This is a genomic window from Paraburkholderia sp. SIMBA_053, from assembly GCF_046534895.1.
In the GTDB taxonomy this organism is placed as follows: domain Bacteria; phylum Pseudomonadota; class Gammaproteobacteria; order Burkholderiales; family Burkholderiaceae; genus Paraburkholderia; species Paraburkholderia caledonica.
On sequence record NZ_JAWRXU010000020.1, the window covers coordinates 1 to 99,112 of the forward strand.

Below are 99,112 nucleotides of genomic sequence, written 5' to 3' on the forward strand. Positions count from 1 at the left end.
TCTGCGTCGCTGCATCTGCAGCAGAGAAACGAGATTATGAAGAACTCCGGCTGCGCCGTCAACAGGTTTCTGTTACTGCCTGAACCTGCTGCCACCGCTCGAAGCCTTGCCACTACTGGCTTTCCCGCTTCCCGTGCCCCGGTGTCCGGAGCACGAAAGAGCGAGATTCTAGCGAGCCGGCCAGCGCCTTGCAAGCGTTATTTGCTCTTATTCAAGGCGTCTTTTCTGTCCGGCCAACTTCTTCCCCAACGGCCGGTTTGGCACCCGACGCCAACGCACCGCCAGCGGTCGCTCCGATAGTCCAGTCGTGCAGCACCGTGTAAGCGACTGCGAGCAAAGTCGGTCCAATGAAAACCCCGAGGAAGCCAAAAGCGAACGCGCCGCCCAGGATACCCAGCATGACGAGAATCAACGGCATGTCGCTGCTCTTGCCGATCAGGATCGGCTTAATAACGTTGTCGGACATGCCCACGACGAGCACACCCCACACCACCAGGAAGAGCGCCCATCCTGTCGCACCGCCGTGGTAGAGCCAGATTGCCGCCGGCAACCATACGATCACAGGGCCTCCCGGGATTACGGACAGGAAAAACGTCGCCAGACCAAGCAATGCAGGAGCCGGCACGCCAGCTATCCAGCAGCCGAACCCAGCGAGAATGCCCTGGACAAGCGCAGTGCCCAGAATTCCATAGACGACGCCCTTGACCGTACTGCCCGCAAGCGCCAGCAGGTAATCGGCACGATCACCGGCGATACGCCGCATGCCCGCGTTCAACCACGCGCCCGCACCCTCTCCCCCGGTATAAAAAAAGAAAGCCAGCACAATGCTTAGCGCCAATAGCCCAAGACCGTGCGTGACGGCAATGGCTGCCGCAAGGATCCACTTGCCGGCCGGCGCAGCAAGCGTACGCAACTGAGCGATTAGTTCGGAATTGCTGCTTGTCAGACGCTCCCAGAAACTTTGGATGCTCGACCCGATCACCGGAACCCTCGCCACCCAGGGTGGCAAATCCGGCAAACCTGCTTCGAACAATCTTTGAACCAGAGCGACGATGTCGTGAACGTGCGCACCAAACGCAAACCCCGCGTAGACGAACGGCCCCAGCACCACGATTAGAATAATGAACACAATCAACGTGGCAGCCGACTTGCGCCTGCCGCCAAGTGCCGCGGTCAGCTTCCGGTATAGCCCCCAGGAGCTGTAGCTGAGAATTGCGCCCCACAGTAAAGCAGTCGTGAATGGCGCGAGGACCAGTAACGAGCCGCCCACCAGGACGATCAGCGCGAACACCGCGGCGAGGCGTTCAATCAGTTGGTCCGATTTCACAATGAATCTCCCGTTACGCCAGACCGAGGCGACAAGTACGAACGCCGCGTTCGGCGCCCGTCAAATCGGCCAGTATACAAAAGCCACTTTCGCTAGCTGACCCGCTTACATTATTTGACGAATTAACGACCGAAGCACGATCGAACGTACGCCGACGGTCCGATTTTTCGCGCAGAAACGTCCGAATCGTTGCGGCACCGCGCGCCAAATAATATGGCGCCGTGGAAACGACTACAATAAAAGGTTCTGTGCACCCAACTTCCGGATTTATGCGCTCGCGAATCGCCAAACGTCTCCCCCCCGATGCCGACAAGCTTGTCGGTCTCTCGCTCGCGCTTTTCGCGTCGGGCAGCCGCACCGAGGACCGCTTCTGGGAAGCGAAGCTCGACGCGCTGCTGGCCAAGATCGTGCGCAACGCCAATCAGACTACGCTCGACGCAGCCCTCGACCATCTGCAGCAGAATCATCCCGATGCTTATGGGGCGCTGGCCGACATGGCGGAAACGCACAGCGAGTCGTTCGTCGTCGAGCATGAAGGCGTGGCGTATGAGGCATTGCTGATTGCGGCGCCCATCCTCGCGTGGACTCGCTACATGATTCCATCCGGGCCGCTCAAAGCCGACGCCGCCGACGCTTTGCGCGCGCACCTGCAGGCTCACGTGCTCGCCGCGAACACGCGTGTCGCCATGGCGCCGTTCCTCTACAGCATCGACCAGCTGCCGCGCCATCACGTCGAAACATGGCGCATTGCCCAGCAGCTTGCACAAGCAGCCATGGCTGGCGGCAGCCTCAAGCTAAACTTCGGCGAACTGCCGGAAACCTCGCCGATTCTTGCCGACCCGCGCTTCCTGCTCGCCGTGGTCGCGGCGCCGGCCGGCGAACCCACGTTCCGCTGGCAAGAAGAGGAGCACGGAACCCGGATCGAACGAGGACAGTGCCTCGAGCAATGGGCGACGCAAGGCGGTGCGAACCTGTCGCTAGTGTTGCCTGGTTGCGAGTTCGAGTGTCTGTTGCCGGATGCCTACTACTCGGCATGCCGCGACGCCGACGAACGCGTGCGTCCTCACACGGTGCGCACTGCCGTGCGTTATCTGTTCGACACAATTGGTGCCGCTCCGCAGGACCTGCGTGCGGTGGTTGCGGGCTTCGGCGAGCGCCGCATCGACGAGTACCGCGTCGGTTTTACACGCCGCGGCAGCAATGAAGTGATCTACGGCGTCGTATGGCCGCTGTATGGCCGTGAAAATGGCGAGGCCGGCATTGACGAAGAGCCGCAGGAAAGCGCACCGCCCGACGCTCCCCTCGAAGAAATCGTCGCGCTCCTCAAGGAAACCGGCGTGACGGACGTGCGCCGCCACGCCGGCCGCTTCGAGCCTGAATATTGCGATGACTGCGGTGTCCCGTTGTACGCCGATCCGCTCGGCGAAATCGTCCACGCGGAAATGCCCGAAGACGCGGAACCCGCGCAACCGCACTTCCACTAGGACGCCGCGCGCCTTCGGCGTATCGCCGTTCATTGACGAACCCCGCCGCGTGCGGGGTTTTTTTTACGTCATTTCTCCTATGCCTTTTGGACAGGCCGTCAAATCCCAGGGAATTTGTCATCATAGGAACGGCGACGCATCGCACACCCGCCTGGCCCAACGCCTGGCGAATGCATCGCGCCATTTCGCCCGATTCATCTGGAGACATGCATGCGATTCTCGATTCTCAACTCTGACGCGGAACGACGCGACGGCCTCAAGGCGCTGTTACGGCAAATCAACCGGCTAGCGCGTTTCAACGAAGCACAAGACTGGCGCCAGGTCGAGCGCACGCTCAAACGTCAGTGGCCCGACCTGCTCGTGGTCGACTGGCAGGACTGGATGTCGGTCACCGACATCCGCAGCCTGCTTAGCCACTACCCGGATCTGCGCATTGCAGTGCTGACGGACAAAATTTCGCCGAAGGTGGTGAGCGAACTCATGGACGAGGGTGTGCTCGGCGTCGTGCCGCGCGAAACCGATCCGTGCCTGATCGTGCGCGCCTTCGAAATGGTGATGCTAGGCGGTCACTACGTGCCTTCCGGCGCGCTGGCGCTCAATCCTCCGCTCCCAGCGGACACTGCTATCCGCCCGTTTGACGAGAAGAGCCCGCCACCGCGCCGGCCGAGACTGTCGAATGGACTCTCGCCTCGCCAGGAGCAGATCATGCGCTGCGTCCATATGGGAAGTACCAACAAGATGATTGCGCGCACACTGGGCATAAGCGAGGGCACGGTCAAAATCCATTTGACGAGCATATTCCAGCAGCTGGGCGCGCCCAATCGCGCCGCCGCTGTGGCGCTCTACAACGGTTGGCTGACAAATCATTTGCAAGTACTGCGCAGTAACGCAGAAGGCTTGCTCCGGCCAGTCATGGGCGAGCCCGGCGCCGTACCGCTGCGGCGCGCCACAGGGCGGCGCTTCCAATATCCCCTGTCCGCTAACGATTCAACTGCTCCGTTGCCGATGGTGGCCGAGCCGGGCACGTCCTATGACGACGCGTCCGTGGCGGAGCCCTCTTCCGGGCCGGTCACAGAAGGCTCCACGTGAGCTGACGCCTGCGCGTCACGGGCGTGATGCGCGATTTGTGCCAGTGCTCGCATCGGCTGGCATGGAATCCGCTCACACCTTTTCTCGTCCAACGAGTAATATGAGACTCATGGGTTTCCTCTACACACCGCTTCCGTTCTGGGTTGCTGTCGGTGGCTGGATCGTCACTGCGATAGCGGTCGCGCTCGCGCTGTGGAAAAATCCTTTCAAACGACTTCAAGACGGCACATTGCAGCATGTCTGGCTGGCGATCATCGTCGCCCTGTCGGTACTGTGGGCCAGCAACGCCTGGCTCGACGACGGCACGGTCATGCACCTGCTCGGCGCGACCCTCGTCGTGACGCTATTCGACTGGGCGCTGGCATTGATTGCAATGGCGGTGGTCACCGGCCTTGCCGGCCTGATCTTCGACGCTCCGTGGCAAGGCATCGCACTCACCTTCCTCGTGTTCGGCGCGCTGCCCGTCGGCATCTCGACATTGCTTCAGCGAGCGAGCATTGCGTGGCTGCCGCGTAATCTTTTCATGTTCATCTTCGGCCAAGGCTTCGTGTCGCCGGCTATCACAGTGTCGCTCACCGCGGCTGCGGCGCTCGGCGTTCACGTGGCGCTTGCCGACGGCTCAGTGACCGTCGTGCCCGCAGGCTACGCGCTCAGCGTACTTCTCCTCGCTACCGGCGAGGCATGGTTCACGGGAATGTCCACGGCGTTGATCGCCGTCTACCGCCCTGCCTGGGTCACCACTTATGATGTGCGGCGATACCGGCTCGGCGGACCGCGCACGTGAGACGCGCGCAAAGCTCAACGCATGATCAATGTGCTGGTGAGCTTGTCGCGTCAATGCGTTCAGTCGCGCGCCCAGCATCGCAAAGCGCGGTGAATACCGCGGCCGAAAAATAGTTGCGGCACGATTGAACTCAACCCTGCCGCCAGGCATCTTACGTGCCTCACGTCTCGATAGCGCTTAACGAACTAGATGGATTGCACCAACGTACCGCGCCGATTACTGCGGCTGGTCGGCCGGTTGGCAACACTCGCAGCGAGCTTCTCGCTCGCATGCACTGCGCCCGCATTCGCCGATCAACTCGAACAGCACAACGACCTCGTCAACAGATTTGTCAATGAATTGCACGCCGATCCGCTCGTCGCGGATTGCGCCGCGCATGGCAACTTTGTCGCGAGCACCTCGACCGCGTTCGATCATGTCGAGTTTCCACCTAGTTCGTTCGACAGCGCGCACGCCGCAATCACGCCGTGGAACGATTCGTTCGACGAAGGCAAGCAACGCGTCAAGGTCGACAACATCGTCACAGTCGAAGGGCTCGGTATTCGTCAAAGCGGCGGGGGCGACGCTGCCGACCTGAAGTTCCGCTGTGGCTATGTCGGCGCGCAGATGCTGGCGTTCAGCTGGAACGATCCGGTGCCCCCGGCGCGGGCGCGCAGCTCGGAGCCCTCATCGTCGCGCGCAGTATCTGGTAAGCATCGCGGGGCGAAGGGCAAGCAGGCGGCAAGCGGCAAAAGCGCGAAGAAGAGTTCCGCGAAGTCGTCGAAAAGCACTTCGGGCAAGTCGTCCAGCAAAACTACGCCTGCAAAGAAAAAGCACTAAGACGAAGCTAACGCTGCGAATCGTGCAGGCACCAGTGCACGATTCGCAGCGTTACTGAATTCGACGATCAGGCGAATTCGTGCCCCTTGTCAGCAAACCAGGAAGGCGCATAAACGCGCCGGCCGTTCCGACCAGCCAACAAAAAAGGCACACACGCAATGCATGTGTGCCTTCGTCAATGCGGCGAACTCAGGCGAACGTCTCTACATGCCGCAAGATGGCTTGCAGCATCGCCGCACCGAGCGACGCGCTGCGCTCGCCGTTCCAGCCCACTCGTTCGTCCGGCAAGTTGGCGTTGTCCTTGAAGGGCATCTCGAGCGTCAATGAAAGGCAGCCAAACTCGTTGCCGATATATTTCGAAGCGAGCTTGAGCGCGTCTTCGCGATACTTGCTCGCGGCGTAGCCGTACTCGTTCTGGAAATCAGGGCTTGCCTGTTTGAACGCTTCGATGAACGCCCTTTGTTCCTCGCCTTGCCGCTCGGTGAATCCCGGCAGCATCTCCGAGCCGGCCACGAAAACGTAAGGCAGCGCCTCATCGCCGTGAATATCGAAAAAGAGGTCGCAGCCGGTTGCGTGAATCGCGTCACGCACTACGAGCACCTCGGGACTGCGCGCGGCGTCCGGTTCCATCCACTCACGGTTCAGGTTGGCGCCGGCTGCATTGGTGCGCAGGTTGCCGCGCACGCTGCCGTCCGGATTCATGTTCGGCACAATGTAGAACACCGCGTGGTCGTACAGTTTGCGCGCCACCGGATCGCCGGCCCAATCGCCCCAGCCGACCAGCCGCTTCACCAGTCCTTCGATGAACCATTCAGCCATGGTCTCGCCCGGATGCTGACGTGCGATCAGCCAGATCTTTTTCTTTGCGACGTCGCTGGTTTGCGGTGTGCCGAGCGTGAGCAGCGACACCGGCCGGCCTTCGACGGTCGTGCCCAACTCGGTAAGCGTGGCTTGCGGCATCTGTTGAACTGCGCCGAGAAACTCAGAGTGGCGTTCCTCGCTATACGGTTCGAAGTACGCGTAATAAATGCGATCGAATTCCGGCGTGTGATCGATGGTCAGCACACGGCCGTCGTACGACGTAGGCACGCGAAACCAGTTCACGCGGTCGTAGCTGGCGACAGCCTGGTAGTCGCGCCAGCCTTCCGCGAACGCGCACGCCGCCGCATTCTCGAAGGTCATCACGCAGCGCTCGCCCGCCGCGCCGGAGAGGCGGAAGTAGAACCACTGCGCGAACTCCGCGTGGCTGTCGGGCCGCACGCGCAAACGGATATTGCCGGCCTCGGCGCAAGACAGCACCTCGATTGCGCCGCCGTCGAAGTTGCTCGTAATCGATAAACTCATGATGTCATTTCCTGCATATGTGGGCGGCAATCCGCTGGGCGGCAGTCCGCTGGGCGGCAACCCGCTGGGCGGCACCGCGCTCATTCAGCGACGCGGCGGCGAAATACGTACGTGGAATCGTTCGAGGCTTCGGCGTCGAACGCATAGCCTTCGGAATCGAACCCCTTCAGCTGCTCGGGCTCGTCTAGGCGGTTTTCTACCGCGTAGCGCGCCATCAAACCGCGAGCCCGCTTCGCATGAAAGCTGATGATCTTGTAGCGGCCGCCCTTCCAGTCCTCGAACACGGGCGTGACGACCGGTGCTTCAAGCAGCTTCGGCTTGACCGACTTGAAATACTCGCCCGACGCGCAATTCACCAGCACACGGGATTTTGCAGGGCGCTTTTTCAACTGGGCGTTCAACGCCTGCGTGATCCGCTCGCCCCAGAAGGCATATAGATCTTTGCCGCGCGGATTGGGCAGGCGTGTACCCATTTCGAGCCGGTACGGCTGCAGCAGGTCGAGCGGACGCAGCAAGCCATACAGACCTGACAACACGCGCACATGGTTCTGCGCAAAATCCAGATCTGCCGAGGACAGCGTCTTCGCGTTGAAGCCCTCGTACACGTCGCCATTGAACGCGAGCACGGCCTGCTTCGCGTTGTCCGTGCCGAAGCGCGGCGACCACTGCGCGTAGCGCTCGAAATTGAGGTGCGCCAACTGGTCGGAAATGCTCATTAGCGAAGCGATCTGCTGCGGCGACAAACGGCGCAAACCGCCGATCAATTCGGCGGCATCGTCGACGAAATCGGGGATTGTGTGTTTTTTGACGTGCGGTGGAGTTTCGTAGTCGAGCGATTTCGCCGGCGACAGAACGATTATCATAGAGGCTTGCAGGCACGCCGTGCCTGGCGGTCAAAGACGAAAGCCAGATTGTAACGAATGCCCGGTTCCCATGCCTCACACGACGCTTTGCGCGTCGTTCTCGATTCCAATGTGTGGATCGATATTCTCGTGTTCGACGATCCGCACACGCGCCCAATTCGCGCCGCGCTGGAAAACGGCTCGCTCGCCGCAGTGATCGACGCCCGCTGCCTCGCCGAACTGACCTACGTGCTGGACTATCCGCAATTCGCCGGTCGCAATGTGGATAAGTCCGCCGCGCTCGCCGTCGTCGCTCGGCTCGCACAAATGGTCGAACTTGCCGCCGAGCCGGAAGACTCGCGTCCGCTGCCGAAATGCAAAGACCGCGACGATCAGAAATTTCTCGAACTCGCGCACGCCGCCCGCGCAGACTGGCTCGTGTCGAAAGATCGCGCGGTGCTGAAACTTGCGAAGCGGGTCGCACGGGATTTCGGGTTTCAAATTGCACAGCCGGCGCCGTTCGCCGCTCTGCTGACTGACCTGGTCAGCGGTTCAACCAGCGGGGCCGCCGCACCGGCGGAAAGTCCGGTATAACCCTGGCCGAACGGCTAACGGCACACGGCGGGCGCGCACGCCCTGCCGCTATTCCCTACAATCAGGCTTCGCCGGTTTGAAAACGATGCCTTCGTCCACTCACTCGTCACGCCCGAATAGCGCCATGAATGCACCGCACGACACGCCCATGAGTCCCTCGTTTCCATCGCGTCTGCCGAATGTGGGCACGACGATCTTTACCGTTATGAGCGCGCTCGCCGCCGAAAAGGGCGCAGTCAATCTTGGCCAGGGCTTTCCCGACTTCGGCTGCGATCCCCGAATCGTCGATGCGGTTGCGAACGCAATGCGCGACGGCCACAACCAGTATCCGCCGATGGCCGGCGCCGCGCCACTGCGCGAGGCGATCTCGGACAAGATCGCAAACGTGTATGGCCGCCGCTACGACGCCACCACCGAAATAACGGTCACGGCTGGAGCAACGCAGGCACTGCTCACGGCGATTCTCTGCGCGGTCCACCCCGGCGACGAAGTAGTCGTGATCGAGCCGACGTACGACAGCTACCTACCGTCAATCGAACTGGCGGGCGGCAAGCCGGTATTCGTCACACTCGACGCGCCCGACTACGCAATCCCCTTTGACAAGCTCGCCGCCGCGATTACGCCGAAGACCCGGCTCCTGCTGATCAACACGCCGCACAATCCGACCGGCACCGTCTGGCGCGCCGAAGACATGCGCAAGCTCGAAGAAATCGTGCGCGGCACCAACGTGCTCATCCTGTCGGACGAAGTATATGAACACATGGTCTACGACGGAGCGCCGCACGAAAGCGTGGCGCGTTACCCAGAACTGGCGCAGCGCAGTTTCGTCGTATCGAGCTTCGGTAAGACGTATCACGTCACTGGCTGGAAAGTCGGCTATGTCGCGGCGCCGGCCGCGCTCACCGCTGAATTTCGCAAAGTGCATCAGTTCAACGTGTTCACAGTGAACACGCCAATGCAGATCGGACTGGCCGAATACATGAAGGACCCGGCGCCTTATCTCGAACTGCCGGCGTTCTATCAGAGCAAGCGCGACTTCTTCCGCGCCGGCCTCGCGAATTCGCGCTTCAAACTGTTGCCTTGTACCGGCACGTACTTCCAGTGCGTCGATTATTCGGCGATCAGCGATCTGCCCGAAGCAGAGTTCGCACAGTGGCTGACGGGCGAAATCGGCGTCGCGGCCATTCCGGTGTCGGCCTTCTATCACGAAGCGCATGAGTCGGGTGTCGTACGCTTCTGTTTCGCCAAGCAGGAAAGCACGCTCGCCACCGCGCTCGAACGGCTCGCGCGCCTCTAGCATGTCGCGCGCGATGCTGCGAACGAACCCACGTTCCTCGCCATCGCGCGCAATCGTCAACGCGTGCGTTACGCGTCGAAGTTCGCGTCGCGGTTCGCCTCGGATCTCACAGGGCTATGCGTCAGGCCGGACGCGACGCCGCAATGTACGCCTTCCGGTCTTCGGTCACACGCTGCGCAGCCGGCCGGCTGTTGATCGTCTTCACGTAGCTCTTCCAGTCGAGACCCGCGTCGAGCAGGAAATCGCGGCCGTAGACAGCCTGCGTGGCCATGCCGACGAGCGGCAAACTCACGTAACCCGCTGCGTCCGCGACACTGAACCGTTCACCGCGCAAATACGGTGTGAATCGGGCGATCCGTCTGAAGCCCGCAATATGATGCGTGAGCAGTTTCTCGACCCGGCCCTTGGTCGCGTCGGTCAACGTGCCGCCGAAAAATGCTTCCTTGTACAGATTGCGGGCCGTCAACTCCAGGTGCACGTCGACGAAGGTGATCAGCTCGCGCTCCTTGGCCGCCTCCCACGGATCGGCGGAAAAAATCGGCTTGTCGGGAAAGCGCGCGGCCAGGTACTCGACAATACATTGCGATTCCGACAGATCGCCCTCTTCGGTTTGCAGATAAGGCACTTTGCCAAGCGGCGAGTGTGCGAGCATGGCCTCGTCCTGGCTCGGCTGTACGAGCACCTCTTCGAACTCGATACCGTGTTCAAGCAGAACGAACTTCACCTTGTTGTAGTAGTTAGAGAGCGCGAACCCGCAGAGCTTGATCATCGTTGTCTCCTTCCTTGTTGGTGTGTGAGACCGCCGCATCGAAGGAAGGCGGCCTTCGGGCGATCATCAAATGAATTGTACGAGCGTGCTATTCTAAAATAACCATGGAGTCGAGCAACACAATGACCTCTCGCAACTTCAGCATAGAGACAATCGGCATTGTCGGAACCGGAGCAATGGGCCGCGGCATTGCACAGATCGCTGCACTCGCGGGCCTCACCGTGCGTCTGTACGACGCCAACCCCGCTGCGATCGGCGCCGCACGAGACTATCTCGCCGAAACTTTCGCCAAACTGACCGCCAAAGGCAAGCTCGAGCAGGCGCGCTCGCTTGCGGCGCTCGCCAACGTCACAGCTGCGCACGCAATCAACGATCTGGCGGATTGCGATCTGGTCATCGAGGCGATCGTCGAGAAGCTGGACATCAAGCAGGCGCTCTTTCGTGAGTTGGAGACCGTGGTGAGCGGACGTTGCGTGCTCGCGTCGAACACGTCTTCGCTATCCATCACGGCAATCGCGGCCGGCTGCACCGATCCCTCGCGCGTGGCCGGCTATCACTTCTTCAATCCGGTCCCGCTGATGAAAGTCGTCGAAGTGATCGACGGTCTGCGCAGCGACCGTCAGGCAGGCGACGCATTAATGGACCTCGCGCGCCGCATGGGCCACACGCCGGTGCGTGCGAAAGACATGCCTGGCTTCATCGTCAATCACGCGGGCCGCGGCATGAACACCGAGGGCCTGCGCGTGGCGGGCGAAGGCGTGGCGAGCTTCGTGGATATCGACAGGATCATGCGCGAGCAGGCGGGTTTTCGTCTCGGCCCGTTCGAACTGCTCGATCTGACCGCACTCGACGTATCGCATCCGGTCATGGAGTCGATCTACCATCAGTTTTATGAAGAGCCGCGCTTCACGCCCTCGCCTATCACCGGCACACGGCTCGCGGGTGGACTGCTTGGCCGCAAGACGGGCGAAGGTTTTTATCGCTACGAAGACGGCAAGCAGCAGGCGCCTGCCGAAACCCCGGCGCCGGCCGCGCTGCCGACCAGCGTGTGGGTCAGCAAGCGCTATCGCGAGGCTTATCAGGCCGTCGTGGAACTCGTCGGCAAAGCGGGCGTGAAGCTCGACGACGGCGCCTCGCCCGCTGCGGACTCGCTGATCGTCGTCACGCCGTTCGGTCACGACGCGACCACGGCTGCAGTCGACGAAGCGCTGGACGCGAGCCGCGTCGTGGCTATCGACGCACTCTTTCCGCTCGTCGGCACGCAGCGCCGTACGTTGATGACCACGCCCGCGACAACCCGTGCCGCGCGTGACGCCGGACATGCGCTTTTTTCGGCCGACGGCGTGCCCGTCACCGTGATCCGCGATTCGACCGGCTTCGTCGCGCAACGCGTGGTCGCTACGATCGTCAACATCGGCTGCGATATCGCGCAAAAGCAGATTGCGACGCCAGAGGACATCGACCTCGCTGTCATGCTCGGCCTCGGCTATCCACGCGGGCCGCTCGCGCTCGGCGACGCGCTCGGTGCGAAAACCATCCTCACTATCCTGCGCAATATGTTCGACGTGCTCGGCGATCCACGCTACCGCCCCTCGCCGTGGCTCGCGCGCCGCGCACAACTCGGCATGTCGCTGACCCAGAGCGACGCCGCCGACACTCAAACAGAGAATCCGGAGACCCAACAATGAGCGCCGAACTGCTGACCTCGCGCCCTACCGAAAGCGAATCGACGCTGGTACTCACGCTGTCCAACCCGGGCGCACGCAACGCACTGCATCCCGACATGTACGCGGCCGGCATCGAGGCGCTCGATTCAGTGGAACGCGATCCGTCGATCCGCGCCGTTGTGATCACGGGCGCAGACAATTTCTTCTGTGCAGGCGGCAACCTGAACCGACTGCTCGAGAACCGCGCGAAGGATCCGTCGGTCCAGGCGCAGAGTATCGATTTGCTAGCCGAGTGGATCTCGGCGCTGCGGCTATCCTCGAAACCCGTGATTGCCGCCGTCGACGGCGCGGCAGCCGGCGCGGGATTCTCGCTTGCGCTCGCGTGCGACCTGATCGTCGCGGCCGACGACGCCAAGTTCGTGATGTCGTATGCCCGGGTCGGCCTCACGCCCGACGGCGGCGGCTCGTGGTTTCTCGCGCAGGCCTTGCCTCGCCAGCTCGCGACCGAAGTGCTGATCGAAGGCAAGCCGATCGGCGCGGCACGTTTGCACGAACTAGGCGTCGTCAACAAACTGACGAAGCCGGGCACCGCGCGCGACGCCGCCATCGCATGGGCCGACGAACTTGGCAAGATATCGCCGAACTCGGTGGCGCGCATCAAGACCCTCGTCTGTGCGGCCGGCACGCAACCGCTTTCCGAGCATCTGGTCGCAGAGCGCGATAACTTCGTCGCGTCGCTGCATCATCGGGAGGGACTTGAAGGCATCTCCGCGTTCCTCGAAAAACGCGCGCCCGTTTATAAGTGAGCGAGAAACCATGCCCACTTCCATGCCCGCTTCCATGCCCGCTTCCACGCCCACTTATCAGTTACCTAAACGCCGCCGCATTTTCTTAATGCGTCACGGCGACGTGACTTACTTTGACGATTCAGGCCGCACGATCGATCCCGAAACGGTGCCGCTCAACGCCAATGGCCGCGAGCAGGCGAGCGCGGCGGGCCGGGTGTTTGCAGAGCAGCAGGTTCGGTTTGATCGCGTGATCGTGAGCGGCTTGCCGCGCACTGTCGAAACCGCGCAGCGCGTGCTGGCCGAGACGGGTCAGCAGATCACACTGGAGATCGAGCCTGCATGGCAGGAGATTCGCGGCGGCAAGCTGCGCCATATTCCGTTGGAAGATATCGAGGCCGCGTTTCTCGGTGTGTTCGACGGTATCGTGCCGGAGAGCACGCGCTTTCTCGACGGTGAAACGATCGGCGAGTTGTTCGATCGCGTGCTGCCCGCCGTGGCGGCCCTGCGCGAGGACACTTCGTGGGATACGGTTCTGCTAGTGCTGCATGGCGGCGTGAATCGCGCAATCCTTTCGCATGCGCTTACCGCCGGCGGACGCACATTTTTCGGCCATCTCGCGCAGGCGACCGGCTGCATTAACGCGCTCGACGTCGGCGCAGCACCGCGCGACTGGGTGCTGCGCGCGATCAATTATTCGCCGCCGTCGCCGCTGCATCGCGACATCCGCAATACGACGATGGAAATCCTCTACGCACAATTCATCCAATACACGCGTAGCTGAACCTAAACCGGAGGAGACACATGGTGCAAGCCACACAAAGCGGCGAGCCGGAACAGCAAGCGGACTACTCTGCCTTCGAGGGCACGCGCCCGGTCAATGATCGGCAGCGCTTCAACGACGAAGCGCTTGCCGCCTGGCTGACACAGCATGTCGACGGGTTCTCCGGACCGCTTACGGTCGAGCAGTTCGCCGGCGGCCAGTCGAATCCGACATTCAAACTGGTCACGCCGTCGCGAGCCTACGTGATGCGCGCGAAACCTGGACCGGCGGCAAAGTTGCTGCCGTCTGCGCACGCTATCGAACGTGAATACCGCGTAATGCATGCGCTCGCAGACACCGACGTGCCTGTCGCGCAAATGCTGGCCCTGTGCGAAGACGAAAGCGTGATAGGCCGTGCGTTCTATGTCATGGAGTTCGTCGATGGCCGCGTGTTGTGGGACCAGTCGCTGCCAGGCATGACTGCCAGTGAACGAAGCGCAATCTATGACGAGATGAACCGCGTGATTGCAGCGCTGCACAGCGTCGATCCCACGAGCGTGGGACTGTCGGACTACGGCAAACCTGGCAACTATTTTGCGCGTCAGATCGGCCGTTGGAGCAAGCAGTACCTTGCGTCCGAGACCGAGCCTATCGACGCAATGCAGCGCCTGATCGAATGGCTGCCGCAGCACATGCCGACGCAATCCGGCGAGCGCGCGTCGATCGTGCATGGCGACTACCGGCTCGATAACCTCGTTTTCGATCGCAAGGAACCGAAAGTGCTTGCGGTGCTCGATTGGGAACTGTCTACGTTAGGCGATCCGCTCGCCGACTTCGCCTATCACTGCATGTCGTGGCATGTCGATCCCGCACAGTTTCGCGGCATCGCCGGTCTCGATTGGTCGGCGCTCGGCATTCCCGACGAACAGCAGTACGTCGCGCGCTATTGCAAGCGCACGGGCTTTGAAATTCAGGGCGACTGGAATTTCTACCTCGCGTACAACATGTTCCGTATCGCCGCGATTCTGCAGGGCATCATGAAGCGTGTAGTCGACGGCACTGCGGCCAGTGCGCAGGCGCTCGACGCCGGCCGGCGGGCAAAGCCGATGGCCGAACTCGCCTGGCAATATGCGCAGAAAGTGCGTTGACCGCGCTTGAGTGCGCCTGGAGACTGCTGAACACGCCTGCGCGCAGCAATAGCGAATAGCAAACAGCAGAGCAAGCAGCGCCCACATTAAATTTCGTCCGTTATCCGCGAGGTCCATAGATGAATTTCGATTACACGCCGAAAGTTCAGGCATTGCGCGAAAAACTGCTCGCCTTCTTCGACGAGCACATTTATCCGAACGAACAAGCGTTCTATGCGGAGATTGCGCAAAACCGGCTGAACGGCAACGCATGGCAGCCGACCGAACTGATTGAGCGACTCAAGCAGAATGCGCGCGACGCGGGCTTGTGGAATCTGTTCCTGCCCGACTCGGTGCGCGGCGCCGGCTTGACCAACCTCGAATATGCGCCGCTGTGCGAAATCATGGGCCGCGTGCCATGGGCGCCGGAGGTGTTCAATTGCAATGCGCCCGACACCGGCAACATGGAAACGATCGAGCGATACGGCAGCGAAGAGAACAAACGCGAATGGCTCGAACCTCTTCTGCAAGGGCAGATTCGTTCTGCCTTTCTGATGACGGAGCCGGAAGTGGCGTCGTCCGATGCGACCAATATCCAGACCAGCATCGTGCGCGATGGCGACTACTACGTGATCAATGGTCACAAGTGGTGGTCTTCGGGCGCGGGCGATCCGCGCTGCAAAATTTATATCGTGATGGGCAAGACGGATGCCGATGCGCCGCGCCATCAGCAGCAGTCAATGATTCTCGTGCCCGCCGACGCCACAGGCGTCACGGTGCACCGCCCTCTTTCCGTTTTCGGTTACGACGACGCGCCGCATGGCCATATGGAAATCACGCTCGACAATGTACGCGTGCCTGCAACGAACATGCTGCTCGGCGAAGGCCGTGGCTTCGAGATTGCACAAGGGCGTCTTGGACCGGGACGCATCCACCACTGCATGCGTCTGATCGGACTTGCGGAGCGCGCGCTCGAATTGATGTGCAAACGCTCGATGCAACGCGTCGCGTTCGGCAAGCCTGTTGCTACGCAAGGCGTCACGCAGGAACGTATCGCCGAGGCGCGCTGCATGATCGAACAGGCACGGCTGCTCACGCTCAAAACCGCGTACATGATGGACACCGTCGGCAACAAGGGCGCGCGCGGCGAGATCGCGATGATCAAGGTCGTGGCGCCGAACATGGCGTGTCAGGTAATCGACTGGGCCATTCAGGCGCACGGCGGCGGCGGCGTCAGCGACGACTTCCCGCTGGCTTACGCTTACGCCTCCGCGCGGACCTTGCGCTTTGCGGACGGTCCGGACGAAGTGCATCGCAACGCAATCGCGAAACTGGAGCTTGCGCGTTACATCAAGCCTGCGGCGGCTAGTGTGGAGACGCCGGCTGCGCGCGTTTGACGTCCTGCTCGAACTTCGTTTCGAGCGCTGCTGGCCAGGCGCGCATCTGTGGGCGCCCCCAGCATCATCGTGCGATCTATGCTCTAATTTTCGTCAAGCGCGGCGCTCCTCGGAGCGCCGCTTTACAGAGCGAAAGGAGCGAGGATGATCGACGTCTATAGCTCGGCGACCCCGAACGGCCACAAGGTTCATATCATGCTCGAGGAGACGGGACTCGAGTACGCGGTGCATGCAGTGAACATCGGCGCTGGCGATCAGTTCAAGGCCGAATTTCTCGATATCAGTCCAAACAACAAAATTCCCGCCATTGTGGATTCCGAAGGTCCAAAGAGCGCGGACGGCAAACCGTTCGCGTTGTTCGAGTCCGGCGCGATCCTGATTTATCTCGCCGAGAAAGCGGGCCGCTTCCTGCCGACTGATCCGGCAGAGCGTTATTCCGTTCTGCAATGGCTGATGTTCCAGATGGGCGGTCTCGGTCCGATGCTGGGGCAGACACACCACTTCCGTGTCTATGCGCCCGAGCCGATCGAATACGCGATCAACCGATATACGAACGAAACGCGGCGCCTGTATGGCGTCATGGACAAGCAGCTTGGCAAAACCCAGTACCTCGCCGGAAACGACTATACGATCGCGGACATCGCATCGTTCCCGTGGACCCGCTCGTGGCAGAACCAGGGCATCGAACTCGATGCGTTTCCGAATGTGAAGCGATGGCACGAGGAAATCGCGGCGCGCCCGGCGGTTGTACGCGGCGTCGAAGTGCTGGCGTCCGCGCGCAAGCCTCTCATGGACGACAAGGCGAAAGAAGTGCTGTTCGGCGCGACGCAATACGCGAAGCATTAAAAAATCGAGGTGTGGGGCGGCAAGATGGCAAGCAAGCGTGAGCCGAAGAGCTTGCCGTCTACGCCGTCTCCGTATCGGCCGCGGGCGTCAGAAATAATGGCGAGTGATGAACGCGGCGACGCACACGGGCCGTTCGCTGCCCTCCCGCTCCAACGTGACGTTCCACACTACTTGCACGCCGGCATTGCTGGCATCGCTGGCATCCATGTCGGCGACGGACGCGACGGCGAACTGTGCGCGCAATCGCGAGCCGACAAGTACCGGCGAAGTAAACCGCACGCGGTTCAACCCGTAGTTCAAGCCCATCCGCTGCTCGAGCCGTACTGTTTTTTCGAGCAGCGCGGGAATCAGTGAGAGGGTCATGAAGCCGTGCGCGACTGCGCCGCCGAAAGGTGACTCGCGCAGCGCCCGCTCCGGATCGACGTGAATCCATTGATGGTCGCCGGTGGCTTGCGCGAAACGATCGACACTCTGCTGGTCGATCGTCACCCAGTCGCTAGTGAGCGGCGCCGCTCCGACAAGCGCACGCAACGCCGCGGCATTCCGGAACGCGACAGCCGGTGGCGTGCTCTCCATTGTCACGACGCCGCGCCCGGATTGCGCAGTCCGAACATTCCTTTCGAGCGCACCGTAACGACCGTCTCGCCATGCTGGTTGATACCCGCCCATTGCGTGGAGACGATGCCACGATCCGGCTTGCTTTCGGAGATGCGCTTGTCGAGCACGGAATTCGTCATGGTGATCGTATCGCCGACGCGTACCGGTTTGAGCCAGCGTATCTCGTCGATGCCGGGCGATCCCATCGACGTGGAGTCCGCCAGCGCGTTGCGCACCAGCATGCCCATCATGACTGAACACGTATGCCAGCCGCTCGCCACCAATCCCCGGAACGGCGACTTCTCAGCCGCGGCCTCGTTCAGATGGAACGGCTGCGGATCGAACTTCTCAGCGAATTCGACGATCTCGTCGCGCGTGAAAGTATGCTTGCCGATCTCGGTCGTTGATCCGACCGTCATGTCCTCGTAACTCAAAGCCATTGCGCTATCTCCTTGCGGGTCGATTCAATCGGCCACTTAAACTTCGATGCTGGCAAAACCGGGCAGCGCGGCGAACCGCGCAAGATGATGATCGACATCGCCCAGTGTGGTCTCAATAATAGCGAGACGTTTGAACAGATGCGCGGCCGCGACCTCGTTCGTCACGCCCATGCCGCCATGCAATTGAACCGCTTGTTGGCCGACAAAACGCGCCGCTTGCCCCACACGTACTTTCGCGGCAGAGATCGAGCGGCGACGCTGATCGGCGTCTTCGCTCGAATAACGCATGGCGGCAAGGTACGTGACCGAGCGGGCCTGCTCGGCGTGAATCAGCATCTCGACCATGCGGTGCTGCAATGCCTGAAAGCGCGCAATCGGCTGGCCGAACTGCTGGCGAGTTTTTGTGTAGTCGACGGTCGCGGTGTTCAATGCGTCCAGCGCGCCGACCGCTTCAGCACAGAGCAGCAGCGTGCCGTAGTCGGCGATGTGCTCCAACGCCGCCGCACCTGAGTGCTGGCCGCGCAATTGGCGCGCGGGCGTGCCGTTGAATTCGAGCGTCGCTGCGCGTTGGCCGTCGATGGTTCGGTAATCGGTGATCTTGACGCCTGCCGCGTCGCGTGGCACGACAAAGAGCGCGATCTCGCCGTTCGAACGCGCAGGCACGATCCAGTAATTCGCCTGCGCGCCGTGCAGCACGACTGACTTCGTACCGGTCAGCGTGTGTTGTTCGCCTTGCGAGGTCGCGACTGTCGCGATCTCGAACAGATCGTAGCGAGCCTTCGGCTCGTGAAACGCCACGGCGAGCTTGATCTCGCCTTGCGCCGCGCGCTCCAGCAGCGATGCGTCCTCGCCCTGCCCCGTGCCTGCAAGACGCAGCGCTTCGATGCCAACCGCGGTGGCCCAGTAAGGCTCGACCACCAACGCGCGACCGACCTCCTGCATGACGACCAGCATATCGACAGCTCCGCCATTGAAGCCGCCTTGGGCCTCCGGCACAGGCAATGCCGGCAAGCCCAGTTCAGTCAAAGCGGCCCAATGCGTTTCCGAGATCCCGGTATCCGATCTCACGATCGCCTGGCGCGCTTCGAAGCCGTAGTTCCTGTCCAGATAGCGGCGCAGCGCGTCGGCAAGTTGCTGTTGCTCGTCGTTGAAAGTGAAGTCCATGCGCCGCTCCTCAAAGTCCGAGAATCATCTGCGCGATGATGTTCTTTTGAATTTCGTTCGAGCCGCCGTAAATCGACGTCTTGCGGAAGTTGAAGTAATACGCAGCCAACGGCGCAGCGTCGTCGTCTCCGGCGATGCTGTGCTCGCGCTCGCCTTCGAGGAACGGTACGTCAAACGGCGCGGCGGCAGGTCCCACCGCCTCGAACATAAGCTCGGTCAACGCTTGCTGCACTTCCGTGCCCTTGATCTTCAGCATCGACGCCTCCGGTCCCGGTCCGCGTCCGCCCGCTTCGTTAGCGACGACGCGTTGCACGGTGACTTCGAGCGCCATCAGTTCGATTTCGAGATTCGCGACTTTTGCAGCGAATACCGGGTCATGGAGTAGCGGCTTGCCGTTCTTGTTTGTGTCGAGCGCAAGGCGCTTGAGAAAAACCAGTTCGCGCTTGGATTGACCGACGCGCGCGATGCCGGTGCGCTCATGTCCCAACAGATACTTCGCGTAAGTCCAGCCGCGATTTTCTTCGCCGACCAGATTTTCGACGGGCACCTTTACATCTTCAAAGAAGACTTCGTTGACCTCATGGTCTTCGTCGAGTGTGATGATGGGCCGTACCGTAATACCCGGCGTTTTCATGTCGATGAGCAGGAATGAGATGCCCTCCTGCTTTTTCGCGCCGCTGTCCGTGCGCACGAGGCAGAACATCATGTCTGCGTGCTGCCCCAGCGTGGTCCAGGTCTTCTGGCCATTGACGACGTAGTGGTCGCCGACACGTTCGGCGCGTGTTCGCAGCGACGCGAGGTCGGAGCCTGAACCGGGCTCCGAGTAACCTTGGCACCACCAGTCGGTGCCGTCGAGAATACGCGGCAAGTAATAGCGTTTCTGAGCTTCGCTACCGTACTTCATGAGAACGGGCGCGACCATCGACACGCCGAACGGCAATACGGTAGGCGCACCGACACGTGCGCACTCTTCGTCCCAGATATGCCGCTGGGTCGCGTCCCAACCCGGGCCGCCGTACTCTTTGGGCCAAGCCACAGCCGACCAGCCTCGCGTACCTAGCAGCTTGTGCCAGCTTGCGAAGTCTTCGCGATTCAAACGCTTGTGGTTGAGTACTTTCTCGCTTAGCTCGCGAGGCAGATTGGCTTCGAGCCAAACGCGAATCTCTGCGCGAAACGCCGTTTCAGTGGGGGAATAGTCCAGATTCATACGTAGTGTCTCCTGGCCGCCACCGCCCGCCGCCAGAGAGCCACTGCGCTACTGCAGAGGTTCCTTCAAAGCAGCCGGGACCGGCAACGGCATCACTTCGATGCCTTCTTCGACCAAAGCTCGCGCGTCTTCTGGTGTTGTGACACCGCGAATATTGCGCGCGGGCGCTTCGTTGTAGTGAATGCGCCGCGCTTCCTCAGCGAAGCGGTCGCCCACGTTCTCGGTCTTTTCCAGTACCTCGCGCAACGCACGCATGACACGCGCCTGCAATTCGCCGGGTGCCGCCGGCGCCTTTGTTTCCGTCGCACCCGACAGATTGAGGCGCGGGGCTGACGGCAAACGGCTCACCTCTTTCGCGCCGCAAAGTGGACATTCGACCAGCTTGCGAGACTGCTGCGATTCGAAGTCATCAGCCGAAGCGAACCAGCCTTCGAACCGATGGCCGTGCGGACACTGTAAATCGAGGACCTTCATGTGGAATCAGGGCTTGCGTGCCAGTTTAGCGCAAATACAAAATTTGTGAACGGTCGTTCGTAAAAACTTCATGCGGGGCGACTCGCGATAACGCGCCGCCCAGAAGATCAGACGTGGTGGGCGATTTTAACGCGTTGGGCAAACCGCTGCCGAAGGCCGAATACCGCAAAGCGCGAGGTCAACCTTAGAACGTAAGCGCCGGTACGAGCCGCAACGGGTTTGCCGACGAGGCCGCATTGCTGTCTCTGCTCATTGCCGGGTTCAAGCCACGAGGCATTCCAGCCGCCGATTAAGCCGCGGCTCAAGTCCTCGTGCCTCTTTGGCCAGGTTGATCTGTTTGGCCGATCTGGCAACGTCGAATACCTCTGCGTTGATATCGTACCCGCCGCGCGAGTTCAGCCAGTCAAGCACGTCGGACAAATGCCAGACTGACGCACTTCCCTCATGCACCGGCGGCGGGAATTCAACCGCATGACTCAGCATCAGCTTGCGCATGTTCTGGCGCGACACGCCGGCAATCTCCGCTACGTCGGTCAGTCCCACAAAGTCCGGGCCTGCCTCGACCAGTCGCGCCGACGGCACCGCCTCTTTAACGTCACCGAGCGCGCTGACCAACGCCTCCAGCGCGGACGTCCCTTCGCGCGAGAACACCAGCGCGAGCCGCCCCGGTTGCCCCACGCCGATCGTGGCGTCGTCACAACCCGCTTCACCCAACCTCTCGACGATCGCGTCAAGATCGCAGTCTTGCGCGGCAAGCTTGTACTTCAACGTAAATGTGTATTCCATGTGCTACTCCTGCTTGTTCATTCAAGGCTTGCCACTCAGCGTTTGCTAACGGTGCGCCGTGCAATTATCGACAACGCGCCGCAAGTGTCTGGCGTGATTCACGGCGTTTTTCGGCGTGCTCCATACGCTCGAAATGCAGAACTCGCCGCAGCGACATTCCGCCTCTTTATAAGGGCAATACATCTTTCCCCAGGCGTGGCCCGTTCCGCCGCTTTGTATGCGCCAGCCGCGCCGCTCGGCATAGGTCAACGCGGCCTCTATCTCTTTCTTTGCATGGGTTCGACGAACCATCCGGACCTCCAATTTAGTACTCGCGACACAGGTTGTCAAGTGACAACTTTATGCCTGTCTCATCCGACTCAAGCGCTTCAGATGTTTCGTTATCCGAAACACATGAGCGATGAAGACGTCTTGAGAGATCCATACTAGAGTTACCACGGCAACGAAGCGAGACGGCCTGATGGCGTAAGACAAAGGCGCGCTTATTCAGACAAGGCGGCAGATGCTGTGGCCCGGCGGCGCATCGCCATGAAAAAGCCCCCGCCGGTCATCGACCGACAGGGGCTGTATGCACGCGATGCAAGCGCCGCCCGGCGCCCGATGGCGGAACTATTGCGACTGCGGCTGCGCGAGCGGCCAGGCGCCCGACAACACCTTTTCCAGCCAGAACGTGCCGATTATTGTTTTCACGTCGGTGATCTTGCCGGTCCGTACCCACTCCGACACTTCGGGAACCGTCGCAGTGAAGAGCTCCAGGAACTCGCCGTCGTCCAGCTTGCGCTCGCCGGCCGTGAGGCCGCGCGCAAGATAGATGTCGATGAACTCAGTGGAATACGAAATGATCGGGTGAACGCGCGTCAGATACACGTACTCACGCGCCGTATATCCGGTTTCTTCACGCAACTCGCGCACCGCGCAAGTTAGTGCGCCTTCGTCCGGATCGAGCTTGCCGGCCGGATATTCGACCATGACCTTGCCCATCGGATAGCGATACTGGCTCTCGAGCAGCACACGGCCGTCGTCGAACATGGGAATCACCATCACGGCGCCCGGATGCTGCACGTATTCGCGGGTGGCATGCTTGCCGTCCGGCAGGCGGACCGTATCGCACTTGAGCGTCAGAAACGGCCCTTGATGAACCGTTTTGCTCTCGACACACGTCTCGGTGAGCGCGGCGTCGTGATCGGGAAGTTCAGCCATATGCGGACCTCGGAACAGCGTGGTGCGCGACGGCGGGACGCCGTCAGCGGCGTTTGACGAGATACTGGAAGGTGAAGCCGGGGAACGCGAACACAACGAATAGTGCGAATGTGATCGCGTAGAACTGCCAGCCCTGATCGAAGCGATTGCCCGCACGCGCTTCAAGCAGAAAACCCAACGCGCCGACCACAAAGTACAGCACGATCAGTTCGGCAATCCGGATCCATGCGCTTTTCTTCGCCGCCTTGAGCGGCACTGCGGCGAAGAGTCGCTGATTCAGGAACGGCAGGTTGGCACCGACCAGTGCCAACAGCACGATAAACCAGCCCGCTGCGGACATCAGAACGACAGGGTGTGCTGAATAGCCTGCAGGCAAGCCTTCAACAGCGGGTCGGGCACGATACCGAGCACCAGCACGGCAACGCCATTGAGCGCGAGCAACGCGCGCGTACCCGTGTCTGCCACAATCGCCGACTTGTCTTGCGGCTCGTCGAAATACATCAGCTTGACGATACGCAGGTAGTAGAACGCGCCGAACAGCGACGTGATCACGGCCAGCACCGTCAGCCAGGTCAGGCCGGCGTTCATGGTGGCCTGCAGCACTGCCAGCTTCGCGTAGAAACCGACTGCGGGCGGAATGCCGGCGAGCGAGAACATCATGACCATCATGACGAACGCGAACACCGGGCTGCGCTGATTCAGACCCTTGAAGTCTTCCAGCGTGTCGGCTTCGAATTCGCGGCGTGCGAGCAGCATGATGACGCCGAACGTCCCCATTGTCGTGATCAGATAGACGATGCTGTAGTACATCGCCGAGCCGTACGCGCTGGCAGCGCCCGTGGTCTTGTGATCGACCACGCCGGCCAGCAGACCGAGCAGCACGAAGCCCATGTTCGAGATTGCCGAGTACGCGAGCATACGCTTGACGTTGCGCTGCACGATACCGGTGATATTGCCGACGATCAGCGAAAGCGCCGCCAGGATCACCAGCATTTGCTGCCATTCGACGGCGAGCGGCAACAGGCCCATGACGAGGAAGCGCAGACCCCAGGCAAATGCCGCGACTTTCGGACCACCGCCAACCAGCAGCGTCATGGCCGTCGGCGCGCCTTGATACACGTCAGGCACCCACATGTGGAACGGCACGGCACCCATCTTGAACGCAACACCCGCCACGATGAAGATCACGCCGAACAGCAGCACGCTCGGGTCGTAATGGCTCTGGCCGATTGCCTTGAAAACCTCGTTCAGGTCGAGCGAGCCGGTCGCGCCGTACAGCATCGAAATGCCGTAAAGCAGGAAGCCGGAAGCCAGCGCGCCGAGCACGTAGTACTTCATCGCAGCTTCGTTCGACGGCGCGGCCTCGCGACGCAGCGCGATCACGCCATACAGCGACAGCGACATCAGTTCCAGACCGAGGTACAGCGTCAGGAAATTGTTGCCCGAGATCATGACGAGCTGTCCGAGCAACGAGAACATGCCCAGCAGGAAGAACTCGCCGCGGAACAGGCTACGATCTTCGAGGTAGCGGCGCGAGTACACGATCGAGACCGTGTAGCCGAGCGTCACCACCGCTTTCATCAGACTCGCGAACGAGTCGACCACATACATGCGGCTAAAGAAATAGTGCACCGACGGGTCGAACGCATTGACCGCGAACCAGATGCCGGCGACGAGCGTCGACAGGACCGCGATCAGGTACGTGGTACGGCGACCGGCCTGGCCGACGAACGTGTCGTTGAGCCACGCGACGACAACGGCGAGCATCACCAGCGCGTCGGGCAACAGGGCAGTCATAGGGGCGTTTTGCATGGTCTTTAATTCCTCCGCTCTGCGTTACTGAGACAACGGCAGCTTGGACTGCGCAACGTGGGAGAGGAGGTTTTCCACGGATACGTGCATCACATCGGTAAAGGGCTTCGGATACAGGCCCATGAACAGTGTCAGTGCGGCAAGCACTGCCAGCATGAAAAACTCGCGGCGGCTGATGTCGACAAGGCTCTTCACGTGGTCGTTGGCGACCGCGCCGAAGTACACGCGCTTGTACATCCACAACGTGTACGCCGCGCCGAGAATCAGGGTGACAGCCGCGCCGCCCGCAATCCAGAAGTTGTACTGGACGGCAGCCAGAATCACCATGAATTCGCCGACGAAACCTGAGGTGCCCGGCAAGCCGCAATTTGCCATTGAGAACAGCATCACGAAGGCCGCAAACTTCGGCATGACATTGACGACGCCGCCGTAATCCGCGATCTGACGCGAGTGCATGCGGTCGTACAGCACGCCGATGCTCAGGAACATTGCGCCCGACACGAAGCCGTGCGAGATCATCTGGACGATCGCGCCTTCAACGCCGAGCTGATTGAAGATGAAAAAGCCGAGCGTGACGAAGCCCATGTGTGCAATCGACGAGTACGCGACCAGCTTCTTCATGTCGGCCTGCACCATCGCGACCAGACCGATGTAGATCACCGCGATCAGCGACAGCGTAATCACAACCGGCGCGAGGAAGTGGCTGGCGTCCGGCGCGATCGGCATCGAGAAGCGCAGGAAACCGTAGGCGCCGAGCTTCAGCATGATCGCCGCCAGCACCACCGAGCCGCCGGTCGGCGCTTCCACGTGGGCGTCAGGCAACCACGTGTGAACCGGCCACATCGGCACCTTCACGGCGAACGCCATGAAGAACGCTATGAATAACAACACCTGGGGCGTCATCGCGATCTGTGCATGCTGCCAGGTCGCCAGGTCGAACGTGCCGGTCTGAACGTACAGATAGAGCAGCGCGACCAGCATCAGCAGCGAACCCATCAACGTGTACAGGAAGAACTTGAACGCCGCGTACACGCGGTTCGCCCCGCCCCACACGCCGATGATGATGTACATCGGGATCAGCGTCGCTTCGAAGAACACGTAGAACAGCATGCCGTCGGCCGCGCTGAACACGCCGACCATGATGCCCGACAGAATCAGGAACGACGCGAGATACTGACCCACGTTCTTCGTGATCACTTCCCACGCTGCGATCACGACGATCACGGTGATCAATGCGGTCAACACGACAAACCACATCGAGATGCCGTCGACACCCAGGTGATAAGTAATGTTGAATCGTTCGATCCAGTTCGCCTTTTCGACGAACTGCAGATCTGCGCTGCTCGAATCAAAACCGGTGATCAGCGGGATCGTCACGATGAAGCTGGCAACCGAGCCGATCAGCGCGACCCAGCGCGCGGGGCCCGGGTTCCGGTCAGAACCGATGGCCAGAACCAGCAGGCCAAAAAGGATCGGCAACCAGATGGCGATACTAAGAATCGGATAAGCGTGCATTAGTGTCCCTCGCCTTATTTGCCGCCGAGCGTTACAAACAGGGTCAGGAGCCCCAACATGCCGATAATCATGGCGAACGCGTAGTGATAGATGTAGCCGGATTGAAGGAAGCGGATCACGCCGGCGAACCAGCCGATGAAGCGTGCGCTGCCATTGACGATACCGTCGATCACGACGACGTCGCCTTCCTTCCAGAGACCACGGCCAATTGCCACGGCGCCCCGCGCGAACACGACTTCGTTGATCTTGTCCATGTAGTACTTGTTGTCGAGCAGCGTGTAGATCGGTCCGAATGCGCGCTTGATGGTAGCCGGCAATTCGGGACGAACGAGATACAGGAACCACGCGACGACCACACCCGCAAGCGCCAGCCAGACCGGCAGACCCGCCACCGAATGCAGCCCCATTGCCGCCCAGCCGTGGAACTCTTCCGCCATTTCATGCAATGCAGGATGGTTTTCGCCGATGAAGATCACCTTGTCGAACGCCACACCGTGCTGGAAGAAGTCGCCGAAAAGCATTGGACCGATTGCGATTGCACCGATCACGACAGAAGGAATCGCCAGCAGCACGAGCGGCAGCCACACCACCCAAGGCGTTTCATGCGGCTCGTGAGCGTGACCGTGGTCGTCGTGACCATGACCGTGACCGTGGTCGTCGTGCCCATTGCCATGACCGTGTGCCGCGGCTTCCGCGCCCATCGGCGATTCCGGATGCTTCGGATCGCGGAAGCGCTCCTTGCCGTGGAACACCATGAAGTACATACGGAACGAATACAGCGCGGTAACGAAAACGCTGGCCACCACGGCGAAGTATGCAAAGCCCGAACCCGGCAGATGCGACAGCTTCACCGCGTCGATGATCGAGTCTTTCGAGTAGAAGCCTGAGAAGAACGGCGTGCCGATCAGCGCCAGCGAACCGACGAGCGACGTGATCCACGTAATGGGCATGTACTTGCGCAGGCCGCCCATGTTGCGCATGTCCTGATCGTGGTGCATACCGATGATCACCGAACCGGCGCCAAGGAACAGCAATGCCTTGAAGAACGCGTGCGTCATCAGGTGGAACACGGCGACCGGGTAAGCCGACGCGCCGAGCGCGACCGTCATGTAGCCGAGCTGCGACAGCGTGGAATACGCCACCACACGCTTGATGTCGTTCTGGACAATCCCGAGGAAGCCCATGAACAGCGCGGTAATCGCACCGATCACCATCACAAACGACAACGCCGAATCCGACAGTTCGAACAGCGGCGACATGCGCGTGACCATGAAGATACCGGCCGTCACCATGGTTGCCGCGTGAATCAGCGCGGAAATCGGCGTCGGGCCTTCCATCGAATCGGGCAGCCATACGTGCAGCGGAAACTGCGCCGACTTACCCATTGCGCCGATGAACAGACAGATGCAGGCCACCGTCAGCAGGCCCCAATCGGTGCCCGGAAAGCTCAATGCCGCGAGTTCAGTGCGCTTTGCAAACACGTCGCCGTAGTTCATCGATCCGGCAAACGCGAACAGCAGGCCGATACCCAGCAGAAAGCCAAAGTCGCCGATGCGGTTCACGATAAACGCCTTCATGTTCGCGTACACCGCGGACTGACGCGTGAAGTAGAAGCCGATCAGCAGGTACGACACGAGACCCACTGCTTCCCAGCCGAAGAACAGCTGCAGGAAATTGTTGCTCATTACGAGCATCAGCATTGAGAACGTGAAGAGCGAGATGTACGAGAAGAAGCGCTGATAACCGTCGTCGTCGGCCATATAGCCGATCGTGTAGATGTGCACCATCAGCGACACGAAGGTCACGACGCACATCATCATTGCCGTCAGCGAATCGACGAGGAAGCCGACTTCGAACTTCGTCTTGCCGATCGTCATCCATTCGTAGACGGTCGCGTTGAAGCTCGCGCCGTCCAGCACCTGGAAGAACACCATCATCGACAGCACGAACGAAATCGCAACGCCGAGAATGGTGACCGAGTGCGCACCCGCGCGCCCTACCGCCTTGCCGAACAGCCCAGCAATCAGGGAACCGGCCAGCGGTGCCAGCGGAATCGCCAGCAGCAGGTTTTCATTGAGTATCGTGGACATAACCGCTTTTCCTGAAATTAACCTTTGAGCTGATCGAGATCTTCGACATTGATCGTGTCGAGGCTACGGAACAGGGTCACCAGAATTGCGAGGCCGATCGCCGCTTCCGCTGCCGCAACCGTCAGCACAAAGAAGACGAAAATCTGGCCATGCACGTCGCCGAGGTAGTGCGAGAAGGCGACGAAGTTGGTGTTCACCGCGAGCAGCATCAGTTCGATCGCCATCAGGATGATGATGACGTTGCGACGGTTCAGGAAAATGCCAACGACGCTTATCGCAAAGAGAATCGCGCCGAGCACAAGGTAATGAGCAAGGGTCAACATGGTTTCTATCTCCTGTCCGCTCAGCTGTTCTTGGCAGATGCCGATTCGGCAGCTGCCGCCGCTGCTGCGGCTTCTTCCGCCGCGACGGTTGCCGCGCTCTTTTCCGACGGCATCTTGACGACGCGCACACGGTCCTGGGCACGCACCTTCACCTGCTGGCTGACGTTCTGGCGTTTGCTGTCTTTCTTGTGGCTCGTGGTCAGCGCAATTGCCGCAATGATCGCCACCAGCAGCACGAGGCCGGCGACTTCGAACGCAAAGATGTAGTCGGTGTAGATCACCTTGCCGATCAGGCGGGTGTTCGACCAGTCGCCCATGCCGTTCGCGGCAGCGGTCGTGTCACGCACCACGGTGCTGGTCGCGCCGTAGCCGTGCCACAGGATCAACGCGGTTTCGAGCACGATGATCGCGCCCACCACGGTGGCCATTGGCACGAAGCGTTTGAAGTCCTTGCGCAGCACGTCGATGTTGATGTCGAGCATCATCACGACGAACAGGAACAGCACCATCACGGCGCCCACATAGACCAGCACCAGCAGGATTGCGAGGAACTCGGCTTGCAGAAGCATCCAGATCGCGGCTGCGTTGAAGAACGCCAGCACGAGAAACAGTGCGGACGACACCGGGTTGCGCGAGGTGATCACCTTCAGCCCTGAAACCACCAGGAGCAGCGCGAAGATGTAGAACAGTACGGTCGTGAATTCCATGATTACCGGTTCATCGTTAGGCCATCGTCAGGCATTTTCTTTGGCACGTGTGTCTGGCAACAGCGCAAAACCGCCAGAACAGTCGCACAGGTGCGCCGTGCCACGGCACTCGGGCCGCGGCGCTCGGCCCGACAACAGGCCGTGTTACTGCTGCATTTACTGATATCGATGCGCAACTGCCGCATCTACCGCTTCGACAACTCGAACGTTTAACGATACGGTGCGTCGGCAGCCTTGTTCACGGCGATCTCCGCTTCGTAGCGATCGCCCACGGCCAGCAGCATTTCCTTCGTGAAGTACAGATCGCCGCGCTTCTCGCCGTGATATTCGAGGATGTGCGTCTCGACGATCGAGTCGACCGGACAGCTCTCTTCACAAAAACCGCAGAAGATGCACTTGGTCAGGTCGATGTCGTAACGCGTCGTGCGGCGCGTGTTGTCCTCGCGCGTTTCCGACTCGATCGTGATGGCGAGCGCGGGACACACCGCTTCACACAGCTTGCATGCGATGCAGCGCTCTTCGCCATTTTCATAACGGCGCAACGCGTGCAGGCCACGAAAACGCGGCGACATCGGCGTCTTCTCTTCCGGGAACTGCACCGTGACCTTGCGCTGGAACGTATAACGTCCGGTCAGCGCGAGGCCCTTGAGGAGCTCCGTCAGAAAGAAGGTCTTGAAAAAATTTTGGATTGCGGTCATGAGTTCATCCGCCCTTTATTTCCAGATATTCCACGGCGACATAATCCAGAAGCCGACCACCACCAGCCATACCACGCAAACCGGAATGAAAATCTTCCAGCCGAGACGCATGATCTGGTCATAGCGGTAACGCGGGAATGTGGCACGCGCCCAGATGAACACCGACAACAACAGGAAGACCTTGAGGACGAGCCAGAAGATGCCGGGGATAAACGACAGGAACCCGAACGGTGCGCTCCAGCCCCCGAGGAACAGTGTCGACGCCAAGGCCGAGATCACGATCATGTTGATGTACTCGGCGAGGAAGAACAGCGCAAACGCCATCCCCGAGTAATCGATCATGTGGCCCGCGACGATTTCCGACTCCCCTTCCACCACGTCGAACGGGTGACGGTTCGTTTCGGCAATGCCCGAGATGAAGTACACCACGAACATGGGCAGCAGCGGCAGCCAGTTCCACGACAGGAAGTTCAGGCCGTGCGATGCAAAGAAGCCCTGCTCCTGCGAATTGACGATGCCCGACAGGTTCAGCGTGCCCGCCGTCATCAGGACGACGACCAACGCAAAGCCCATTGATATTTCGTAGGAAACCATCTGCGCCGCGGCACGCATCGCGCCGAGGAACGCGTACTTCGAATTCGACGCCCAGCCGGCCAGAATCACGCCGTACACACCGATCGACGAAATCGCGATCGCATACAGCAGACCTGCGTTGATGTCGCCGAGCACCGCGCCTGCCTGGAACGGAATCACCGCCCAAACTGCGAAGGCCGGCACCACCACCATGATCGGCGCGATCAGGTAAATCCAGCGGCTTGCCTGAGCAGGCTGAATCACTTCTTTCAGCAACAGCTTCAGCACGTCGGCGATAGGCTGCAGGAGACCCGCCGGGCCGACGCGGTTCGGGCCGAGACGCACGTGCATCCAGCCGATCAGCTTACGCTCCCACAGAATCAGGTAAGCCACGCACAGCAGGATCACGACGGCCACCACAAGGATGCGCACCAGTGCCCACACCGTGGGCCATGCCACACCGAGAAGCTGGGTGCCGCCCGAGTTGATCGTATCGAACAAGCTCATTTACGCCTTCTCCACCACCAGTTCACCGAACAGGCTGCCCAGGGCCGCACCGGCAGGCGTAGCCGCCGATACGCGGACGACCGTCTCCGCAAGATTCGCGTCGCGCACGGCCGGCAACTGCACCGATTGCTCGCCCTGGCGCACGCGAACCGCGTCGCCTTCTTTCAAACCCAGTTTGTCGAACAGCGCAGCCGGCAGGCCGACGTTGTTCGCGGCACGCGCCGCGGCGGTCAGATGCAGCGACTCCGCGCGACGGACGAGCGCGTCGGCGTGATAGATCGGCACGTCGGCGATCCGCTCGAACTTGCCTTCCGCCGCCTTAGCCGTTTTGCCGCGCGCAACTGCCACGCCGGTTCTGTTCGACAGACGCGACTGCAGTTCGCCGTCGCCGAGAGCGGCCTGGCGGACTTCTTCCGCCGTGTCGTACTCGAAACCGGGCACACCCAGCAGGCTGCCCAACACGCGCAACACCTTCCATGCCGGGCGCGTATCGCCAAGCGGACGCACTACGCCGTTGAACGACTGCACCGTACCTTCGGCGTTGACGAACGTGCCGGCCGTTTCCGTGAACGGCGCGATCGGCAGCAGCACGTCGGCGTATTCCGCGCCGGTCTGGAACGGCGACATCACGACAACCATTTCAGCTTGCTTGAGCGCCGCCAAAGCCTGCGCCGGATTCGTTGTATCGAATTCCGGTTCGACGTTCAGCAGCAGATAGCCCTTGCGCGGCTGTTCGAACACTTCGCGAGCGTTCAGACCGCCCTCGCCCGGCAATGCGTTCACCAGATGCGCACCAACCGTGTTGGCGGCTTCCGTCATGAAACCGAGCGTTGCGCCGGTTGCGTCCGCGATCCATTGGGCGGCAGCATGAATGACCGCGAAATCCGGATGACGCACCGCGCCGTTGCCGAGCAGCACGAGACGGCGTTCGCCGGTTGCGAGCGATTTCGCGACTTCCTTGTCCGAGTCCGTAGCTTGTGCGCTCGAGAAAGCCTCAGGCAGCGCTGTACCGTTCGCTTGCGAGACCGCCGATGCAATGCCGGCCAGCGTATCGAGCCACGCCGACGGCGCTGCGGCCAGGCGTTGACCTTGCGGAATCAGCGCGTCGTCGCCCGTTGCCTGAACCAGCGTGAGCTTCGCGCCGCCCTTTGCGGCCTGACGCAGGCGTGCGGCGAACAGAGGATGATCACGACGCAGATCGGAGCCGATCACCAGAGCCGAGTCAATGTTCGACAGATCGGCAATCGCGGTGCCGAGCCACGGCGTGCCGTTGACCGGAGCCGAGAAATCCGACTGACGCAGGCGGAAGTCGACGTTAGGCGTGCCGACCGCTTGAGCGAGCTGCTTCAGCAGGAACAGTTCTTCGACCGTGCTATGGGCGCTGCTGAGCGCGGCCAACGCGTTCGCGCCGTGGTCGCCCTTGATGCCCTTCAGACCCTTCACCACGTAATCGAGCGCGGTCTGCCAGTCGGTTTCGACCCACTTGCCGCCCTGCTTCAGCATCGGCTGCGTCAGACGCTCCGGGCTATTCAGGCCTTCGTACGAGAAGCGGTCCTTGTCCGAAATCCAGCATTCGTTGATTGCTTCGTTTTCGAACGGCAGAACACGCATCACGCGGTTGTTCTTCACTTGCACCACGAGGTTCGCGCCGACCGAATCATGCGGGCTCACCGACCGGCGGCGCGACAGTTCCCACGTACGTGCGCTGTAGCGGAATGGCTTGCTGGTCAGCGCTCCGACCGGGCACAGGTCGATCATGTTGCCCGACAGTTCGGAGTCGACCGTCTTGCCGACGAACGACGTGATTTCCGAATGTTCGCCGCGGCCCAACATGCCGAGTTCCATCACGCCGGCCACTTCCTGGCCGAAGCGCACGCAGCGCGTGCAGTGAATGCAACGCGACATTTCTTCCATCGAGATCAGCGGGCCGACGTTCTTATGGAACACGACACGCTTTTCTTCGCTATAACGCGACGACGACTTGCCGTAGCCCACCGCGAGATCCTGCAACTGGCACTCGCCGCCCTGATCGCAGATCGGGCAATCCAGCGGGTGGTTGATCAGCAGGAATTCCATCACGGCTTGCTGGCCCTTCACCGCCTTGTCCGACTTGGTGCGCACGATCATGCCGGCCGACACCGGCGTCGCGCATGCGGGCACGGCCTTCGGCATTTTCTCGACATCGACGAGACACATCCGGCAGTTGGCCGCAATCGACAGCTTCTTGTGATAGCAGAAGTGAGGAATGTACGTGTCGACCTTATGCGCAGCCTGGATCACCATGCTGCCTTCAGGCACTTCTACTTTCTTGCCGTCTATTTCAAGTTCAACCATGATGGTCAATCTTCCTTAACCTGTTACCGCTCAATCGTTCGCCCCGTTCATCGCCCGTTCAGGCAATGAAATCCCGTGGTTGACGTGTTCTGGTACGTACCTGTGCAGCGTTCTTATGGACCGCTTGTCCGGTCGCTGACCGGGGTCGCTTAGCGCCGGCTCAGGCAGCCACTGTTTCCGCAGCCGCCGCGGCGCCCGCATGACCGCCGACGAGGCAATGCTTGTGAGCGACGTGATATTCGAATTCGTCCCAGTAATGCTTGAGCATGCCGCGCACCGGCATGGCCGCTGCATCGCCGAGCGCACAAATCGTGCGGCCCATGATGTTTTCCGCAACCGAGTTCAGCAGATCCAGATCTTCCGGACGGCCAAGACCGTGCTCGATACGATGCACGACGCGGTACAGCCAGCCCGTGCCCTCACGGCAAGGCGTGCATTGACCACACGACTCTTCGTAATAGAAGTACGACAAACGCAGCAGCGAACGCACCATGCAGCGCGTCTCGTCCATCACGATGACCGCGCCCGAGCCGAGCATCGAGCCGGCCTTGGCGATGGAATCGTAGTCCAGGTCGGTCTGCATCATGACGTCGCCCGGGATCACCGGCGCAGACGAACCGCCAGGAATCACAGCCTTGATCTTCCTGCCGCCGCGCATGCCACCAGCGAGCTCCATCAGCGTCGCGAACGGCGTGCCGAGCGGAACCTCATAGTTGCCCGGACGCTCGACGTCGCCCGAGATCGAGAAGATCTTTGTGCCGCCGTTGTTCGGCTTGCCGATTTCCAGATAATTCTGCGGCCCGATCGCGAGCAGGAACGGCACAGCCGCGAACGTCTCGGTGTTGTTGATCGTGGTCGGCTTGCCGTACACGCCAAAGCTCGCCGGGAACGGCGGCTTGAAGCGCGGTTGGCCTTTCTTACCTTCCAGCGACTCGAGCAGCGCGGTTTCTTCGCCGCAGATGTAGGCGCCGTAACCGTGGTGCGCATGCAGTTCGAACGAGAAGCCCGAACCCATGATGTTCTCGCCGAGGAAACCGGCGCGGCGAGCTTCGTCCAGCGCTTCTTCGAAGCGTTTGTAGACTTCCCAGATTTCGCCGTGAATGTAGTTGTAGCCGACCGTTATGCCCATCGCGTATGCGCCGATAGCCATGCCTTCGATCAGCGAATGCGGATTGAAGCGCAGGATGTCACGGTCTTTGAACGTACCCGGCTCGCCTTCGTCCGAATTGCAGACCAGGTACTTCTGGCCCGGAAACTGACGCGGCATGAAGCTCCACTTCAGGCCGGTGGGGAAACCCGCACCGCCACGGCCGCGCAGACCCGACGCCTTGACGTCGGCGATCACCTGCTCGGGCGGAATTTTTTCTTCAAGGATGCGACGCAGCTGGGCGTAACCGCCGCGCGCCACATAGTCTTCGAGATGCCAGTTGTCGCCGTTCAGGCCAGCGAGAATCAGCGGTTTGATGTGACGATCGTGTAAAGACGTCATTTCGAAAGTTCCTCGAGCAGCTGGTCGATCTTCTCGCGGCTCATGAAGCTGCACATGCGATGGTTGTTCACCAGCATCACCGGCGCGTCGCCGCACGACCCCATGCATTCACCTTCTTTCAAGGTAAATTTGCCGTCCGCCGTGGTTTCGCCGAAGTCGATGCCGAGCTTCTGCTTCAGATATTCAGCGGCGCTGTCGGAGCCGCCGTCCGGGCCGAGTTGACACGGCAGGTTCGTGCAGAGCGTGATCTTGTGCTTGCCGACCGGCGACGTCTCGTACATCGTGTAGAAGGTTGCCACCTCCTGCACGGCGACTGCCGGCATGCCGAGATAGTCCGCGACGAACTGCATGAGTTCGGGCGACAGCCAGCCATGCTCTTCCTGAGCAGTGGCCAACGCCGACATTACGGCGGACTGTTTCTGATCGGCGGGATACTTCGCGATCGCACGATCGATTTCTTTCAGGCCTTCAGCTGAGATCATTTTCAGACACGACTCTTTCAATTCCTACCGAACGAAAACCTGTCGCTCACTTCGTGCTGCGACAGACCCGGCGTTCCTTGCTTGACGCGCGCCTTCGGAACTTCCTGAAGGCGCGCACCGATGATTACGTCCTAGCGATCTACTTCGCCGAACACGATATCCTGCGTGCCGATGATCGTTACGGCGTCGGCGATCATGTGACCGCGCGCCATTTCGTCGAGCGCGGACAGATGCGCGTAGCCGGGTGCGCGGATCTTCAGGCGATACGGCTTGTTCGCGCCGTCCGACACCAGGTAGATACCGAACTCGCCCTTCGGGTGTTCGACGGCGGCGTAAGCCTCGCCTTCCGGTACGTGGAAGCCTTCCGTAAACAGCTTGAAGTGGTGAATCAGTTCTTCCATGTTCGACTTCATGCCCACGCGCGACGGCGGAGCAACCTTGTGATTGTCGATCATCACAGGGCCCGGATTCTTGCGTAGCCACTCAATGCACTGTTTCACGATTCGCGTGGACTGGCGCATTTCTTCGACGCGAACCAGATAGCGGTCGTAACAGTCGCCGTTCACGCCGACGGGAATGTCGAAATCGAGCTTTTCATAGACTTCGTACGGCTGCTTCTTGCGCAAATCCCATTCGATGCCCGAACCGCGCAGCATTGCACCGGACATACCCATTTGCAGGGCGCGCTCCGGGCTGACCACGCCAATGCCGACCAGACGCTGTTTCCAGATCCGGTTGTCGGTGAGCAGCGTTTCGTATTCGTCGACGCACTTCGGAAAACGCGTGAAGAAATCGTCGATGAAGTCGAGCAACGAACCTTGACGGTTCTCGTTCATCTTAGACAATGCCTTCGCATTGCGAATCTTCGACGCCTTGTACTGCGGCATGGCGTCCGGCAGATCGCGATAGACACCGCCCGGACGATAGTAAGCCGCGTGCATCCGTGCGCCGGACACTGCTTCGTACACGTCCATCAGATCTTCACGCTCGCGGAACGCATACAGAAACACTGCCATTGCGCCGACGTCGAGCGCGTGTGCGCCGATCCACATAAGGTGGTTCAACACGCGCGTGACTTCATCGAACATCACGCGGATGTATTGAGCACGTACCGGCACGTCGATGCCAAGCAGCTTTTCGATTGCCATTACATAGCCGTGCTCGTTGACCATCATCGACACGTAGTCGAGACGGTCCATGTACGGCACCGACTGAATGAACGTTTTCGTTTCGGCGAGCTTTTCAGTCGCGCGATGCAGCAGGCCGATGTGCGGATCGGCGCGCTGGATGACTTCGCCGTCGAGTTCCAGCACGAGACGCAGCACGCCGTGCGCTGCCGGGTGCTGAGGACCGAAATTGAGCGTGTAGTTCTTGATCTCTGCCATGGCGTTCTCTTAGTGTTTCAGACCGCCATAGCGATCTTCGCGGATCACGCGCGGCGTGATTTCCCGCGGCTCGATCGTCACAGGCTGATAGACGACGCGCTTTTCTTCCGGGTCGTAACGCATTTCGACGTACCCGGAGACAGGGAAATCTTTGCGGAACGGGTGACCAATGAAACCGTAGTCGGTCAGAATGCGGCGCAGATCCGGATGGCCTTCGAAGACGATGCCGTACAGGTCGAATGCCTCGCGCTCGTACCAGTTAGCCGAATTCCAGACGTCGACCACCGATGGCAGGATGGGCATTTCGTCGTCGGGCGCGAACACACGAAGCCGCACGCGCCAGTTGTTCTGCACCGACAACAACTGCAGAACGGCCGCGAAACGCGGACCGTCGTAAGCGCCGTCGGCATAGGTTTGATAGTCGACGCCGCACAGGTCCATCATCTGCTCGAAACCGAGCGAGCGGTCGTCGCGCAGACGCGTTGCCACGTTGAGGTAGTCGCTTGCTTTCACGACGATCGTCAACTCACCGATTGCCTCGGTGGTGCTCAGCAGGAGGCCGCCAAATGCCGCCTCGAGGTTCGCTTTCAGGGTCTCGAGTTTGCTTGCCATATTGTGGGGGAGGCGTTGCCTTATTGACGGGCGATTGTGTTAGTGCGGCGAATCTTGGCCTGCAACTGGATCACGCCGTACACCAGCGCTTCCGCTGTTGGCGGGCAGCCCGGTACGTAGACGTCGACCGGCACGATGCGGTCGCAGCCACGCACCACCGAATACGAGTAGTGGTAATAGCCGCCGCCGTTCGCGCACGAGCCCATCGAAATCACCCAACGCGGCTCGGCCATCTGGTCGTACACCTTGCGCAGAGCCGGCGCCATTTTGTTGCAAAGCGTGCCGGCGACGATCATCACGTCCGACTGACGCGGACTCGGACGAAACACCACGCCAAAGCGGTCGAGGTCATAACGGGCAGCGCCCGCATGCATCATCTCGACCGCGCAGCATGCAAGACCGAACGTCATCGGCCACAGGGAGCCGGTACGCGTCCAGTTGATCAGTTTGTCAGCCGTTGTGGTGACAAACCCTTCCTTCAAGACCCCTTCGATACTCATTTGCTTTCCACTCCAGACGGGGCGGCAAGCCTTGGCCACCCACGCAAACCGGCGATTAAACCATCATTCCCAGTCGAGGCCGCCCTTCTTCCAGATATAGGCGAAGCCCAGCAGGAATTCGAGCAGGAAAATCATCATCGCCATGAAACCGGGCCAGCCGATGTCGCGCAGGGCGACGCCCCACGGGAACAGGAACGCGGTTTCAAGGTCGAAAATGATGAAGAGAATGGCGACGAGGTAATAGCGCACGTCGAACTTCATGCGCGCATCTTCGAATGCTTCGAAGCCGCACTCGTACGGTGCGTTCTTCTCGGTGTCGGGCTTGTTGGGACCGAGGATCTTGCCAATACTGACCAGTGCTACGCCTAAACCGGTGCCCACAACGAGGAACAACAAGACGGGGAAATAGGCTGCGAGGTTCAAGACTATCCTCAATCGGTTGGTTCTGAGTGCCGTCAGGAGCATAGCACCCCTGACGCGAAATCACTTCTGAGACGCACATGTCACGGATTGAGCGCAATCCGTGCGCCAGAAGTGAAAATGCCAGCCGAAGCGAAGCAAGCGGCTGGCATTAGATAACATTTGGTGCCGACGGCGAGACTCGAACTCGCACAGCTTTCGCCACTACCCCCTCAAGATAGCGTGTCTACCAATTTCACCACGTCGGCACTGTATGCAATCCGGGAAAACAACTTATAAAACCCGCGAATCGCTTCAAGACTTAGATTGTAACTGCTCTAAACAGTTTGTTCAACGCACAAAACCACTTTCTACGAAAATTTATTTCGGCACGTCAGTAGCAGGCACGGACGCAGCCGATGCCGCCAACGCACCCGAACCACCAGCCGGCGCGGAAGCGGCAGAAGCCACAACAGGTGCCGTAGCCGTGGCACCGAGCACGCCTGCAGAAGGCTTTGCGCGATACGCACCGAGATAGGTCAGCGTCAACGTAGTTACAAAAAACACTGCCGCGAGCACTGCAGTTGTCCGCGACAAAAAGTTTGCCGACCCGGTGGCACCGAACAGGCTGCCCGACGCTCCACTACCAAAAGCCGCGCCCATATCGGCGCCTTTGCCGTGCTGCAGCAACACGAGGCCGATGACCCCGAGCGCCGACAACAGCTGAACGACGATAATCAATGTTTTCAAATACAGCATTACACTCACCTGAGTCTTTATTAGCCGGGTCTCGCAGGCTGCGAGACCCCGGAATGGGTCATCCTCGACTACGGCAATCCACTTAAGTCGCGGCTGTCGTTGCAGCCGCCGCCTTGCAGATCGCCAGAAAATCCTTGTCCTTCAACGACGCGCCGCCGATCAGGCCACCGTCGATATCCTGCTGGCTGAACAACTCTTCCGCGTTGTCCGGCTTCACACTGCCGCCATACAGCAGCGTCACATTCGCAACACTGGCGTCCTTGGCCGCAAGACGCGAGCGCAAGAAAGCGTGCACCGCCTGCGCCTGCTCGGACGTCGCGCTCTTGCCGGTGCCGATCGCCCAAACGGGCTCGTACGCAACCACGATACGCGCCGCTTCCTCGGTCGACAGCTTGGCCAGCACCTCGTCGAGCTGCGCGCCGACTACCTGCTCGGTCGATCCGGCTTCGCGCTCCTCGAGCGTTTCGCCGACGCATACGATAGGCGTCAATCCCGCCTCGAGCGCGCGCTGTGTCTTTACGGCGACCAGCTCGGCGCTTTCGCGATGATAGGCGCGGCGCTCCGAATGCCCGACGATCGCAAACGCGGCGCTGAAATCCGCCACCATTTGCGCAGCCACCTCACCGGTATAAGCACCGTGCGTGAAAGCGGAAATGTCCTGCACGCCCCACACCACCCGGCTGCCTTCCAGCAACGACTGCGCTTGCGCGAGGTACGGGCTCGGCACGCAAACACCCACGCGCACGTCGGCCGGGAGTTCTGCGGCACCCTTCGCCACCGCCTGCAACAGCCCCGCGTTGTCGGCGAGACACCCGTGCATCTTCCAGTTACCAACTACCAGTTTCGCTCGTTGCGTGGACATCGTCTCGTCTTGCCCCTTGTCGTCTGCTTGCGGTGCCTTGGGGGCGGGCTTCGTGTGCACTCTCTGTGCGCACCGTTTGCGTACCTCGCAACCCGCCTTTCGAATTCATGCAGCGTGCGCAAAACGCGCAATTTTACTGCGTGGGCGAGATCGGGTCAAACAAGCCTGTGCGCACCGAATCCCGCCCGTAAGCCAGCATCAAGCGTCCTGACCCCAAGTCAGCACGATTTTGCCGACGTGCGTGCTGCTTTCCATCAGCGCATGCGCTTCAGCAGCCTGCGCGGCAGGAAACACGCGATGCACCACCGGCTTGATCCGACCGTCTTCCAGATGCGGCCACACCTGCGCCTTGAGTTGTGCGGCAATTTTCGCCTTGAATTCGATCGGCCGAGGACGCAGCGTCGAACCGGTCACCGTCAACCGGCGGCGCAGCACCTCGTTCAAATTCAATTCCGCCTTCGCGCCGCCCAGCAGCGCGATCAGCACAATGCGCCCGCCGTCGGCGAGTGCCGTAAGTTCGCGCGACACGTAGCTGCCCGCCACCATGTCGAGGACCACGTCCACGCCGCGGTCGTTAGTCAGCGACTTGATGACTTCGACGAAGTCTTCCGTCTTGTAGTTAATGGCACGCTCCGCGCCCAATGCCTCGCACGCACGGCACTTTTCGTCCGAGCCGGCGGTTGCGAACACGCGAAAACCCAACGCATGGGCAATCTGGATCGCGGTGACGCCGATACCGCTCGAGCCGCCCTGCACCAGCAACGTTTCGTTCGGGCCGCCCTCGCCCTTGCCGAGCTGGGCGCGATCGAACACATTGCTCCAGACCGTAAAAAAAGTCTCCGGAAGCGAAGCTGCTTCGACATCGGACAGGCCGTTGGGCACCGGCAAGCATTGCAATAGCGGCGCGGTCGCATACTCGGCGTAGCCGCCGCCCGCTAGCAACGCACATACGCGATCGCCGATTTTCAGGCCGAACGGATTGTTCTTCGCGTCGATGTCGCCGCCGACGATCTCGCCCGCCACTTCGAGCCCCGGCAGGTCGGAGGCGCCCGGAGGCGGCGCATAGGCGCCCTTGCGTTGAAACACGTCCGGACGGTTGATGCCAAAAGCCGCCACCTTGATCAGCACCTCGCCCGCTTTCGGCTGCGGCGTGGGCCGCTCCGCGAGCTTGAGAACTTCCGGCGCTCCGAATTCCGTGATTTCGATCGCTTTCATCTGCGTCAACTCCAAGATTGGATTGCGTTGCGTACCCGCGTTCGTCCGCGTTCCCTGCATTGTCGCCGGATCACGGCAATCAGGCACGAGCCGCGTGAACCGCCGATCAATCCGCCGCTTCGACCCGGTTATTCACCTGTCGAATGGGATCTGTCTGCAAGGCAATCCACCCTGCGTCCATCATGAAAAACGGCCGGCGCGCATACGCGCTGCCGGCCGTTGTGCTGCTACCGCTTTACTGCGGCGTCGGCTCGCCTTGCGGCGCGCTCGGCGCGCCGTCGTTCAGCAACGCCTTTGCCGACAGACGCACACGACCCTTTTCGTCCGTCTGGATGACCTTGACCTTCACTTGCTGGCCATCCTTCAGGTAGTCGTTGATGTCCTTGATTCGCTCGTTGGCGATTTCGGAGATGTGCAGCAGACCGTCCTTGCCCGGCAGGATGTTCACGATCGCGCCGAAATCGAGCAACTTGAGCACGGTGCCTTCGTACACCTGACCCACTTCGACCTCAAGCGTGATGTTCTCGATACGCTTCTTCGCTTCGGCCATGCCTTCGCTGCTGGTGCTCGCGATGGTCACGACGCCGTCGTCGGAAATATCGATCGTCGTGCCGGTTTCTTCCGTCAGCGCGCGGATCACCGAACCGCCCTTGCCGATCACGTCGCGGATCTTTTCCGGATTGATCTTGATGGTGATCATGCGCGGTGCGAACTCCGACAATTGCGTGTTCGCGCCCGACACCGCCGAAGTCATCTTGCTCAGGATATGCATACGGCCTTCCTTCGCTTGCGCGAGGGCGACCTGCATGATTTCCTTCGTGATGCCCTGGATCTTGATGTCCATCTGCAGTGCGGTCACGCCATGTTCGGTGCCCGCCACCTTGAAGTCCATGTCGCCGAGGTGATCTTCGTCGCCGAGGATGTCGGTCAGCACGGCAAACTTGTTGCCTTCGAGAATCAGGCCCATGGCGATGCCGGCGACGTGCGCCTTCATCGGCACGCCGGCGTCCATCAGCGCGAGGCAGCCGCCGCACACCGAAGCCATCGACGAAGAGCCGTTCGATTCCGTGATTTCCGACACGACGCGGATCGAGTAACCGAACTCGTCGGCGCTCGGCAGACACGCGGCCAGCGCGCGCTTGGCGAGACGACCGTGACCGATTTCACGGCGCTTCGGCGAACCGACGCGGCCCGTTTCGCCGGTCGCGAACGGAGGCATGTTGTAGTGAAGCATGAAACGTTCGCGATACTCGCCTTCGAGCGCGTCGATGTTCTGCTCGTCGCCCTTCGTGCCGAGCGTCGCCACCACCAGCGCCTGCGTTTCGCCGCGCGTGAACAGTGCCGAGCCGTGCGTACGCGGCAGCACGCCGGTACGGATTTCGATCGGGCGCACGGTGCGCGTGTCGCGGCCGTCGATACGCGGCTCGCCGTTCAGGATCTGCGTACGGACGATCTTCGCTTCGATGTCGAACAGCACGTTGCCGACGGTTGCCTTGTCGGCCGCCACGGTGCCGTTTGCCGACGCGTCTTGCTCCAGCTTCGCGGAAACTGCTGCGTAGATTTCTTTCAGCTTGGTCGAACGCGCCTGCTTGTCGCGGATCTGGTAAGCGGCGAGCAGTTCGGCTTGCGCCAGTTCCGTCACGCGCGCGATCAGCGGCTCGTTCTTCGCGGCCGGTTGCCAATCCCATTCCGGCTTGCCGCCTTCGCGGACCAGATCGTGGATCGCGTCGATCGCGATTTGCATCTGCTCATGGCCGAACACCACGCCGCCGAGCATCACTTCTTCGCTCAGTTGCTGCGCTTCCGATTCGACCATCAGCACCGCGCGTTCCGTGCCGGCGACGATCAGGTCGAGCGCCGATTCCTTCATTTGCGGACGCGTCGGGTTCAACACATATTCGTTGTTGATGTAGGCCACGCGTGCAGCGCCGACCGGGCCGTTGAACGGCAAACCGGAGACGGCGAGCGCCGCCGACGCGCCGATCAGCGCGGGAATGTCAGCGGGGATTTCCGGGTTCAGCGACAGGACGTGGATCACGACCTGGACTTCGTTGTAGAAGCCTTCCGGGAAGAGCGGACGCAACGGACGGTCGATCAGGCGCGAGATCAGCGTTTCGCCCTCAGACGGACGGCCTTCGCGGCGGAAGAAACCGCCCGGAATCTTGCCGGCCGCGTAGGTCTTCTCAAGATAGTCGACGGTCAGCGGGAAAAAGTCCTGGCCCGGCTTGGCCGTCTTGGCGCCCACCACGGTCGCCAGAACCACGGTGTCTTCGACGTCGACGATTACCGCACCGCTCGCCTGGCGAGCAATCTCGCCGGTTTCGAGGCGAACGTTATGTTGTCCCCACTTAAATTCTTTGACGATCTTGCTGAACATAGTCATTGCTTTTCCTCATCGTTATGCCGCGCGGACCAGAAGCGGCGCGGCAACGCCAGGACCGGCGCCGCACGGGAAGAGTAGTGTTATGCCATTCCAGAGAGCCACGCTCTGCGCCGTCTGCATTGCTTACGTCGACTAAGCGCGCGAATCGCTGGAATGACACAAAGCTCCGCCCTGAAGCCCGGCCATGTTTCTGTATTTGCTGCTTTTCTACTGCTTTTACTGCTTACTGCCCCGCCGCATCAACCGGCACGCCGCGGCGGACTACAGGCTGTGCGCCCCACATGAAGCGCACCGCGCAAAAACAAAATGCCTGTATCAGTGGAACTGACACAGGCATCTTGCTGAACGACTGGCCGATTACTTACGCAGACCCAGCTTCTCGATCAGTGCGCGGTAACGATCCGCGTCCTTACCCTTCAGGTAGTCGAGCAGCTTGCGGCGGCGGCTCACCATGCGCAGCAGACCGCGGCGGCTGTGGTGATCTTTCGCGTGTGCCTTGAAGTGAACGGTCAGTTCGTTGATGCGGGTCGTGAGCAGCGCGACCTGAACTTCGGGGGAGCCGGTGTCGTTAGCTGCGCGTGCGAATTGCGCAACGACTTCGGACTTCTTGCTTGTATCAACTGCGGACATGTCGATTTCCTTGAGAACTAGACAGGCGGTCACGGAAGAAAGGCCGTGCCGTGGGTTACCCGTGCGAACTAGCGCTGCCAGACAGTTTGCATGACAGCCGGTACCGCAACGGGACGCGTATTGTAGCACAGTGCGATCCCGCCGCGAACCCTGCCCTGCCGCGCCGGACAGCGGCCACGAGGACGCCGCGCGCGGGCAACGACCGGTCAGGGTCGCTTCATCTTGCACACGCTCGCCGGCACGGTGCGCTCAGCCGGCAACGCCAGCACCGTGCGGAAACCGAAGCCGGAGCCCTCGTTGTCGAAGCGCACGCCGAGCGTGCCGACCTTGTCCATTTCCATCACGTAAAGCGGCTGGATTAGTTGATGATCGTCCGCCCGCATCCACGACGGGTGGAAGCCGTTGTCGAACCGGATGCCTTCGAGCGCCCGCGCGACCGCCGCAGGATCGGCGCTTTTCGCGCGATTCATCGCCGCGGCAAGGGTTTCGATCATCAGCGGCATGCGCAGTACCGGGTAGTCGTCCTGCGCGGCCGGGAAGCGGGCGCGAAACGCCTCGTACCAGGCGTCGGAGGCCGCGCCGCCCGCATTGGGGTGCCAGTCGGCGACGGCAATCACCCGCCCGACGCCCGCGTCGCCCAGCGCGGCAGGCGCGCCGAGACTGTTGCCGTAGAACGTGTAGAACTTCGTGTCGAGCCCCTGCTCACGCGCCGCCTTGACGAGCAGCGTCAGGTCGTTGCCCCAATTGCCGGTAATGACGGCGTTCGCGCCGCTCGCACGGATTTTCGCGATGTACGGCGAAAAATCCTTCACACGGCCAATTGGATGGAACTCGTCGCCGACCACGGCAATGTCCGGGCGCTTCGCCGACAGCGCCGAACGCGCGAGACGGCTCACGTCGTGGCCAAAGCTGTAATCCTGGTTCAGCAGATACACCTTCTTCACTGCCCGGTCGCGCTGGATTACGTCGGCAAGCGCGTCCATGCGCATACCCGCATGCGCGTCGAAGCGAAAGTGCCAGAAACTGCAATTGGCGTTGGTCAGTGCCGGGTCGTCGGCGGAATAGTTGAGAAATAGCTCCCGGTTACCCGGCTCGCGGCTGTTCTGCTTTTCAATCGCGCCGATGAGCGCCGCCGCGACCGCCGAACTGTTGCCCTGCAGGATATAGCCGATGTGACGGTCGGCTGCGCTACGCAGTTGCGTCAGCGCCTCTTCGGTGCCGCCCTTGCTGTCCAGCACGACCAGCTCGAGCGGATGAGCGCCGTCCGCAAGCTTCACACCGCCGTGCGCATTCACCTGTTCGACGCCGTAGCGCAGGTTGCGCTCCACTGCCGCGCCGGCGTTCGCGAACGGACCTGACATGCCTTCGATCAGCGCCAACTGGATCGGCGCGCCGGTCGGGCCCGGCGCCGCTTCTGGTGTCCGCGCCGGTTGCGGCGTCTGCGCCGCAGCCGCGCAGGCCGCCGCCACCGTTACCGAGAGTGCCGCCAATGCTACGGCCGTCTTCCATTGCCACTTCGCCATCGTCCGTTCCGTCTGATTCGTCGAAGGGCGGATCATAGGGCGCCGACAACGGAATAAGCAAGCCGCCGCAACCGTTATCGTGCAGACCGGCAAACGCGCGCGCAGCGCAATTCTTTTGCGGCGGCGCGTGTCAAAATAATCCGTCTTGATGATAAAAACGCTAATTGAAAGCCATCGGAGGAATCATGTTGAACCGCCATCGCCGTCAGGCGGCCCTGATCGTGGCGCCGCATGCCGGGCGCGTGCGCCGCGCGGCGCTCGTGTGCCTGAGCGCGCTCGCCCTCGCCGGCTGCGCGCAGCCCTGGCAGCAATACCAGGCGGGCGCGGACGAATCGACCATCGTCGCGCGCCTCGGCCCGCCGCGCGAAAGCTACGATTTACCAAACGGCGGCAAGCGGCTGATGTGGCCAACCCAGCCAATGGGCGAAACGACCACCGCCGCGGACGTCGACGCCTCCGGCAAGATCCTGAACGTCCGCCAGGTACTGCAGCCGAACGAGTTTTATCGCGCGGAAATCGGCAAGTGGACGAGAAGCGACGTGCTGGTGAATTTTGGCCGCCCGGTGGAGACGTCCTACTTCCCGCTGATGAAGCGCGAAGTCTGGACCTATCGTTACCTCGAGGACAACTACTGGTACATGATGTTCAGTTTCTATTTCGACGATCAGGGTGTGCTGCGTCTCACGCAGAAAACGCCGGACCCGCTGCATGATCCCGACCGCCGCAACTTGTTCTAGCCCTGCTGCGCGCCTTACCCACGCATCTCCCAAAACCGCTCCCTGGAGCGGTTTTTTTTATTTATTTCGCATAGCGACGAATTTTATTTCACACACAAGCCATTAATTTTTTGATAGAAAGGCTTTTGTAAGCATTGATCCGATGCAGGTCCGACTGCGGAGCAACGAGCGCGACCACACGGCACAGCCGTGATTGCTGCATCGGACGATGCGCCCTTTATGGAGCCGCTATCGATGAATCGTCCCAAACGCCTTCTCGTCGCCAACGTCGCATGGGCGCACGAAACCGCCGAGCGCAACCCCGAGTTTTTCCGCGATCTGGTACGCGGACAGAATCCGCACGTACTGTGGATCGGCTGCTCCGATAGCCGCGTGCCGGCCGAAACAATCACGCACTGCGAGCCTGGCGACCTGTTCGTACACCGCAATATCGCCAACCTGTTCCGTCCCGACGACGACAACTCCGCGAGCGTCCTCGAATATGCAGTGCGCGTGCTCAAGGTCGGTCATGTGATCGTCTGCGGCCATTATGGTTGCGGTGGCGTGCGTGCCTCGTTGTTGCCGCCCGACCCGAGCCTGCCGCACGTAAATCGTCGTATCGCGCCGCTCTGTTCACTCGCCAGAATTCATCGCGATGAACTCGACGCACACGCAAGCGAGCGCGAGCGCGTCGACCGCCTCGCCGAACTCAACGTGCTCGAACAGGTCAGCCAGCTTCGTGCGAATCCGATCGTGCGCGACGCCGAGACTGCGCCGCTCGTGCACGGCTGGATCTTTGCGCTCGAAGACGGGCGCATCAAGGTGCTCGCGTCCGGCTACGAAGCCGACGACGCAATGACCTGCGAGACCGCCGCCCATAGCGCCGGCTGATACGCGGCATCGTTCAGGGCCTATCCGGTTCAGCCTTCGCCTGCGATCAGGCATCACTCATTCCAGCACCGACACCATGAACCTTCGAGCTTTCTTTTCGACATTTCAGCGCGACGTGCTTGCGGGCACTGTCGTTTTCCTCGTGGCGCTGCCGCTCTGCCTTGGCATCGCCAATGCGTCGGGCGTCGAGCCGTTTGCCGGACTCGTGTCGGGCATCGTCGGCGGCCTCGTGGTCGCGGTTCTCAGCGGCTCGCGCCTGAGCGTCAGCGGACCGGCGGCGGGTCTCGTCGTGATCGTCGTCGACGGAATCGCGCAGCTTGGAAGCTTTTCGGCGTTCCTCGCGGCCGTGCTGCTGTCCGGCGCGATCCAGTTCGGCTTCGGTATGCTCAAGGCGGGCCGTTTCGCCGCCTATGTGCCGTCGCCGGTCATCAAAGGCATGCTGGCTGCGATCGGCGTCCTGCTGATCGTCAAACAGTTTCCGCTTGCGCTCGGGCTGGTCGCCGGACAAGCGGCAAGCGACGCGCCCGCCGCCGCGCAAGCCGGCACGATAGTCGCGCCGTTCGGCTCGGTGTCGCTCGTGGCCTGCGTGATCACGCTGCTGTCTCTGGCGATCCTGATCGGCTGGGAAACTCGCCCGATGCGCCGCTTTGCGCTGGTGCGCATCGTCCCAGCGCCGCTCGCGGTCGTTTTGCTGGGTATCGGCGCTACGTTGCTGCTGCACGTGCTCGCGCCTTCGCTCGCGCCGCCCGCCGAGCATCGCGTTGCGTTACCGTCGCTGGAATCGTTCGCGGCGTTGAGCGTCGCACTCGAGTGGGCCGACTTCGGGCCGCATTTCGCGCAACTCGCGAACCCGGACGTGTGGCGCGTCGCGATCACGCTGGCGATCGTCGCAAGTCTCGAAACCTTGCTGAGCCTCGAAGCGGTCGAGCAGATCGATCCCGAACGACGCCCCGCGCCGCCCGATCGTGAACTGAAGGCCCAAGGCGTCGGCAATCTGATTGCGGGCGCGATAGGCGGCCTGCCGATCACGGCGGTGATCGTGCGCAGTTCTGCGAACGTGCATGCGGGCGCACAAAGCCGTCTGTCGGCGATCATTCACGGCGTGCTGCTGCTAGTCAGCGTGTTTGCGTTGACGAGCGTCATCAACCTGATTCCGCTCGCCTGTCTTGCAGCGATCCTGATTTTCACGGGACTCAAGCTCGCCAAGCCGTCGCTGTTCGTCGCGGTAGCGAAGCAGGGTTTTGCGCCCTTCGCGCCGTTCATCGTCACGCTCGTCGGCGTGCTCGCGACCGATCTGCTGATCGGCATCGTGCTCGGCATTCTGTGCAGCGTGATGCTTGCGCTGTATGCGAATCTGCGCAGTCCGATCGTGCTTGCGCAACACGGCGATCATTACCTGCTGTCGTTCCGCAAAGACGTGTCGTTTCTCGGCAAGGTGCCGCTCAAGCACTACCTGCAGCAGATTCCCGACGGCGCGACACTGATAGTCGATGCGACGCGCGCCGATTTCGTCGACCACGATGTGCGTGAACTGCTCGATACCTTTGTCGAGGATGCGCCGCGCCGCGGCATTGCAGTCGAAGTGCGGCATCAGGCGCGAGGCCAGGCACGCGCGGCGCGCGGCTGGTCGATGCGACGTACAGCGACCGAGTAACGTGGGGAGACTGCGGCGAACGAGCGAGACCAGCATGCCGCAATAAAAAAATGCCCCGCGCCACTTAAGGCGCGGGGCATCGTTTTCTAGCGACGGCAGCGCATGAGCCGCTGCCGCGAACTTATTCGGAACGCTGCGGATTCACTTTGTCGACGTTCGAATAGAGCTTGTTGAGCGCAGAGATATAAGCCTTCGCGGAAGCCGCGACGATATCCGGATCGGTGCCCACGCCGTTGACGATGCGTCCGCTCTTCGAAAGCCGCACGGTCACTTCGCCCTGCGCCTGAGTGCCGGTGGTGATTGCGTTCACCGAGTAAAGCAGCAACTCCGAGCCGCTGCCGACTTCCGTTTCGATTGCGTTGAGCGTGGCATCCACGGGACCGTTGCCGCGCGCCTCGCCGGTGATTTCCTTGCCGTCCATTGCGAATACGATCTTTGCATGCGGTTGCTCGCCGGTCTCGGAATGCTGCGAGAGCGACAGGAACTTGTAGTGCTCTTTTTGCTGCGCCTCAGCCGATTCTTCGGTGACGATCGCAATGATGTCCTCGTCGAAAATCTCCGCCTTGCGATCGGCTAGCTCCTTGAAGCGGGCAAACGCCGTGTTCAGTTCGGCCTCGCTGTCGAGCGCGATGCCCAGTTCCTGCAGACGCTGCTTGAACGCATTGCGCCCCGACAATTTGCCGAGCACGATCTTGTTCGCGCTCCAGCCCACGTCTTCCGCGCGCATGATCTCGTAAGTGTCGCGCGCCTTCAGCACGCCATCCTGGTGAATGCCCGACGCGTGCGCGAATGCGTTCGCGCCCACCACCGCCTTATTCGGCTGCACGACAAAACCGGTGATTTGCGATACGAGCTTCGAAGCCGGGACGATTTGCGTCGTATCGAGACCGAGTTCGAGGCCGAAATAGTCTTTGCGAGTCTTCACAGCCATCACGATTTCTTCGAGCGACGTATTGCCCGCACGCTCGCCGAGACCGTTGATCGTGCACTCGACCTGACGTGCGCCGCCGATCTGCACGCCGGCCAGCGAATTCGCCACCGCCATGCCGAGATCGTTATGGCAATGCACGGAGAACACCGCCTTGTGCGAGTTCGGAATGCGCTCGCGCAGCGTCTTCACGAGGTTGCCGTAGAGTTCGGGCACGCCGTAACCAACGGTGTCCGCGATGTTGATGGTGGTCGCGCCTTCTGCGATCACCGCCTCCAGCACGCGGCACAGGAAGTCCATGTCCGAGCGGCTGCCGTCTTCTGGCGAGAACTCGACGTCGTCGGTGAATTTGCGGGCGAAACGAACCGCGAGCTTCGCCTGCTCGAACACCTGGTCCGGCGTCATGCGCAGCTTCTTTTCCATATGCAGCGGCGACGTGGCGATAAACGTGTGAATGCGGAAGCGCTCAGCGGGCTTGAGCGCGTCGGCGGCACGCTGGATATCTTTGTCGTTCGCCCGTGCGAGCGAGCACACCGTGCTCTCTTTGATCAGACCCGCGATTGTCTGGATCGAGTCGAAGTCTCCGTTCGAACTTGCCGCGAAGCCTGCTTCGATCACGTCGACCTTCATCCGTTCGAGTTGCTTCGCGATACGGATTTTTTCTTCTTTCGTCATCGACGCGCCGGGCGATTGTTCGCCGTCACGCAGCGTGGTGTCGAAAATGATCAGTTTGTCGGACATGTCGAGTCTCCTGCGGAGTCGTTCAATTGTGGGAATCGGATATTGGAATGTGGATGCCGCCGCCGTGAGCGCCGCAAGCAACGCTCGACCATGGATGAAGCGCAACGGGCAGCAGCCGGGTCAATGCGACGGTCAGCGCAATCGATGCGCCGGCTTGCCGAGGTTCGCGGCGCGGCTCGATCGTGGCTCTTGGTGGCTCTTGATGATTCGTGGTGGCTCGATTGTGGCTCGTAGCGCCGCCCCGCCCTCGCCGCATTCACTGCGACTGGAAAGCCAACGCGGACGCAGTCATCCAACGACTATAGCGGCATTCCCTTCGCCGTGCAATTGACGTCAAACCTCCGTGCAGCGCGCGTTGGAGCGAGATTGAGAGCGGCGTCCGGAAATGAAAACGGCGACCCAAAGGTCGCCGTTTCGATACTTCGCAAGCTCTCGGACCGCACGTGCATAGCGTGCACGCACACCGGACTATCTGTCGTGCGCGACCGAACGAGCAGGATTTGCTCTGCCGCGGAGCGCCTGGTAGCCCCAGAACACATAGCCGGACAGACCGTACAACACGAACAGGCCGAACAGCATCAGAGGCGGATCGGACGACACCAGCACGAACGCCACCACCACCAGCAGAATGACGCCGAACGGCACGCGATGCCGCACGTCGAGCGCCTTGCCGCTATAGAACGGGGCGTTGGACACCATCGTCACGCCCGCGTAGATCGTCAGCACAAAAGCGACCCACGGCAGCCAGACGAGCTTGAGCGGCACGCGGTTGTCGGTGGCAAGCCACACGAAGCCCGCGATGAGCGCTGCGGCTGCCGGGCTCGGCATGCCCTGGAAGAAACGCTTGTCGACCACGCCGATGTTGGTGTTGAAGCGTGCAAGCCGCAACGCCGCGCCCGAACAGTAGACGAATGCCGCAAGCCAGCCCCACCGGCCCAGGTCTTTGAGGATCCACTCATACATGACGAGCGCCGGCGCAACGCCGAACGACACCATGTCGGACAGACTGTCGAACTGCTCGCCGAATGCGCTTTGCGTATGCGTCATACGGGCGACGCGGCCGTCCATGCCGTCGAGCACCATGGCCACGAAGATCGCGATTGCCGCGACTTCGAAACGCACGTTCATTGCCTGGACGACTGCAAAGAAGCCGCAGAAGAGCGCCGCCGTGGTGAACGCGTTCGGCAGCAGATAGATGCCGCGCTTTCTCAGAAATTGCTGACGCTGCGCGCGGCGGCTCTCCACCACTGGTGAATCCGTAACGACCGGCTTGTTGCGGCGAAACGGACGCGGTAACGGTCCACTGGTGCGCGGTCGGCGCGGTTTGAATGCGGCCATTCGGACAATCTCCTTTGTGCCGCTTTACAGTTCAGCGAGGATCGTGGACGACGCCGACACCTTCTCGCCGATAGACACACGCGGACGGCTACCCACGGGCAGGTACACATCGACACGCGAACCGAAGCGGATGAAGCCATAGCGCTGGCCGCGCGAAAGCGGCTCGCCAGCACGTACATAGCAAAGAATGCGCCGCGCGATCAGACCGGCGATCTGCACCGACGTAACCGTTTGCCCGCCGGCCATTTCGATCACGATTGCATTGCGTTCGTTTTCGAGCGAAGCCTTCTCCACTGCGGCATTCAGATAAGCGCCAGGGAAATATTCGACCTTCGAGATCGCACCGTCGACAGGCGAGCGCTGCGAATGGACATTGAACACGTTCATGAAGACGCTGATTTTCAGCGCTTCACGATTGGCGTACGGATCATGCGCGGTTTCCACTGCGACGATGCGGCCGTCGGCCGGGCATAGCACGGCATTCGCCTGAGTCGGAATCGGGCGCGCCGGATCGCGGAAGAACTGCACGATAAAGATCAGGATCAGCCAGAACAGCCACGCAAAGCCGAATCCCGCGAAGGCGTGAACCAGTAATGCAACGACGGCCGCGATGGCGATGAACGGCCAGCCTTCTCGCGCGATGATCGGATGTGGGTAATTCATGGGTGGCTTCAGTATTTTTGGAGGGTAGCCCCCCTTCCTCGCGGAAGAAGGGCCCCCTAAGAACCGTACGTGCGAGTTTCCCCGCATACGGCTCAAATCTACAAACAAAGCCCGGTCTTAGGACCGGGCCGGCTTAGTTACCGCAATTTTACCTGCGTGCACCTGCTGATGGCAGTGCGGGTGAAGCAGAACCCTGTTCGAGAGAGCGTCCGTGCCACCATGCATCCGATACTCCAGATGATGGTCATGCCAGCCGGTCTCCTTTGTCAGGGCACAGCCACAATGCGAGCAAAGCCCGTCTTGCGACATATACAGCGAAACCCATTGCTTCCGATAACGCATTGAGTGTTCCATGCGCGCCTGTCGCAACTGTTCGCCGTACTGCTCCCACTCAGGATCAAAGGGATTGAATGCTCCTTTGACCTTTCTGTGTCGCTTAATTTCCGTACCGCTGATCTGGTACAGGCTAAGCAACCCCTTACCACCGTCGTCACGAGCTACAGGAACAGCGAACACCCAGTGTCGATTGCCCTCCGAGTGAAAGTATTTCTTCTTCACCCATTCGGCGCTCTTGTTCAGGTGCCGCCTCTTCGACCACCGCCAAAGCCTTCGGAAAATCAAAGACTCCATGCGGCTGTATGCCTCTTTGGCGACCACAGGACTGTGATACTGCGCCCAGCCCCGTAGCATCGGGTTCAGCAGTCGAATCAGATTCTCCTGCTTTACCGTCTTATGACCGCTGATCGTATCCGCCACCTTGCGATAGAACGTTTTCACGTTCTTCTTGCTCGGCTTGATGAGTAGCGTCCCCGAGTACTTACGGAAATTCCACCCCAGGAAATCGAAGCCTTGGTCAATGTGTGTGATCCGCGTTTTCTCCTCGGACAGTTGCAGACCTCGAACGGCAAGGAATGTTTCCACCCAAGGTCGAACTTCCTGCTCCAGCAACTCTTGCGAGTCACCGGTGATCACGAAGTCGTCCGCGTACCGCACCACATTGACTTTAAGTTTGTTGGCTTTTGCGATCCCAAACTTCGCACTAAGGTGCGCTAGCAGTTCTCGCTCCAGCCCGTTCAGCGTCACATTCGCCAGCGTCGGAGAAATGATCCCTCCTTGCGGCGTACCGGCCTCTGTCGCCTGAAGCTGCCCCTTATAAATCAGGCCAGCTTTCAGCCATTTCCGGAGGATTTCCTTGTCCATCAGGACTGGGTCTCCAACCAGTTATGGCTAATATGGTCGAAGCATCCCTTGATATCCGCCTCCAGCACCCAACGGGCTGAGCCCTTCTGGGACATGGCGACGAATATCTGTGACATGGCGTCAGCCGTCGAGCGATTTAACCTGAACCCATAAGAGTTCGGGTCGCTCGTCGATTCCGACACCGGCTCCAAGGCCAGCAGATACAAGGCTTGCATCGCCCTGTCCCGCATGGTCGGAATGCCCAGAGGGCGCTCCTTTCCATTGGCCTTGGGGATAAAGACTCTCCGTAAAGGCAGAGGCCTATATCCACGCCGCTTCAACCTGCCGACAGCAAGCCATCGGCTCTCAGGCGAGTCCCAAAGTTCGCGATCGACTCCAGCCGTTCGCGCACCCTGATTCTGCGTAACACGTCGTACCGCATACAGCTTTGCGGACAACGTGCGGGTCAACATCCGTTGCAGGGCTCTCCCCCTGCGCCAGTTGCCTTCCCGCGTCGCCTTCGCAATTCGAATCTGCATCCCTCTCACGTTCCGTTCAACCCGCCGCCAATCTACGGCGTACCAGTTGTCCGGCGCGTGGGAAAGCGCAGATCCGTCCTTTCGGACAGATACTCTCATGCTGCTCTCCTACTCGAAGAAGTGAATCCCGAGCGAAGAACAGATCGCCCCTTGCGGGAGCGATCTGCTCCCGCAAGGGGGTTAAAAACATATGCTGACGGTCCAGAAGCCCGACAGCAATCATCTTCCAGCTAAGGGTTAGTCAGCCATCTTGCGACGGTAGACCAGACGGAAGTCTGCCCGCTTTCGCGTGGGGTAATGTTCCAACCCCTATCCGACCCATTACAGACCGGCTTTCGCTTTCTCCGTCATCCCATACCTGCACAATCAACAGCGTCCCTCACGGTTCGCCTGCCAGTCAAACTACGACCGGCAACCATACAGGCTTACCACGTTCCCGGCGTGTCACACGACTGACTTAGGTTCTGCCTATTCCCCGGCGGTCCGATGACGACGTAACCCGAATTTACAGCGGGTTATCCGACCGCACACCTGTTTGGTTGATGCCTGTCAGCAGCTTTGGCACCGTCCTACTTACGAGGTTTATCAGCAGTTCACTTGCATTAACCATATCAGCCAGCCTAGCCCCTCAACCCCGTTGCTGCTGGGAGTCTCCGGATGGTCATCTCGCAACCACCATCCGCCCGAACTTCCGGGGGGTACATTGTTAGAAGAGCTTCACACCCCACCATTGCCAGTGACGCATGTCTTCCTAGGCTACTGCTGGTCGTACAGCAGGTTCACTACCCTCGCCAATGCAGCCAGCGAGGCCGAACAATGACACACCGAGCTTTTCGCTCGTATCGTTTAGCGACTCCGTTGCCCTGAGGCGCAGGAATTGCAAACATCACCCCGCCCTGTCGGCGGAGATGAAGCCGCTGACTGGGCGGGACCTGACGGTAATCAGGTCAATGCAATACGGTTGACGGCGGAATGCACCGTGTCCCGTGTTCACTACTAAGGTGTGCCCCTAAGGACACATCTACTGCTTAAAGTGCGGCTCACAAGGGAGCCGCCTGCGGAGGGCATGGTGAGTCCAGTCGAGACCTTGCTCAATAACCCTCTAGTCGATGCCCCGTAACGTGGGGCTGACGGACACGAGCGTGCGTGTCGCACGTAAAACCGTAGGATAGCAAAAGCCGCCCGGGGTTCAGCACCCTCGGGCGGCTTTTTGCATTACCGGCGCACGCGGCGGTGCGCCGCGCCGGTATGAGGCGATAAAACGGACTTCTTAGTTCTTCGACTGGTCGACCAGCTTGTTCTTCGCGATCCACGGCATCATGGCGCGAAGCTTCGAGCCGACCTGCTCGATCTGGTGCTCGGCCGTCAGACGGCGGCGCGATTGCAGCGTCGGTGCGCCTGCCTTGTTCTCGATGATGAAGCTCTTCGCGTACTCGCCCGTCTGGATGTCGGTCAGCACGGCCTTCATCGCCTTTTTCGTTTCAGCCGTCACGATGCGCGGACCCGTCACGTACTCGCCGTATTCGGCGTTGTTCGAGATCGAGTAGTTCATGTTCGCGATGCCGCCTTCGTAGATCAGGTCGACGATCAGCTTCAGTTCGTGCAGGCATTCGAAGTACGCCATTTCCGGCGCATAGCCGGCTTCAACCAGCGTTTCGAAACCGGCCTTGATGAGGTCGACGGTACCGCCGCACAGCACGGCCTGTTCGCCGAACAGGTCGGTTTCGGTTTCTTCGCGGAAGTTCGTTTCGATGATGCCCGCACGGCCGCCGCCGTTCGCTGCCGCGTACGACAGAGCGATGTCACGTGCCGCGCCCGACTTGTCTTGCGCAACGGCGATCAGGTGGGGCACGCCGCCACCTTGCGTGTAGGTGCCGCGAACCGTGTGGCCGGGCGCCTTGGGCGCGATCATGATCACGTCCAGATCCGCACGCGGGATCACCTGACCGTAGTGAACGTTGAAGCCGTGCGCGAATGCGAGTGCCGCGCCTTGCTTGGCGTTGCCGTGCACTTCCTTGGCATAGACTTCGGCGATCTGCTCGTCCGGCAGCAGCATCATGACGACATCCGCGCCCTTCACGGCTTCCGCCACTTCCTTGACCTGCAGGCCGGCGTTCTCAGCCTTGCTCCACGATGCGCCGCCCTTGCGCAGACCGACCGTGATGTTCACGCCGCTTTCCTTCAGGTTCAGCGCGTGCGCATGGCCTTGCGAGCCATAGCCGATGATGGTGACCTGCTTGCCCTTGATGAGGGAGAGATCGGCGTCCTTGTCGTAGAAAACTTTCATGTCGGTTCCTTGGCTAAATTCGGATGATTCAGAGAGATTCAGATACTGCGAATGTTGTGTTGCAAGGCCGGATGGTGATGAACGCCACCCGGCCGGATCGAAGCGGTGCGGGTTACACCTTCAGAATGCGCTCGCCGCGCCCAATGCCCGAACTGCCCGTGCGGACCGTTTCGAGAATCGCTGTGGCGTCGAGCCCTTCGATGAAGGCGTCGAGCTTGTCGGCTGCGCCCGTCAGTTCGATCGTGTAGGTCTTTTCGGTGACGTCGATGATGCGGCCGCGGAAAATATCCGACATCCGCTTCATCTCCTCACGTTCCTTGCCGACCGCCCTCACCTTGATCAGCATCAGCTCGCGCTCGATGTGGGCGCCCTCGGTAAGGTCGACCACTTTCACCACCTCGATCAGGCGGTTCAGATGCTTCGTGATCTGTTCGATCACGTCGTCCGAGCCAATGGAGACGATGGTCATGCGCGACAGCGAACGGTCTTCGGTCGGAGCCACCGTCAAGGTTTCGATGTTGTAGCCGCGTGCCGAGAAGAGACCCACCACGCGTGACAACGCGCCCGGTTCGTTTTCCAGCAGGACGGAAATAATGTGTCTCATGTTTCGCTTCTTCCAGATGTTTGTCGATGTACGCGAGCGGTTTCGCGCCGCTTCGTCCGCACTCGCCCTTCGTGAAGGCGTGCGTGACGAAGCCGGCGTCAGAAACGGTCGTTATAGATCTTCCGAACCCATGAGCATCTCGGTGATGCCCTTGCCGGCCTGTACCATTGGCCAGACGTTTTCGGTGGGATCGGTCTGGAAGTCGAGAAATACCGTGCGATCTTTCAGGCGCAGCGCTTCCTTGAGCGCCGGCTCGACATCGGCCGTGCGTTCGATGCGCATGCCGACGTGGCCGTACGCTTCAGCGAGCTTCACGAAATCCGGCAAGGCGTCCATATACGAATGCGAATAGCGCTTGCTGTATTCGATCTGCTGCCACTGGCGCACCATGCCCAGATAGCGGTTGTTCAGCGAAATGATCTTCACAGGCGTCTCGTACTGCTTGCAGGTCGAGAGTTCCTGGATGCACATCTGGATCGAACCTTCGCCCGTGATGCACAGCACGTCGTCATCAGGGTGCGCCATCTTTACGCCCATCGCCGCGGGCAGGCCGAAGCCCATCGTGCCGAGGCCGCCCGAATTGATCCAGCGGCGCGGCTTGTTGAAGCGATAGAACTGCGCAGCCCACATCTGATGCTGGCCGACGTCGGAACAGACGAACGCATTGCCGTCGGTCAATTCCCACGCCTTTTCCACCACGTACTGCGGCTTGATGACGTCGCTCTTGCGGTCGAACTTCAGGCAGTCTTTCGCGCGCCAGGCTTCGATGTCCTTCCACCAGTCGGCGAGCGCCGCGGTGTCCGGGCCATGCTCGGCCGTTTGCAGCTGTTCGATCAGTTCCTTCAACACTTCCTTCACGTCGCCGACGATCGGAATGTCGACCTTGACGCGCTTGGAAATGGAAGACGGATCGATGTCGATATGAATGATCTTGCGCGGACGCGACGCGAAGTGCGCCGGGTCGCCGATCACGCGGTCGTCGAAGCGCGCGCCGATTGCGATCAGCACGTCGCAGTGCTGCATCGCCATGTTGGCTTCGTACGTGCCATGCATGCCGAGCATGCCGAGAAATTTCTTGTCGCTCGCGCGGTAGCCGCCCAGACCCATCAGCGTATTCGTGATGGGGTAGCCGAGAAGATCCGCGAACTGGTTCAGCTCGCGCGATGCATCGGCCAGGATGATGCCGCCGCCGGTGTAGATGTACGGGCGCTTCGCCGACAGCAGCAGCGAAACCGCCTTGCGGATCTGACCGGAGTGGCCCTTCGTGACGGGGTTATACGAGCGCAGCGAAACGGTTTTGATCGGCTCGTACTGGCAAGGCGCCTTCGACACGTCTTTCGGAATGTCGATCAGCACCGGGCCGGGCCGGCCGGTACGGGCAATGTAGAACGCTTTCTTGACGGTCGCGGCGAGATCGCGCACGTCTTTCACGAGAAAGTTGTGCTTCACGCAGGGACGCGTGATGCCGACCGTATCGCACTCCTGGAACGCGTCCTGGCCGATCGCGGCAGTCGGCACCTGGCCGCTGATCACGACCATCGGAATCGAATCCATGTAGGCGGTGGCGATACCGGTCACCGCATTGGTGACGCCGGGGCCGGAGGTCACGAGGCACACACCGACCTTGCCGGTGGAACGCGAATAAGCGTCGGCGGCGTGAACCGCGGCCTGCTCATGACGCACGAGGATGTGCTGAAACTTGTCCTGCTTGTACAGCTCGTCGTAAATGTAGAGTACCGAGCCGCCGGGATAGCCCCAAACAAATTCGACGTCTTCGTCGGCCAGCGCCTTCATGAGCACGGTGGCGCCGATAGAGTCAGCTTCGTGTTGTGGAGTGGTATCCGACGTGGAGAATTCCGCGCTGGGCATATTCATTCAATTCACCTTTCGAATTTTCGGCAAAAAATTGATCGGGTGCTCTCTGCCGGGCTTGTGGCTCGGGTTCAAGCGGCGCGTCCAGTTGACAGGTGAGCTTCTTGGGCCACACCTCAATGAGACAAGTCACTTATGTTGCGAACCAGCGACGATAGCGGCAGACGCCCGCGCGGTCAAGCAAATATTGCCCGAACCCCCGTCCCTGGCGCGCTCTTCTGACCGGCGACCAACGTCATGACGATGTCGACCGGTCCAGCTTTCGCCCCTGCTTTCGCAAAAGTTTGTTAGCATCCGCGAGTTTTACGACATTTTTCGACCGATTACGCGCACGCTCGCTGCGCCGACCCCCAAACGGATGGCATCAGACAAGGAACTCGCCGATTTTCTGGCGGGCGTCGAAAGGCGCGCATTCAAGCAGACGGTCTACGCCGTGCGGGACGACGACGCCTCGCTGGATATCGTGCAGGACGCGATGATCAAGCTCGCCGAAAAATATGGCGACCGTCCGGCGGCCGAGCTTCCGCTGCTGTTTCAGCGTATTCTGCAGAATGCGATGCACGACCATTTCCGTCGTGCGAAAGTACGCAATACGTGGGTCAGTCTCTTCTCGTCGCTAGGCAATGCCGACGACGACGAATTCGATCCGCTGGAAACGTTCGAGGCCCAGCAGGGCTCGGCGGGCGCGGAGAGCAACGAACAGAAGCTCGAACGCGAACAGGTCTTGCAGATGATCGACGACGAGATCCGAAAGTTACCGGCACGTCAACGGGAGGCGTTTCTCATGCGTTATTGGGAAGATATGGATGTCGCCGAGACTGCCGCCGCAATGGGCTGCTCCGAAGGCAGTGTGAAGACGCACTGCTCGCGGGCCACCCACACGCTGGCGCAAGCGCTCAAGGCCAAAGGAATCACGCTATGAGCTCCCAAGAAACAAAAGAACTCGAGTTCGCGCGCCAGGTGCGCCGCGCGCTCGACGAAAACGCCGCCAGCATTCCGCCCGCCACCGTCGATCGACTCGCCGCGGCGCGCCGCGCCGCGCTCGCCCGCAAGAAGCCCGAAACCGTGAGCGCGCCGGTGTTCGCGCCCGCTCTCGCCGGAGCGGGTATGCCGGGCGGTATGTCGCATGGCGAACTGCCACAACGCCGCCGTTCGCCGCTGCGCCGCTTCGCTCTCGCGTGGCCGCTCGCTGCGCTCGTCGTGAGCCTCGTCGGCATTGCCTACTGGGAAGACCAGCAGCGCACGGCTGAACTCGCCGATATCGATGCCGCCATGTTAAGCGACGACCTGCCGCTCAATGCCTATCTCGACCACGGTTTCAACGCGTATCTTTCGCGCGCCCACTGAGCGGGAGAGTGTTCGGGTGAGCTACAAGCGCGGTCTTGCCGTTGTTTTCGGATGTGCGATTGCGGCTCTTGTGTCGTTTGCCGCGACGTATCCGCGCTTTTACCCGAGCCCTTCCTCCGCCGGCGCGCCCGCCGCGACCGGTAACGGCGCGGCGCGCCCGCCCGCGCCCGCACTCGGCGTCGAATTGCCTGGCCTGCCCGGCAGCAAAAGTCCGCTGGCGTGGTCGCGGCTGAGCGCCGCGGAGCATGTGGCGCTGGCGCCATTCGAGGCGCAGTGGGATTCGTTCAGCGACGAACGCAAACGAAAATGGCTGAAGATCGCATCGCGTTACTCAAAGTTGTCACCCGATGCACAAAAACGCCTGCATGAACGGATGACCGAATGGGTGCGCATGACGCCCGATCAGCGCCGCGTCGCGCGTGAAAATTACCAGGTTTCGAAGCAATTGCCCCGTGAAGCGCGCCAGAACGCGTGGAAGGCCTATCAGGAATTGCCGGAAGAACTGAAGCAGCGGCTTGCCGCGAGCGAGCACAAGCGGCGTCCGAGCGTGGTCAGCGCGCCGCCGTCGGGCCGCAGCGAGATCAAGGGGCTCGACCGGCTTGTCAATGCACGCGAGCGTGCCGCGAGCGGCACGTCGTCGGCGAGCGCGGCGGCGGCCGTGTCATTACCGAGCCCGGCTTCGCTGCCGGGTATCCCGGCCGCCGGCAGCTTCGTGCCGGCCACGCCGCTGCCGGTCTCCCCGGCGGAAGCGCCGTCGATTTTCAACGGTTCGTGAGCCGCTCCCGCCCGTGTCAGAACCGCGCGTGACTTCCAGATCCAGTTCGAACTCCAACGGGAGTCCGTCCCTGGCCAAGCCGCCCGCTTCAACGGACACCCCGCCGACCGTGCGTCGCCGTCTCGCCGCGCTGCTTTACGAAGCGCTGCTGCTGTTCGGCGTCGTTTTCGTCGCCGGTTATCTGTTCAGCACGCTCACGCAGCAGCGCAACGGACTCACGCACCACAATCTGCTGGCGGCGTGGATCGGCCTTGTCGTCGGTCTGTATTTCGTGTGGTTCTGGACCCACAGCGGCCAGACCCTGCCGATGAAAACCTGGCGTCTGCGCGTAGTCGCGGCCAGCGGCGCGCCGCTTTCTGCATGGCGGGCGATTGCACGCTACGTGCTCGCCTGGCTGTGGTTTCTGCCGCCGCTCGCATTGCATCCGCTTCTCGGCCTGCGCTTGCCCCAAACCCTCGTGATCGCTGCTATCTGGTTCGTGTTGTGGGCGGCCACCGGCCGCTTCGGCGCCAGCCGTCAGTTTCTGCATGACCGTCTTGCTGGAACGCGCGTCATCGACGTCGCGCGCTGAGCGGCTCGACCCAACTCCCCGCGTTTTCCCGCAGTTCCCGCTCGTCCTTCTCGCCTTTCTTTGTCCCTTCTCCGCCCGCCGCAGTAATAAGAACTTCTCATGACTGTCACGGCACAGTCACGCGCCGTAGGCCCAATACAGGCACCGCAACTCGACGCGTGAGCCATGGACTCCAAAACGTCCGCGACTTCCCTGTTCCGCCAGACTGGCCCGAGCGTCGACTCCGTCGCGTTCCGCCCCGAATCCACCCATAGCCACGGCTTGCCGCTTCCCGTCGCACCGCTGCCGCTCGACACACACGCGCCCCAGCACGACGACGAGCACGCAGAGCCACAGCGTTACCGCACGATCTGGCTGTCGGACATCCACCTCGGATCGAGCGGCTGCCAGGCGCCTTATCTGCTCGATTTCCTGCGCTACAACGAGTCGGAGTATCTGTATCTCGTCGGCGACATCATCGACGGCTGGCAGTTGAAAAAAGGCTGGTATTGGCCGCAGGCCCACAACGACGTCGTGCAGAAAGTGCTGCGCAAGGCGCGCAAAGGCACGCAGGTGGTCTATGTGCCCGGCAATCACGACGAAGCGGCGCGCCAGTTCTGCGACCTCGCGTTCGGCGACATCCACGTGCGCGGCGAAGCCTTCCACACCACACTCGCCGGCAAGCGCCTGTGGATCGTGCACGGCGATCTGTTCGACGGCGTGATCCAGCACGCGAAGTGGCTCGCCTACCTCGGCGACACGCTCTACACGATGATCCTGATCCTGAACCGCTGGTTCAACCGGATCCGCAGCCGGCTCGGCTTTCCGTACTGGTCGCTTTCGCAATACCTGAAGCATCAGGTCAAGAACGCGGTGAACTTCATCTCGTCGTTCGAACGCGTGATGACCGACGAAGCCCGCCGCCGCGGCTGCGACGGCGTGGTCTGCGGGCACATCCACAAGGCCGAGATACGCGACATCGACGGCGTGCTGTACTGCAATGACGGCGACTGGGTCGAAAGCCTGTCGGCGCTCGTCGAGACGTACGAAGGCGAACTCAAGGTGATCTACTGGACCGTGATGCGAGCCCCGGAAGCGGGCGTGCAAAAGGCCCGGGCGACGGCGTAATCCCTCTTAACCTCTGCTGGCTCGAATCGAGGAAAACCAATCGATGAAGATCATGATCGTCACCGACGCATGGGAACCGCAGGTCAACGGCGTCGTGCGCACGCTAAAGAACACCACGCGCGAGCTGACTGAGCTCGGCCACAACGTCGACTTGCTGACGCCGCTCGAATTCCGGACGATTCCCTGCCCGACGTATCCCGAGATTCGCCTGTCGCTGCTGCCGCGCCGCAAGCTGCGCCAGCGTATCGACGAATTTGCGCCCGACGCGCTGCACATCGCGACAGAAGGCCCGCTCGGCATGGCCGCGCGCGCTTACGCGATCCAGCACAAGCTACCGTTCACGACCGCGTATCACACGCGCTTTCCCGAATATGTGCAGGCGCGTTTCGGCATTCCGCTCGCCGCGACTTACAAGTTCTTGCACTGGTTTCATAAGCCGTCGCTTGCCGTGATGGCGCCGACGCCGGTCGTCAAAAGCGACCTCGAAAAATACGGCTTTACGAATGTCGTGTTGTGGACGCGCGGCGTCGATCTCGACATTTTTCACCCGATGGATTCGAAGGTACTCAATACCGCGCGGCCGATCTTTCTGTACGTGGGCCGCGTGGCCGTCGAGAAAAACGTCGAGGCATTCCTGAAGCTCGATTTGCCCGGCTCGAAATGGGTTGCCGGCGAAGGGCCCGCGCTGGCCGAGCTGAAATCGCGCTATCCGACCGCCAACTATCTGGGCGTGCTGACACAGGCTGAACTCGCCCGGGTCTACGCTGCAGCAGACGTGTTCGTCTTTCCGAGCCGAACGGACACGTTCGGGCTCGTGCTGCTCGAGGCGCTCGCCTGCGGCACGCCGGTCGCCGCCTATCCGGTTACCGGCCCGATCGACGTGCTCGGCAACGGCGGCGCCGGCGCGATGAACGAAGACCTGCGCGACGCGTGTCTGGAAGCGCTCAAGATCGACCGCGCGCACGCGCGCGCATGGGCCGAGCGCTTTTCGTGGGCGGCGGCCTCCGAGCAGTTCGCTGCGCATCTGAAGCCGTTGCCGCGCGCGTCGTATCGCGAGGAGAGCGCGGCCGCGTGACGCGGCGCGCCTGGCTGCCCATGCGAAGCAGATACTCTCCCGCAAGCCGCGCGTCCGTGAACGGCGCGCTGCGCGCCGTTCACGCCCCCAACGAGCACGACACCGCGGGCGTCGAGCCGTTCGACGACGTCAGCGAATCCACCGTGCCGGATCGAATCGACGGGCATCGCCGGAACGGCCAAAGCGCGGAGCGTGCCCACCACGGCACATCCGCGAACAGCGACACCCAGCACGAACCGCTCGGTCCCGACGACCCGCTCGCGCCTCTGCCCTTCAACCCATACAAGGGCAACCGCGGCCTGACCCGCGCCTGGCACGCGATGAAAAACTCGCTCGCGGGCTTTCGTGTCGCTATCCGCGAGGAGAGCGCGTTTCGCCAGGAGCTGACACTTGCCGCGATTCTGCTTCCGTGCGGCGTGCTGGTCCCGGTCGAACCGGTATCGCGCGTGTTGCTGCTCGGCTCCGTGCTGCTCGTGCTGATCGTCGAGTTGCTGAATTCGAGCGTGGAAGCGGCCATTGACCGTATTTCGCTGGAACGGCACGAACTGTCGCGCCGCGCGAAAGACCTGGGCAGCGCGGCGGTAATGGTCGCGCTCGGCATGTGCCTGATGACGTGGGTGCTGATCGTGGGCCCGCTCGTCGTGCACTGGGTTAAGGCGTGGTTTTGACGCCAACGCAAGGACAACCCAAGGACAACGCAACGACGCCAGGCGGCGCGAGCGAAGCGATAAAAAACGCAGCTTTCAGATGACCCGCGTCCGCCGCAAAAATGAAAACCCTCGGTATCCGTTTGATATTAGAACGCTCGGTTTATAATCGTCCGGCAGTCTCAAAATAGCAACCGCGTCCGGGTGGAACACGCAGCAGCGGCACACCGCCGCGCGTCCGACCCGGCGTAACCAGGGCCGGACGACATGGAAGCCAAACCTCCCCGCCGCACGCGCGAACGGATACTCGAACTGTCGTTGAAACTGTTCAACGAAATCGGCGAGCCGAACGTCACGACGACGACTATCGCCGAGGAAATGGAGATCAGTCCAGGCAACCTGTACTACCACTTCCGCAACAAAGACGACATCATCAACAGCATCTTCAGCCAGTTCGAGCAGGAGATCGAAAAGCGTCTGCGTTTTCCCGACGACCACCGTGCGACCATCGACGAAATGTGGTCGTATCTGCAATACATGGTGGATTTCACATGGCGCTACCGTTTCCTGTATCGCGATCTGAACGATCTGCTCGCGCGCAACCGCACGCTCGAAACGCACTTCAAGCAGATCATCAGTCACAAGGTACGTTTTGCCAGCCAGTTCTGCGATCAACTCGTGGCTGACGGCGAGATGGTCGCCACGCCTGACGAACTGCAAGTGATCGCGACCAACATCGGCGTGATCGCAACGTATTGGCTGTCGTATCAGTTCGTGATGAACCCGCGCAAATACAACGAGCAGGAAGCGATTCGCGCGGAACTCCACCAGGTAAGCGTACAGATCGTGTCGTTGATGGCGCCTTATCTGCGCGGCCGCTCGCGGCAGATTTTCGACGACCTGGTGTCGGGCAAGCTGCCCAAGCGCGAGTTCTACGACTATCTGCCGCCGAAAGAAGGCGCCGCGCCTCGCAACGAATAGGACGTTTCTCCATGAAGTCGGTGTGTGTGTATTGCGGCTCCGCTAACGGAGCCAAACCGTTGTATGCGGAAGCGGCGCGTGCGTTCGGCCGCTCGCTGGTAGAAGCCGGTCTCGCGCTGGTCTACGGCGGCGGCAAGGTTGGCCTGATGGGCGTGATCGCCGACACGGTCATGGCCGAAGGCGGCCGCGCGATCGGCGTGATTCCCGAGTTGCTCGTCAACAAGGAAGTGGGCCATAACGGGCTGACCGAACTGCACGTGGTGCCCGACATGCATCATCGCAAGAAGATGATGGCCGATCTGTCCGATGCGTTCGTTGCAATGCCGGGCGGCGCGGGCACGCTGGAGGAACTCTTCGAGGTCTACACCTGGGCGCAGCTCGGCTATCACCAGAAACCGGTGGCACTGCTCAATATCGACGGCTTTTACGATCCATTGATCAATCTCTTGCAGCACACTGTCGACGAAGGCTTCATGCGCAAAGCGTATCTCGACATCCTGCAGATCGACGCCGATCCCGGCGCATTGATCGGCAAGCTGCAACGCTATCAACCGCCCGCCGCCGACAAGTGGGCGATCAACCGCGACGCCGTCTGACTTCGGCCGCGATTGAAAGCCCGCCGCGTTTGGCTGGCGCCCACTCTCCCTGCACGTTGAGGTTGCGATGACGCAAACCGTTCTGATCACCGGCGGCAGCCGCGGTATAGGCCGCGCGACGGCGCGCTTGCTGGGCGCGCGCGGCTGGTCCGTCGGCGTGAATTACACGCAGAATCTGGCCGCCGCGCAGGAGACCGTCGCCGAAGTCGAGCGGGCCGGCGGACGCGCATTGCCGGTTGCCGGCGACGTCGCAAACGAAGCCGACGTGATTGCGATGTTCGACCAAACGGAGCAGACCTTTGGCCGGCTCGATGCGCTCGTCAACAACGCGGGCATCGTTGCACCGTCGATGCAACTCGCCGACATGGATCTGGCGCGCCTCACGCGTGTCTTCGACGTCAACGTGCTGGGCGCGTATCTGTGCGCGCGCGAAGCCGCGCGGCGCATGTCGACGGATCGCGGCGGTGCGGGCGGCGTGATCGTCAATGTGTCGTCGGCGGCGGCGCGGCTGGGTTCGCCGAACGAATACGTCGACTATGCAGGCGCGAAAGGCGCGGTCGACACCATGACGCTCGGGCTCGCGAAGGAACTCGGCCCGCGAGGCGTGCGTGTGAACGCGGTACGGCCGGGTCTCATCGACACTGAAATCCACGCGAGCGGCGGCAAGCCGGATCGCGCCGCGCAACTGGGTTCGACAACCCCGCTCGGCCGTCCCGGCCGCGCCGACGAAGTTGCAGAAACCATCGTCTGGCTGCTGAGCGACGCCGCGTCGTATGTGACTGGCGCTCTCATCGACGTTGCGGGCGGCCGCTAGGCGCCCTTCTTCTTCACCGTCTATTTACGCGGCGGCCGATGTCACGCCGCGTCTCCTTCCTGTTCCCGTTCGCAGCCCATCAGGCATAGGTATTGCCCCGGCACGTTCAACTGCCGCGTCTGTGCGCCGCCGCCCGTGTAATCGTTCGTAAGAATAGGAGATTACAATCGCGGCCGATCGCGCGCCATGCCCACGACGCCGAATAAAGAACCGGTACGCGCGCCTGAGTTGCCGCTTGCCGCGATAAGAGATCGTCTTATGCAAGAAAAGCCAGTCGCACCATCTCCGGCCGCCGGCTCGCAAGCCGCCGATCGCGCGCCTTACCTCGAGCGTTGGCGTGCGCTCGGCAACGTGCGTTCGCTGCTTTGGCTCGTGGCGATGGCGATCGTATGCGCGTGGCTTTTGCCGGGCACCTTGGGGCACGATCCCTGGAAACAGGACGAGACTTACACATTCGGCATCGTCCAGCACATGCTCGACACCGGCGATCTCGTAGTGCCGACCAACGCGGGCCAGCCGTTCGTCGAAAAACCGCCTGTGTACGACTGGGTGGCCGCCGGCCTCGCATGGATGTTCGGCCGCTACATGCCACTGCATGACGCGGCGCGTCTCGCGAGCGCGCTGTTTGCCGGGCTGACCGTGTACTACACGGCCCGTGTCGCGCGCCGCGCCGTGAATGCCTCGAACTGGCGCGACTTGCGCGTGATCAGCACGCTGGCGTTGTTTGGCGGCACCTTCGTCGTCGTCAAACACGTGCACGACATGATGACCGACGTCGCGCTGATGGCCGGTGCGGCGATCGGATTCTGCGGGCTGTTCGAACTCGTGCTCGCGCATCTTCGTTATGACGGAGAACGAAACAACGACGCCGCGCAGCGTCGCCACGCGATACTAAGCGGCGCCGCGATGTTCGGCGCGGGCGTCGGCCTGTCGTTTCTCGCGAAAGGCCTGTTCGTGCCACTCGTGTTCGGCGCGACGGTCTGCGCGGCGCTCGTGCTTTATCCGGCCTGCCGCAGCCGCAGCTTCGCCGGCGCGCTCGGCGTGGCCGCGCTGGTGTGCGCGCCATTCGCACTGATCTGGCCGCTCTGCTTCTATCTACGGTCTGAAGCGCTCTTCAAGGTCTGGCTTTGGGATAACAACGTCGGCCGCTTTTTTGGTTTTTCGGTGGCCGAACTCGGCTCGGAAAGCGAGAACCGGCTATTCGTGCTGCGCACCGTGCTGACCGTCGGTTTTCCCGTCGTGCCGCTGGCAGTGGCCGCGCTTGCGGGCGGCGCATGGCGGCGCTGGCGCGACCCGCGCGTCGCGTTGCCGGCGATTTTCGCGGGCACTGGTTTCGCCGTGCTGCAAAGCTCCGCGACGATCCGCGAACTGTACATTCTGCCTTTCATTGCGCCGCTGGCGTTGCTCGCGATGCAAGGCGCCGAGCGGTTGCCGCAGCGTTTCCATACGGCGTGGGACATGACGAGCCGCGTGTTGTTCGGCAGCACGGCGGCGCTCGCCTGGATTGTCTGGTCCATCGCGAGCAGCCCGGTGAACACGCATGCATCGCTGCACCGGCTCGGCCGATGGCTGCCGCTCGACTTCGTCTTACCCGTCCGCCCCGGGCTGATCGCCGCCGCGCTATTGATGACTATCGGCTGGCTGTGGCTGCTGCCCGCGTTCAAATACACGGGCAAGTGGCGCGGCCCGCTCAGCGGGTGCGCGGGCGCTGTCGTCGCGTGGGGCTTGGTGAGCACGCTGCTGCTGCCCTGGCTCGATTACGCGAAGAGCTACCGCTCGGTGTTCGAAAACCTCGGCGAGGCGTTGAACGTGGAATGGAATGACGGCGATTGCATGGCGAGCATCGGCTTAGGCGAGTCGGAAGCGCCGATGCTCGAATATTTTGCCGGCATCGAGCATCAGCCGACCGTCGACGCCCGCACGACCGGGTGTACGTGGCTGATTGTCGGAGGCCGGCGGGACAACCCGTCCACACCGGCTGGCGACTGGCGTCTCTTCTGGTCGGGCGCGCGTCCGGGCGATACCGACGAGTTGTTGCGCGTCTTCGTGCGTACCCCGGCTGTCGGTGCAGGGACGCGATAACGCGAGAATCGTGCGTTGATAGAGCGGCGTTCGCCTAAGAGAGAATCCGGGCAATGCGCTTATTCAAGAGGGCCCGCCGTTCGCGCGTTAGCCCACAACGCGGTGCGTCAGGCGGCCAGAACGCACGTCAACTACCGGCGGCCGGCTTTTTCGCGCGCGATTGAAACGACGAGCCCGGCTCGCGCAGAAAGGCGATTTCATCGGCTGTGGACTGGCGACCGAGCACCGCATTCCGATGCGGAAAGCGTCCAAAGCGCTCGATGATCTTTGCGTGCCTCACCGCGAACGAATAATAAGACGCACCGCCCGGCTCGGCGGCAAGGGCCTTGAAAAGACGCAGCGATTCATGCTGGCTTGCAAGCGATTCGTCGTGTTCGAACGGCAGATAAGCGAACGCGCGATGATGCACGCCCGGCAACAGCCGGTCCGCTCCGCTCGCAACCATCTGCTGTGCAATAGCCAGCGCTTTCCGGTCGGCCGCGAATGCCGTAGCCGTGTCGCGGTGGCAATTGCGCGAAAACTGATCCAGCACGATGACGAGCGACAGTGCTCCTAACGGCGTTGCGGCCCAACTGTCGAGTTGGGACTCGCGGGCGGCATCGATCAGCGTTCCGAAACGTTCGCGCAAGCTCGCATCGAATGAATCGTCGGCGGTGAACCAGAGCTTGCGCGGCTCGCCGAAGTCTGGCGAGTCCGGCGCACCGAACCAGCAGTCGAGCACGGCGCGCGCCTGCGGATCGAGCGCGGCGTAGTCAGCCGACCTGCGGTCGGCCACCTCGCCTGCAAGCGCATCGGTCAGCGCATTCGCCACCGGGAACGACGCCGGCGCCGCGCCGTCGGTGTCGGTGCCGAGGTCAGCCATTGCGGTTGCGCATCCAGTCAGCCGTTTCGAAAAACGAGCCGAGCAGCCGTTCTCTCAGCGGCTCGGCAAGCCCTATGTCTTCCATCGCCCAAGCCATGCAGCGAAGCCACTGGTCCCGTTCGCTCGACGCGATCGCGAACGGCAAATGCCGCGCACGCAGGCGCGGATGCCCGAACCGGCTGATGTAATGATCGGGCCCGCCCAGCCATCCGCAGAGGAACCAGAACAGCTTGTCGCGCGAGCCGTCCATCGACTCGGGATGCAACGCGCGAATGCCGGCGAACTCCGCTTCGAGATCCATCAGGTCGTAAAAACGGTCGACGAGTTCACGCACACGCGCTTCTCCGCCAACCAGTTCGAAGGCCGTAGGCTGCGCCGCCGACACTTCGTCATCAAGCTCACTCATAACAACTCATCAACAAAATCGAGGGAAAAATCAGGCGTCCCGCAAAGACTGCAACGCGGGACGCGACAGCACATGCCGCAAGCTCAGCCAGCCGCCGACCGCCGCACACGCGACGCCCGCCGCGATTCCGGCGGGCAGCAGCCATGGATTGAACTCGAGATAGAACTGGAACACGCGAGTCGCGAGCACCCAGCCGATCACCTGCGCCCCGAGCGCCGCCATGAATCCGGCGAGCGCGCCGACCGCGACGAACTCGGCGATCTGCACCGTGCGAACCTGGCCGTGGGACGCGCCCAGCGCGCGCAACAGCGCGGATTCTCGCATACGCTCGTCGCGCGTGCCGGCGAGCGCCGCGTACAGCACGAGCACGCCTGCCGCGAGCGTGAAGGCGAACAGGAATTGGACCGCGCCGATCACCTGCTGCAACACGCGCTGCACCTGCGCGAGAATCGGACCGGTGTCGATGGCCGTCAGGTTCGGGTACGCGGCGATCAGGCCGTCGATTGTCGAACGTTTTTCAGGCGGCAAATGGAAGCTGGTAATGAACGTAGCCGGGAAGTCCTGCAACGCGGCCGGCGGCATCAATACGAAAAAGTTGACCTTGAACGAACCCCAGTCGAGCTTGCGAACGCTCGTGACCGGGGCGTCGATCTGCAGGCCGGTGACGTCGAAGCGCAGCACGTCGCCCGGCTTCACGTTGATCAGCTTCGCGAGGCCTTCTTCGATCGAAATCTGCGGCGTCTTCGTGTCGCCGTACCAGGTGCCGGCGGAAAGGCGATTGTCCTCGGGCAACTGCGTCGTGTACGACAGATTGAATTCGCGGTCCACCAGGCGTTTGGCGTCGTCGCCCTTGAACGAATCGGGATTCACCGCTTTGCCGTTGATGGCGGTGAGCCGGCCGCGCACCATCGGCGAGAGCACCGTGTCCGGGACGCCATGCGTGTCCAGATAATGCGTGACCGCGTCGCGCTGATCGGGCTGAATGTCGATGATGAATTCGTTCGGCGCATCGGGCGGCGTCGATTTGCGCCAGCCGGCCACGAGATCGTTGCGCGTCATCGCGATCAACAGCAGGCACATGAGGCCGATACCGAGCGCGGTGATCTGCAACGCGCTCGCACTGCTGCGCCGCTCCAGCGAGGCGAGCGCATAACGCCAGCCGATGCCCGCATTCACACGCTCGCTGCGCACCACGCGCGCCGCGCCCCACAGCGCAACGCGGGCGACGCACGCGAAAACCAGCAGCCCGCCCGCGAAACCGCCCGCGACGATTCCGCCGAGCTTCAACTCGCCCGCCGCGACGATCAACAGTCCAGCGAAGAGCACGATGCCGAGCGCATACGCGGCCCACGCCGTGCGCCCTTCTTCGCCCCACTCGCGACGCAGCACGCGAACCGGCGGCACACGCGTGAGCGGCAACAGCGGCGGCAGCGCAAAGCCGAGCAGCAGCACCAGACCGGCTGCGATGCCTTCGAGCGCCGGCCATGCCGTGGGGTACGGCAACGCGACGTCGATGAGACTGCCAAGCCACGTCAGCAACGCCAGATGGCCGAGATACCCCAGCGCGACGCCAAGCGCGCCGCCCAGCACGCCCACGCCGACGAATTCGAGCGTGAACAGTGCGCGCAGCGTGCGTTGACTCACGCCGAGACAACGCATTGCGGCGCACCCGTCGAGATGCCTGCGCATATACCGATGCGCGGCCATCGCGATCGCCACGGCCGCGAGCAGCGCGGTCAGCAGCGACACGAGCGTGAGGAAATGACTTGCGCGGTCGAGTGTCTGGCGCACTTGCGGCTGGCCGTCCTGCAAGGATTCGAGCGCGACCCCGCGCATCTTGCCGCCGTCCACCTTGCCGTGCGCGAACTCTGCAAAGCGCGCGACCGACGCATCGGCGCCCGCGACCAGCAGCCGGTACGTCACGCGGCTGCCGAACGTGATGAGCCCGGTGGACTGAACCTCGTCCGCGCGCATCATCAATCGGGGCGAAAAGTTGACGAACGAGAAGCCACGGTCGAGTTCGCGCGTGATCATCGCGCCGATGATGAAGCTGCGGTTGCCGACCTTCACCGTGTCGCCTATGCGCACCTTCAACGCGTCGAGCAGTTGCTGATCGACCCAGACGGTACCAGGCGCGGGAATGGTTTGCGCGGGATGATCCGCCGCCGTGGGCGCTGACGCAATCCGCAACGCGCCGCGCAGCGGATAGCCCGGCGACACCGCCTTGATTGCGGCGAGTCGCGACACCGGCTGAGAGCCGGTCGAGTTGATCATGCTCGGAAAGATTGCCGTGGTCGCCGTGCTCAGCCCGAGCGCCGACGCCTGCTGCGCAAACTGCGGATCGACCGGATGATCCGCGCGCACGATGAAGTCGGCGGCGATCATGCGGCGTGCGTCGCGCTCGAGCCCTTGATGCAAACGGTCGGCGAGAAAGCCGACGCTCGATAGCGCAGCGACGGCCAGCACCAGCGCGAGCAGCAGCATGGTGAGTTCGCCCGCGCGCCAGTCGCGCGCGGTCATGCGAATCGCCTGGCGCAGCAGATCGCCGCCGCTAAAGCGGCGCGTCGCGGACACGCCGACGCGTGCCGTGGAATGTGTGGCCTTGTCGCTGGCTTCGTCGGTACCGCTGGTCTCGCGGGTTTCGCTGTTATCGCGGGTTTCGCTCAATCGTGCCGGCTCCTCGCGAGGCGCGACACCATATGCGTGGCCATGCCGCGAAAGCCGCCCTGCACGCCGCGCCACAACCGCGGCAACACCCAGCCGGCCAGCACCAGGAAGCCGACGATCAGCACGAGAAACAGCAGCGGCAGGAAGAGCGCAAGCAGGATGCCGCCGAATACGAGGCCGTCTTCGGCGGTCGACGTAACGATATTCGACACGGGTTCCGGCGACAGATTAATCAGCGCGCGCGTACCCGCTTTCGTGAGATGTGCGGTGCCTGCGAGCGTGCCGCCCGCGAGCGCGGCAACCGTCAGCAGCGCGGGATCGGCATGGCCGAGTGCCCCGGCTGCGAGCACCGCGCCGGCCGGAATGCGGATAAACGTGTGAATTGCGTCCCACAAGGAATCGAACGCGGGGATCTTGTCGGCGAGAAATTCAGTGACGGTCAGCGCGCCCGCCACGCCGATCACCCAAGGCGAGGACAGCGCGGACAAGGTATCGGGAAGATGAACGAGGCCGAGGCGCTCGAACACGCCGGCCAGCAGGACCGTCAGATAGAGGCGCAGGCCGCTGCCCCATGAGAGCCCCGCAGCAAGCGAAAGTGATTCAAGCATGGCCGCCTCCAGGCGCGCGGTGCGTGCCGGGCGCTTCGGCAGGCCAATCACGAAGGAGCCGCCACACCGAAGTCGTCAGACCCGCGCCAAGCCGGCCGCGCCGGGCAGGCCGCGGGCAACTTCAGGTTGGTTTCAATCTCATTATAGCCACGTTAATTCGCAGAACGCAGAGTGGCTTGCAAAATGGCGGCATGTGCAGGGACTCAATGTCCCGACGACAGCTTGAGCCCGACCAGGCCGACGACAATCAGCGCCGCGCTCGCAACCCGCGCAACCGTCAGCGCCTCGCCCATCATCACGATGCCGAAGATGAACGCGCCGACCGCGCCGATGCCGGTCCACACCGCGTAAGCGGTGCCGAGCGGCAACTGCCTCATAGCCATTGCCAGCAGCACGAAGCTGCCGACCGCCGTCACGATGGTGAACACCGAAGGCCACAGCCGTGTGAAACCGTCCGAGCTTTTGAGACCGGCCGCCCAAGCGACTTCGAGCAAACCGGCGACGAATAGAAGAATCCAGGACATGGAACAGCTCCATTGATCAGATGGGGCCGTCCCCGTTTGTGAAAAGCGTAAGGTCGTCCTTACGGTTCGTAATTATAACGATCCGCTCGCCATCGCGCTGCGAGGCGCACGCCGCCAAGCTCAAGCCACGCCGACCAGCCGGTATCCGACACCTGTTTCCGTGACGATGTGCTCGGGTTGCGCCGGATCGCGCTCCAGTTTGCCCCGCAAGTGCGCCATATAGATTCGCAGATAGTGATAGCTCTCGACATGCGACGGACCCCACACGTCGCGCAGCAATTGCCGGTGCGTCAGCACGCGGCCTGCATGGCGCACGAGCGTTGCGAGCAGCCGATACTCGATCGGCGTCAGATGAACCGCGGCGCCTTCTCGCGTCACCTGGCGCAGCGCCAGATCGACGCTGACCGCGCCAAAGCGCACCTGCGGCGACTCGTTCGCGCCGCCTTGATTGCGACGCCGCAGATGCGCGCGGATTCGCGCGAGCAGTTCGGACACGCCGAAGGGCTTCGTCAGGTAATCGTCCGCACCGGCATCGAGCGCCGCGACTTTCTCGCTCTCCTGCGTGCGCGCGGACAGCACGATCACCGGCAACTCGCTCCAGCCGCGCAATTCGCGGATCACGTCGAGACCGTCGGTGTCGGGCAGGCCGAGATCGACGATCACGAGATCGGGTTTGCGCGTCGCGGCTTCCACCAGGCCCTGCTTGCCGGTCTCGGCGTCATACACGGCGATGCCCTCGCCTTCCAGCGCCGTGCGCACAAAGCGGCGAATCTGCTTTTCGTCTTCGATCAGAACGACGGTGATGCTCGGCTCACTCATGAGTTGGTTTCGCTAACTGGTCCAAGTTCGGGTTTGAATGCGAGTCCAAATCCGCGGGTGTTGAGTCTGCTTGTCCCGGATTGTGTCCCAGATCGTCGTCGGCTTCTTCGTCCATCGGATCCGGCGCGTCCGGCGGCGTGTCGACGGGCAGCGTGAACCAGAAGCGCGCACCGTCGATGCGGCCATCAACCGCTTCTGCCGAACCTGCCGAACCTACAGACCCAGCGGCCACGCGATTGAGCGCGCCGATGCTTCCGCCGTGCGCTTCCACGATCGCTCGGCAAATCGCGAGACCCAGGCCCACGCCGGGCTTGGTCGATTCCTTCTCGCCGCGCGTGAACTTCTCGAACACTCGCGTTTCCATGCCGGCTGGCAGGCCCGGCCCATTATCGTCGACAGTGACGCGCACGAACGGCTTGCCGTCCGGCTCGAAGCATTGCGCGCCGATGGTCAGCGGCGTACCGGGCGACGTGTATTTCGCCGCATTCTCGAACAGGTTCGAGAAAAGCCGCTCCATCAGTACGGCGTCCAGATGCAGCAACGGCAGGTCGGCCGCGAGATTGACCTGCACCGGGTGTCCGCTCAGCGCACGCTTGCAGGCGCGCAGCGCGGCGCCCACGGTTTCTTCGAGCGGCGTCCACTGCCGGTTTAGCTGCAGGCTGCCCTCCTGCAAGCGCGCCATGTCGAGCAGATTCGTCACGATCCCGGTCATGCGCAGCGCTTCTTCATGGATCGCCTCGACGAGTTCACCGTCGCGCTCCACGTCGACATGAGTTCCCCGCGATTGTGCGAGCATCGACGAAAAGCCGACAATCGTTGTAAGCGGAGTGCGCAAGTCGTGCGAAATCGCCGACAACAGCGAGTTACGCAAACGTTCGGATTCCATACTGACCAGCGCGTCGCGCGCGATGTCCACATAATGCACGCGCTCGAGCGCGAGCGCGATCTGCGCGGCGAACGCGTCGAGCATGCGCTCCTGCTCGGGCACGTCCAGTTCGCGTTCGTCGCGCACCACCACCGCAAGCACGCCGCGCGTGCGCATCGGCGCCTTTAGCGGCAGATACAGGGCAGCCGCAGCGGGCAGCGTGTCGGTACCGTGTCCGGCCGGCTTCTGATGATCGTAGACCCATTGGCCGACATCGGTGTCGAGCAGTTCGCCTTCGAGCGTGATTGCGGCGTCCGGGTCCTCGATTTTCTGCTTCACCCGATCGGCGCTGTCCGGCAACAGAACCGCAACGCGCGCGCCGAACACTTCGCTCACGTGACGGCTCCCAATGCCGACGATCTGTTCGGTCGTCAGCGCGGCGGCCAGTTCGCGCGCCATCGAGTACATGGCGCCGGTGCGCTGCTCGCGCCGCCGCGCCACGCGCGCCTCGCGCCGCAAGCTCGACGTTAGATGACTGATCACGAGCGAGGTCAGCAACATGCCGAAGAACGTCAACAGATATTGCGTATCCGACACCGACAGCGACAAGCGCGGCGGCACGAAGAAAAAGTCGAATGCGGCGACGCTCAGGAACGACAGCAGCACGCCGGGCCCGCGCCCGAGTTTCGCTGCTGTGAAGATCACGCCGAGCAGATACAGCATGACCAGGTTCGTCAGATCGATGTGATCGCTCAACTGGCTCGACAACGCGGTGATGCCCGCGCAGATCGCCAGTGCGAAGCCGTACGCGCGCGGCGGCGAGCGGCGTTCGCGCGCGGCGCTCAACGCATCGCGCCACGCGTTCGCAGTCGTGCTAAGCAGGCGGTGCTGCTCGCCGCTGCCGCTTTCCGACGACGACGGACGAATCAGCGTGAGATCGACATGACCCGCCTTTTCCGCGATGCGTTCGCCAAGCGGGCGGCGCAACCAGCGCGTTAAACCCGAGCGGGTCGACGCGCCCGCCACCAGTTTCGACACATTGCGAGCCTGTGCGTAACCGGCCAGCGCCGAAGCCGCGTCGACGCCCGCGAGCGTCGCCGTTTCCGCGCCGAGTTCAGCGGCGAGCTTCAATGCGTTCAGCGTGCGTTCGCGCCGCGCATCGGGCAAGCGCTGCAGCGCGGGTGTCTCCACATACACGGCGATCCAGTCCGCCTTCAGACTCGTGGCGAGACGCGCCGCCGCGCGCACCAGCATCGGCGCTTCGGGGCCGGGACCGACGCATACCAGCAAGCGTTCGCGCGCCTGCCAGATCCGTTCGATCGAACGATCGGCACGATACTCCCGCATTTGCGCGTCGACCCGATCGGCGGTACGGCGCAATGCCAGCTCGCGCAACGCGATCAGGTTGCCTTTGCGAAAGAAATTGCGCACGGCGCGCTCGGCCTGTTGCGGCAGATACACCTTGCCGTCACGCATGCGGTCGAGCAGTTCCTCTGCTGGAAGATCGACCAGCGTGACTTCGTCGGCTCGATCGAACACGCGGTCGGGGACTGTCTCCCACACGCGGATGCCCGTGATCTGTCCAACCACGTCGTTCAGGCTTTCCAGGTGTTGAACGTTGACAGTCGTATAGACGTCGATGCCGGCGTCGAGCAGTTCATACACGTCCTGCCAGCGCTTGAGATGCCGCGCGCCCTGCACATTCGAATGCGCGAGTTCGTCGACGAGAATGAGTTGCGGCTTGCGCGCCAGCGCCGCGTCGAGATCGAATTCGCCGAGCTTGCGCCCACGGTAGTCGAACTGTGCGAGCGGCAGCACGTCGAGCCCTTCGAGCAGCGCAGCGGTTTCGCCGCGTCCATGCGTTTCGGCGATGCCTACCACCACGTCCGCGCCTTCGTCACGGCGGCGGCGCGCCGCCTGCAACATCGCGTATGTCTTGCCGACGCCCGCCGACGCGCCGAAAAAAATCTTCAGCCTGCCGCGTTGACGCTGTTGTTCGTCGCGATGCAGCTTGTCGAGCAGTTGATCGGGATCGGGGCGGTTCATGCTTGCATGTTCGATGGTAGGCACATGGCGGTGCGTGCATGGTGGCACGGCGGCGGCCAGGCCGCAAATCGTTCATAACGATGTGCGGCCGTGGCCTGTGAAGGATAAGAACCGCATTCGCGCGCGCGGCCTGTTCCGCGAGTTGTCCGGCCGCTCCCCGGTTAGCGTTGCGCCGGGCTCCGGTCAGGCGCCCTCACCCGCGCTTCATCTCGTCGAGCGCGAGGTTCAGTTGCAGCACGTTCACGCGCGGCTCACCGAGAATGCCGAACTGACGGCCACTCGTATAACGGTCGACTAGCGCTCGCACATCGTTCTCTCCGAGCCCTCGCGCTTTCGCGACCCGATCGATCTGATAAGCGGCCGCCGCCGGGCTGATCTCCGGGTCCAGTCCGCTTCCGGACGACGTAACCAGATCGACCGGCACGGGCTTGGACATATCCGTTCCCGCAGCCTTCAATGCGTCGATGCGGCCTTTCACTTCGTCCAGAAGCGCCGGATTGGTCGGCCCGAGATTGGAGCCGCCCGAAGCCTGCGCGTTATAGGGCATCGGGCTCGTGGCCGATAGACGTCCCCAGAAGTACTGTGGCGCATCGAACTGCTGGCCGATCAGCTTCGAGCCGACCACCTTGCCGTCCCGATCGATGAGGCTGCCATTGGCCTCATCGTGAAACAGCGTTTGGCCCACGGCGGTGACCAGCGCCGGATAAGCGAGGCCGGTAACGGCGCTGAGCACCGCGAAAAGAACGATCAACGGACGCAAAAGATTTTTCATGACTATTGTTTCCTCGTAGGCTGCCGATTTTCAACAGCCGGACTCAAACCCAGCCAAACGCGGCGAGCACCATATCTATCAACTTGATGCCGATGAACGGCACCACGATTCCACCCAGCCCGTACACGAGCAGATTGCGTCGCAGCAGAACCGCAGCGCCGAGCGCCCGATAACGCACGCCTTTCAACGCGAGCGGAATCAGCAGCACGATGATCAGCGCGTTGAAAATCACCGCCGACATGATCGCGGATGCCGGCGTTGCCAGGTGCATCACGTTCAGCGCATTCAGTGCCGGATAGGTGGTCGCGAACGCGGCCGGGATGATCGCGAAGTACTTGGCCAGGTCGTTGGCAATCGAGAACGTGGTGAGCGAGCCGCGCGTCATCAGCATCTGCTTGCCGATTTCTACGATCTCGATCAGCTTCGTCGGATTCGAATCGAGGTCGACCATGTTGCCGGCTTCTTTCGCAGCCTGCGTGCCGGTGTTCATCGCTACGGCGACGTCGGCCTGTGCGAGCGCAGGGGCATCGTTCGTACCGTCGCCTGTCATGGCCACGAGGCGTCCTTCGGCCTGATGCGCGCGGATCGTCGCGAGCTTCGCTTCCGGCGTCGCTTCTGCAAGAAAATCGTCGACACCCGCTTCTGCCGCAATCGCCGCCGCCGTCAGCCGGTTGTCGCCCGTCACCATGACCGTCTTGATGCCCATTTTGCGCAACTCGGCAAAGCGTTCCTTGATGCCGCCTTTCACCACATCCTTCAACTCGATCACGCCCAGCACGCGCGCACCGTGTTCGCTTTTCTCCGCGACGACGAGCGGCGTGCTGCCGCGCCGCGCGACTTCGGCGACTGCGTCGCTGACTTCGTGCGGAAAACGGCCACCGTTCGCTTCGACGTAATGCTTCACCGCATCCGCGGCGCCCTTGCGAATTTCGCGGTTCGGCAGATCGACGCCGCTCATCCGCGTTTGCGCGGTAAACGCGAGGAACACCGCGTGCAGCGACGCCATATCGCGCTGACGGATGTTGAAACGCTGCTTCGCGAGCACGACGATGCTGCGTCCTTCGGGCGTTTCGTCGGCAAGCGACGAGAGCTGCGCTGCGTCGGCAAGCGCTTCTTCGGTGAGACCCGGCGCCGGAACGAAGAGCGACGCCTGGCGATTGCCGAGCGTGATCGTGCCGGTCTTGTCGAGCAACAGCACGTCGACGTCGCCAGCCGCCTCGACCGCGCGACCCGACGTTGCAATGACGTTCGCCTGCATCATGCGGCTCATGCCGGCCACGCCGATGGCCGACAACAGGCCGCCGATCGTGGTCGGGATCAGGCAAACCAGTAGTGCGACGAGAGCGGTGATCGTCACGACGTGGCCCGCCGCATTGGCCAGATGCGCCGCTTCCACGGAGAACATCGAGAACGGCAGCAGCGTGGCCGTCGCGAGCAGCATCACGATGGTCAGTGCAACCAGCAGAATGGTCAGCGCGATCTCGTTCGGCGTCTTGTGACGCTTCGCACCTTCGACCATCGCGATCATGCGGTCGAGGAATGCTTCGCCGGGATTTGCGGTGACGCGCACGACGATCCAGTCGGACAGCACGCGCGTGCCGCCCGTCACCGAAGAAAAGTCGCCGCCCGACTCGCGAATCACCGGCGCGGATTCGCCGGTAATCGCGGATTCATCGACGGACGCGACGCCCTCCACTACCTCGCCGTCGGCCGGAATCACGTCGCCGGTTTCGATCAGCACCACGTCGCCACGACGCAGATCCGACGCGGTGACGACCCGGATTGGCGACTTCGGATGCGGCTCGTTCAACTTCTTCGCCATCACGTCTTTCTTCGCGCTGCGCAGCGATGCGGCCTGCGCTTTCGAGCGGCCCTCGGCGAGCGCTTCGGCGAAGTTCGCGAACAGCACCGTGAACCACAACCACAGCGTGACCGCGAGGATGAAACCCGCAGGCGCCTCCGCCTGACCGGCGAGCGCGGCGATCCACAGGATCGTCGTGAGAATACTGCCGACGTACACGCAGAACATCACCGGGTTACGGAACTGCGTGCGCGGCGTGAGCTTCCTGAAAGAGTCCGCGATCGCCGGGCGCAGCAGCGCCGGATCGAACATGGACCTCGTTGCATTGTGTTCAGTCATTGCATCCTCGAATTTCGCGTTGCTTTTTTGCCGACGCGTACGGATACGCGTCTTGCCACGTCCGTGCATATCAGTGCTGGCATCAGTTCGCGCCCATCATCATCAGATGTTCGACGCCCGGACCGAGCGCGAGCGCCGGCACGTAAGTGAGCGCACCGACCAGCAGCACCGTGCCGAGTAGCAGAACGACGAAGAGCGGCCCGTGCGTCGGCAGCGTGCCGCTGGTCACGCCGATACGCTTCTTGGCGGCAAGCGAGCCGGCAATCGCGAGCACGGGGACGATGGTGCCGAAACGGCCGAACCACATCGCAATTGCAGTGAGCCAGTTATAGAACGGCGTGCCCACGGTCAGGCCCGCGAACGCGCTGCCGTTGTTGTTCGCGGCCGAGCTGAACGCGTAGAGGATCTCCGAGAAGCCGTGTGCGCCCGGATTGGCGATGCCCGCCTTGCCTGCGTCGCTCAGCACCGCGATCGACGTGCCGACCAGCACGAGCAACGGCGTGAGCAGAACGATGATTGACACCATCTTCATCTCGTACGCTTCAATCTTCTTGCCGACATATTCCGGCGTGCGGCCGATCATCAGACCCGCCACGAACACGGCGAGCAGCGCGAACACCAGCATGCCGTACAGGCCCGAACCGACACCGCCGAAGATCACTTCGCCAAGCTGCATCAGCAGCAGCGGATAAAGGCCGCCGATAGGCGTCAGCGAATCATGCGTGTTGGCGACCGCGCCGCACGAAGCCGCCGTCGTCGCGACAGTGAAGATGCCGGATTGCGCGATGCCGAATCGCGTTTCCTTGCCTTCCGCGTTGCCGCCAGACTGCATCGCGCTCGCGGACTGATCGACATGCAGCGCGGTGAAAGCCGGATTGCCGCCCTGCTCCGCTCCGATCTCGCCGAACACGCACACGCCGAACGCAATCGTCATTGCCGCGAGCACGGCCACACCTTGTTTGCGGTCCGCGATCATGCGGCCGAACACGAGCGCGAGCGCGGCCGGGATGATCAGGATCGAGAAGAGCTGCAGGAAGTTCGAGAACGGCGTCGGGTTCTCGTACGGATGCGCGGAGTTACCGTTGAAGAAACCGCCGCCGTTGGTGCCGATCATCTTGATCGCTTCCTGCGACGCAACCGGACCCATCGCGATGGTCTGCGTTTTGAGCGGCGTATCGACTGTCACCGCATTACCCTTCGCGTCCTTGACCGGATTGCCTTGCGCGTCGAGCTTCGGCGCGGCGTAGGTCGTGGTTTGCAACGTCGGCACGTCTTTATACGCGTTGAAGTTCTGGATCACGCCCTGGCTCATCATCAGCGTCGCGACGATGAGCGACATCGGCAGCAGCACGTACAGCGTTACCCGTGTGAGATCGACCCAGAAATTGCCGATGGTTTGCGCCGTATGGCGGGCGAAGCCGCGAACCAGCGCGATCACGACGACGATGCCGGTCGCCGCGGAGAAGAAGTTCTGCACCGTGAGGCCGAGCATCTGCGTGAGATAACCCACAGTTTGTTCCGGCGTGTAGTCCTGCCAGTTCGTATTGGTCACGAAGCTGATCGCGGTATTGAACGCACCGTCGACTGTCATGGCGCCGAACTGTTGCGGGTTGCCGGGCAACCAGCCCTGCACGCGCAACAGCAGATAAAGGAACACGACGCCCAGCGCATTGAACGCGATCGTTGCGATCGCGTAGTGCTTCCAGCTCATTTCCGTCGACGGATCGACGCCGGCGACGCGGTACAACAGCCGCTCGATGGGTCCGCCGATGCGCAGCACGCGCGAACTGCCCTCCATCACGCCGTGCAGATAGCGCGACACAGGCACCGCGGCGGCCAGCAGAACGACGATAAAGAGCGCCGCCTGCAAGACATTATTCGCGTTCATTCAATGTCCTCCGCGCGCAACAGCGCATAGACGAGGTACGCAAACAGCAGCGCGGTTGCCGCGCCGGAGAGCCACAACATCCAGTTCATGAGCGTGCTCCCTGGCCGCGACGGGACAGCATCAGCTTCTCGCAGCCGGCAATCAGTGCAAACGTCAGCGCGGTGAAAAGCGCGACGGCTACGACATACAGCGCATCCATTTTTATTCTCCATTGACGGAATTCGGATAGCCGCAACGGTATGCGCATGTGCGTAAAGGGCTGATTAAAGCTGGGGTTCGCGATATAAAAATCGCGTAAACGCACAAGGCCGTTGCATCGCGAGATGCAACGGCCCTGGACGCGGTCAACGGCTCGACCTGGTTACATGCTCAGGTCCGGGCTCTCAGGAAGGCGCGCGAACGCGCATGAGGACTACGGCAACAGGATGGTCGACCCCGTGGTCTTGCGTGATTCGAGATCCGTATGCGCCTGAGCTACATCGGCGAGCGCGTAGCGCTGGTTGATGCTCGTCTTGACCTTGCCTGAAACCAGCACATCGAATAGTTCGGCCGACATCGCCTCGTAGTCGCTGCGTTTGCCGATATACGTGAACAGCGTGGGGCGCGTGAAGAACAGCGAGCCGCGGCCGGCGAATTCGGACGAGTCGATAGGCGGCAACGGTCCCGACGCATTGCCGAAGCTCACGAACATGCCGAGCGGCGCGAGGCAATCGAGCGAGCCCGTAAACGTATCTTTACCGATAGAGTCGTACACCACCGGCACGCCCGCGCCGTTGGTGATTTCGCGCACGCGCTTCGTGAAGTTTTCACGCGTATAGACGATCGCGTGATCGCAGCCATGGGCCTTCGCGATCTCCGCTTTCTCGTCCGAGCCGACGGTGCCGATCACCGTCGCGCCCAGTGCCTTCGCCCACTGGCACACGAGCAAGCCGACCCCGCCCGCAGCCGCCTGAATCAGGATGGTGTCGCCGGCCTTGACACGATACGTGCGGCGCAGCAGGTACTGAGCGGTCAGGCCTTGCAGCATCACCGAGGCGGCCTGTTCATCGCTTACCGCGTCCGGCAACCTGATGACCTGTGCGGCCGCCAACACGCGCTCCTGCGCATAAGCGCCAGGCGGCCTTGCCACGTAGGCGACGCGATCGCCCGCTTTCAGATCGTTCACGCCCGCGCCGACCGCGATCACCTCGCCGGCTGCTTCCATGCCGAGGCCGCCCGGCAGCGGCAGCGGATACAGACCGGTACGAAAGTACACGTCGATATAGTTGAGCCCGACCGCCGTCTGACGGATGCGAATTTCGCCGGCTCCGGGGTCGCCCACCTCGACGTCGATCCATTTCATCACCTCGGGGCCGCCGGTTTTATCGAATCGGATTGCTTTGACCATTCGTGTCTCCTTGATCTGGAATGCGGGCTGATTGTCTGGCCGATGAGCCTCGCGTATGCAGCGTCAAACTTGTTGCGTGAGACGCAGCGTGAGGACGTCGAGAACCATGCGTGCCGTCGAGATGTTGGTCGCGCACGGAATGTTGTGTACGTCGCATGCGCGTACCAGCGCGTTGATATCCGGTTCGTGCGGTTGCGGCGTCATCGGATCGCGCAGGAAAATCACCATGTCCACGCGCCCTTCCGCCAGTTGCGCGCCGATCTGCAGGTCGCCGCCGTGCGGGCCGGACAGCATGCGCTCGACGGTCAGCCCGTGCGCTTCGCTAATACGCCCGCCGGTCGTGCCGGTTGCGACGACGTCGCAGCGCTTGAGCGTGTCGACGTATTCGCCGGCCAGTTTGACGATGTCGTCTTTCTTGTGATCGTGCGCGATCAGCGCAATGCGGGTGGTCATGACGTAAGACTCCTGGAACCGTTGTGATTGTCGTTGTTGTGATGTTGCTCGAAGTGCTGCCGTGGACCCACGGCACGCACCTAGGTGAACGTATGCGTCTAGAACGTGCCGGGATAGGCGCCGCCGTCGATTAACCAGTTCTGTCCGGTGATGTAACCCGCGTGCACGCTGCACAGAAAGGCACAGGCACGGCCGAATTCGTCAGGATTGCCGAAGCGTCCGGCGGGAATCGCCTTCATGCGCTGCGCGCGGGCTTCTTCGAGGGAAATGTTGTTCGATTTCGCTGCCGCCTGCATGGTCACGGCGATCCGGTCCGTATCGAACATGCCCGGCAGCAGGTTGTTGATCGTCACGCCTGTGGGCGCCATCTTGCGCGCGAGACCCGCGACAAAACCGGTCAGGCCCGAGCGCGCGCCGTTCGACAGGCCCAGCACGTCGATCGGCGCCTTCACCGACGAACTCGTGATGTTGACGATGCGCCCGTAGCCGCGCGCGCTCATCGAGTCGATGGTCGCCCGGATCAGCTCGATCGGCGTGAGCATGTTGCTTTCCAGCGCGCGGATCCAGTCGTCGTGCGTGAATTCGCGGAAGTCGCCAGGCGGCGGCCCGCCCGCGTTATTCACCAGAATGTCCGGCTGCGGACAAGCCGCGAGCGCCGCTGCCCGGCCTTCGGGCGTGGTGATGTCGCATGCGACCGTCTTCACCTCGACGCCAGTTCGACGGCGAATGTCGTCGGCTGTCGCTTCGAGCGGGCCGGCAGTGCGGGCGACGATCGTCAGGTTGACGCCTTCGGCCGCGAGCGCTTCAGCACAACCACGCCCCAAACCCTTGCTCGCCGCGCAAACCAGCGCTGTGCGTCCTGCAATGCCCATGTCCATGTGTGCGTTCTCCTCGCTGGCTTCTTGCTGAATGGTTGCAAAGTTTCCCCCGATTCTAGAAGAATCGGTGCCGGACTGCGCCGGGCTGTTGCAATCTCCGGTATCTTCCGGGGCCACTCTTTCGGTAAACTTGCGCCGTGGCGCGTGCGCCGGCCGTCGCAAGTTGATTGCGCTCGCCGCGCAATGCGCCGAACCGATCCCCGAATCGGCCCCGAATCGACCTTTTTGCCGCCGCTCGTGCCCCCGCCCATGACTCAGGACAGCCGTTTTCCCAACCTTTTCATCCTCGATCACCCGCTGATCCAGCACAAGCTGTCGCACATGCGTGACCGGGACACCTCGACGCGCACGTTCCGCGAACTGCTGCGCGAGATCACGCTGCTGATGGGCTACGAAATCACCCGCAATCTGCCGATGACCACCCGCCGGCTCAGCACGCCGCTCGTCGAGATCGACGCGCCGGTGATCGCCGGCAAGAAACTCGCGATCGTGCCGGTGCTGCGCGCGGGCATCGGCATGTCGGACGGTCTGCTGGAACTGGTGCCGTCGGCGCGCGTGGGTCACATCGGCGTGTATCGCGCGGAAGATCACCGGCCGGTCGAATATCTGGTGCGCCTGCCCGATCTCGAGGACCGTGTGTTCATTCTGTGCGATCCGATGGTCGCGACCGGCTATTCGGCGGTGCATGCAGTCGACGTGCTCAAGCGCCGCAACGTGGCCGGCGAGAACATCCTGTTCCTCGCGCTGGTCGCCGCGCCCGAAGGCGTGCAGGTGTTCCAGGACGCGCATCCGGACGTGAAGCTTTTCGTTGCATCGCTCGATTCGCATCTGAACGAGCACGCGTACATCGTGCCGGGCCTCGGCGATGCGGGCGACCGCTTGTTCGGCACGAAGAACTGACGAATAGAAAAATGGGGCCGGCGGCATCTCATTGCCGCCGCTGAACGCCGCGCACGCGCACTTTCTGTGCAATTCACGTCGACGTCTGCCTCTGCCGCCCCGTCCCGCCGTGATAAAATTCGAGTCCACTTAAAGGGCAGCCCCGCTTCCAGCACCTCGAGGCTCGCAGCGTGTCCTGGCGGGCAATGCACGCTGACCGGGCGAGCCAGCCGTTATTCGCGGCGTTAGCCGCACGGCGCCTGCCGGCCGCGCCACAGTGCTTCGCACCCGCCAGCCGCGCCCGGCGCGATGAGACGAGACACGGCGCGGCGCGACGCGACTTGGACTTGAGTAACGGCGGCTAAACGGACAAGGGCGCGAATTCAGCATCGAGGCGCAAAGCGGCAAGCACACGCACGAGCGCCCGGAATCGCAACGACAATTGCACAATGCGTGCGCCCCGCTGGCGCGCGCGACGGAGAAAGGTATGGCGGGTCATTCGAAATGGGCCAACATCAAGCATAAGAAAGCAGCGGCCGACGCCAAGCGCGGCAAGGTCTGGACGCGGCTCATCAAGGAAATTCAGGTCGCGGCGCGCATGGGCGGCGGCGACATCGACTCGAATCCGCGTCTGCGGCTCGCCGTCGAAAAGGCGTACGACGCCAACATGCCGAAAGACAACGTCAACCGCGCAATCCAGCGCGGCGTGGGCGGTGTGGACGGCGCGAACTACGAAGAAATCCGCTACGAAGGCTACGGCATCGGCGGTGCGGCGGTGATCGTCGACACCATGACCGACAACCGTACCCGCACGGTGGCGGAAGTGCGTCACGCGTTCTCGAAGAACGGCGGCAACATGGGCACCGACGGCTCGGTCTCGTTCATGTTCGATCACGTCGGCCAGTTCCTGTTTGCGCCGGGCACGCCCGAAGACAAGCTGATGGAAGCCGCGCTCGAAGCCGGCGCCGACGACGTCGTCACGAACGAAGACGGCAGCATTGAAGTTCTGTGCCCGCCGAACGACTTCCCGAAGGTGAAGGCCGCGCTCGAAGCCGCGGGCTTCAAGGCCGAAGTGGCCGAGGTGACGATGAAACCTCAGACGGAAGTCGAGTTCACCGGCGACGACGCGGTGAAAATGCAGAAGCTGCTCGACGCGCTGGAAAATCTGGACGACGTGCAGGAAGTCTATACAAACGCCGCGATCGCCGACGAGTGAGTGGGCTCAGGCACCGTTCGGGTTGGGCTCGCGTTGATCGACGAACCCGAACCCGCGACGGGCTGCCGGCGGGCCTTCTCGTTGCTGCTTGATTGCGGCTTGATTGCTGGTTTGCTGCTGCTTTACCGCCGCTTTATGCAGATCGTTGCGCTGAACGGGCGTTCTGGACAGAGGTGCAGGATTGTGCGCCCGCCACGTCATCGCCACTCGGGCTCGTCCCGGACTTGGTGCGCCGGCTTAAACGCCGGCGCGGGCCGACCCGGCGCGAATCTCGCTATTTATTGCACGGCTGCGCTCGCTGCTTCAGCCGTTTATCGTTTTTAAAGTCTCGGGGATTCACATGAAGTTACTCGTCGTCGGTTCCGGCGGTCGCGAACATGCGCTCGCATGGAAGCTCGCGCAATCGCCGCGGGTCCAGCTCGTCTACGTGGCTCCTGGCAACGGCGGCACCGCGCAGGACGAGCGTCTGCGCAACGTCGACATTACGGAGCCGGCCGCGCTCGCCGATTTCGTCGAGCAGGAACAGATCGCCTTCACGCTGGTCGGGCCGGAAGCGCCGCTCGCGGCAGGCATTGTCAATCTGTTCCGCTCCCGCGGCCTGAAGATTTTCGGACCGACGAAGGAAGCAGCGCAGCTCGAAAGCTCGAAAGACTTCGCGAAGGCGTTCATGAAGCGCCATGCGATCCCCACGGCCGAATACGAAACCTTCGCCGACGTCGCCGCCGCGCACGCGTACCTCGACGCCCGAGGCGCACCGATCGTCATCAAGGCTGACGGCCTCGCCGCCGGCAAGGGCGTGGTCGTCGCGCAGACGCTGGAAGAAGCGCACGCCGCGGTCGACATGATGCTGTCGGACAACAAGCTCGGCGACGCGGGCGCGCGCGTCGTGATCGAGGAGTTCCTCGCGGGCGAAGAGGCAAGCTTCATCGTGATGGTGGACGGCAAGCATGTGCTGCCGCTCGCGTCGAGCCAGGACCACAAGCGTCTGCTCGACGGCGATCAGGGCCCGAACACCGGCGGCATGGGCGCCTACTCGCCCGCGCCGATCGTCACGCCGCAACTGCATGCACGCGTGATGCGCGAAATCATCCTGCCGACCGTGCGCGGCATGGAAAAAGAAGGCATCCGCTACACCGGCTTTCTGTACGCGGGTCTGATGATCGACGCGCAAGGCAATCCCAAAACGCTCGAGTTCAACTGCCGCATGGGCGACCCCGAAACGCAGCCGATCATGGCGCGTTTGAAGGGCGACTATTCGAAGGTCGTCGAGCAGGCAATCGCAGGCACGCTGGATACGGTCGAACTGGAGTGGGACCGCCGCACCGCGCTGGGCGTGGTGCTCGCCGCGCACAACTACCCGGATACGCCGCGCAAGGGCGACCGCATCAACGACATTCCTGCGGAGACGGCGGACTCGGTCACCTTCCATGCAGGCACCACGCTAACCGACGGCAAGCTCCTCACGTCGGGCGGCCGCGTGCTGTGTGTGGTCGGCCTGGCCGACTCGGTGCGCAGCGCGCAGTCGGTCGCGTATGAAACGATCAACCAGATCTCGTTCGACGGCATGCAGTACCGGCGCGACATCGGTTATCGCGCGCTGAACCGCAAGCACGACGCGAAGACGGAAGGCAAGCACTGACGCGCAAGGCGCTCGCCGGTTCGCGGCGCCAGCGGCGCTACACTGCGGGTATGCGGGCGCGCCCGTTCGGCCGCGCCTTCGCGACGGCGTTTTTGAAACACAGCGCGGCGCCTCACGAGCAACCCGCGGCACGGACGTGCCGCCTTCAGCACCTGCATTGATGACCGATTCGAGCTACGACGCACAAGCCGTGCGCATCTGGCTGCAAAGCCTGCAAACGCAAATCGCGGACACGCTGGGCGCGTTCGACGGCAAGCCCTTCGCCACCGACGCATGGCAGCGCACGCCCGGCGAAAAGCTGCGCGGCGGCGGCTTCACGCGCATTCTCGAAGGCGGCAACTTCTTCGAACGTGCCGGCATTGGCTTTTCCGACGTCGCGGGCGACGCGTTGCCGGGCTCCGCGAGCGCGGCGCGTCCGCAACTGGCCGGGCGCGGCTTCGAGGCGATGGGTGTGTCTCTCGTGCTGCACCCGCACAATCCGCATTGCCCGACGGTGCATATGAACGTGCGGCTGCTGGTCGCCACCAAGCCTGGTGAAGAGCCCGTGTTCTGGTTCGGCGGCGGCATGGATCTGACGCCGTACTACGGCTACGAAGAAGACGCGCGGCATTTCCACCGCGTGTGCCGCGATGCGCTGGAGCCTTATGGCGCGGACCTGTACCCGAGCTTCAAGCGCTGGTGCGACGACTATTTCTTCCTGAAGCACAGGAACGAGCCGCGCGGCATCGGCGGGATTTTTTTCGACGATTACTCGGCGCCGGGCTTCGACCAATCGTTCGCGATGCTGAGAAGCGTGGGCGAAGGATTCCTCAAAGCGTACCTGCCGATTATCGAAAAGCGCCGCAACATTCCGTACGGCGAGGCCGAGCGCGATTTCCAGGCTTACCGGCGCGGGCGCTACGTCGAGTTCAATCTGGTCTTCGACCGTGGCACACTGTTTGGGCTGCAGAGCGGCGGACGCACCGAATCGATTCTGATGTCAATGCCGCCTGTGGTGAACTGGCGCTACAACTGGCATCCCGAACCGGGCACGCCGGAAGCGCGCCTTTACACCGATTTTCTCGTGCCGCGCGACTGGGTGTGAGCGCTGCGGAATCCCGCGGACGCGCACTGCCCCGCTCCTGGCTACGACAAAGGACTTTCACCTGAAGCCGAACGCTCATCCTGTTGCACTGCCTCGCCGGATCGGTTTGTTAGGCGGCACTTTCGATCCGATCCACGACGGCCACCTTGCGCTCGCGCGGCGTTTCGCCGACGTGCTGCAACTGACCGAACTGGTGCTGTTGCCGGCCGGCCAGCCGTGGCAGAAAGCGGACGTGTCGCCGGCCGTGCATCGCCTCGCCATGACACGCGCGGCGGCCGGTCAACTCGCGCTGCCGGGCGCGACGGTGCGAGTCGCAACCGACGAAATCGAACACGAAGGCCCGACCTACACTGTCGACACGCTGCAACGCTGGCGCGAACGCGAAGGCGACGAGGTGTCCATTGCATTGCTGATCGGCGCGGATCAACTGGTGCATCTCGATACATGGCGCGACTGGCGGCGCCTGTTCGACTTCGCGCACATCTGCGCGGCCACGCGGCCCGGTTTCGATCTCGCGTCGATTCCGCCCGCGGTCGCGAGTGAAATCGACGCACGCCGCGCCGGCGCCGACGTTCTGCGAGCCACGCCTTGCGGCCACTTGCTGATCGACACCACGCTTGCGTTCAACGTCTCGGCCACCGACATTCGCGCGCATCTGCGTGAACAGGTGAGCCAGCGGCTGGCCCATGTGGGCGGCGAACAACAGGGTGAGGCCGCAAGCCACGTCCCCACTGCGGTGTGGGACTACATTCTTCAACATCATTTGTACCACCGGTAAATCCATGGATATTCGCAAACTGCAACGCGTGATCGTCGACGCTCTCGAAGACGTCAAAGCGCAAGACATCAAGGTGTTCAACACCAGCCACCTGACGGCGCTGTTCGATCGCGTGATCGTCGCGAGCGGCACCTCCAACCGGCAAACCAAGGCGCTGGCTTCGAGCGTGCGCGAGGGCGTGAAGGAAGCCGGCGGCGACATCGTCAGCACCGAAGGCGAGGACATCGGCGAATGGGTGCTGGTCGATTGCGGCGACGCGATCGTCCACATCCTGCAACCGGCGCTGCGCCAGTACTACAACCTCGAGGAAATCTGGGGCGACAAGCCGGTCCGCATCAAGCTGTCTACGCCTGATCCGTTCGGCGGCGCGCGATCGAGCGAGCCCGACGAGGACGAAGAAGACGAAGAGGCGCCGGCTGTGAAGAAGCCCGCGCGCAAGACGGCCGCGCGCCGCAAGTGAGCGGGCTTTGACCGCTCGCTGCAACCGCGTCCCAGCGGAACTGCGCGAGCGGCGCTCCTACGCATCATGAAACTGCACATCCTCGCTGTCGGCCACAAGATGCCCGACTGGATCGCTGTCGGCTTCGACGAATACGCGAAGCGCATGCCGCCGGAGCTGCGTATCGAGCTGCGCGAAATCAAGCCCGAGCAGCGGTCGTCGGGCCGTCCGGCCGAGAGCGTAATGGCCGCCGAGCGACTGAAGATCGAAGCAGCGTTGCCCAAAAACGCGCGCATCGTCGCGCTCGACGAACGCGGCAAAGACTGGACCACCATGCAACTTGCCGGCGCCCTGCCCGGCTGGCAGCAGGACGGCCGCGACGTCGCGTTTCTGATCGGCGGTGCAGACGGGCTCGATCCCGAACTCAAGGCACGTGCCGACATGATGCTGCGCGTGTCGAGCCTCACGCTGCCGCACGCAATGGTACGTGTGCTGCTCGCCGAACAGCTTTACCGCGCGTGGACCATCACGCAGAATCATCCCTATCATCGCGCGTGAGTGAGATCGATCGGGACGCCTGGCGTTTCGAGTCCCGCTGGTTTTGACGCGGGACGTTGCGACCACAGTTGCCAGCAATCGCCGGCAATTGCCTTAGTTCCCCGTTACGCTGCTGACGCGCTCCCGCAGCCTCGTGCTCGGGCGCGCCCGTTATCGCACGCCCACATAAACCGTTTGCTCGAGACAATTTCATGCCAACGTCCACCGCTTCGCTGCATCCATTCGTGTATCTCGCGTCGCAAAGTCCGCGCCGTCAGGAGTTGTTGCAACAGATCGGCGTGCGCTTCGAACTGCTGCTGCCGCGCCCCGATGAAGACGCCGAAGCGCTCGAAGCCGAATTGCCGGGCGAGCGTGCGCACGACTACGTGCAGCGCGTGTGCGTGGCCAAAGCCCGGGCCGCGCATGCCCGGCTCGTAGCCGGCAACCACGCCGCACGACCTGTTCTGGTTGCGGATACAACCGTCACGATCGACGACGCGATTCTCGGCAAGCCGCTCGACGCCGACGATGCCGAAGCGATGCTCGCGCGGCTGTCTGGCCGCGATCACGAAGTGCTGACGGCCGTGGCGGTAGTCGATGCTTACGGCGAGCTACTGCCCGCCGCGCTGTCCACATCCACAGTGCGCTTTGCTGCGTTGCATCGAGACGCGATTCGCCGCTACGTAGCGAGCGGCGAGCCGTTCGGCAAGGCGGGAGCGTACGGCGTGCAAGGGCGCGCCGCGGAGTTTATCGAGCATATCGACGGGTCCTATTCAGGTATCATGGGTTTGCCGCTTTTTGAAACCGCTGCCCTCCTGCGTGCGGCGCGCATCGACTTCTAGAACAACACCATGAATGAAGAAATCCTGATCAATGTCACGCCGCAGGAAACGCGCGTCGCGCTCGTCCAGCAAGGCGCCGTCCAGGAACTTCACGTCGAACGAACGCTGTCGCGGGGCCGCGTCGGCAACGTCTATCTCGGCAAGGTCGTGCGCGTGTTGCCGGGCATGCAATCCGCTTTTATCGACATCGGTCTGGAGCGCGCCGCGTTTCTGCATGTAGCCGATATCTGGCACCCGCGCATTGCCGGCGAGCCGCAACATCAGACGCCGCATCAGCCGATTGAAAAGATCGTGTTCGAAGGTCAGACGCTGATGGTCCAGGTGGTGAAGGATCCGATCGGTACCAAGGGCGCGCGGCTTTCCACGCAAGTGAGCATTGCCGGGCGCACGCTCGTCTACCTGCCGCAGGAGCCGCATATCGGCATCTCGCAGAAGATCGAAAGCGAGGCCGAGCGCGAAGCCGTGCGCGCGCGTCTGACCGCCGTATTGCCTGCCGACGAGAAAGGCGGCTACATCGTGCGCACCATCGCCGAAGATGCGACGAGCGAAGAACTGGCCGCCGACGTCGCCTATCTGCGCAAGACATGGGCAACGATCCTGTCGCAAGGCCAGCGCATGCCGCCCACGAGTCTGCTTTATCAGGATCTGAATCTCGCGCAACGCGTGCTACGCGATTTCGTGAACGATGAAACATCGCGCATCCAGGTCGACTCGCGCGAGACATATCAGATGCTTGCCGATTTCGCGGCGGAGTTTACGCCGGCGGTGTCCGCGAAACTGCATCACTACACAGGCGAGCGGCCGCTTTTCGATCTGTACAACATCGAGGCCGAAATCCAGCGCGCGTTGTCGCGCCGCGTGGATCTGAAGTCGGGCGGCTATCTGGTGATCGACCAGACCGAAGCGATGACCACCATTGACGTGAATACGGGCGGCTACGTCGGCGCGCGTAATTTCGACGACACCATCTTCAAGACGAACCTGGAAGCGGCGCATACCATTGCGCGCCAATTGCGGTTGCGCAACCTGGGCGGCGTGATCATTATCGATTTCATCGATATGGAAAACGTCGAGCATCGCGATCAGGTGCTGGGCGAGTTGAAGAAGGCGTTGTCACGCGACCGCACACGCGTGACCGTGAACGGTTTCTCGCAACTGGGGCTGGTTGAAATGACGCGCAAGCGCACGCGCGAATCGCTCGCGCACGTGCTGTGCGAGCCCTGCCCGGTTTGCCAGGGCAAGGGCCAGGTGAAAACGCCGCGTACCGTTTGCTACGATGTGCTGCGCGAGATATTGCGCGAGTCCCGACAGTTCAATCCGCGTGAGTTTCGCGTGGTTGCGTCCCAACAGGTGATTGACCTGTTTCTGGAAGAAGAGTCCCAACATCTGGCAATGCTGATTGATTTCATCGGCAAGCCGGTGTCGCTGCAGGTGGAGTCGAATCTGAGCCAGGAGCAGTACGACATCGTTCTGATGTAGGTCCACCAGCTGAACGGGGAACTGCGCTCTCCATCGTTCAGAGACTCGACTCACGCCGATCATGGCGCCGCCCTGCGGGCGGCATCAGGCAATTGCGCGTTAGGAGCTAGCGCACTGGAAACTCGCGGCCACATTGATATCTCCGCCAATGTACTTTGGCCATAGCGGATAACGGCAAAGCGGCCGCGTTCTGCCGAGCGTTGCGGCGTTCAGATCGCTCATCGAGAGCGTTTCGGGCGCCTTGCCGGTTTCTACCCATTGATCGAGTGCGGAAAGGGAATCGACAGCCGGATGAAACGGTCCCGTGCCGTGTCCTACGCCCGGCATCAGGTAGAAGCGTACGAAACCATCCACCGTGCTCTGTCCGAAGCGCTGCACAAGGCCGTTGTAGTAATCCGTGCTCGAATCAGTGCTGACAATCTCGTCTGCAAGACCGTGCGTCATGATGAGCTTGCCGCCTTTCGCGACATAGGCGCTCAGGTCGTTGCTCGTCGCGTCCGTGAGCGCCGACACGGTTTGCACTCGCGACTGGTACGTACCGGGATTCAGCGGGTCGAATGTCAATGAATCGAAAGTCGGCACGCGCGTGACGAAGTACTTGACCCACTGGTCGCCCGTTACCCATTGGTTAGCGTCCTTCTTGCCGGCGGGATTCGCAGGGACTCTGGACTCGCCAAGATCGCGCGTGGTGTTCGGCCCGGCGAACACTGAACCGGCGAGAATGTTGTAGCCGGCGTAACGCGTCACGCCATTAGCGAGCGGATAAGGCAATTGCAGCGGTGCGGCAATGGTCTGCACGGTCGCGATCTGCGCGTCCGACAGACAGGTATCGCCCGAGTCCGCGCCGCTCGGGCAGCGCAGCGATGCCAGCACCGTGGCCGACTGTGCCTTGCACGCCGCCACGTTCGCGATGACGCCGTCGGCGACGCCGTCGAGCGCATCGCATGCGGTCATGACCGCGTTCTGCAGCAACACCGTTTTCGCCACGTCGAGCCAACCCGCACCGCTATTCAGATACAGCGCCCGGCCCAGCACGACATTGCTCAGACGAAGCCCCGTATAGTTGAGCGCGGGACGGTTCACCACGATGCCGTCGTAGTCCTGCGGCCAGCGCTGCGCTTCGCTCAGACCATCGCGTCCACCCGTCGAACTGCCGAAGAAATAGACCTTGTCGGGCGCGCTCGCGTAGCGCTTTTTAATCAGCACCATGGCGACGTCGTGTGTCTTCTTGAGGCTCAAGCCGCCGTAATTTGCAAGCGACTCGTCGTTGGCGGCGAACTTGCCGTCCGTAATGCTCGAACTCTGATGCCCCGAGTCGTCGCCGAAGGTCGCGTAGCCGTTTGCGAGCGGCGTGGATGTGCCGGTCGGGGCCATGTCAAGCGGATCGACACCGGTGATCAGCGTGCCGTCGAAACCGCCGCCGCCATAATGCAGCGCCTTGTGATCCCACCTGGTCGGCAGATTGACCTGAAATTTGATGGAAGGCGCAGCCGGGTCGACCGGTGCGATTGCACCGTTCACCTGGCAGTATTCGCCGCTCGTTTCCACTAGCGTCGCGCTGGTAATCGTCGCGCCGCTGGTCGGTACAGCAATCAAGGACGCCGGAATCGACAGCCCGCTCAACCCGCTGCATTGCGTGGCCGCCGTGGGCGCAGGCGTCGAACCGCCCGGATTCTCGCTGGTCGGTCCATTGCCGCCGCATCCGCTGATGCAAAAGGTGAAGGCGAGCGCCCACCCGAGCGATCTTCTGATCATCTTCGTCTCCTGAAACGATTGGCTGGTTATGTTGTTGCTATGCGTCCGCGCCGCTGTCGCTATTCGAGCGCGCGGCCCTCGTGCACGACGCCGGTGTCGATAAGCCGTGCAGTTGTGCCGAAGAGCGCCTGCACACCTGCCTGCGACACGAACATCGCGTCACCGCTGTGCGCCGCGCCCGCCACCTCATACAGTTGATGACGCAACTGCGGATGCCGTCTGCGCAGATACGCGAGATAGGCGCGGCCCCTTGCGAGTCGATGCGGGCCCTGCAGCATGGCTTCGCATGAGCGGTCCAGAGCCGGATGCGCCGGATCGTTGTCGTGCGTGCCGAGCAGATAAGTGACGTCGCGATCGACATAACGGTATTCGAGCTGTTGGACATCCAGTCCCTTCGCATAGCGCGGCAACGCTTCTGTGCCGTACTTCCATGCGTTGAACCCGGTGCAAGCGGCGCGTGCGTCTGCGCTCGATCCGTCGGCATGCGGACGCCACGTGTCGAAGTACACATACGACGACGGATTCGCAATGACATAACGCACGTTCACTCCCGCCGCCCTGCAACGTGCGGCGGCGTCGCTGAGTATCGCGTGACGATGCGCGACCTGCGCCCCGCCGGAATGCCCGGCAACGACGATCTCCCGCACGTTCGGGTAAGCGTCGTCACGCACGTAGTGTTCGATCAGCGCGTCGAGTACGTCGAAAGAGCTTAGCGGCGCCGGCCCGATCGCATCGAGACCGCCCATCCAAGAGGTCCACTCCCAGTGCAGACAGTCGGCCGGCAACGAATGATGCTGGACATCGGCCGTCGCAAGAAACTGGGGTACGGCGAGGATCACGCTGTCGGGCTCGACAGTCGACGACGCCAGTGCGCACTGTGTGGAATGCAGGTACGCATCCGCATCACGAAGTCTTCCGTGCAGCATCACGACCACCCGAGTCGCTTGAGTGGGCCGCGTACTGCCGCCCTTGAAAAGCGGAACGGCTGCCTCACCGCGCGCGTTCGATACGATCAACCGTTCGCTGGCTATCACCTGCACAGGCACTTCGTTGCGTGGCCTTGCATCGCTGTCCATTACAAGATTCATCGCGCCGCTCATTGACCGTCGGCCAGCCAGAGATCGGGCTTGCGAACCAGGCGCCGCCCGGAGGCCGTCAGTCCAACAAGCAGCAGCGAAATGACGCCTGCGCAGATCAGATACCACGCCGGGACCAACCGCGAGCCGGTGACGTCGATTAACGTCGAAACCGTGAGGGGCGCAAGACCGCCGAAGAGCGTGACCGCCACGTTGTACGAGAGCGCAACGCCTGTGGAGCGCGTCGAGGTCGGAAAGAGCTGCGTGAGCATGCCGGGGTGCGCACCGGACATGAGGCTAAGTACGACAGTCGCAATCATTTGCGCGGTGAACACACGTTCAGCGGACGGCGCCGCGAGCACCCATGCAAAGAGCGGATAGGCAACGCACACCCACGCTATCGCGACCGGGAAAAACAGACGATATGCGCCGAAACGGTCGGCAAGACGCCCCGCCAGCGGATAGCCGGCAATCCCAATCAGGCCAGAAATGGCCGTTCCGAACAGCGCATTTTTCAGCGGCAAATGCAGCTGATGCTCGACATATAGCGGCATGTACGAATGCCACAGGTAATTCGTTGCGGCCCCAACGATGATGACGCCCATCGCGCACAGCGCCGCGTCGCCGCGCTCACGAATGAACGTGCGAAGCGACTGACGCGGTGCGTGTCCGAGCCGCTCGCGCAGCTGAAGAAACTCCGGCGACTCGCCCACTTTGTGCCGGATATAGAAGCCCACCGGACCGACGAGCGCGCCGAGCAGGAACGGGACGCGCCAGCCCCACGACACGAGCGATTCGTGCGAGAGCCGCGTGGTGAGGAGCAACGCGCAGAGCGACGAGAGCAGGAGCGCGACGGCCTGCGACGTCATTTGAAAACTGCCGAAGAACATCTTGCGCCGAGGCGGCGCATATTCCGTCAGCATTGCAGCTGCGGTTGCGAACTCTCCGCCCACCGACAGCCCCTGCAGAATGCGCGCGACAATCACAATGAGCGGCGCCGCAATGCCGATAGTCGCGTAGCCGGGTGTCAGGCCCATCATCAGCGTACTCAGCGCCATCAGAAGAATCAGCAGCGACAGCGTCTTGCGGCGCCCGTAACGATCGGCGCACGCGCCGATAACAATGCCGCCGAGCGGCCGCACCAGAAAGCCGATTGCAAACGTGGCGAGCGTCAATGTGATCGACACAAAGCTGTTGTTCGCGGGAAAGAACACCTGTGCAATGACCTTGGCGAAATACCCGTAGATCAGAAAGTCGAACCACTCAAGACCATTGCCGATGACTGAAGCAAGCACCGCGCGGCGCATCTGTGAACGGCTGAGAGGTGGCGCGGCCGCAGCGGGCGTGACCGCTTGCATAACGGTTTGCATGTGTCTCCTTTGTATTCGGCTGCGTGCAAATAGAGAGTACGTGCGGAAGTCACCAATGTAAAATACATATGAGACGCGGTTGCCATATCCAACACATATAGCAGGCCAACCATGGAACTGAGACATTTGCGCTACTTCCTCGCGGTCGCCGAAGAAGGCCAGTTCACCCGCGCCGCCGCCCGGCTGCACATTCAGCAACCGCCGCTGTCGCAGCAGATTCAGGAACTCGAACAGGAACTCGGCTTCGCGCTTTTCGTGCGGCAGCCGCGCGGCGTCGCGTTGACGGCGGCAGGTGAAACGTTCGCAGCACGCGCCCGCTCCGTGCTGCTCGAACTGGACAATGCAGTCGTTCAGGCGCGCCGCGTTGCGCAAGGGCACATCGGCACCGTGCGCGTTGCGCTTACGAGTTCGGCTGCGTTTCATCCTCTGACGCCCACGGCCATCCGCAATTTCCGTGAACTGTACCCTGAGGTCGCCATCGAAATGACGGAGGTCAACGCGGCGGACATCATCGAAATGATGGTAGAGGACCGTGCGGATGCGGCGATTCTGCGCAAGCCGGTTCACACGCCCGCAGGTCTGCGGTTCGAACTGCTGGCCGAAGAACGAATGTTGCTGGTGTCATCGGCACCTGTAAATTGATACACGTCGGCACTGAGGAATTGATACACCTCGACGAAGGGATAATGGCCGCTT

Annotated in this window: 92 protein-coding genes, 1 tRNA gene and 2 pseudogenes; 36 read left to right on the plus strand and 59 right to left on the minus strand. The window is 62.0% G+C overall.

Annotation, left to right across the window (positions count from 1 at the left end):
- Positions 1-211 precede the first annotated feature (211 nt).
- Positions 212-1,327 carry an AI-2E family transporter gene (locus SB753_RS32110; protein WP_410803924.1) on the minus strand — a complete coding sequence of 372 codons (1,116 nt, stop codon included), beginning with the start codon at positions 1,325-1,327 and terminating at the stop codon, positions 212-214.
- Positions 1,328-1,596: 269 nt separating this feature from the next.
- On the opposite strand from SB753_RS32110, the gene SB753_RS32115 reads away from it, so the two are divergent.
- The 4 genes from SB753_RS32115 (at position 1,597) to SB753_RS32130 (ending at position 5,503) form a co-directional block, all read left to right on the plus strand.
- On the plus strand, positions 1,597-2,811 hold the full coding sequence (locus SB753_RS32115; RefSeq protein WP_410803926.1) for a DUF2863 family protein: 1,215 nt from the start codon (positions 1,597-1,599) through the stop codon (positions 2,809-2,811).
- 210 nt (positions 2,812-3,021) lie between these two features.
- On the plus strand, positions 3,022-3,900 hold the full coding sequence (locus tag SB753_RS32120; RefSeq protein ID WP_310068551.1) for a response regulator transcription factor: 879 nt from the start codon (positions 3,022-3,024) through the stop codon (positions 3,898-3,900).
- A 109-nt stretch (positions 3,901-4,009) separates the two neighbouring features.
- The gene (locus SB753_RS32125; RefSeq protein ID WP_020069613.1) at positions 4,010-4,684 is read left to right on the plus strand and encodes an energy-coupling factor ABC transporter permease; all 675 of its coding nucleotides are present in this window, start codon (positions 4,010-4,012) and stop codon (positions 4,682-4,684) included.
- A 189-nt stretch (positions 4,685-4,873) separates the two neighbouring features.
- Positions 4,874-5,503 (plus strand): BspC domain-containing protein, encoded by a 630-nt coding sequence (locus SB753_RS32130; protein WP_410803928.1) that lies wholly within the window; start codon positions 4,874-4,876, stop codon positions 5,501-5,503.
- Positions 5,504-5,692: 189 nt separating this feature from the next.
- Here the strand turns inward: SB753_RS32130 and SB753_RS32135 are convergent, their stop codons facing one another.
- Together SB753_RS32135 and yaaA are read right to left on the minus strand one after the other, a co-directional pair.
- The gene (locus SB753_RS32135; protein WP_410803930.1) at positions 5,693-6,847 is read right to left on the minus strand and encodes a M14-type cytosolic carboxypeptidase; all 1,155 of its coding nucleotides are present in this window, start codon (positions 6,845-6,847) and stop codon (positions 5,693-5,695) included.
- An 80-nt stretch (positions 6,848-6,927) separates the two neighbouring features.
- Positions 6,928-7,710, minus strand: coding sequence for a peroxide stress protein YaaA (gene yaaA / locus SB753_RS32140; protein ID WP_410803932.1), 783 nt, complete (start codon positions 7,708-7,710; stop codon positions 6,928-6,930).
- 57 nt (positions 7,711-7,767) lie between these two features.
- Here yaaA and SB753_RS32145 point away from each other — a divergent pair, with 57 nt between their 5' ends.
- Both SB753_RS32145 and SB753_RS32150 read left to right on the plus strand, forming a co-directional pair.
- The gene (locus tag SB753_RS32145; protein WP_408174581.1) at positions 7,768-8,283 is read left to right on the plus strand and encodes a putative toxin-antitoxin system toxin component, PIN family; all 516 of its coding nucleotides are present in this window, start codon (positions 7,768-7,770) and stop codon (positions 8,281-8,283) included.
- A gap of 124 nt (positions 8,284-8,407) precedes the next feature.
- Positions 8,408-9,580: a pyridoxal phosphate-dependent aminotransferase gene (locus tag SB753_RS32150; RefSeq protein ID WP_020069608.1), complete on the plus strand. Its 1,173-nt coding sequence runs from the start codon at positions 8,408-8,410 to the stop codon at positions 9,578-9,580.
- 121 nt (positions 9,581-9,701) lie between these two features.
- On the opposite strand, the gene SB753_RS32155 is transcribed toward SB753_RS32150, so the two are convergent.
- A complete protein-coding gene (locus tag SB753_RS32155) occupies positions 9,702-10,349 on the minus strand; it encodes a glutathione S-transferase (protein WP_408130889.1) in 648 nt (215 codons plus the stop codon).
- Between the two features lie 122 nt (positions 10,350-10,471).
- On the opposite strand from SB753_RS32155, the gene SB753_RS32160 reads away from it, so the two are divergent.
- The 6 genes from SB753_RS32160 to SB753_RS32185 all read left to right on the plus strand — a co-directional run bounded on the left by SB753_RS32160 (position 10,472) and on the right by SB753_RS32185 (position 16,934).
- The gene (locus tag SB753_RS32160; RefSeq protein ID WP_410803935.1) at positions 10,472-12,037 is read left to right on the plus strand and encodes a 3-hydroxyacyl-CoA dehydrogenase; all 1,566 of its coding nucleotides are present in this window, start codon (positions 10,472-10,474) and stop codon (positions 12,035-12,037) included.
- Positions 12,034-12,822: an oxepin-CoA hydrolase, alternative type gene (locus SB753_RS32165; protein WP_020069605.1), complete on the plus strand. Its 789-nt coding sequence runs from the start codon at positions 12,034-12,036 to the stop codon at positions 12,820-12,822. Before SB753_RS32160 ends, SB753_RS32165 begins: the two co-directional genes overlap by 4 nt.
- A 10-nt stretch (positions 12,823-12,832) precedes the next feature.
- Positions 12,833-13,585 carry a histidine phosphatase family protein gene (locus tag SB753_RS32170; protein ID WP_241077903.1) on the plus strand — a complete coding sequence of 251 codons (753 nt, stop codon included), beginning with the start codon at positions 12,833-12,835 and terminating at the stop codon, positions 13,583-13,585.
- Positions 13,586-13,605: 20 nt separating this feature from the next.
- Positions 13,606-14,712: a phosphotransferase gene (locus SB753_RS32175; protein WP_410803938.1), complete on the plus strand. Its 1,107-nt coding sequence runs from the start codon at positions 13,606-13,608 to the stop codon at positions 14,710-14,712.
- A gap of 119 nt (positions 14,713-14,831) precedes the next feature.
- Positions 14,832-16,088 (plus strand): acyl-CoA dehydrogenase family protein, encoded by a 1,257-nt coding sequence (locus tag SB753_RS32180; protein WP_410803939.1) that lies wholly within the window; start codon positions 14,832-14,834, stop codon positions 16,086-16,088.
- A gap of 144 nt (positions 16,089-16,232) precedes the next feature.
- Positions 16,233-16,934 (plus strand): glutathione binding-like protein, encoded by a 702-nt coding sequence (locus SB753_RS32185; protein WP_410803941.1) that lies wholly within the window; start codon positions 16,233-16,235, stop codon positions 16,932-16,934.
- An 87-nt stretch (positions 16,935-17,021) separates the two neighbouring features.
- On the opposite strand, the gene SB753_RS32190 is transcribed toward SB753_RS32185, so the two are convergent.
- From SB753_RS32190 to SB753_RS32335, 30 genes are all read right to left on the minus strand, one after another.
- Positions 17,022-17,510 carry a MaoC family dehydratase gene (locus SB753_RS32190; RefSeq protein ID WP_410803943.1) on the minus strand — a complete coding sequence of 163 codons (489 nt, stop codon included), beginning with the start codon at positions 17,508-17,510 and terminating at the stop codon, positions 17,022-17,024.
- A 2-nt stretch (positions 17,511-17,512) separates the two neighbouring features.
- Positions 17,513-17,971, minus strand: a complete 459-nt coding sequence (locus SB753_RS32195) for a MaoC family dehydratase (RefSeq protein WP_027776676.1) — start codon at positions 17,969-17,971, stop codon at positions 17,513-17,515.
- Positions 17,972-18,007: 36 nt separating this feature from the next.
- A complete protein-coding gene (locus SB753_RS32200; RefSeq protein ID WP_410803946.1) occupies positions 18,008-19,135 on the minus strand; it encodes an acyl-CoA dehydrogenase family protein in 1,128 nt (375 codons plus the stop codon).
- A gap of 10 nt (positions 19,136-19,145) precedes the next feature.
- Positions 19,146-20,342, minus strand: coding sequence for an acyl-CoA dehydrogenase family protein (locus SB753_RS32205; protein WP_214877686.1), 1,197 nt, complete (start codon positions 20,340-20,342; stop codon positions 19,146-19,148).
- Between the two features lie 48 nt (positions 20,343-20,390).
- Positions 20,391-20,816: a DUF1178 family protein gene (locus SB753_RS32210; RefSeq protein ID WP_288828426.1), complete on the minus strand. Its 426-nt coding sequence runs from the start codon at positions 20,814-20,816 to the stop codon at positions 20,391-20,393.
- 261 nt (positions 20,817-21,077) lie between these two features.
- Positions 21,078-21,602 (minus strand): helix-turn-helix transcriptional regulator, encoded by a 525-nt coding sequence (locus SB753_RS32215; protein WP_087754078.1) that lies wholly within the window; start codon positions 21,600-21,602, stop codon positions 21,078-21,080.
- A 45-nt stretch (positions 21,603-21,647) separates the two neighbouring features.
- Positions 21,648-21,893, minus strand: coding sequence for a hypothetical protein (locus SB753_RS32220; protein ID WP_251031432.1), 246 nt, complete (start codon positions 21,891-21,893; stop codon positions 21,648-21,650).
- A gap of 318 nt (positions 21,894-22,211) precedes the next feature.
- Complete coding sequence (locus SB753_RS32225; RefSeq protein ID WP_310068511.1) at positions 22,212-22,802, minus strand: NUDIX hydrolase; 591 nt, start codon at positions 22,800-22,802, stop codon at positions 22,212-22,214.
- A 43-nt stretch (positions 22,803-22,845) separates the two neighbouring features.
- Entirely contained in the window at positions 22,846-23,142 is a 297-nt protein-coding gene (locus tag SB753_RS32230; RefSeq protein WP_027776670.1) for a DUF2818 family protein, read from the minus strand.
- Positions 23,142-24,614, minus strand: a complete 1,473-nt coding sequence (gene nuoN / locus SB753_RS32235) for an NADH-quinone oxidoreductase subunit NuoN (protein WP_088173592.1) — start codon at positions 24,612-24,614, stop codon at positions 23,142-23,144. Before nuoN ends, SB753_RS32230 begins: the two co-directional genes overlap by 1 nt.
- 24 nt (positions 24,615-24,638) lie before the next feature.
- Positions 24,639-26,129: an NADH-quinone oxidoreductase subunit M gene (locus SB753_RS32240; protein WP_288828419.1), complete on the minus strand. Its 1,491-nt coding sequence runs from the start codon at positions 26,127-26,129 to the stop codon at positions 24,639-24,641.
- Between the two features lie 14 nt (positions 26,130-26,143).
- A complete protein-coding gene (gene nuoL / locus SB753_RS32245; protein ID WP_020069590.1) occupies positions 26,144-28,219 on the minus strand; it encodes an NADH-quinone oxidoreductase subunit L in 2,076 nt (691 codons plus the stop codon).
- Between the two features lie 17 nt (positions 28,220-28,236).
- Positions 28,237-28,542 (minus strand): NADH-quinone oxidoreductase subunit NuoK, encoded by a 306-nt coding sequence (nuoK, locus tag SB753_RS32250; protein WP_013339863.1) that lies wholly within the window; start codon positions 28,540-28,542, stop codon positions 28,237-28,239.
- Between the two features lie 20 nt (positions 28,543-28,562).
- Positions 28,563-29,249: an NADH-quinone oxidoreductase subunit J gene (locus SB753_RS32255; protein WP_020069589.1), complete on the minus strand. Its 687-nt coding sequence runs from the start codon at positions 29,247-29,249 to the stop codon at positions 28,563-28,565.
- Between the two features lie 209 nt (positions 29,250-29,458).
- Positions 29,459-29,947, minus strand: coding sequence for an NADH-quinone oxidoreductase subunit NuoI (gene nuoI, locus SB753_RS32260; RefSeq protein ID WP_020069588.1), 489 nt, complete (start codon positions 29,945-29,947; stop codon positions 29,459-29,461).
- Between the two features lie 15 nt (positions 29,948-29,962).
- Positions 29,963-31,027, minus strand: a complete 1,065-nt coding sequence (gene nuoH, locus SB753_RS32265; protein WP_020069587.1) for an NADH-quinone oxidoreductase subunit NuoH — start codon at positions 31,025-31,027, stop codon at positions 29,963-29,965.
- Positions 31,028-33,361 carry an NADH-quinone oxidoreductase subunit NuoG gene (gene nuoG / locus SB753_RS32270; protein WP_410803952.1) on the minus strand — a complete coding sequence of 778 codons (2,334 nt, stop codon included), beginning with the start codon at positions 33,359-33,361 and terminating at the stop codon, positions 31,028-31,030. It abuts the gene before it with no gap.
- Positions 33,362-33,521: 160 nt separating this feature from the next.
- Positions 33,522-34,850 carry an NADH-quinone oxidoreductase subunit NuoF gene (nuoF, locus tag SB753_RS32275; protein WP_020069585.1) on the minus strand — a complete coding sequence of 443 codons (1,329 nt, stop codon included), beginning with the start codon at positions 34,848-34,850 and terminating at the stop codon, positions 33,522-33,524.
- Positions 34,847-35,332: an NADH-quinone oxidoreductase subunit NuoE gene (gene nuoE / locus SB753_RS32280; protein WP_006052900.1), complete on the minus strand. Its 486-nt coding sequence runs from the start codon at positions 35,330-35,332 to the stop codon at positions 34,847-34,849. Before nuoE ends, nuoF begins: the two co-directional genes overlap by 4 nt.
- A 131-nt stretch (positions 35,333-35,463) precedes the next feature.
- Complete coding sequence (locus SB753_RS32285; RefSeq protein ID WP_020069584.1) at positions 35,464-36,717, minus strand: NADH-quinone oxidoreductase subunit D; 1,254 nt, start codon at positions 36,715-36,717, stop codon at positions 35,464-35,466.
- A gap of 9 nt (positions 36,718-36,726) precedes the next feature.
- Positions 36,727-37,329, minus strand: coding sequence for an NADH-quinone oxidoreductase subunit C (locus SB753_RS32290; protein ID WP_020069583.1), 603 nt, complete (start codon positions 37,327-37,329; stop codon positions 36,727-36,729).
- A gap of 20 nt (positions 37,330-37,349) precedes the next feature.
- Entirely contained in the window at positions 37,350-37,829 is a 480-nt protein-coding gene (locus tag SB753_RS32295) for a NuoB/complex I 20 kDa subunit family protein (RefSeq protein ID WP_006052903.1), read from the minus strand.
- Positions 37,830-37,892: 63 nt separating this feature from the next.
- Entirely contained in the window at positions 37,893-38,252 is a 360-nt protein-coding gene (locus tag SB753_RS32300; RefSeq protein WP_013339872.1) for an NADH-quinone oxidoreductase subunit A, read from the minus strand.
- Positions 38,253-38,412: 160 nt separating this feature from the next.
- Positions 38,413-38,497: transfer RNA gene (locus SB753_RS32305), tRNA-Leu, on the minus strand.
- A 112-nt stretch (positions 38,498-38,609) separates the two neighbouring features.
- A complete protein-coding gene (gene secG, locus SB753_RS32310) occupies positions 38,610-38,987 on the minus strand; it encodes a preprotein translocase subunit SecG (RefSeq protein WP_020069582.1) in 378 nt (125 codons plus the stop codon).
- A gap of 82 nt (positions 38,988-39,069) precedes the next feature.
- The gene (gene tpiA, locus SB753_RS32315) at positions 39,070-39,849 is read right to left on the minus strand and encodes a triose-phosphate isomerase (protein WP_408162529.1); all 780 of its coding nucleotides are present in this window, start codon (positions 39,847-39,849) and stop codon (positions 39,070-39,072) included.
- A 198-nt stretch (positions 39,850-40,047) separates the two neighbouring features.
- On the minus strand, positions 40,048-41,064 hold the full coding sequence (locus tag SB753_RS32320) for an NAD(P)H-quinone oxidoreductase (protein ID WP_410803959.1): 1,017 nt from the start codon (positions 41,062-41,064) through the stop codon (positions 40,048-40,050).
- Positions 41,065-41,299: 235 nt separating this feature from the next.
- A complete protein-coding gene (gene pnp / locus SB753_RS32325) occupies positions 41,300-43,447 on the minus strand; it encodes a polyribonucleotide nucleotidyltransferase (RefSeq protein ID WP_020069579.1) in 2,148 nt (715 codons plus the stop codon).
- 357 nt (positions 43,448-43,804) lie between these two features.
- Positions 43,805-44,077, minus strand: coding sequence for a 30S ribosomal protein S15 (gene rpsO, locus SB753_RS32330; RefSeq protein ID WP_006048211.1), 273 nt, complete (start codon positions 44,075-44,077; stop codon positions 43,805-43,807).
- A gap of 206 nt (positions 44,078-44,283) precedes the next feature.
- On the minus strand, positions 44,284-45,600 hold the full coding sequence (locus tag SB753_RS32335) for a branched-chain amino acid ABC transporter substrate-binding protein (RefSeq protein ID WP_410803961.1): 1,317 nt from the start codon (positions 45,598-45,600) through the stop codon (positions 44,284-44,286).
- A gap of 185 nt (positions 45,601-45,785) precedes the next feature.
- Here SB753_RS32335 and SB753_RS32340 point away from each other — a divergent pair, with 185 nt between their 5' ends.
- From SB753_RS32340 to SB753_RS32350, 3 genes are all read left to right on the plus strand, one after another.
- Positions 45,786-46,337: a hypothetical protein gene (locus SB753_RS32340; protein WP_088173585.1), complete on the plus strand. Its 552-nt coding sequence runs from the start codon at positions 45,786-45,788 to the stop codon at positions 46,335-46,337.
- 234 nt (positions 46,338-46,571) lie between these two features.
- Positions 46,572-47,207, plus strand: a complete 636-nt coding sequence (locus SB753_RS32345; protein WP_410803963.1) for a carbonic anhydrase — start codon at positions 46,572-46,574, stop codon at positions 47,205-47,207.
- Between the two features lie 76 nt (positions 47,208-47,283).
- The gene (locus SB753_RS32350) at positions 47,284-48,861 is read left to right on the plus strand and encodes a SulP family inorganic anion transporter (protein ID WP_087754084.1); all 1,578 of its coding nucleotides are present in this window, start codon (positions 47,284-47,286) and stop codon (positions 48,859-48,861) included.
- Between the two features lie 121 nt (positions 48,862-48,982).
- Here the strand turns inward: SB753_RS32350 and SB753_RS32355 are convergent, their stop codons facing one another.
- From SB753_RS32355 to SB753_RS32385, 7 genes and pseudogenes are all read right to left on the minus strand, one after another.
- Positions 48,983-50,530 carry a 2-isopropylmalate synthase gene (locus SB753_RS32355; RefSeq protein ID WP_087754085.1) on the minus strand — a complete coding sequence of 516 codons (1,548 nt, stop codon included), beginning with the start codon at positions 50,528-50,530 and terminating at the stop codon, positions 48,983-48,985.
- Positions 50,531-50,998: 468 nt separating this feature from the next.
- Positions 50,999-51,868, minus strand: coding sequence for a CDP-diacylglycerol--serine O-phosphatidyltransferase (gene pssA / locus SB753_RS32360; protein ID WP_410803965.1), 870 nt, complete (start codon positions 51,866-51,868; stop codon positions 50,999-51,001).
- 24 nt (positions 51,869-51,892) lie between these two features.
- Entirely contained in the window at positions 51,893-52,531 is a 639-nt protein-coding gene (locus tag SB753_RS32365) for a phosphatidylserine decarboxylase (RefSeq protein WP_020069572.1), read from the minus strand.
- Positions 52,532-52,648: 117 nt separating this feature from the next.
- A pseudogene (gene ltrA / locus SB753_RS32370) lies at positions 52,649-54,348 on the minus strand (group II intron reverse transcriptase/maturase).
- Between the two features lie 1,171 nt (positions 54,349-55,519).
- Positions 55,520-56,536 carry a ketol-acid reductoisomerase gene (gene ilvC, locus SB753_RS32375; protein ID WP_020069571.1) on the minus strand — a complete coding sequence of 339 codons (1,017 nt, stop codon included), beginning with the start codon at positions 56,534-56,536 and terminating at the stop codon, positions 55,520-55,522.
- 112 nt (positions 56,537-56,648) lie between these two features.
- Positions 56,649-57,140: an acetolactate synthase small subunit gene (ilvN, locus tag SB753_RS32380; protein WP_020069570.1), complete on the minus strand. Its 492-nt coding sequence runs from the start codon at positions 57,138-57,140 to the stop codon at positions 56,649-56,651.
- 111 nt (positions 57,141-57,251) lie between these two features.
- Complete coding sequence (locus SB753_RS32385) at positions 57,252-59,015, minus strand: acetolactate synthase 3 catalytic subunit (protein ID WP_020069569.1); 1,764 nt, start codon at positions 59,013-59,015, stop codon at positions 57,252-57,254.
- 355 nt (positions 59,016-59,370) lie between these two features.
- On the opposite strand from SB753_RS32385, the gene SB753_RS32390 reads away from it, so the two are divergent.
- The 11 genes from SB753_RS32390 to SB753_RS32440 all read left to right on the plus strand — a co-directional run bounded on the left by SB753_RS32390 (position 59,371) and on the right by SB753_RS32440 (position 69,007).
- Complete coding sequence (locus SB753_RS32390) at positions 59,371-59,934, plus strand: RNA polymerase sigma factor (RefSeq protein ID WP_020069568.1); 564 nt, start codon at positions 59,371-59,373, stop codon at positions 59,932-59,934.
- Entirely contained in the window at positions 59,931-60,359 is a 429-nt protein-coding gene (locus tag SB753_RS32395; RefSeq protein ID WP_020069567.1) for a DUF3619 family protein, read from the plus strand. Before SB753_RS32390 ends, SB753_RS32395 begins: the two co-directional genes overlap by 4 nt.
- 16 nt (positions 60,360-60,375) lie before the next feature.
- Entirely contained in the window at positions 60,376-61,134 is a 759-nt protein-coding gene (locus SB753_RS32400) for a DUF3106 domain-containing protein (protein ID WP_204522158.1), read from the plus strand.
- 70 nt (positions 61,135-61,204) lie between these two features.
- Entirely contained in the window at positions 61,205-61,705 is a 501-nt protein-coding gene (locus SB753_RS32405) for an RDD family protein (protein ID WP_214877795.1), read from the plus strand.
- Between the two features lie 165 nt (positions 61,706-61,870).
- Positions 61,871-62,812, plus strand: coding sequence for a UDP-2,3-diacylglucosamine diphosphatase (locus tag SB753_RS32410; protein WP_020069564.1), 942 nt, complete (start codon positions 61,871-61,873; stop codon positions 62,810-62,812).
- 43 nt (positions 62,813-62,855) lie between these two features.
- On the plus strand, positions 62,856-63,887 hold the full coding sequence (locus tag SB753_RS32415; RefSeq protein ID WP_020069563.1) for a glycosyltransferase family 4 protein: 1,032 nt from the start codon (positions 62,856-62,858) through the stop codon (positions 63,885-63,887).
- Positions 63,888-63,907: 20 nt separating this feature from the next.
- A complete protein-coding gene (locus tag SB753_RS32420; RefSeq protein ID WP_408202093.1) occupies positions 63,908-64,555 on the plus strand; it encodes a diacylglycerol kinase in 648 nt (215 codons plus the stop codon).
- A gap of 246 nt (positions 64,556-64,801) precedes the next feature.
- Positions 64,802-65,515 carry a TetR/AcrR family transcriptional regulator gene (locus tag SB753_RS32425; protein ID WP_020069561.1) on the plus strand — a complete coding sequence of 238 codons (714 nt, stop codon included), beginning with the start codon at positions 64,802-64,804 and terminating at the stop codon, positions 65,513-65,515.
- Between the two features lie 11 nt (positions 65,516-65,526).
- Positions 65,527-66,111 (plus strand): TIGR00730 family Rossman fold protein, encoded by a 585-nt coding sequence (locus SB753_RS32430; RefSeq protein ID WP_410803970.1) that lies wholly within the window; start codon positions 65,527-65,529, stop codon positions 66,109-66,111.
- A gap of 67 nt (positions 66,112-66,178) precedes the next feature.
- Positions 66,179-66,925 (plus strand): SDR family oxidoreductase, encoded by a 747-nt coding sequence (locus tag SB753_RS32435; protein WP_410803972.1) that lies wholly within the window; start codon positions 66,179-66,181, stop codon positions 66,923-66,925.
- 258 nt (positions 66,926-67,183) lie between these two features.
- Positions 67,184-69,007, plus strand: a complete 1,824-nt coding sequence (locus tag SB753_RS32440) for an ArnT family glycosyltransferase (protein ID WP_410803974.1) — start codon at positions 67,184-67,186, stop codon at positions 69,005-69,007.
- 127 nt (positions 69,008-69,134) lie between these two features.
- Here SB753_RS32440 and SB753_RS32445 read toward each other — a convergent pair whose 3' ends face one another.
- The 15 genes from SB753_RS32445 to SB753_RS32515 form a co-directional block, all read right to left on the minus strand.
- Complete coding sequence (locus tag SB753_RS32445; RefSeq protein WP_410803976.1) at positions 69,135-69,869, minus strand: DUF924 family protein; 735 nt, start codon at positions 69,867-69,869, stop codon at positions 69,135-69,137.
- Positions 69,862-70,275: a group II truncated hemoglobin gene (locus tag SB753_RS32450; RefSeq protein WP_020069556.1), complete on the minus strand. Its 414-nt coding sequence runs from the start codon at positions 70,273-70,275 to the stop codon at positions 69,862-69,864. The genes SB753_RS32445 and SB753_RS32450 overlap by 8 nt, the downstream gene beginning before the upstream one ends.
- Positions 70,276-70,305: 30 nt before the next feature.
- Positions 70,306-72,795, minus strand: a complete 2,490-nt coding sequence (locus tag SB753_RS32455) for an ABC transporter permease (protein WP_410804000.1) — start codon at positions 72,793-72,795, stop codon at positions 70,306-70,308.
- A 143-nt stretch (positions 72,796-72,938) separates the two neighbouring features.
- Positions 72,939-73,550: a DUF4126 domain-containing protein gene (locus tag SB753_RS32460; protein WP_088173579.1), complete on the minus strand. Its 612-nt coding sequence runs from the start codon at positions 73,548-73,550 to the stop codon at positions 72,939-72,941.
- Positions 73,551-73,753: 203 nt separating this feature from the next.
- The gene (sugE, locus tag SB753_RS32465; RefSeq protein WP_020069553.1) at positions 73,754-74,074 is read right to left on the minus strand and encodes a quaternary ammonium compound efflux SMR transporter SugE; all 321 of its coding nucleotides are present in this window, start codon (positions 74,072-74,074) and stop codon (positions 73,754-73,756) included.
- A gap of 120 nt (positions 74,075-74,194) precedes the next feature.
- The gene (kdpE, locus tag SB753_RS32470) at positions 74,195-74,893 is read right to left on the minus strand and encodes a two-component system response regulator KdpE (protein ID WP_020069552.1); all 699 of its coding nucleotides are present in this window, start codon (positions 74,891-74,893) and stop codon (positions 74,195-74,197) included.
- Entirely contained in the window at positions 74,886-77,804 is a 2,919-nt protein-coding gene (locus SB753_RS32475; protein ID WP_410803979.1) for a DUF4118 domain-containing protein, read from the minus strand. Before SB753_RS32475 ends, kdpE begins: the two co-directional genes overlap by 8 nt.
- Before the next feature lie 193 nt (positions 77,805-77,997).
- Positions 77,998-78,576: a potassium-transporting ATPase subunit KdpC gene (gene kdpC, locus SB753_RS32480; RefSeq protein ID WP_410803981.1), complete on the minus strand. Its 579-nt coding sequence runs from the start codon at positions 78,574-78,576 to the stop codon at positions 77,998-78,000.
- Between the two features lie 43 nt (positions 78,577-78,619).
- Complete coding sequence (gene kdpB, locus SB753_RS32485) at positions 78,620-80,716, minus strand: potassium-transporting ATPase subunit KdpB (RefSeq protein ID WP_410803983.1); 2,097 nt, start codon at positions 80,714-80,716, stop codon at positions 78,620-78,622.
- An 82-nt stretch (positions 80,717-80,798) separates the two neighbouring features.
- Positions 80,799-82,604, minus strand: a complete 1,806-nt coding sequence (gene kdpA / locus SB753_RS32490) for a potassium-transporting ATPase subunit KdpA (RefSeq protein ID WP_410803985.1) — start codon at positions 82,602-82,604, stop codon at positions 80,799-80,801.
- On the minus strand, positions 82,601-82,693 hold the full coding sequence (kdpF, locus tag SB753_RS32495) for a K(+)-transporting ATPase subunit F (RefSeq protein ID WP_020069547.1): 93 nt from the start codon (positions 82,691-82,693) through the stop codon (positions 82,601-82,603). The genes kdpA and kdpF overlap by 4 nt, the downstream gene beginning before the upstream one ends.
- Positions 82,690-82,803, minus strand: coding sequence for a hypothetical protein (locus SB753_RS32500; protein WP_020069546.1), 114 nt, complete (start codon positions 82,801-82,803; stop codon positions 82,690-82,692). The genes kdpF and SB753_RS32500 overlap by 4 nt, the downstream gene beginning before the upstream one ends.
- 213 nt (positions 82,804-83,016) lie before the next feature.
- On the minus strand, positions 83,017-83,991 hold the full coding sequence (locus SB753_RS32505; RefSeq protein ID WP_410803988.1) for a quinone oxidoreductase family protein: 975 nt from the start codon (positions 83,989-83,991) through the stop codon (positions 83,017-83,019).
- 63 nt (positions 83,992-84,054) lie between these two features.
- Complete coding sequence (locus SB753_RS32510; protein ID WP_020069544.1) at positions 84,055-84,444, minus strand: methylglyoxal synthase; 390 nt, start codon at positions 84,442-84,444, stop codon at positions 84,055-84,057.
- 98 nt (positions 84,445-84,542) lie between these two features.
- A complete protein-coding gene (locus SB753_RS32515) occupies positions 84,543-85,322 on the minus strand; it encodes an SDR family oxidoreductase (RefSeq protein WP_020069543.1) in 780 nt (259 codons plus the stop codon).
- Between the two features lie 249 nt (positions 85,323-85,571).
- Between SB753_RS32515 and upp the strand changes: the two genes are divergently transcribed.
- The 9 genes from upp (at position 85,572) to rng (ending at position 94,215) form a co-directional block, all read left to right on the plus strand.
- Positions 85,572-86,222, plus strand: a complete 651-nt coding sequence (gene upp, locus SB753_RS32520) for a uracil phosphoribosyltransferase (protein ID WP_027776630.1) — start codon at positions 85,572-85,574, stop codon at positions 86,220-86,222.
- 466 nt (positions 86,223-86,688) lie between these two features.
- Entirely contained in the window at positions 86,689-87,417 is a 729-nt protein-coding gene (locus SB753_RS32525; protein ID WP_013339911.1) for a YebC/PmpR family DNA-binding transcriptional regulator, read from the plus strand.
- A gap of 340 nt (positions 87,418-87,757) precedes the next feature.
- Positions 87,758-89,056, plus strand: coding sequence for a phosphoribosylamine--glycine ligase (purD, locus tag SB753_RS32530; RefSeq protein WP_214877715.1), 1,299 nt, complete (start codon positions 87,758-87,760; stop codon positions 89,054-89,056).
- A gap of 160 nt (positions 89,057-89,216) precedes the next feature.
- Positions 89,217-90,140, plus strand: coding sequence for an oxygen-dependent coproporphyrinogen oxidase (gene hemF / locus SB753_RS32535; protein ID WP_020069539.1), 924 nt, complete (start codon positions 89,217-89,219; stop codon positions 90,138-90,140).
- Positions 90,141-90,201: 61 nt separating this feature from the next.
- Positions 90,202-90,918 (plus strand): nicotinate-nucleotide adenylyltransferase, encoded by a 717-nt coding sequence (locus SB753_RS32540; protein WP_410804001.1) that lies wholly within the window; start codon positions 90,202-90,204, stop codon positions 90,916-90,918.
- Positions 90,919-90,922: 4 nt separating this feature from the next.
- A complete protein-coding gene (rsfS, locus tag SB753_RS32545; protein WP_020069537.1) occupies positions 90,923-91,378 on the plus strand; it encodes a ribosome silencing factor in 456 nt (151 codons plus the stop codon).
- 66 nt (positions 91,379-91,444) lie between these two features.
- Entirely contained in the window at positions 91,445-91,915 is a 471-nt protein-coding gene (gene rlmH, locus SB753_RS32550; protein WP_020069536.1) for a 23S rRNA (pseudouridine(1915)-N(3))-methyltransferase RlmH, read from the plus strand.
- Positions 91,916-92,106: 191 nt separating this feature from the next.
- Positions 92,107-92,736 (plus strand): Maf family protein, encoded by a 630-nt coding sequence (locus tag SB753_RS32555; RefSeq protein ID WP_392394126.1) that lies wholly within the window; start codon positions 92,107-92,109, stop codon positions 92,734-92,736.
- Between the two features lie 9 nt (positions 92,737-92,745).
- Positions 92,746-94,215, plus strand: a complete 1,470-nt coding sequence (gene rng / locus SB753_RS32560; RefSeq protein ID WP_020069534.1) for a ribonuclease G — start codon at positions 92,746-92,748, stop codon at positions 94,213-94,215.
- Positions 94,216-94,314: 99 nt separating this feature from the next.
- Here the strand turns inward: rng and SB753_RS32565 are convergent, their stop codons facing one another.
- The 3 genes from SB753_RS32565 to SB753_RS32575 are packed head-to-tail and all read right to left on the minus strand — an operon-like array spanning position 94,315 to position 98,416.
- Positions 94,315-95,970, minus strand: coding sequence for a tannase/feruloyl esterase family alpha/beta hydrolase (locus tag SB753_RS32565; RefSeq protein WP_410803993.1), 1,656 nt, complete (start codon positions 95,968-95,970; stop codon positions 94,315-94,317).
- A gap of 59 nt (positions 95,971-96,029) precedes the next feature.
- Positions 96,030-97,070 carry a hypothetical protein gene (locus tag SB753_RS32570; RefSeq protein ID WP_410803995.1) on the minus strand — a complete coding sequence of 347 codons (1,041 nt, stop codon included), beginning with the start codon at positions 97,068-97,070 and terminating at the stop codon, positions 96,030-96,032.
- On the minus strand, positions 97,067-98,416 hold the full coding sequence (locus tag SB753_RS32575; protein WP_410803997.1) for an MFS transporter: 1,350 nt from the start codon (positions 98,414-98,416) through the stop codon (positions 97,067-97,069). The genes SB753_RS32570 and SB753_RS32575 overlap by 4 nt, the downstream gene beginning before the upstream one ends.
- Before the next feature lie 111 nt (positions 98,417-98,527).
- Here SB753_RS32575 and SB753_RS32580 point away from each other — a divergent pair.
- Positions 98,528-99,037, plus strand: a pseudogene (locus tag SB753_RS32580) (LysR family transcriptional regulator); the annotation flags it as partial.
- Positions 99,038-99,112 lie beyond the last annotated feature (75 nt).

Coding starts and splice junctions, on each gene's coding strand:
- SB753_RS32460 (WP_088173579.1), bottom strand. CDS start 73,550: ATGCTTGAATCACTTTCGCTTGCTGCGGGGCTCTCATGGGGCAGCGGC.
- SB753_RS32215 (WP_087754078.1), bottom strand. CDS start 21,602: ATGGAATACACATTTACGTTGAAGTACAAGCTTGCCGCGCAAGACTGC.
- nuoF (WP_020069585.1), bottom strand. CDS start 34,850: ATGACGTCTTTACACGATCGTCACATCAAACCGCTGATTCTCGCTGGC.
- SB753_RS32130 (WP_410803928.1), top strand. CDS start 4,874: ATGGATTGCACCAACGTACCGCGCCGATTACTGCGGCTGGTCGGCCGG.
- SB753_RS32160 (WP_410803935.1), top strand. CDS start 10,472: ATGACCTCTCGCAACTTCAGCATAGAGACAATCGGCATTGTCGGAACC.
- SB753_RS32510 (WP_020069544.1), bottom strand. CDS start 84,444: ATGACCACCCGCATTGCGCTGATCGCGCACGATCACAAGAAAGACGAC.
- SB753_RS32185 (WP_410803941.1), top strand. CDS start 16,233: ATGATCGACGTCTATAGCTCGGCGACCCCGAACGGCCACAAGGTTCAT.
- kdpB (WP_410803983.1), bottom strand. CDS start 80,716: ATGACTGAACACAATGCAACGAGGTCCATGTTCGATCCGGCGCTGCTG.
- SB753_RS32395 (WP_020069567.1), top strand. CDS start 59,931: ATGAGCTCCCAAGAAACAAAAGAACTCGAGTTCGCGCGCCAGGTGCGC.
- SB753_RS32210 (WP_288828426.1), bottom strand. CDS start 20,816: ATGAAGGTCCTCGATTTACAGTGTCCGCACGGCCATCGGTTCGAAGGC.
- kdpF (WP_020069547.1), bottom strand. CDS start 82,693: ATGAACTGGATGTTGTGGCTCTCCGGCGCGGCAACCGCGCTGCTGTTT.
- SB753_RS32115 (WP_410803926.1), top strand. CDS start 1,597: ATGCGCTCGCGAATCGCCAAACGTCTCCCCCCCGATGCCGACAAGCTT.
- SB753_RS32575 (WP_410803997.1), bottom strand. CDS start 98,416: ATGCAAACCGTTATGCAAGCGGTCACGCCCGCTGCGGCCGCGCCACCT.
- SB753_RS32335 (WP_410803961.1), bottom strand. CDS start 45,600: ATGGCGAAGTGGCAATGGAAGACGGCCGTAGCATTGGCGGCACTCTCG.
- SB753_RS32430 (WP_410803970.1), top strand. CDS start 65,527: ATGAAGTCGGTGTGTGTGTATTGCGGCTCCGCTAACGGAGCCAAACCG.
- upp (WP_027776630.1), top strand. CDS start 85,572: ATGACTCAGGACAGCCGTTTTCCCAACCTTTTCATCCTCGATCACCCG.
- SB753_RS32425 (WP_020069561.1), top strand. CDS start 64,802: ATGGAAGCCAAACCTCCCCGCCGCACGCGCGAACGGATACTCGAACTG.
- SB753_RS32225 (WP_310068511.1), bottom strand. CDS start 22,802: ATGGCTGAACTTCCCGATCACGACGCCGCGCTCACCGAGACGTGTGTC.
- SB753_RS32205 (WP_214877686.1), bottom strand. CDS start 20,342: ATGAATCTGGACTATTCCCCCACTGAAACGGCGTTTCGCGCAGAGATT.
- SB753_RS32195 (WP_027776676.1), bottom strand. CDS start 17,971: ATGGCTTTGAGTTACGAGGACATGACGGTCGGATCAACGACCGAGATC.
- nuoH (WP_020069587.1), bottom strand. CDS start 31,027: ATGAGCTTGTTCGATACGATCAACTCGGGCGGCACCCAGCTTCTCGGT.
- SB753_RS32350 (WP_087754084.1), top strand. CDS start 47,284: ATGAACCTTCGAGCTTTCTTTTCGACATTTCAGCGCGACGTGCTTGCG.
- SB753_RS32145 (WP_408174581.1), top strand. CDS start 7,768: ATGCCCGGTTCCCATGCCTCACACGACGCTTTGCGCGTCGTTCTCGAT.
- SB753_RS32440 (WP_410803974.1), top strand. CDS start 67,184: ATGCAAGAAAAGCCAGTCGCACCATCTCCGGCCGCCGGCTCGCAAGCC.
- rlmH (WP_020069536.1), top strand. CDS start 91,445: ATGAAACTGCACATCCTCGCTGTCGGCCACAAGATGCCCGACTGGATC.
- SB753_RS32180 (WP_410803939.1), top strand. CDS start 14,832: ATGAATTTCGATTACACGCCGAAAGTTCAGGCATTGCGCGAAAAACTG.
- nuoL (WP_020069590.1), bottom strand. CDS start 28,219: ATGTCCACGATACTCAATGAAAACCTGCTGCTGGCGATTCCGCTGGCA.
- kdpC (WP_410803981.1), bottom strand. CDS start 78,576: ATGAAAAATCTTTTGCGTCCGTTGATCGTTCTTTTCGCGGTGCTCAGC.
- SB753_RS32285 (WP_020069584.1), bottom strand. CDS start 36,717: ATGGCAGAGATCAAGAACTACACGCTCAATTTCGGTCCTCAGCACCCG.
- SB753_RS32410 (WP_020069564.1), top strand. CDS start 61,871: ATGGACTCCAAAACGTCCGCGACTTCCCTGTTCCGCCAGACTGGCCCG.
- SB753_RS32505 (WP_410803988.1), bottom strand. CDS start 83,991: ATGGTCAAAGCAATCCGATTCGATAAAACCGGCGGCCCCGAGGTGATG.
- yaaA (WP_410803932.1), bottom strand. CDS start 7,710: ATGATAATCGTTCTGTCGCCGGCGAAATCGCTCGACTACGAAACTCCA.
- SB753_RS32220 (WP_251031432.1), bottom strand. CDS start 21,893: ATGGTTCGTCGAACCCATGCAAAGAAAGAGATAGAGGCCGCGTTGACC.
- SB753_RS32125 (WP_020069613.1), top strand. CDS start 4,010: ATGGGTTTCCTCTACACACCGCTTCCGTTCTGGGTTGCTGTCGGTGGC.
- SB753_RS32120 (WP_310068551.1), top strand. CDS start 3,022: ATGCGATTCTCGATTCTCAACTCTGACGCGGAACGACGCGACGGCCTC.
- rng (WP_020069534.1), top strand. CDS start 92,746: ATGAATGAAGAAATCCTGATCAATGTCACGCCGCAGGAAACGCGCGTC.
- SB753_RS32415 (WP_020069563.1), top strand. CDS start 62,856: ATGAAGATCATGATCGTCACCGACGCATGGGAACCGCAGGTCAACGGC.
- nuoI (WP_020069588.1), bottom strand. CDS start 29,947: ATGACCGCAATCCAAAATTTTTTCAAGACCTTCTTTCTGACGGAGCTC.
- ilvC (WP_020069571.1), bottom strand. CDS start 56,536: ATGAAAGTTTTCTACGACAAGGACGCCGATCTCTCCCTCATCAAGGGC.
- SB753_RS32170 (WP_241077903.1), top strand. CDS start 12,833: ATGCCCACTTCCATGCCCGCTTCCATGCCCGCTTCCACGCCCACTTAT.
- SB753_RS32500 (WP_020069546.1), bottom strand. CDS start 82,803: ATGGATGCGCTGTATGTCGTAGCCGTCGCGCTTTTCACCGCGCTGACG.
- SB753_RS32240 (WP_288828419.1), bottom strand. CDS start 26,129: ATGCACGCTTATCCGATTCTTAGTATCGCCATCTGGTTGCCGATCCTT.
- pssA (WP_410803965.1), bottom strand. CDS start 51,868: ATGGCCGCATTCAAACCGCGCCGACCGCGCACCAGTGGACCGTTACCG.
- SB753_RS32555 (WP_392394126.1), top strand. CDS start 92,107: ATGCCAACGTCCACCGCTTCGCTGCATCCATTCGTGTATCTCGCGTCG.
- SB753_RS32525 (WP_013339911.1), top strand. CDS start 86,689: ATGGCGGGTCATTCGAAATGGGCCAACATCAAGCATAAGAAAGCAGCG.
- SB753_RS32175 (WP_410803938.1), top strand. CDS start 13,606: ATGGTGCAAGCCACACAAAGCGGCGAGCCGGAACAGCAAGCGGACTAC.
- pnp (WP_020069579.1), bottom strand. CDS start 43,447: ATGACTATGTTCAGCAAGATCGTCAAAGAATTTAAGTGGGGACAACAT.
- SB753_RS32445 (WP_410803976.1), bottom strand. CDS start 69,869: ATGGCTGACCTCGGCACCGACACCGACGGCGCGGCGCCGGCGTCGTTC.
- nuoG (WP_410803952.1), bottom strand. CDS start 33,361: ATGGTTGAACTTGAAATAGACGGCAAGAAAGTAGAAGTGCCTGAAGGC.
- SB753_RS32455 (WP_410804000.1), bottom strand. CDS start 72,795: ATGACCGCGCGCGACTGGCGCGCGGGCGAACTCACCATGCTGCTGCTC.
- SB753_RS32475 (WP_410803979.1), bottom strand. CDS start 77,804: ATGAACCGCCCCGATCCCGATCAACTGCTCGACAAGCTGCATCGCGAC.
- SB753_RS32420 (WP_408202093.1), top strand. CDS start 63,908: ATGCGAAGCAGATACTCTCCCGCAAGCCGCGCGTCCGTGAACGGCGCG.
- nuoE (WP_006052900.1), bottom strand. CDS start 35,332: ATGATCTCAGCTGAAGGCCTGAAAGAAATCGATCGTGCGATCGCGAAG.
- SB753_RS32295 (WP_006052903.1), bottom strand. CDS start 37,829: ATGAGTATCGAAGGGGTCTTGAAGGAAGGGTTTGTCACCACAACGGCT.
- SB753_RS32355 (WP_087754085.1), bottom strand. CDS start 50,530: ATGTCCGACAAACTGATCATTTTCGACACCACGCTGCGTGACGGCGAA.
- SB753_RS32290 (WP_020069583.1), bottom strand. CDS start 37,329: ATGGCAAGCAAACTCGAGACCCTGAAAGCGAACCTCGAGGCGGCATTT.
- SB753_RS32345 (WP_410803963.1), top strand. CDS start 46,572: ATGAATCGTCCCAAACGCCTTCTCGTCGCCAACGTCGCATGGGCGCAC.
- SB753_RS32365 (WP_020069572.1), bottom strand. CDS start 52,531: ATGAATTACCCACATCCGATCATCGCGCGAGAAGGCTGGCCGTTCATC.
- SB753_RS32515 (WP_020069543.1), bottom strand. CDS start 85,322: ATGGACATGGGCATTGCAGGACGCACAGCGCTGGTTTGCGCGGCGAGC.
- secG (WP_020069582.1), bottom strand. CDS start 38,987: ATGCTGTATTTGAAAACATTGATTATCGTCGTTCAGCTGTTGTCGGCG.
- SB753_RS32385 (WP_020069569.1), bottom strand. CDS start 59,015: ATGAATATGCCCAGCGCGGAATTCTCCACGTCGGATACCACTCCACAA.
- SB753_RS32565 (WP_410803993.1), bottom strand. CDS start 95,970: ATGATCAGAAGATCGCTCGGGTGGGCGCTCGCCTTCACCTTTTGCATC.
- ilvN (WP_020069570.1), bottom strand. CDS start 57,140: ATGAGACACATTATTTCCGTCCTGCTGGAAAACGAACCGGGCGCGTTG.
- SB753_RS32190 (WP_410803943.1), bottom strand. CDS start 17,510: ATGGAGAGCACGCCACCGGCTGTCGCGTTCCGGAATGCCGCGGCGTTG.
- purD (WP_214877715.1), top strand. CDS start 87,758: ATGAAGTTACTCGTCGTCGGTTCCGGCGGTCGCGAACATGCGCTCGCA.
- nuoN (WP_088173592.1), bottom strand. CDS start 24,614: ATGCAAAACGCCCCTATGACTGCCCTGTTGCCCGACGCGCTGGTGATG.
- SB753_RS32340 (WP_088173585.1), top strand. CDS start 45,786: ATGTTGAACCGCCATCGCCGTCAGGCGGCCCTGATCGTGGCGCCGCAT.
- SB753_RS32200 (WP_410803946.1), bottom strand. CDS start 19,135: ATGGACTTCACTTTCAACGACGAGCAACAGCAACTTGCCGACGCGCTG.
- SB753_RS32230 (WP_027776670.1), bottom strand. CDS start 23,142: ATGTCCGCAGCGGGCTGGTTTATCGTGCTGTTGGCACTGGTCGGTGCC.
- SB753_RS32155 (WP_408130889.1), bottom strand. CDS start 10,349: ATGATCAAGCTCTGCGGGTTCGCGCTCTCTAACTACTACAACAAGGTG.
- SB753_RS32435 (WP_410803972.1), top strand. CDS start 66,179: ATGACGCAAACCGTTCTGATCACCGGCGGCAGCCGCGGTATAGGCCGC.
- sugE (WP_020069553.1), bottom strand. CDS start 74,074: ATGTCCTGGATTCTTCTATTCGTCGCCGGTTTGCTCGAAGTCGCTTGG.
- SB753_RS32320 (WP_410803959.1), bottom strand. CDS start 41,064: ATGAAAGCGATCGAAATCACGGAATTCGGAGCGCCGGAAGTTCTCAAG.
- kdpA (WP_410803985.1), bottom strand. CDS start 82,604: ATGAACGCGAATAATGTCTTGCAGGCGGCGCTCTTTATCGTCGTTCTG.
- SB753_RS32165 (WP_020069605.1), top strand. CDS start 12,034: ATGAGCGCCGAACTGCTGACCTCGCGCCCTACCGAAAGCGAATCGACG.
- SB753_RS32255 (WP_020069589.1), bottom strand. CDS start 29,249: ATGGAATTCACGACCGTACTGTTCTACATCTTCGCGCTGCTCCTGGTG.
- rsfS (WP_020069537.1), top strand. CDS start 90,923: ATGGATATTCGCAAACTGCAACGCGTGATCGTCGACGCTCTCGAAGAC.
- SB753_RS32150 (WP_020069608.1), top strand. CDS start 8,408: ATGAATGCACCGCACGACACGCCCATGAGTCCCTCGTTTCCATCGCGT.
- nuoK (WP_013339863.1), bottom strand. CDS start 28,542: ATGTTGACCCTTGCTCATTACCTTGTGCTCGGCGCGATTCTCTTTGCG.
- tpiA (WP_408162529.1), bottom strand. CDS start 39,849: ATGTCCACGCAACGAGCGAAACTGGTAGTTGGTAACTGGAAGATGCAC.
- kdpE (WP_020069552.1), bottom strand. CDS start 74,893: ATGAGTGAGCCGAGCATCACCGTCGTTCTGATCGAAGACGAAAAGCAG.
- hemF (WP_020069539.1), top strand. CDS start 89,217: ATGACCGATTCGAGCTACGACGCACAAGCCGTGCGCATCTGGCTGCAA.
- SB753_RS32135 (WP_410803930.1), bottom strand. CDS start 6,847: ATGAGTTTATCGATTACGAGCAACTTCGACGGCGGCGCAATCGAGGTG.
- SB753_RS32570 (WP_410803995.1), bottom strand. CDS start 97,070: ATGAGCGGCGCGATGAATCTTGTAATGGACAGCGATGCAAGGCCACGC.
- SB753_RS32390 (WP_020069568.1), top strand. CDS start 59,371: ATGGCATCAGACAAGGAACTCGCCGATTTTCTGGCGGGCGTCGAAAGG.
- rpsO (WP_006048211.1), bottom strand. CDS start 44,077: ATGTCCGCAGTTGATACAAGCAAGAAGTCCGAAGTCGTTGCGCAATTC.
- SB753_RS32450 (WP_020069556.1), bottom strand. CDS start 70,275: ATGAGTGAGCTTGATGACGAAGTGTCGGCGGCGCAGCCTACGGCCTTC.